This is a genomic window from Kitasatospora sp. NPDC094019 (assembly GCF_044764505.1).
GTDB lineage: Bacteria > Actinomycetota > Actinomycetes > Streptomycetales > Streptomycetaceae > Kitasatospora.
Genome location: NZ_JBIWIF010000024.1, coordinates 1 through 113,877 on the forward strand (window position 1 = coordinate 1; position 113,877 = coordinate 113,877).

Sequence of the window (113,877 nt, forward strand, 5' to 3'; positions counted from 1 at the left end):
AAGCCTCACAGCGCCGATGGTACTGCAGGGGGGACCCTGTGGGAGAGTAGGACGCCGCCGAACAATCATTGTGAAGAACCCCCGTCGGGAAACCGGCGGGGGTTCTTCGCGTTCTGCCGCCATCGCCTTCGCAGAATGCGGCGAAATCAGCTCGACGGTTGGGCGGTGCCCCAGCTCGGGCTGCTTTCGCCATGGCCGGGAGCCCCGGCGAGGCGGGTCACGGTCGAGCCGTCGGCGCGCATCGTGTAGAGCTCGGAGGCGCCGCCGGCGGGGGCCTGGTCGAAGGCGATCGCGGTGCCGTCGGGGGAGTAGGAGGCGGCCCCGTAGGTGATGTCGGACGGACCGGGGGTGAGTGCTTCGACGGCTGTGCCGTCGGGGTGGACGGTGTAGATGCCGCCACCGGGGGCGTGGTCGGAGCCGGCGGGGTAGGTGGTGAAGACGATCCGGCTGCCGTCGGGGGACCAGTCGGCGCGTTCGCCGGCCCTCAGCTCCCACGGGGTGAGCCGGCGCAGGCCGGTGCCGTCGGCGTTGACGATGTAGAGGGAACGGCCGTTGGCGGGCTGGCCAGTGGCGCTGGTCCGGTAGGAGAAGACGAGCTGTTTGCCGTCGGGGGACCAGGAGGGGTCGGTGACGGCGCCGGAGTACGGGGTGTCGTTGGTGAGGAAGGTCAGCCGCTGGGCACCGGTGCCGTCGGGAGCGATGACGAAGAGATCGCTGTACTGGATCTGTTCCGAGGCCGGATCGGCGCTGCCCCAGCTGCGGGTGAAGGCGATCAGCTTGCCGTCGGGGGACCAGGCCGGCGAGGTCTCCGTCTCGTTGACGCAGTCCGGGGCGCCTGCCTCACAGAGCGGGCCGAGCAGGCGGGCGTTCCCGCCGTCGGAGCCGGTGGTCCAGATGCGGCCGGGGGAGTCGCCGCCGGTGCGGTCGAAGGCGAGCGCGGTGCCGTCGGGGGACCAGGTGGGGTGGTCGTCCCGGGTCAGGTCGGTGGGCTGGGTGAGTTGCTGTCGGGTCGTGCCGTCGGCGGTGACGGCGAAGATCGCGCTGGTGAGACGGTTCTGGTCGAGGAAGGCCCGGCCGGCGATGAGGCCGTTGTGGGCCGGTGGGGCGGTCGGGGTGCCCGCGGCCGCCCCGACGACGGCGCCATCGCCGTTGGCAACGGCCGCTTCGACGGTGGGCGTCGGGCTGGGCGACTCGGCGCGGATCTCGCTGAGCGGGATCTCGCCGGGCTGGGCGCCGCAGCCGGTGAGCAGGGCCCCGACGAGCAGGAGGCCCGCACCGGCGTGTGGGCGGGTGCGGGCCGTGGCGGGGGTGGTCCGTGAGAGCCGTGTGCGGGTCATCCGCGTGTCATCTCCGTCTCCGATCCGCCCGGCGAGTCCGGGCGTGATGCCCCCCGAAGGAGCTGTCACTTTGTCAGATCGGAGAGTGCGGAGCCGGGCGACACGCGACGGTCCGCGTCCGCTCGGCGACGGAAAGTCGCCCGTTCGTGCGGCAGGGCGGCAGAGCAACGGAGCGGCGGCGCGACGGCAGGGCGGCTGCGGACCGGCGAACGGGCGGACCGGCCGTCCCGGATCAGCCGCGGGCGGCCCGGCGTTCGGCCTTGGCGAGGGCCTCCGCCTCGTCCTCGGCCTCGGCGACCTCCAGAGTGGGAGCGGTGCCGCCGAGGTGGACGGGCATCCACCAGGTGTCCTCGGGTCCGGAGGGCTTGCCGGGGTACTCGCGCTGGGCGCGGTCGAGCATCTCCGTCATCGCCGCGCGCAGGCGCCGGGTGACCATGACCGGCTTGTCCTCCGGCGTCAGCACGATCGGCTCGCCGATCATGATGGTGACCGGGACGTGCCGCTTGGTGAGCGTCTTCGGGCGGCCCTTGGTCCACAGCTGCTGGGTGCCCCAGAGGATCACCGGGAGCAGGGGGGTGCCGGAGTCGGCGGCCATCCGGGCGGCGCCGGTCTTGAACTTCTTCAGCGTGAACGAGCGGCTGATGGTGGCCTCGGGGAAGACACCGACGACCTCGCCTGCCCGGAGGGCGCGGACGGCGGCCTCGTAGGCGGGCTGGCCGTCGGTCCGGTCGACCGGGATGTGCTTCATGCCGCGCATCAGGGGGCCGGAGACGCCGTGCTTGAACACGTCGTCCTTGGCCATGAAGCGGGTCTTGCGCTTGCCGCCGCGGTAGGCGCCCAGGCCCGCGAAGAGGAAGTCGAGGTAGCTGATGTGGTTGCTCACGAGCACCGCCCCGCCCTCGGCGGGGATGTTTTCGGCGCCGACGATCTTGATGCGCACGTCGAGCGCGCGGAAGACGGTCAGTGCGGCGCCGATCACCGGCGGGTAGACGAGCTCTGCCACGGTCAGTCCTGACTTCGACGGGCCTGCCGGCCCGGTACGGCGGGTCCCCGAGGACCGTACGAGGGGGCCGACCGGGAGCACGGCACACCGCGGCGGCCACGGGCGATACACGGAGATGATCCCCCGAAGGGGTGCCTGCTGTCACCTGAGGGGTGCTGCCTGGCGGAATGTGAAGGTGTGACGTACGTGATGGGCCCGGCCGGGAACTTTTCCGCCCCGGCCGGGCTCCCCGCCGGGGCGGTGATCGGCGCGGTCAGGCGGTGAGGTCCGTCCGGCCCTGTGCGCGGCGGAGCAGCAGATACGTCTCGCAGCCCAGGCAGTAGCCGAAGGCGGCATTGAGGAAGGCGGCGGCCAGCGCGAACCCGGTGGCGAGCAGGCCGAACCAGGCGGCCCCGGTGAGGAGGCCGACCGAGCCGACGAGGGCGAAGGCCAGGCCGACGCCCTGGGCGAACCTGGGCGGGCGTTCGTCCTCGGTCTCGGCCGGCGCTGCCAGGCGGGGCCGGACCAGCGTGCGGTAGAGCCACCCGTAGGGCGAGCGGCGCAGCCCGCCGAGGGCTCCGAGGGCGAAGACGAGGGCCTGGGCGGCGAGCAGGACTCCGCTGCCGGTGAGCAGGACGGCGATCAGGACGAGGGTGGTGAGCGCGGCGGCGAAGCGCGGGCCGCGGGGATCGATCTGCACGGGGACTCCGGGAGGGGACGGCGGCGGGCTGACGGCTGGGAGCGTCAGCGACAGCGCGAGGCCGTGGCACGGCACAGGTCGACCACCCGGCGGGCGGTCAGCAGCGGCTGTGCGGGGCGGTCGGAGTCCACCCGGCGATGGTACGCGGGCCGCGGGCCGGGGGTCGACCGTTTTCCCGGGGCCGCTCCCGGGGCCCGGGGGGCCTGGCGCAGACTGGGGGGATGACCGGGTTGGTGGTGTGCGTTGTCGTGCTCGCGTTGGCGAGCGCGTTCGGGCTGCTGCGGGCCGAGCGTGACGGGAGGCTGAGGGTGCGGGCGAAGGACGGGGCGGTGGGTCTGTCGGCGGCCGAGCTGGGGGTGCCGCTCGGCGAGCGGGCGACGCTGGTGCAGTTCTCGACGGCCTTCTGCCAGCCGTGCCGGGCCACCCGGCGGGTGCTCGCGGAGGTGGCGGGGATGGTGGACGGGGTGGTGCACGTGGAGTTGGACGCGGAGGAGCGGCTGGAGCTGGTGCGGCGGCTGGAGATCCTGCGGACGCCGACGGTGCTGGTGCTGGACGCGGGTGGCCGGGTGGTCCGTCGGGCTGCCGGGCAGCCCCGGCGGGCGGATGTGATCGCGGCGCTGGGCGAGGCGGTCTGAGCGGTCCCGGGCCCTGGCGCGGAACGGCGCGTTCCGCCGTTGCGGTGGCCCCGGAGGGTGCCGGGGCACCCCCGTGGAGTGGAGCGGGGTCCGGGCTGGGGCAGGATGGCTCCGACGGCGGTGCGGCCGTCCCGCGGTCCGTCCGGGCCGACGGCCCGCTCGGGGCTGCCGAGGGGGTCCGGGAGGCGCCCGGCCGGGACCGCGCGGCGTAAGCTACTGGTGAGTAGTGACCGTCGGGATACTGCCGGGTATGCTGCCAGGAAGTTCCGGACCGGCACGGGAGCACGCTGCCGGGAGCGGGTGCGTGCCGTGTTTCGCGCCCGTTTGCACAGCCGCAGCCGCCGGACGAGACCAGTACAGGAGACAGGCCGTGAGCTTGAGGATCGTTGTCTGTGTGAAGTACGTGCCGGATGCGACGGGTGACCGTCGTTTCGCGGACGACCACACCACCGACCGGGAGGGTGTGGACGGTCTGTTGTCGGAGCTGGACGAGTACGGGGTGGAGCAGGCGCTGCGGATCGCGGAGGCGAACGAGGGTGCCGAGGTGACCGTGCTGACGGTGGGTCCGGACGATGCGAAGGACGCGCTGCGCAAGGCGTTGTCGATGGGTGCGGACCGGGCTGTGCACGTGAACGACGAGGACATCCACGGTTCGGACGTGATCGGGACGTCGGCGGTGCTGGCGAAGGCGCTGGAGCGGACCGGTTTCGATCTGGTGATCGGTGGTATGGCGTCGACGGACGGCACGATGGGTGTGCTGCCGGCGCTGCTGGCGGAGCGGCTGGGTGTGCCGCAGCTGACGCTGCTGTCGGAGGTGTCGGTCGGGGGCGGCGTGGTGAAGGGCCGTCGCGACGGTGACTCGGCGACGGAGCTGGTGGAGGCGGCGCTGCCGGCGGTGGTGTCGGTGACGGACCAGTCGGGCGAGGCGCGTTACCCGTCGTTCAAGGGGATCATGGCGGCGAAGAAGAAGCCGGTGGAGTCCCTGGACCTGGACGACCTGGGTGTGGAGGCCGGTGAGGTCGGTCTGGCGGGTTCGTGGACGGCGGTGGAGTCGGTGACGGCGCGTCCGGCGCGGACCGCGGGCACGGTCGTCAAGGACGAGGGCGAGGGCGGCAAGGCGCTCGCGGGCTTCCTCGCCGACCAGAAGTTCATCTAGTTCCACCCGTTCGCGCATCCAACGATCGATCAGGAGCAATGAATCATGGCTGAGATCCTGGTTCTCGTGGACCACGCCGACGGCGTGGTCCGCAAGCCGGCCCTGGAGCTGCTGACCCTGGCCCGCCGTATCGGCGAGCCGTCGGCGGTCGTCCTCGGCGCCGGCGACAAGGCGGCCGAGCTGGCCGCGAAGGCGGCCGAGTACGGCGCCGTCAAGGTGTACGTCGCCGACGGCGCGGAGTTCGCCGACCAGCTGGTGGTCCCGAAGGTGGACGCGCTGGCCCAGATCGCCGAGGCCGCCGACGCGGGCGCGGTGCTGGTCACCTCCTCCGGCGAGGGCAAGGAGGTCGCCGCCCGCGTCGCCCTGCGGATCGGCTCCGGCCTCATCACCGACGCCGTCGACCTGGAGGCCGGGGACAACGGCCCGGTCGCCACCCAGTCGGTGTTCGCCGCGTCCTTCCAGGTGAAGTCCACGGTGTCGCACGGCGCCCCGGTCATCACCGTCAAGCCGAACGCCGTCGCGCCGGAGGCGGCCCCGGCCGCGGGCGCGGTGGAGGACGTCACCGTCGCGTTCACCGGCAACGCCGCCAAGATCGTCTCGCGCACCCCGCGGGTGTCCTCGGGCCGTCCGGAGCTGACCGAGGCCGCGATCGTGGTCTCCGGCGGCCGCGGTGTGGGTGCCGCCGAGGGCTTCGGCGTGGTCGAGGAGCTCGCGGACGCGCTGGGCGCGGCCGTCGGTGCCTCGCGCGCCGCCGTCGACGCCGGCTGGTACCCGCACAGCAGCCAGGTCGGCCAGACCGGCAAGCAGGTCTCCCCGCAGCTCTACATCGCGGCGGGCATCTCGGGCGCGATCCAGCACCGGGCCGGCATGCAGACCTCGAAGACCATCGTGGCCGTCAACAAGGACCCCGAGGCCCCGATCTTCGAGCTCGTCGACTACGGCGTGGTCGGCGACCTGTTCGCGGTCCTGCCGCAGCTCACCGGTGAGGTGAAGGCCCGCAAGGGCTGACCGAACGGCAGGAGACGGCGCGGGGGCGCGCCCGGGAACTCCCGGGCGCGCCCCCGCGCCGTCGTTCGCCCTGGCCCACGGACGGCGGGCCCCGGCCCGTAGAGTCGGTCGGCGGCGCCGGTCGCGGACCCGCGGGCCCCGTGGACCCGGTGGACCGCGCGGGCCGGCGCACAGCGGACCGTGGGCATCCGGCCCACCGCGGACAGGGGCGAGGGCAGACGCATGACACTTTTGACGGCGCTTCGGGGCGGCTCCGGCGACTCCGCCGACGCACTGCGGATCTCGGACGGGCCGGGGCTCTCCCGCGAGCGGCTGCTCGGCGCGGCCACGGTCGTCGCCGACCGGGTGGCCGGGGCCCCCGCCCTCGCGGTGCTCGCCCGGTCCACCGCCGAGACGGTGGTCGCGGTCGTCGGCGGCCTGCTCGCCGGGGTCCCGGTCGTCCCGCTGCCCCCCGACTCCGGGCCCAAGGAGCGCGCGCACATCCTGCGCGACTCCGGCGCCGCCCTGCTGGCGCACGCCGCCGGGGACACCCTGCCGGAGGACGTCGGCGTCACCGGACTGCCGGTCGACCTGCGGGAGAGCTCCGCCACCGGTCACGCCGAGCCGGACCCGGCGGCGACCGCCTTCGTGCTCTACACCTCCGGCACCACCGGCGCGCCCAAGGGAGCGGTGATCGACCGCGCCGCCGTCGCCGCCGACCTCGACGCGCTCGCCGACGCCTGGCAGTGGACCGCCGAGGACACGCTGGTGCACGGTCTGCCGCTGTTCCACGTGCACGGACTGGTGCTCGGCGTCCTCGGCGCGCTGCGGACCGGCAGCCGGCTGGTGCACACCGGCCGGCCGACCCCCGCCGGGTACGCGGCCGCCGGTGGCAGCCTCTACTTCGGCGTGCCGACCGTCTGGTCCCGGCTGGCGGCGGATCAGGAGGCGGCCGCCCGGCTCGCCTCCGCCCGGCTGCTGGTCTCCGGCAGCGCCCCGCTGCCCGTCCCGGTCTTCGAACGGCTCGCCGCGCTGACCGGCCACGCCCCGATCGAGCGCTACGGCATGACCGAATCGCTGATCACCGTCTCCACCCGCGCCGACGGGGAGCGCCGTCCCGGCAGCGTCGGCCTGCCGGTGGCCGGGGTGCGCACCCGGCTGGTCGGTGAGGACGGCGGACCCGTCCCGCACGACGGGGAGAGCGTCGGCGAACTCCAGGTGGCCGGGCCCACCCTGTTCCGCGGCTATCTGAACCGGCCGGACGCCGACGCCGAGGCGTGGACCGCCGACGGCTGGTTCCGGACCGGGGACGTCGCGGTGATCGGCGCCGACGGCTTCCACCGGATCGTGGGGAGGGCCTCGGTCGACCTGATCAAGAGCGGCGGCTACCGGATCGGGGCCGGTGAGGTGGAGGCGGCCCTGCGCGACCACCCGGCCGTGGCCGACGCCGCCGTGGTCGGCGCGCCGGACCCGGACCTCGGCCAGGCGATCGTGGCCTACGTCGTGCCGGACGGTCCGGTGACGGGTGAACAGCTGACGGACTTCGTGGCGTCGCGGCTCTCGGTCCACAAGCGGCCGCGGCGGGTGGTGCTGGTGTCCGAACTCCCCAGGAACGCCCTGGGGAAGGTGCTGAAGAAGCAACTGCTGGCGGACTCGGCACACGGGTGACGGGCGGTCACCCGGCGCCGCGTCGGGTGACGGCCGCTCACCTTCCGTGAGCCTTCCTTTGGCGCACTCCACTGCGCGCGGTGACCGGACGCGTGCCTACGGTGACGAGCGGCGTGACGGGGTCCGAGGGGCCCCGCGCACCGCGCTCACCGTTCAGCGATCGCCCTCAGCGCGACCGGGGTGATCGGCGCGATCAGCGAAGGAAGACAGCAGCATGACGACCGTCAACACCGGCGCACCGGGTGCCGCCGACGACGCGACCGGGCAGTCCACTGCCGCCAGCTCCTCCCGGCCGGCGCGCGGCGCCCGCCCCTCCCGGGCCGCGCGGGTCCGCCGGGGGATAGGCATGGTGGCCGTGATCGCGGCCGGTGCCGGCGTGATCGGCCTCGGCACGGGGGTGGGGACGGCGGCGGCCGAGCCGGCGCCCGCCCACGCCGGGTGGGACGGGTCGAAGTACTGGTTCAAGAACAGTCAGGGCCAGTGGCGCTGGACCACGCACTACGACGTCTACCTCGCCCGGATCGGCGGGTCGGCCGTGTCCACGTCCTCGGCCGGGTCCGGCACGGCGACGGCCACCTCCTCCGGGGGAATCACCCAGGGCTGGGACGGGTCGCGGTACTGGTTCAAGAACAGTCAGGGCCAGTGGCGCTGGACCACGCACTACGACGTCTACCTCGCCCGGACCGGTGGGTCGGACACGTCCGCCGCCTCCTCGACGTCCTCCGGCGCCTCCACGGGGGCGGGCTCCTCGGCCGACGCGGCGGCCCCGGCGGCGGACGGCGACGTCGAGGCGGCGGTGCAGTTCGCGCTGGCGCAGCTGGGCAAGCCGTTCCGGACGGCCGGCAACGGTCCGGACGGCTACGACTGCTCGGGCCTCGTCCAGCAGGCGTTCCGGCGCGGCGACATCGAGCTGCCCCGGGTCGCCAACGACCAGTACGCGGCCACCACCCCGGTGACGGCCTCCCAGTTGCGGCGCGGCGACCTGCTGTTCTGGTCGGACGACGGCTCCGCCCGGGGCATCCACCACGTGGCGATCTACCTGGGCAACAACCAGTACGTGGAGGCCGCCCGGCCCGGCACGCTGATCCGGATCTCGGGGATCAGCAGCGGCTACTACCCGACCCACATGGGGCGGCCCTGACGCGTGCGCGTGCCGTCGGCCGGCGCCCGGACCCTGGCGGTCCGGGCGCCGGTCCGCGTTCGGTGTTCGGAGCTCGGCGTCGGGTCAGGAGGACGGGGCGCTCGGGAGGTCCGGCGTGCTCGCGAGGTCCGGCGTGGTCCAGGTGGCGAGGTCGGCCGGCCGGGGGAGGGCGCCGCGGGCGCCGAGGGCGGTGACGGCGAGGGCGCCGGCCGCGACGGCGGTGGCGGCCGCCTCGGGGAGCGTCGCGCCCCGGGCCAGGCGGGCGGCGAGGGCTCCGCAGAAGACGTCGCCGGCGCCGGTGGTGTCGACGACGGCCACCGCGGGGGCGGGCAGGTGCTGGAGCGCGCCGCCCGCGGCGACCAGGGCGCCCGCCGCGCCCAGGGTGATCACCGCACCGTCGCCGAGCGCCGCCAGCGCGGTGGCCGTGGCGGCGGTGTCGTCGCCCGCGCCGTCCGCGTCGGGATCGGTGGACCGGCCGGTGAGCTGGGCGGCCTCGACGGCGTTGGCGACCAGGAGCGGACGGCGCAGCCCCGGCCCGGACCAGTCCGGGAGGGTACCCGCGGGCGCCGCGTTGTGGATCCAGCGCGGCCCGGCGGGCAGCGCGGAGGCCGTCGCCCGGACGCACTCCTCGGGCACCTCGGCACTGGTGAGCACGGTGTCGGCGGAGGTCAGGGCGAGCTCGGCGAGGGCCCGGGCGACCTCGGCGCCGGTGAGCCGGGCATTGGCACCCGGGACGACCACGATGCTGTTCTCGCCGGCCGGGTCGACCAGGACGACGGCCAGCCCGGTGGGCGCGTCCGGGTCGACGCGCACGGCGTCGGTCGCCACTCCGGCCGCCCGGAGGTCGGCCAACGCCGCCCCGCCCTCGGCGTCGTCGCCGACCCGGGCCACCAGGTGGGTCGGCGCGCCCATGGCGGCCGCCGCCACGGCCTGGTTGGCGCCCTTGCCGCCGAAGCCCTGGTCGGAGCCTTCCGCGAGGACGGTCTCCCCGGGGGCGGGGAGGACGGGGCAGCGCAGGATGCGGTCGATGTTCACGGAGCCGATGGCCACGACGCGGCCGGCCGTGCTGGGTACGGTCATCGTTCCTCTCTAGGCGTTCGGCCGCCGATGGGCAAGCCATGGACCCGGCCCGGCGGCTTCCGGGTAGGGCCGGGTGTACGGACGGTGGGGCGTACGAGGTGCGGAGGGGGCGCGCGCCCTGGTGCCGGACTCCGGTGCCCGAGGGTGCGCGCTCCGGCGCGGCGAGGGTCGTACCGGTCCTGTGGCAGCCCCTCTGACCTGGGCACATGCCGCTGTCAAACGGAACCGGGAACCGCCATGAGCCGGGCCGACGTGGAGGTATGGGGACCGGCGCCGCGCGGGTACCACCTCGGGTGGCGCTGGTTCGGCTGACGGGGGCGCCGCCCGGTGCGAACGGCACCGGGGGAGGTCGAGAAACAGGGGACGTTAGTGATCGTCTGGGTCAATGGCACGTTCGGGGCGGGCAAGACGAGCGCCTGTCGCGAGTTGGTGGAGCTGCTGCCCGGCAGCATGCTGTTCGATCCCGAGCTGATCGGCTTCGGGCTGCGGTCGATGCTGCCGGCCGACCGGATGGCGGCGGTGTCGGACTTCCAGGACCTGCCGGCCTGGCGCCGGCTCGTCCCCGAGACGGCGGCGGCGCTGCTCGGCGAGGTAGCCGGGCCGCTGGTGGTCCCGATGACGCTGCTGCGGGAGGACTACCGGGACGAGATCTTCGGTTCGCTGGCCTCCAACGGCATCGCCGTGCACCACCTCGTCCTGGACCCTGAAGAAACGATCCTGCGTGCGCGCATTGCCCGCCGTCAGGAGGTCCCCGGCGACCCCGAGGGCAGCGAACGGATCCGGCAGTGGTGCCTGGAACACGTGCCCCGCTACCTCGCCGCCCGCCGCTGGCTGCGCCGGGACGCCCGGCTCGTCGACACCTCGGGCCTCACCCCGCGCGAGACCGCCGCCAGACTCGCCCAGCTGGTGGGCGACGGGTCGGCCCGCTGTCCGATCGTGCAGAGCCCCGACCCCACCGGGGACACCGTGGCCGCCGCCGTCCTGTTCTTCGACGAGCAGGACCGGGTTCTGCTCGTCGACCCGGTCTACAAGCCGGACTGGGAGTTCCCGGGCGGGGTGGTCGAACGCGGCGAGGCGCCGACCGACGCCGCGCTGCGGGAGACCGCGGAGGAGCTCGGCCTCCGGCTGGACCCGGCCGCGCTGCGGCTGCTCGCGGTCGACTGGGAACCGCGCACCGGCCCGCGCCGGGGCGGGCTGCGCCTGGTCTACGACGGCGGCCTGCTGGACGCCACCGCCCGGCAGGGGCTGCTGCTCCAGCAGGACGAGCTGCGGAGCTGGCGGTTCGTCAGCCTGGAGGAGGCGTCCGGGCTGCTGCCGCCCGGGCGGTACCGGCGGCTCGCGGCGGCCCTGGACGCCCGCCGCTGCGGGGAACTGCGCTATCTGGAGGCCGGGCGGCGGGCGGGGGTGGGGGTGGCGTCGAGGGCGGACGCGGCCTGAGCGGGGCGGCGCTCGCCCCGGGGCCGGAGCCGGATCGGTCCCGGTGGCGTGGTCCCGGTGGCCCGGTGCGGTGGAGCGGTCGGTCCGGCGTCCTCGGCCGGGCCGGCCGCTTCGGCCTGTCCGGAGCGCGGTCCCGCGGGTCGGCCCGCCGGGCCCCGCCAGCCGGGGCGGTCCGCGCGGGGCGGGCGCGGAGGCCGTGGCCGGGGCGGCAGGATGGGGCCATGCCGTTCACACTGAGTCACCCGGCCGCCGTCCTGCCCCTGCTCCGGGTGGCGGGGGAGCGCGGGCCGCTGGTCGCGTCCGCGCTGGTGGCCGGCTCGATGGCGCCCGATCTGCCGTTCTTCGCCGAGTCGCTGCTGCCCGGGGTCTACCGGTACGGCGGGGTGACGCACCGTTGGTGGGGCGTGCCGACGGTGGACGTGGCGCTCGCGGCCGGGCTGGTGGTGGGCTGGCACGGGCTGGTGCGCGGGCCGCTGGTCGCGTTGCTGCCGCCGCCGTGGTCCGGCGCGGCCGAGGCGCTGACGGTCCGCCGGTCCGGTCGGGGGCGGCCGACCGGACCGGACCTCGCCTGGTTCGCGGCCTCGGCGGCGGTCGGGGCGGCGAGCCACGTCGGCTGGGACGCCTTCACCCACCAGGGCCGGGCCGGGGTCCGGCTGTTCCCGGTGCTGGGGCGGCCGGTCGCGGGCGGGCCGCCGCTGTGCGAGGTGCTGCAGTACGGGACCTCGGCGCCCGCGCTGGCCGCCGTGGCGGGGTACGCGGTGCGGGCGGCCCGGTCGGCGGAGCCGGTCCGGCCGGCCGTCGAACTGTCCGGCCGGGCCCGGCGGGCGGGCGCGGCGGTGCTGGGCGCGGCGACGGTGGCGGGGGTGGTGCACCGGCTCGTGCCGTTGCGGCGCGGGCCGGTGGGGGAGCTGTGCTTCGGGGCGGGGGCGGGGCTCGCGGTCGGCGCGGTCGGCTGGGCACTGGCCCGGGCCGCGGTGGCGGGGGTCCGCGGCGGCGCAGCCCGGAGGGCGGGTGCGTCGGGCGTACGGGCGGCGCCGGGGTGGCGGCCGACGGCGCACGGAGGGAACGGGGTGGTGCGGGGCGTGTGACCGGGGCGCGGCGGACCCGGGACGCGCGGGCGTGCGGCAGCACGGAACCGGCGTGCGGGGAAGGCCGGTCGGGCGTGCCGCGGGCCGCGCCGTCGCGAGGGAGGGCGCGGCCCGCGGACCTGCGGTCAGACCGAGCGCAGCTCGGCGTAGCGGCGCAGGAAGAGCGCCTCGGTGAGGGCCATCCGCTCCAGCTCCAGCGGGTCGACGCTCTCGTTGACGGCGTGGATCTGGGTGGTCGGCTCCTCGACGCCGATCAGCACGATCTCGGCCTGCGGGTAGAGCGCGCGCAGCGTGTTGCAGAGCGGGATCGAGCCGCCCTCGCCGGAGGCGACCATCGGGGTGCCGAACGCCTCGACCATCGCCTTGCCCATCGCCTCGTAGGCCGGGCCGGAGGTGTCGGCGAGGAACGGCGAGCCGTTGCCCTGGCGCTCGACGGTGATCCGCGCGCCGAACGGCACCTGGGCCTCCAGGTGGGCGACCAGCGCCTCCTGGGCGGCACCGGTGTCGGTGCCCGGCGGGACGCGCAGGCTGACCGACGCCTTGGCGACGGACTGCACGGATGAGGTGGCGCCGACCACCGGCGGGGCGTCGATGCCGAGGACGGTGACCGAGGGACGGGCCCACAGCCGGTCGGCCACGGTGCCGGTGCCGGTGAGCGCGACCCCGTCCAGCACCTTGGCGTCGGCGCGGAACTGCTCGTCCGGGTACTGCACCCCGGTCCAGGTCTGGTCGGTGGTCAGGCCGGCCACGGCGACGTCGCCGTGCTCGTCGTGCAGCGAGGCGAGCACCTTGACCAGGGCCTGGAGGGCGTCCGGGGCGGCGCCGCCGAACGCGCCGGAGTGCAGGTTGCCCGCGAGGGTGCGGACCTGGACGTCGACCACGGTCATGCCGCGCAGCGAGGCGGTGACGGTGGGCAGGCCGGCGGCGAAGTTGCCGGTGTCGCCGATCACGATGGCGTCGGCGGCGAGCAGCTCGGGGTGGGCCTCGGCGTACCGCTCCAGGCCGCCGGTGCCCTGCTCCTCCGAGCCCTCGACGATGATCTTGAGCCCGACCGGGTAGCCGCCGTCCGCCCGGCGCAGCGCCCGAAGGGCCGTCAGGTGCATCAGGATGTTGCCCTTGCAGTCGGCGGCGCCGCGCCCGTACCAGCGGCCGTCGCGCTCGGTCAGCTCGAAGGCGGGGCTCAGCCACTCGTCCTCGGCCAGCGGGGGCTGGACGTCGTAGTGCGAGTAGAGCAGGACGGTCGGGGCGCCGGCCGGGCCGGGCAGCTCGGCGTAGACGGACTGGGTGCCGTCGGGGGTGTCGAGCAGGCGGACACCGGTCAGACCTTCGGCGGCGAAGGCGTCGGCGACCCAGCGGGCGGCCTTCTCGCACTCCTCGACCGGGAACTGACGCGGGTCGGCGACCGAGGGGAAGGCGACGAGTTCGGCGAGGTCGCTGCGGGCGCGGTCCATCAGGGACCGGACGGCGTCGGCGAGGGGCTGGTGCGGCATCGGCTGGGCTCCGGGTAGGGGTGGTCCGTCCGGGGGGTGTTCCGGGCGAACGATGTTGACGAGGGGTAGCGCCGATCATAGGCGGACACGAACGGACGGCCCCGGGCGGGAGCGGCGCCCGGCACCGGCCGCGTCGGCCGGTCGGCGCGGCGCGGCGGTGGCGGTCCGACGGAGGTCCGACTCCGATTCGGTCGCGCGTTCGGTGCGGTGCGGCCGACGGCGGCGGGGGCGGCCGCATAGGATTGCTGCCCGTGACTGACTCCGGAAGCCCCGATTCTCGTAGCCCGATCGACGCCGAGGCCGACGGGCCGGACCGGCCGGACCCGTTGGACGGCGTCTGGGACGTCGTCGTGGTCGGCGCCGGTCCGGCCGGCTCCTCCGCCGCGTACGCGGCCGCGGCCCAGGGCCGGCGCGTGCTGCTGCTCGACAAGGCCGAGCACCCGCGGTACAAGACCTGCGGCGGCGGCATCATCGGCCCGTCCCGGGACAGCCTGCCGCCGGACTTCAGACTGCCGCTCCAGGACCGGGTGCACGCCGTCACCTTCGCGTACGGCGGCCGGTTCACCCGGACCCGGCGTTCCAAGCGGATGCTGTTCGGCCTGGTCAACCGGGACGAGTTCGACCTGCGCCTGGTGCAGGCGGCCAAGCAGGCCGGCGCGGTGCTGGTCACCGGAGTGACCGTCACCGGCGTCGAGCAGCGCGGCGGCGAGCACCGCACCGCGCTGGTCACGGCCACCGACGGGCGCAGCTTCGAGGCGCGCGCGGTGGTCGGCGCGGACGGCAGCGCGAGCCGGATCGGCCGGCACGTGGGTGTCTCCTTCGACCAGATCGACCTCGGGCTGGAGGCGGAGATCCCCGTCCCGGCCGAGGTGGCCGCGGCCTGGGCCGGCCGGATCCACCTCGACTGGGGTCCGCTGCCCGGCAGTTACGGCTGGGTGTTCCCGAAGACCGAGTCCGGCAGTCTCACCGTCGGCGTGATCTCGGCCCGCGGGGACGGCGAGCGGACCAAGCAGTACCTGGCCGACTACATCCAGCGGCTGGGCCTCGCGGGGTTCCGGCCGAGCGTGGAGTCCGGGCACCTGACCCGCTGCCGGGCCGAGGACTCGCCGCTGTCGCGCGGCCGGGTGCTGGTGGCCGGTGACGCGGCCGGGCTGCTGGAGCCGTGGACCCGGGAGGGCATCTCGTACGCGCTGCGCTCGGGCCGGCTGGCCGGGGAGTGGGCGGTCAAGGTGGCCGAGGCCGGCACGGCGGCGGAGGTGCGGCGGGAGGCGCTGAACTACGCCTTCGCGATCAAGGCCGGTCTGGGGGTGGAGATGCGGGCCGGCAAGCAGATGCTGACCGCCTTCGAGCGCCGCCCGTACCTGTTCCACGCGGCGGTCTGCCTGATCGACCCGGCCTGGCGGGCCTTCGCCCGCACCACCCAGGGGCACACCACCTTCGCCCAGGTGATCCGCCAGTACCGCTCGGCCCGCCGCCTGGCGGCCCTGGCCTCGCGCTGAGGTGACGCCGGGTTCGGCGGGCGGGTAACCGCCCGCCGAACCCGGCGTGCGCGGACTCGTGGTGCTTCCGAGCCCGTCGGCGTGCTACTTGAGGCCGTTGTCGATCGCCGTGATCAGGGTGCCGCCCGGGGTGTCCCCGGTCATCTCCCAGATCATCGCGCCGAGCAGGCCCTTCGATTTCAGGTAGGCCGTCTTCTTGCCGATCGACCAGGCGTCGTCGAAGGTCCACCACTGGCCGCCCGCGCCCGTGTAGCCGTACGTGGCGACCGACTGTTCGTCGTGGTACACGGCGAGGTTGGGGAAGGTGGTGATCAGGTTGTTGTACCCGCGGGTGCCGGCCTCCTCGGCGAACTGGCCGGGTGCGGCGCCGGTCGCGCTCTGCCACTCGCCCTTGACGCCGCCGTCGGCGACGCCCTGCCAGCCGCGGCCGTAGAAGGCCAGACCGATGGTGAGCTTGCGCGGGTTGACCCCGGCGTCGAGGTAGGGCTTGACCGCCGCGTCGACGCTGAAGTGGGTGGCGTACGGGTCCTGGGCGTCCTGGTAGAGGTTGCCCTGGTGGCCGGTGCGGTTGGGCTCCCAGGAGTTGTCGCTGCCGGCACCGTGGAAGTCGTAGCCCTGGACGTTGGCGATGTCGAGGTAGTTGAAGATCTTCGAGAGGTCCCAGCCCTGGTTGATCTTCACCGGGTCGGCCGGGGTGAAGGCGGTCAGCAGCTTGTGCGAGCCGCCAAGCGCGTCCAGCTGCTTGCGGAACTCGGCCAGCAGCAGGGTCAGGTTGGCCTTGTCGTTGGCGCTGTAGTGGTTGCCGGCGTGGCCGTCGGGCGAGCCGGGCCACTCCCAGTCGAGGTCGATGCCGTCGAAGATGCCGGCCGCGACGCCGTCGCCGCCCGCGCCGTTGTAGACCGGCAGGTTGCCCTTGATCCACACGTCGAGGCAGGACTTGACGAGCTTCTGCCGGGACGCGTCGGTGGCCGCCGCGTCGGAGAAGTACTTGGAGTACGTCCAGCCGCCCAGCGAGACGACGATCTTCAGGTTCGGGTACTTCGCCTTGAGCTTCTTCAACTGGTTGAAGTTGCCGCGAAGTTTGCCCCAGCCGTCGTCCGCCACGCCGTCGATCGACTGGGCGGCGCTCATCGGGCGGGCGTAGTCGGCGTCGGCGTCGCCCGCGCCGGTGCCCTGGTCCGGGTCCTGCGGATCGGCGGTGGTGCCCTTGGTGACGCCCGCCATGCAGGTCAGGTTGACCGGGTCGATGTTCTCGAAGGCGTAGTTGATGACGTCGAGCTTGGCCGCGCTGCCCGAGGTGTCGAGGTTCTTGACGAAGTACTGGCGGCCGTAGATGCCCCACTGGGTGAAGTAGCCCACCCGGGCGTACTTTCCGGCGCCGACCAGGTCGGAGGTGGTGACCTTCAGCGGCGCGGTGGCGGGCGAGGCGTTGTCCGCGCCGTCCCTGGCCTTGACGGTGAAGGTGTAGGAGGTGGACGGCGAGAGGCTGCCGACGGTGGCGGTCAGGGTGGAGCCGGTGACCGTGCGGACCAGGGCGCCGTCCTGGTACACGTCGTACGCGGCGACCTTCATGTTGTCCGTCGCGGCGTTCCAGGCGAGCGTCACGTCGCTCGAACCGACCGCCGTGGTACGGAGGTTGGTGGGCGCGGTGGGCGGTGTCGGGTCGGTCGCCGGGTCGAAGGTGGAGGCGGTGACCGGCACGCTCGCCGGGCCGAGGTTGCCGCGGGTGTCCTTGGCGCGGACGGTCAGGGTGTAGCTGGTCGCCGGGGTGAGGTTGCCGACCACGGCGTCGGTGGTGGTGCTCCCGCCGACCACGGTGCCGCCGTTCAGCACGTCGTAGGAGGCCACCGGGAAGTCGCCGCCGGTCGCGGCGGGCCACTTCAGAGCGAGCGTGTGGGCCGTCACGTCGGTCACCGCGGGGGTACCCGGCGCGGACGGCAGCACGTCCGAACTGCCGTCGCACTTGTCACCGTTGATGCGGCAGCCGGTGGGCGTGCCGACCGGGCCGTTGGCGACGAACCAGAAGCTGTAGGGCTCGGTGGTCCTCCCCGCGGGGACGTTGGCGTTGTAGAACGCGGCGACGGCGGTGACATGGCGGCCGCTGACCGTCGCGGTCCCGTTGTAGCTGTTCTGGATGGTGACGCCGGCCGGGAGGTCGAACTCCAGGGTCCAGCCGTTGACGGCGGCGGCGTTGTCGTTGCGGACGATGTACGTGCCCTTCCACCAGGAGCCGTTGTTCTCGGTGGTGAAGGCGGCGGTGAGCTTGCCGGCCGCGTTGGCGGGGGTCGCCAGGGTGGTGATCGCGGCGATCGGGAGGAGCAGGACGGAGAGCAGCGCCAGCAGTCTGCGGCGGGTGCGCCGCGCCTGGTCCCGGCGCGCGCGTGATCGGACGGACATGGTTCTCCCTGTGACTGTGGGGTTGGACAGGGTGACGCAGAACCGTACGGATGGAGCTGGTGGAGCCCGGTGGTGCCCGGTCGGCAGGTGGGGGCGGTGCGTGGTCGACCGGAGTCCGCGTCGTGGGGGGACGCAGCCTGGAGGCACTGTAGGAGGACTGGACCAATGCGTCAACAGGTCTGTACCACTGGTGAGTTGACGGCGCTGGTCGCGGCCGGTCACCGACCGCGGAGCGGCCCGGCCTCGGCGGGTCGTCGGTCGCGGCGGGTCGTCGGCCTCGGCGGTGCGGGTCGTCAGCCGCGGCGCGGGTGGCCGGACAGCTCGTCGCCGAGCGGGCTGCGCCCGTAGAGCACCGAACGGCCGTGCCGCGCCCGGGTCAACAGCCCGGTCCGGTGCAGCACCGCCAGGTGCTGGCTGACCGTGCCCGGCGTCACCCCCAGCCGGTAGGCGAGGTCGGTGGTGCTGGCCGGCTCCTCCAGCAGGGCCAGCAGCCGCGCCTTCGGAACGCCGAGCAGCTCCCCCAGCGCGCGCGAGGTCACCGGCGACGGCGCGGCGGCCATTCCCGCCTGCCCCCGGGCCGGGTAACTGATCTGCGGCGCCCGGTCGTTGCTGATCATCGTGACCGCGCCCCGGGCGAAGAAGGTCGGCACCAGCACCAGCCCGCGCCCGTCCACCGTGATCTCGCCGTCCCACTCCTTCCAGCGGCGGTTCACCTCCAGCACCCCGTCCGTCCAGCGCAGCCGGTGGTCCAGGTCGGCGAACAGCGCCGCCGCGCCCTGCTGGGCCAGCACCCGGGAGCGGTAGACCAGGTCCGACTCCAGCACCGCCCTCGCCTGCGGCCACCAGCCCGGCGCCAGGCAGCCCTCCCAGTACTCCTCCAGCGCGTCGGCGATCCGCGCCAGCAGCCGGGCCGGGTCGTCCAGGCCCGCCGCGAGCAGCGGCGGCAGCGGCTGGTGGTGCGGGAGGAAGGTCTGCTCCAGTTCGGGCCGCAGCTGCTCGGGCGGCAGTGCCCGGACGGCGGCCAGCTCGGTCCGGAAGTCGGGCCACGGCGTGGTCGGCCGGGGCGTCAGGAAGTCCGGGATCCAGCGGTTCGCGCCGACCAGGGAGAGCAGCAGCGCGGAGTCCAGCCGGGCGAAGGAGGGGCGCAGCCGGTCGAAGGCGGCGGACTGGAAGTGGTAGTACCCGGGGTGGGTCCACATCCGCAGGCTGAGCGCGGCCTCCTGGAGGGGGGAGCAGGCGAACCAGGTGGTGGCGAGGTCGGCCAGGCCGAGCTTGAACCGGTGCACGCGCGTCCTCCCCGTCCTCCGTGTCCTTCGGCCGTCCCGTCGCCCGGGGCGGGCCGCGGGTGCGCCTCCGGTTTTGGCGCCAGCCTAAATCAATACTGCCCAGCGGCGGCGCCGGGGTGTGATCGTGACCATGACCACCCCATCGGCGGCGACCGCCGCGCCGACCTCCCACCCGCCCGTGTCCGGGGCGTCGCGCCTCCTGCACCCCGACCCGACGGTGCGCCGGCTCGCCCGGATCACCCTGCTCAACACCGTCGGCAGCGGCCTCTCGCTCTCCGTCGGCGTGCTGTTCTTCACCCGCTTCCTCGGTCTGAGCGCGGGCCGGCTCGGATTCGCGCTCACCGCCGCCGGGCTCTGCGGGGTGCTCGCCAGCGTCCCCGCCGGGCGCGCCGCCGACCGCTGGGGGGCCAGGCCGGTCCTGGTCGCGCTGGTCGCCCTCACCGGCCTCGGCACCGCCGGGTACACCCTGGTGGACGGCTACCCGGCGTTCGTGGCGCTCGCCTGCCTCGTCGCCGCCGCCGACCGGGGCGCCGCCGCCGTCCGCAACGCCCTGTACGCGGAGGTGCTGCCCGCGGACAAGCGGGTGGCGGGCCGGGCCTACCTGCGGGTGGTGACCAACGTCGGGCTGTGCCTCGGCACCGGGGTCGGCGCGATCGCGCTCCAGGTGGACTCGCGGGCCGGCTATCTGACGGCGATCCTGGCGGACGCCGCCTCGTACCTGGCCGTCGCGGTGATGTTCCGGCGGCTGCGGGTGCCCGGGTGGCCGGGGGCCGCCACGGGCGCGGCGCCGCGTGCGGACCGGGCTGTGGCGGCGGAGGGCGCGGCCGAGGGTCCGGCCGGGGACAGGCGGCGCAACCCGGCGCTGCGGGACCTGCCGTTCCTGGTGGTGACCGCGCTCGGGTCGGTGCTCGCCCTGCAGTTCGCGATGCTGGAGGTCGGCGTCCCGCTGTGGATCGTCCAGCAGACCGACGCGCCCCGGATCACCGTGGCCGGCACCCTGATCGTCAACACCGTGCTGGTCATCGCGCTCCAGGTCCCCGCGACCCGGGGCACCGAGCACCCGGTCGCCGCCGCCCGGGCGTGCGGACGCGCGGGGCTGGTCCTGGCCGCCTCCTGCCTGGTCCTCGGCCTCGCCCACGGCGCGCCCGCCGCGCTCGCCGCACTGGTGGTCCTGGTCGGTGTGGCCCTCCAGGCGGGCGGTGAGGTCCTGAGCCAGGCCGGCACCTGGGCACTCAGCTACGACCTGGCCGACGAGCGCGCGCACGGCGCCTACCAGGGCGTCTTCAACGCGGGCATGTCCGCCGCGCTGATGATCGGCCCGGCCGTCGTCTCGACCGCCGTCATCGGCCACGGCCTGGTCGGCTGGGCCGTCCTCGGCGCGCTGCTCGCCGGCGCCGGCCTCGCGATGGGCCCCGCCGTCCGATGGGCCCGGCGGCGGGGCGCGGCCCCGGCGTGACGTGCCCGGCGTGATGTGCCGGGGTGACGTGCCGGGGGGCGGGGCGGCCCGGGCTACTCCGGGACGACCGCGAACGCCTCGATCTCGATCAGCACCTCCGGCAGGAACAGCGCCCCCACCTGCATCGCCGAACCGGCCGGGAGCGGCAGGTCGCCGAGGGCCTCGTCCCGCGCCTCCCGGACGGCGGCCAGGTGCGCGATGTCGGTCAGGAAGTACGTCAGCTTGACGACGTGCGAGAAGTCCGCCCCGGCCGCCGCCAGGCAGCGCCGCAGGTTCTCGAAGATCTGCCGCGCCTGCGCCCGGGGATCGCCCTCCCCGACCAGCCGCCGCTCCTCGTCGAACGCCACCTGCCCCGACACCGCCACCAGTCGCCCGGCGGCCGTCACCACCTGGGTGTAACCGGTCCCGGGAGCGACCCCGGGCGGCTCGGTGATGTGGGTGAGGCCGCTGCCGCCGCGCTGTGATTCCGTGGTCATGCGCCCATCGTGGCCGACAGTGGATCACCGCACCACGGCTTTCACGGAGGGTATTCTCGACACGCACCCGGCGTGACGAGAACGACCGTCAGGGAAGGAGACCACTTCGTGAGCACAGCACCCCGACTCCCCGGCGACTACAGCACGGTGACGGACCCCGAACGGGCACTGAAGTACGCGATCCAGCATGTCGCGGGCGACCGCGCCGAGATCATCGAGGGAGTCATCACTCCTATGTCGCCGACCTGGGCGCACGAGAGCGCCGCCGAGGTCGTCCGTCGGCAACTGATGCCGAGCCTGGACGCGTTGGGCTTGGTCTCCGGGGCCGGCAATCTCGATCTGCCGGGCTCGGAGAACTGGTTCATCCCCGATCTCGCGGTGGTCCCGGCGGACCTGGCGGTGAAGACGGAGGGCGCGCTCCTTCCCGATCAGACGCTGCTCGTGGTGGAGGTCACCTCGCCCTCGAGCGGGGAGACCGATCGGACGGTGAAGCGCCGCCGCTACGGCCAGTACGGGGCACCGCTCTACCTCCTGGTCGACCGGCAGCACCGTGCCTGCACGCTCTTCAGCGGGCCGACGCGGCTCGGCTACGCGGTCGAGGACGGGCCACACCCCTTCGGGACGCCGGTCCGGCTGCCGGAGCCGTTCGGCCTCGACCTGGACACGTCCGAGCTCTGAGTGCTGACGGCGGAGGGCCTGGCCGAGCGGAGGGTGGGCATGTCAGAGTCGTCCGGGCGCCGCCGCCCACCCGTGGTCGCGGCCCCGTTCCGACCCACCCTCAGCCGGAAAGCAGGACCGAACCGATGACCAGTGCAGCCCCCTTCGTCCGGGTCGCCACCGAGGACGCCGTCACCACGCTGACCCTCGACTCGCCGCACAACCGCAACGCGCTCTCCCGTCGGCTGATGGCCGAGCTGACCGCCGGACTGGCCGGGGCGGCCGCCGATCCGGAGGTGCGCGCGGTGGTGCTGACGCACGCGGGCAAGGTGTTCTGCGCCGGGGCGGACCTCTCCGAGGCGACCGGGGCCGACCCGACGGTCGGGCCGCGCGGGCTGGTCGACCTCCAGCGGGCGATCGTGGACTGCGCCAAGCCGGTGATCGCGGTCATCGACGGGCACGTCCGGGCCGGCGGGCTGGGACTGGTGGGCGCGGCGGATCTGGCGATCGCCGGACCCGCCGCCACCTTCGCGTTCACCGAGGTCAGGCTCGGTCTGGCGCCGGCCGTGATCTCGCTGCCGCTGCGCCCCAAGCTGGACCCGCGCGCGGCCTCCCGGTACTACCTGACCGGTGAGGTGTTCGACGCGGCCGAGGCCGCCCGGATCGGCCTGGTGACCCGGGCGGCCGACGCGCCGGAGGCGGCCGCGGTCGCGCTCGAGGAGCTGCTGGACGCCCTGCGGCTGGGTTCGCCGCAGGGCCTCGCGCAGTCCAAGCGGCTCGCCAACGCCGAGGTGGTGCGCTCCTTCGAGCGGGACGCCGACGAGCTGGTCGAGCTGTCGGCGCGGCTGTTCGGCTCGGAGGAGGCGCAGGAGGGCATGCGGTCGTTCCTGGAGAAGCGGCCCGCCCGCTGGGTGCGGTAGGGCACCGCCCTCCCGCGCCGACCGGTGGGCTCAGCCGATCGTGGCGGTCTCGCGCCAGAGGTCGAGGAGGGTCTCGTCGCCGGAGCGCTCCACCCGACCGGTCCCGGCGGGCAGCCGGTTCCAGAGCAGCAGGTAGAGGTCCCGGGCCGGGCCGGTGAGGGTCAGGTCGGCCGGGGCCTCGGTGAGCTCGACGGACAGCGGTTCGTCGCTGATCGTCAGCAGCCAGCGGCCGGGCCCGTCGGTCGTGCTGACCAGGACGGTGCGAGGCCGCTCGCTGCGGAGCCGGCCGCGGCCGCGCGACAGGAAGCCGCTCAGCAGCTCGTCGATGCCGTCGAGCGCGAGCCCGGGCGCGGTCGCCGGTCCCTCGGTCCCGGCGGCCGCGTCGGCGTCGATCCGGTGCACGGCCGTCTCGTGGGCCTGTCGGCGGGCCCAGAACGCGAGCGGGCTCGGGGCCGTCGGCAGGAAGGTCCAGCAGTCCAGGTCGGCCGGGGCGGCGAGAAGGGTGTCGACCAGTGCGCCGTGGCCCGCGCGGAACCAGTCGACCAGGTCGGCGTCGTCCGGCTCCTCCGCCCAGATCGCCTGCTGGTCGGCCTCGTCCATCGGCGTCGGCCGACCGTCCCGGAGGTGAGTGGCGGCCCAGCGGTGCACATGGCCGGTGTGCAGCACGAGGTCGCGCAGTCGCCAGTCGGGACAGGTCGGAACGGGGGTGCCGAGGTCGGTGCGGGCGGCGGCGTCCGCGAGCAGGTGGCCCTCGTGGCGCAGGGCCTCGATGTGTGCGGTGATCTCCATGACCGGAGTCTGGCAGCATCGGCGGCATTCGGACACGTGTTCCCATGAATGATCGACAAGGATCCGGGGGAACGGGCCGGTGGCGGGCCCGTGTGACCTTGGCCGCCTCGACGCCGGGTGGACCGTACGGACCGGTAACGTGAGCGCATGTCGATCACGCGTTCCCTGTTCAGCACCGCCCGGGCCGGCGGCCGGCGCGCTGCGGGGCGACTCGTCCACCGGGGCTGGCAGTGGGTGCAGCGGGCCGGCGCGGTCTCCAGCGAGAACCCCGGGCCGTACCGGTTCGGCGAGCTCGGCGCGGGGACGAAGCTGACCTTCCCGCTCGGCGCGGTCTTCAACGAGCAGTGGATCACCATCGGCCCGTTCTCCATCATCGGCGAACGGGTGACCATCAGCGCGGGCTTCCTCCCCGGCCTGGACCTCGGGCCCGAGCCGATCGTGCGGATCGGCGGCGGCTGTGTGATCGGCCGGGACAGCCACATCGTCGGCCACCAGTCGATCGTGCTGGGCGACGACGTGTGGACCGGCCCCGGTGTCTACATATCGGACCAGGCGCACGAGTACCGGGCGACGGACCTGCCGATCGGCAAGCAGTGGCCGCGCAACGAGCCGGTGGAGATCGGCTCCGGCAGCTGGATCGGCACCGGGGCGGTGATCCTCCCCGGCGCCAGGCTGGGCCGCAACGTGGTAGTCGCGGCCGGCTCGGTGGTGCGCGGCGAGGTGCCGGACCACACCGTGGTGGCGGGCGCGCCGGCCAAGGTCGTCCGCCGCTGGACGCGGGAGGAGGGCTGGCAGCCCCCGTTCCGTGACGAGCCGCCGCGGCCGCTGCCGGACGACATGACCGCCGCCCAACTGCGGGCGCTGGCGGGCTGGGACCTGCGGCTGCCGGGCGAGTCCGAGGTCTGAGGCCGGGCGGCCGGGACCGCTGGGGCGGGCCCTTATTCGGTTGCCGCCGGTCCTCGGCGTCGGATAGGAACGTCGCATGCTTCGAGGCGAGAGGATCGGGCTGCGGGCCCGGCACGAGGACGACATCCCGGTACTACTGGCCGAGCTCCACGACGACGTGGCCGGCTCCGCGCGGGCCGAGAGCGCGCCGTGGCGGCCGATCCCGCCCGGTTCGAAGGAGTCCCGGGTCTCCCTGGACCGCACGGACGACGCGGTCGTGCCGTTCTCCGTGGTGGAGCTCGGCAGCGGTGCGCTCCTCGGCAGCGCGAGCCTGTGGGGCATCGACAACCACAACCGCTTCGCGCACCTCGGGCTCGGACTGAGGCCCTCCGCCCGCGGCCGGGGTCACGGCAGCGAGGTGGTCGCGCTGCTGTGCCACTACGGCTTCGTCGTGCGCGGCATGCGGCGACTGCAGGTCGAGACGGTCGCGGACAATGCCGCGATGCTGCGCGCCGCCGAGAGCAACGGCTTCGTCCGGGAGGGCGTGCTGCGCTCCGCCGCCTGGGTGATGGGCGAGTTCCTGGACGAGGTGGTGTTCGGCCTGCTGGTCGAGGAGTGGAAGGACCGGCCCTAAGGGGCGGTCCGGCCCCGAGGGGCGTCCGGGGTGTGCCCGGCGGCGGCGCGTTCCGCGTCGCGGGCGGCGAGGGCGGCCGTGATCCGGGGCAGGTCGGCGGGCCGGGCCGGGTCCAGGCCGGTTCGGACGGCGATCCGGCGGAGCCGGTAGTCGACGGTGTTGGGGTGCAGGTGGAGCACCTGGGCGGTGTGGCGTCTGCTCAGACCGCCGGCGAGGTGCACCCGCAGGGTGGTGAGCAGCTCGCCCGCGTCGTCCAGCGGGGCGAGCAGGGATGCGAGCCGCGACCGGGCCCGGCTGGGCCGGCTCAGCTGGTACTCCACCAGCAGGTCGTCCAGCCGGTGCAGGCCGGGTGCCCGCCCGACCGCCAGGGCCACGTCGAGGACCTCCGCGGCGAGCGCGGCCGCCGCCGGGACTTCGGCGGGCACCGCGGTGGACCCGCCCGCCCGGACGGTGGCGCCGGCCGCGCGGGCGAGCCGCCGCAGGGTCTCGGCCAGGCGCTCCCAGACCTGTTCGGGCACGGCCTCCGGGTCGTGCTCCAGCGGGACCAGCACCACGCCCCCGGCCGCGGTGAGCGCGGACAGCGCCGACTGCCGGGTGGCGTGGTCGAGTTCGGTGCGCAGCCGACGCAGCTTGCGGTGTCCCGCCACCGCGCGGTCGACGTCGGGGGAGTGCTCGTCGGGGTGTTCGGCGACGGCGAGACGCAGGACCGCGTACGCGGGCGGCAGGCCGATCCCGGCCCGGGCCGCGGCCGCCTCGGCCTCGGCGGGCGCGCCGTCCAGCAGTGCGGTGACCAGGGCCCCGCGGGCGGCCCGCCGTTCGTCGGCGTCGCCGCGGTTCTCGGCCAGGTATCCGGCGCAGGTCGCGGCGGCCGCCCGGCGCAGGTGGTTGAGCATCAGCCGGTTGAGCAGCAGCAGGTCGGCGGCGTCGCCGTGGTCGGCGTGCCGGGTGACCAGTTCCCAGCAGACCTCCATGCCGAGGTGGTGGGCGAAGAGTACGGCGTCCAGGGGCACACCCTCCTCGGCGCGCCGGGCGGCGGCCTCCCGAACGGCGGCGAACTCGCCCTCGGGGGCGGGCAGTCCGGTGCGGACGGCGTGGGCGAGGGCGCGGATCCGGCGCGCGGCGACCGGGACGAGTTCACCGGCGGCCAGTTCGCGGGGGAAACGACGGTAGGCCGGCACCCGGTCGAGCAGCGCGGCGACGACCGCCTCGGCCAACTCCGGTACGGCGCTCAGCAGACGCTGGTCGGCGGCGGTGCCGCCGATCACCGGGATCCGCCAACCGGCGGCGGTGGGGGGTGAATTGTGACCGGTCACAGAGAACTCCGTCGAGGTCTGGAAGCCGCCCGAGACCCAGGTCGGAGGGGCGACCGCAGGATGGAGGCACTCGGGTTACCTGTTGGTAACAAACTTCCGCTCCGGAGGCAACCGTTGAGAACCCCACTTCTCCGCCGCGCCGCAAGGCCGTTGCACAACAGGCTCCTTGGGGCCGCTGGTGCGGCACTCCTGGCCGGCGCACTGCTCGTCGGCACCCCCGCCGGCGCGGCACGGGCGGCGGACGCGACCCCCACCGCGTCCGCCGCCGCTGCCTCCGCCCGGGGTGCCGGTCCGGCCGCGCTCCCCGCCGCCGCTCCGGCCGTCGCCGGTCAACTCCCGCCCGACGGTGACACGGTGGCCTCGCCGCCCGGCGCCAACGACTGGACCTGTCGACCGGGTGCGGCCCACCCGAACCCGGTGGTCCTGGTGCACGGCACCTTCGCCAACCGGTACGAGAACTGGCTGGTGCTCTCGCCGCTGCTGAAGAGCCTGGGCTACTGCGTCTTCGCCCTGGACTACGGCACCGTCCCCGGCATCACCTCCTCCGGCAGCGGACTGCTGCTGCCGATCGGCGGGCTCGGCCCGGTCGCCGACTCGGCGGCCCAACTCGGCCGCTTCGTCGACCTGGTGCGCGGCGCGACCGGCGCCGCGAAGGTCGACCTCGTGGGCCACTCGCAGGGCGGCATGCTGCCGAACTACTACCTGAAGTTCCTCGGCGGCGCGGCCGCGGTCGGCAAACTGGTCGCGCTCGCGCCGTCCAACCACGGCACCACGCTGGACGGCATCACCAACCTCGCCCCGTACCTCCCGCGGGTGGCCGAACTGATCTACACGGCCTGCGCGGCCTGCCGCGACCAGGCGGTCGGCTCCGACTTCAACCGGCGGATGGCCTCCCGGCCGGACACCGTCCCGGGCGTGCGCTACACCGTGATCTCCACGGTGTACGACGAGGTCGTCACGCCCTACCGGAGCCAGTTCCTGAACGGCTCCGGCGGCGCCGGCCCGGCCGCCGTGGACAACGAGGTGCTCCAGGCGCACTGCCCGCTGTCGCTCGCCGAGCACGTGGCCGTCGCCTTCACGCCCACCGCGCTGCACCTGGTCACCAACGCGCTCGACCCGGCCCACGCCACGCCGGTGCTCTGCGGCTGAGGCCGCCACCACCGGGGCCGCTCAGGGCCGTTGCCGCCGCGTGGGAAGTCGGCCCGTCCGACTTCCCACGCGGCGGTCCGGTGCGCCGGGTGTCGGTGCGGGCGGGGATACTGCCGTGGACCGAGGAACGGGAGAGTGGCGTGGGTTTCGTCGACGAGGTGCCGGTGCCGGTGTCGGAGGACTGGGCGGACTGGCTCGTGTACGCGCGGGCGCTGAGCGAGGCCGGTGATCCGCGGGGGGAGGCGATCCGGCTGGAGCACCGGGGGGCGCCGGCCGACGACCCGGAACTCGCCGCGCTGTACCGGCGGGTGGAGCGGGAGTGCGGGCTGGACGGTCTACGGGCCGACGGATCGTGGCGGCTCGGCTGGTCCCGGGGCTTCCTCGACACGGCCGTGTTCCGGCTGGCGCGGGAGACCGCGCCGGGGCGCCGGGCGCTGGCGGCGCGACTCCTGGCGGAGCTGCCGCACAGCGGCGCCCACGACCCGGACGATCCCGAGCAGTGGGAGGCCGTGCTGGTCGACGCGCTGCTGCGCCACCCCGCCGCCGGGCGGCTGCGCGCGCTGGAGCTGCGCCTGACCGACCATCACCACTCCGCCGAGCGGGGGGCCACCGCACTCGCCGCGCGGCAGCGGCCCCGGCTCGCGGAGCTGTACCTCGGGCACGACTTCGACACGCTCTTCGAGCTGCACCGGACCTCGGCGGGTCGCCCGCTGGAGGTCGAGCGGTACCTGCACGACCCGGTGGTCCCGGTCGAGGTCGGCCGGGACCTGTGGCCCGCGTTGCCCGCCCTGCGCCGCCTGGAGCTCGAAGGGGCCTTCCTCCTCGACAACGTGGTGCACGACGGGCTGACCCACCTGCGGACCAGGGGCGCGGTCTTCTCCGACGGTTCCCTGTTCGGGACGTCCACCCCGGGCCTGGTCACGCTGGAGGTGGAGATCGACCACGACGTGCACGGCACCGTCGGCAGCAACCTCCAGCTGGAGGAGCTCACCCTGGCCGGGTACCCCCGGCTGCGCCACCTCCTGGGGGCGGCGACCTTCGAGCCCGAGGAGGCCGGCGATTTCGCCGTCCTCGCCGAGAGCCCGCTGCTGCCCCGGTTGGAGCGCCTGACCCTCCGGGAGCTGGTGATCGAGGACACCGACGCGGAGCGGGAGCCGCTGGCGGTCCTGACCGAGCTGGCCCCCCGCTTCGCCCACCTCGACCTGCGGGTGGCGGGCGACATCGAGGTCGAGGGGGCCGACGAGCGCGAGCTGGCCCGGGTGCTCGCCGCGCTCGGTCTGGGCCCGGAGGCGGAGGACGGCGGAGCGCCGGACGCGCCCTAGCCCGCGAGCGGTCGCACGGTGAGGACGGCGGTGGTCCCGGACGGGGCGACGTCGTGGGTGCCAGGGGTGGTGAGGAGGGCGGCGTCGTAGCGGGCGAGCGTGGTGCTGCCGTCGAGGGCCGCGGTGCCGGACAGGCAGACCAGCAGCACCGTGGTGCCGGCGGCGACGACGAGCGGCCGGGGCTCCGTGGCCAGGACCAGATCGGCGGTGGCGCGGCCGCGGCGGGTCATCACGTTGAAGTCGACCAGCGGGCCGCCGAGCAGCCGGCAGTCGGTGGCCGCGTCGCCGGAGAACGGGAACGGCCGGAACGGCGCGTCGACGACGTGCTCGGCGCCGTCCACGGTCAGCGCCATGCCCGGGCCCTCGACCAGGGTGATCACCCGGTCCACCCCGGGGAAGGCGGAGAACGGCCCGGCCGATCCGACGTCGGCGAGGCTGACCCGCCACGCGAAGTCGTCCAGCCCCGAACCCGCAGGGTACCCGGCGACCTCCCTGGTCACCCCGCCGCCGTTGCGCCAGGCGGTGGCCGGGCGTTCGGCGGCGCGGAGGAGCTGGACCGGTCCGGTGCTGTTCGTCATGGCGCGATCCTCGCACGGGCCCGGAGGCGCGGGGGAGGGGAGCGTCCGGGGCCGGTCGGGCGGTTCAGTGCCGCCGGACGGCCAGCGGGAGGACGGCGGCGACGACGGCGGTGGCCGCGACCGTGGTGAGGGCGAGCGGCAGGCTGGTCGCGTCGGCCAGGAAGCCGATCACCGGCGGGCCGACCAGCATGCCGCCGTACCCGAGCGTCGAGGCGAGGGCGACGGCCCGGGGGCCGCCGGCGGCGCCGGCCTGGGCGATGGCGAGCGGGAAGAGGTTGGCCAGGCCGAGCCCGACCAGCACGAACCCGGCCAGGGCGAGCGGGACCAGCGGGGCGAGCGCGGCCAGCAGCATCCCGGCCGCCGCGGTGAACCCGCCGAAGAGCATCACCCGGTGCTGGCCCAGCCGGAGGGACAGCCAGGTGCCGCCGAGCCGTCCGGTGGTCATGGCGAGCGCGTAGGCCACGTAACCGGCGGCGGCCGTCCGCGCGCCGGCGTGGACGTCGTCCGTCAGGTGCACGGTGGTCCAGTCGGCTATGGCGCCCTCGCCGTACGCGGTGCAGAGCGCGGTGAGGCCGAGCAGCAGGACGAGGACACGCCCGGTGCCGGGAACGGCGCCGCCGGAGGAGGAGGCGGCGGCGGACGCGGCGCCGACCGGTCGGGCGGCGGGGCTGCGGAGCAGGGCGGCGCCCGCGAGCGCGGTGACCACGAGGCCGAGCGCTCCGGCGGCGGCGAGCCATTGGGCGGCGGTGAGGGTGCCGGCGAGCAGGCCACCCGCACCGGCGCCGAGCAGGCCGCCGAGGCTGTACCCGGCGTGGAAGCTGGGCATGACGGGGCGCCCGAGTTCGCTCACGATCTCGACGGCGGCGCTGTTCATGGCGACGTTCGCGCCGCCGTAGCCGGCGCCGAAGAGCAGCAGGACGCCGCCGAGCGCGGGCACCGAGTGGGTGTGCGCGGGCAGCGGGACGGCGACCGCGAGCAGGGCGAGCGAGGCGACGGTGATCGGCCGGGAGCCGTACCGCAGGCAGAGCCGGCTCACGACCGGCATGGTGGCGACGGCACCCGCCGAGACGCAGAGCAGGGCGAGGCCGAGTGCCCCGTGCGAGGCGCTGACCTGGTTGCGGATGTCGGGGATCCGGACGACCCAGGCGGCGAAGAGCAGGCCGTCGACGGCGAAGAACGCGGTCAGGGCGAGCCGGGCAGCGCCCCAGGAGGAGAGGGCGGACGCGGGGAGGGTGCGGGATCGGGCGTCGATGCTGCGAGACTGGGGGGACGGCCGGTCGTCGGGGGCGTGGGGACGAATTTTGTTTCGGAGCGGCACAAAGTAAGAATAGGGACGTGCAGCTCTCATCTTCAAGTCCGAAGCCCGGGACCGGGGCCGAAGCCGACGCGCAGCGCGACGCCCACCGCCGTGCGGCCCCCGACCGCGGCCGGACGCTGCTCGGTCCGGCGCTCCAGCTGATCCACACCGGCCGGGCCCCGACCCGCTCGGCCCTCACCCGCGCGCTCGATGTCACCCGGGCCACCGCCGGCGCCGTCACCGCCGAACTGGAGGCGCTCGGGCTGATCACCGTCGACTCCCGCCCGGCCGGCGGCGGCCGGGGCCGCCCCTCGCACCGGCTCGCCATCGACCCCGCCGGTCCGGTGGTGGTCGCGGGACAGATCCACGCCGACGGACTGAGCGTCACCCTGGCCGGTCTCGGCGGGCTGCTCGACCCGCCGGTGCACCTGCCGCTGCCCGCCGCCACCGACCCGGTGCGGATGCTGCGCGCGGTGGCCCAGGCGGGCGCCGACCTGGCCCGCGCCACCGACCGCCGCTGCCTCGGCGCGGCGCTCGCCCTGCCCAACCCGGTCACCGAACCGGACGGCACGGCCCTCGCCGCGCTGCACTTCGCCTGGCCCAGCGGCACTCCCGTCGCCGACCTGTACGACGTCGAGGTGGGGCGCGCCGAGCACGGTCCGCGGGCGCTCGACCCGCTGCCCACCTCGATCGCCAACGACGCCAACCTGGCCGCCCTGGCCGAGTACCGGCACGGTGCCGGCCGGGGTGCCCGGCACCTGCTGCTGGTCACCTCCGGACACCGCGGGGTCGGCGGCGCGCTGGTGATCGACGGGCGGCTGCACACCGGCAGCGCCGGGCTCGCGCTGGAGGTCGGCCATCTGACCGTCGATCCGCAGGGCCGCCCCTGCCAGTGCGGCAACCGGGGCTGCCTCAACTCCGAGACCGACCCGGACGCGCTGTTCGCCGCCGCCGGTCTGACCCCGGACCGGGATCGGCCGCTGCTCGACCAGGCCGGCGAGCTCTGCCGGGCCGCCGCCGTCGACGAGCGGGCCCGGGCCGCGGTGGAGCACGTCATCGACCGGCTGGGGCTCGGGCTGGCCGGGGTCGCCAACATCCTCAACCCGGACCGGGTGGTGCTCAGCGGTCTGCACCGCGACCTCCTGGAGGCCGCGCCGGACCGGCTGCGCGCGGTGGTGGCCGACCGCTGTCTCTGGGGGCGCAGCGGCCGGGTGCCGATCGTCGGCGCCGAACTGGCGCACAGCGCGCTCGCAGGGGCGGCGGAGCTGGGCTGGCGCCCCTATCTGGCCGACCCGCAGTCGGTGCGGCCGGGTTAGTCCGGTCTCCTCGGTGCGGGTGCCCGCCGTGCTGGTGCCCGCAGTGCGGGTGCCCGCCGCGCGTGGGTGCCCGCGCCCCCTCGTGGACCGTCGGCCCGGCGGTCGATAAGCGGAGCCTGGAGTCTCGAATAATGTCACTTATCGTGACACTCGTACACTCGTAGTGAGCGCATCGGAGGGGGGCTTCGAAGAACTCGCACGAGGAGAGTGGCAGGCCATGGGGACCGAACCGACCGTCGACGTCGACCGTACCGACCCGGAGTACCGGAGCTGGCTCAAGGAAGCGGTCCGCAAGGTCCACGCGGACGCGAACCGCTCGGCCGACACCCACCTGCTGCGCTTCCCGCTGCCCGCCGAGTGGGGCATCGACCTCTACCTCAAGGACGAGTCCACCCACCCCACCGGATCGCTCAAGCACCGGCTGGCGCGCTCGCTCTTCCTCTACGGGCTCTGCAACGGCTGGATCCGCCCCGGCAAGCCGGTCATCGAGGCGTCCAGCGGCTCCACCGCCGTCTCCGAGGCGTACTTCGCCCAGCTGATCGGGGTGCCGTTCATCGCGGTGATGGCCAAGTCCACCAGCCAGGCCAAGATCGACCTGATCGAGTTCCACGGCGGCGAGTGCCATCTGGTGGGCCGGCCCGACGAGGTGTACGAGGCTTCGGCCCGGCTCGCCGAGGAGACCGGCGGCCACTACATGGACCAGTTCACCTACGCCGAGCGGGCCACCGACTGGCGCGGCAACAACAACATCGCCGAGTCGGTCTTCGCCCAGCTGCGCCTGGAGCCGCACCCCGAGCCCGCCTGGATCGTGGCCACCGCCGGTACCGGCGGCACCTCGGCGACGATCGCCCGGTACGTCCACTACATGCAGTACGACACCCGGATCTGTGTCGCCGACCCGGAGAACTCCTGTTTCTTCGACGGCTGGGTGCGGGAGGACCCGGACGCGGTGTGCGACCGGGGTTCGCGGATCGAGGGCATCGGCCGGCCCCGGATGGAGCCGAGCTTCGTGCCCGGGGCGATCGACCGGATGATGAGGGTCCCGGACGCGGCCTCGATCGCCGCCGTCCGGGTCCTGGACGGGGTGCTCGGCCGGAAGGCGGGCGCGTCGACCGGGACCGGGCTGTGGAGCGCGCTGCGGATCGTCGCCGAGATGCGTGCTGCGGGGGAGCGCGGCAGCGTGGTCACCCTGATCTGCGACCCGGGCGACCGCTACCTCGACAAGTACTACGCGGACGAGTGGCTGGCGGGGGAGCGCATCGACATCGCCCCCTACCGGGCCGTGCTGGAGTCCTTCCTGGCCGGCGGCGCCTGGGAGGACTGACGGGCGCCGGTGTCCGGTCGGGCCGACGGAACGGGCGGCGGCGCCCGTCGGTCCTCCCATCGCCTTCCCGCGCTACGGCAGCCGGGGCGCGGGAAGGTCGCTGGGGACGAGGAGCTGGAGGTCCTCGGTGGAGGGGTCGGCCAGCTGGGCCACCCGCATGGCGTGCCGCTCCACCATGGTCTCGAAGACCTGGCGGGCGGTCCGGCCGTTGCCGAAGCCGGGACCGCGCTCGATCCCGGCGAAGTGGTCCAGCAGCGCCGACGCGGTGGCGTCGGCCAGCGCGTACTCGTGCTCGGCGCACTGGGCGCGGGCGATCTCCAGCAGTTCCTCGGCCGTGTAGTCAGGGAAGGTGACGGTGCGGGAGAACCGGGAGGAGACGCCGGGGTTGGCGGACAGGAACCGTTCCATCTCGGAGGTGTAGCCGGCCACGATGACCACCACCTCGTCCCGGTGGTCCTCCATCAGCTTCACCAGGGTGTCGATCGCCTCGCGGCCGAAGTCGCGGGCGCCGTCCTCCGGCGCGAGCGCGTACGCCTCGTCGATGAAGAGCACGCCGCCGCGGGCCCGGTCGAAGGCGGCGGCGGTGCGGATCGCGGTGGAGCCGATGTGCTCGCCGACCAGGTCCACCCGGGCCACCTCGACCAGGTGGCCGCGCTGGAGCACCCCGAGCGAGGCGAGGATCTCGCCGTAGAGCCGCGCCACCGTGGTCTTGCCGGTGCCGGGGGCGCCGGTGAAGGCCAGGTGGCGGCGGAGCGAGGGCGCCTTGAGGCCGGCCTGCCGGCGTCGGCGGCCGACCGAGATGAGGTCGATCAGGGTCCGGACCTCCTGCTTGACGGTGGCCAGGCCCACCAGCCCGTCGAGTTCGGCCAGCGCCTCGTCGGCGGGTCGGCAGTCGGGGATCGGGCCGATCACCGCGGGCGCGGGCACGGCGGAGGCCAAGGAGGCTGTGACGGCGGTGAGTTGGGCGCGCGGTGGGGGGATCTCGGCGGCCGGAGCCGGCGCGGCCGCCACATCGTCCGAGGTGCAGGCGTCCACCACCGGGCCGGGTTCGGAGAACTCGAAGCCGGCCCGCTCGTTCTGCTCGGCCCGGCAGCGGGTCAGCACGGTGCGGCAGCCGTCGATGATGTGGAAGCCGAAACCCTTGCCGTGCGAGACCCGGCAGTCCTCGAAGGTGCCCCGGCCCTGGGCCGAGACGTAGACACCGGCGTCCGAGCCGGCCCGGATCGTGCAGTCCCGCAGCACCGGGTCGGCGCCCTTGGTGATGATCACACCGGTCGCCACGTCGGAGATCTCGCAGCCCGTCAGCAGTCCCCCGCTGCCGTGGTCGCGGAACCAGAGTCCGGTGCCCGCCTCCTGCACCCGGCAGCCGCTGAGGTTCACCGTGGCACCCCCGCTGACGGAGACCGCCGAGCTGCGGATCCGGCTGAACGAGCAGCCCTCGGCGACGGCGGCGGAGTCGCGGTCCAGGACGAACAGGGCGTCCGGGAGGTCGTGCAGGGCGCAGTCGGTGAGGGTGAGCCGGGCGCCGTCGCTGACCCACAGCGCCGGGTACTCGCCGTTGGAGCCGTGGATCTCGCAGGACTCGGCGCTCGCCTCGGTGCCCTGGTCCCAGACCGAGAGGGCGCCGCGGCCGAAGTCCCGCACCGTGGAGTGGGCGAGGCTGAGCCGCGCCCGGCCGCGCAGGTCCGCCGCGTTCTCCGGCAGGTCGTGCACCCGGCAACCGGTCAGGACGAGCTCGGCCTCGCTGTCGAGGGTCAGGCCGTTGCCGGTGACCCGGTGGATGTCGCAGTCGACCAGCCGTCCGCCGGCCTGCGCCTCGGCCTGCACCCCGCTGCCGCGGATCTCGTAGATCTCGCAGCCGGTCAACTCGGCGGCGCTGCCCGGGTCGGAGAGCAGGACGCCCGCGCCGGTCGCGTGGTGCACCCGGCAGCGCTCCAGCGCGGCGGTGGCCCCGCCGAGCACGGCCAGTCCGGCCTGTCCGGCGGCGGACACCTCGCAGTCCTCGAACGCCGCCGCGGTGCCCGGTCCGCGCAGCCGCAGTCCGAGACCGTCCGGGTTGGCCACCACGCAGCCCTTGAGGGTCGGCCGGGCACCGTCGGTGACCTCGATCCCGGCGGCGGAGCGGGTCTCGACCCGGCAGCCGGTGAAGGAGGGGGCCGCCTCGGCCCCGGACACCAGCACGGCGGGGGAGGAGCGTTCGGTGCCCTCGATCACCAGGTCCCGGAGGGTGGCCGAGGCGGTCACGGTCAGCGGGACACCGCCGGGAGGGTCGATCCGGACGGTGCCGGGGCCCTGGGCGGGGACGATCGTGACCGCCTTGTCCACGACCACGTTCTCCCGGAAGGTGCCCGGGCGCACGGTCACCGTGTCGCCGGGTTCGGCGGCCGCCAGGGCCTCGGTGAGCGTGTCGTACTCGCCGGCGCGGCGCCGCCAGCGGGATGCGCTGTCCTGGGTGACCCGGACCCTGTGCTCAGCCATGACGGTTTGTTGTCCCCACCTTCATCGAGCCGGCGATCTGCGGACCGGACGCACGCGGGCGCCGTTCGCCCGGACGCGGCGCACCGGGGTGCGCGGGTCGTCCGCCCACCGTAGCGCGCCCGCACGGGTGCTCCGGCCGCCCGGGACCGCTGGGTGGCGGGCCGGGCCGGGGGCCGTCGCGGGTTCACCACATGCTTCAACGAGTGCGCACAGTTCCGGTTCCGCGACGCGGCGCGGAACGGCCCGGGCACCGGTGGCGGGGAGCGGCGGCGGTACGGCGGGACGGGGACGGCCGCACCGGTCGTGGGGGACCGGTGCGGAGCCCGGGGGGAAGCCCCGGGCGCGGGACCCGCGCGCGGGCACCGGCGCGTGGGCACCCGTCCCGTGCGCCGGGAGCGCCTGCGGCGCCCGCGGCAGCCGCCCGCGGTGGTCGGTCGGGCCGGCCGGTCGGGCCGGTTGGGCGCGGGGTGGACGAACGGGCCGGTCCGGCGGGTCAGACCAGCCGGTCGGACGGCCACCGCATGCCGTCCTCCAGCACCTCGACCTCGTCGCCGAGCCGCAGCGTGCCCAGCACGTCCCCCTCGACGCCGGCCGGCCGCTCCGGAATCAGGTTCTGCCCGAACGCGGCCTTCTTCAGCAGTCGGTGGTGCCGGGCCAGGGTGCGCAGCGGCTCCGGGCCGCGTCGCTCGCCGCTCTCCTGGTCGGTGGTGGTGACCACGCAGCGCCCGCACGGCTTGACCACCCGGAAAGTCAGGTCGCCGATCCGGATCCGGCGCCAGCCGTCCTCGGCCCACGGCTCGCCCCCGGAGACCACCACGCTGGGACGGAACCGCTCCATCGGCAGGGTCTCGTGGCCCTCCGGTTCCGCCTCGGCGATCAGGGCGTTGAGCTCGGCCAGCGAGGCGGTGGTGGTGAGCAGCAGCGGGAAGCCGTCCGCCATCGAGACGGTGTCCCCCGGCGAGGAGAAGTCCGGGTCCACGGGTCGCGCGCGCGGGTCGTCCAGGTGCACCAGCCGGTAGTCGCCGAGCTGCTCGGCGATCCAGAGCTGGGCCTCCTTCTCGGCCTCGGCGGCGAGGAAGCGGGTGCCCCAGACCTCGACGTCGGCGAGCTGGTCGCCGGCCGCGACCGAGGGGGCGGGGATCTCGACGCGGGAGCCGCCGGGCGCGGTGAGGACGAGGGTGCCGGCGGGGGTGAGCTCGGTCCGGACCTGACCGAGGGCGGGGTTCTCGCGCTGGCTGACGAAGCGGCCGGTCGCGTCGGCGAGCATCCAGCGGCGGTCGCCGGCCAGGCCCCACGGTTCGACCCGGGCGCTGTCCGGGCTCAGGCGGTACATGGACTTGACGGGGTAGACGTGGAGTCCGGTGAGCTGCATTCCTCCATCCTGCCAGCCCCGATCGGAGCGCCCGTGGGCGAGTCCGGCCCGTTCGCGGACGCCCGGCCGGGCCGGTGCGGCCGGAAGGCGTCGGGGCGGTCCCGCGACAGGCTGCCCCGACACGCTGCCCGAACGCGCACGGACCGCCCGGAACGCCGGGGTGGGGCGGCGTTCCGGGCGGTCCGTGGATGACCCGTTTCTCCGTACGCCCGGCGTCGTTCGGTGCGCGCCGGGTACTGCTGGTGTGGTGCGGGTCCGGGCCGGGTGGGGCCGGCCCGGGGTGCTGTCAGTAGCCCTGTGCCTGCGGCTGGTAGCCCTGCTGGTACTGGCCGTGCTCGCCGTACGCGCCGGGGCGCTGCGGCTGCATCGGTCGGACCGGGGCGACCGGGGTGACGGCCGGACGCAGCTGGGCGCCGCCGAAGGACTGGTCGGCCGAGCCGCCGAAGCCGCCCTGGTGCCCGCCCTGGCCGCCGAAGCCCTGCGGGGCGCCGAACGACTGCTGGCCGCCGAAGGACTGCGGCCCGCCCTGGGGCTGGCCCGCGCCGTGCGGACCGGCCGGCTGCGCGCCGAAGGTCTGCTGTCCGGCCTGACCGCCGACGAAGGTGTTCTGGCCACCGAAGCTCTGGCCGCCGGAGGGCTGGTACCCGCCGGTGGACGCCTGGGTGAAGCCCTGGGTCGGGGCCTGCGGCCGCTGGCCCGGGAGGTACGGCTGCGGAGCGCCGTACCCGGGCACCGCCGGCTGGGGCGCGGCGGCGTACGCGGGCGCGGGCTGCGCCGGGATGTACGTGGTGGCCGGGCCGGAGGGGGCGCTGCTCGGGCCGGGGCCCAGGGCGAGGCGGGCCGGCGGCAGGGCGGGGAGGTTGCCACCGGGACTGTCGTACCCGGTGCCGTACCGGTTCTCGTAGGACTGGCCGGGGAGGCCGGTTCCGTAACCGGTCGACATGGCCGGCGGCAGGGCGGCCGGCACGTTGATGGGCGCGATCTGCGGGACACCGCGCTCTGCGACGAGGCTGTCGTAGATGGGCGTGCCGGAGGAGAAGGACGGAGAGGGGTAGCCGACTCCGTCGTAGGAGCGGGGCGAGGTCATGGGGCATACGGTAAGCCCACAACGAGCCCACTGAGGAGACTGGGAGGCGGAGCAGTTCGAGTGTTTACACAAGCTTCGCCCGAACAAAGGTTTCGAAAGTAGGAAGAACGGACAAATTGGCGATGACTTCAGGCCACCCGCCACCCGCTCCGGAGGGTCGAACGGGCCCCGGACGTCACCGCCCGAGTTCCTTGCGGTGAAGGGGCGGTGGACGGTTCGGGGACTGCCGAAGAAACTTCCGCGGGCAGGGCGCGCAGCGGCGCGTTCGAGCCCCCGCCGACGGTGCGGCGGGGGCTCGTGAATGTTTCGGGGATAAAGTCCCCATCAGAGCTTTCGCGGAGTTTGTCCGGGCCGGTTCGGCCCGCGTCCGCTCAGCCCACCGGGGCGGGCCGGGGAGTACCGCCCTTCTGGGCGGGGAAGCCGGGCAGACCGGCCACCTCGGAGGTGCAGAACGAGCAGCGCGTCGCCGCGGCCGGGATCACGCTCAGGCACTCCGGGCAGTCCGCCTTGGCGACCGGCGCCGGCTTGTCGCCGTCGAGCCGCGCCTGGAGCTTGCCGACCGGCACCACCACGATGAAGTAGATCACCGCGGCGACCAGCAGGAAGCCGATCAGCGCGTTGATGAAGACGCCGTACGGGAACCGGGTGCCGGCCACGTCGAAGGTCTTCAGGGTGAAGTCGCCGACCGCGCCGGTCGCGACCCCGATCAGCGGGGTGAGGAAGGCCGTCACGAACCCGGTGACCACGGCCGTGAAGGCCGCGCCGATCACGATGCCGACCGCCAGGTCGACGACGTTTCCACGCAGCAGGAAGCTGCGGAATCCCTTGAGCACCGGGGAACTCCAAATCCGTACGGGGAAAGGCGGGATGGGACCACGGGCCCCGGCCGGACATCCTGCCGACCGGGGGTGCCCGCGGTCCAACCGCGTTCACCCGATCCGCGTAACGGCGACGCGGTCCGGCGCGCCCGGATCAGGCGGGGCGCAGACGCTCCGCGTACGGCTGGATCCGGGCCACCGCCCCGGCGATCCGGCGGACCGTCGGCGCGTCCATCTGGGACCACAGCGGCACGGTCAGAACCGAGCCGGAGAGCCGGTCGGTGAGCGGCAGCGCCTCGGCCTGGCCGAGGTGGGCGTAGGCCCGCTGGCGCTGCACCGGCGGGTGGAAGTAGCGCCGCGAGTCGATGCCCTCCGCCCGCAGGGCGTCGGCGAGTTGGCGCGGGTCGAGGCCGAACTCGGCGGCGTCCAGGATGAGCGTCAGGTCCTTGAAGGTCGAGGTGTCGCCCTCCTCCGGCACGGCCAGCCGCAGCCCCGGCAGGCCGTCCGTGACGGCGGCGAACTCGGCCACCAGGGCGTTCCGGTGGGTCACCCGCTCGGGCAGCCCGGCCAGCCAGTTGAGGCCGACGGCGGCGTGCAGCTCGCTCATCCGGGCGTTCAGGCCCGGGAACAGGGTGTCGTAGTCGCCCGGGTTCCCGTAGTCGCGGGCGGTCCGCAGCCGCTGGGCCAACTCGGCGTCCCGGGTGGCGACCAGGCCGCCCTCGCCGGCCACCGCGACCTTGGTGGGGCTCATCGAGAACACCTCGGCGTAACCGAAGTTGCCGATCGGCACGCCCCTGCGGCGGCTGCCGAAGCCGTGCGCCGAGTCGTACACCAGCGGCACCCCGGCGGCGTCGGCGACCTCCTGGAGGCGCTCGACCTGGCAGGGAGTGCCGTAGACGTGGGTGGCCATGAGCGCGGCCGGGCGGTCGGCGGCGGCCAGCCGGGCGGCGGCGTCCTCCGGGTCGAGGGTGATGTCCCGCTCCCGGGCCTCGGCGAACACCGGGGTGCCGCCGGCCCAGTGCGCGGCGTGCGCGGTGGCGGAGAAGCTGAACCCGGGCATCACCACCGCGCGGCCGCCGTCCACCCCGGCGGCCTGGAGCACCAGCATCAGTCCGGTCGTGCAGTTGGAGACCGCCACCACGTGCGGCACCTCCAGCAGCGCGGCCGCGGCCTCCTCCAGTTCGGCGACGGTGCGGCCGTTGGTGAGCTGTCCGCTGTCGAGCACGGTGCCGAGCCGCTCCAGCAGCGCGGCGCGGTCGGGCACCTGGACCCGGGTGAGCGGCAGCCCGTCGGGGAAGGCGGGAGTGCCGCCGAGGGCGGCGGGCAGGGCAAGGGTGTCGGTGGTCATGGCGCGGTCGATCCCCCCTGGGATGTTGACGTTGGCGGTGACGGTGACGTGACGGACGACGGTGACGTGATGGACGACGGCGAGGCGGTGGGCGACGGAGGCACGGTGGACCGGACGGGCGGCGCCGCCGCCGGCACGGGTGACGCGCCTGGCCCGGGCGACGCCCCGGGCGTGCCCGGCGGCCCGGCCGTCCGCCGGGCGCCCCACTGTCCGGGTGAGACCCGCCAGACCGGTGGCGGCCGGCGCGCCGCGGTGCTCCCCCGGCTCGCGGTGGCGGCCGGGACGACCAGCAGCACCAGGGCCAGCGGAAGCACCTGGACCCGTTCGCGGGACAGGATGCCCATGTTGTTGATGGTCGAGAAGGCCCAGCAGAACAGCAGCGTGTAGACGGCGGCGAAGGCCACGTAGGAGCGCTGCACGAACAGCCGGGGGAGCCGGGACAGCCGGGGCCAGGCCCGGATGAACATGACCAGCAGCGCGAAGCACTCCACCGACTGGATCAGGTTCTGGATGTTGGACGCCTCGAACGGGAACGGCCGGAACAGCACGCTGATCACCGCGACCGGCAGCCCCGCCGGATTGAGGCTGAACTGCGGCGCGGCGTCCTCCGGCGCGGTCGCGTTGATCATCGAATTGCCCTGGCTGGTCCGTCTGGAGGTCTCCGAGAGCACCTGGTTGACGGCGTCGCCGCCGGTCCCGTCGGTGCCGAAGAAGGTGGAGACCTGCTGGAGCATCAGCACCGCCATCGCCCCCAGCACCACGGCGGTCAGGATGGTGCGCAGCGGCCCCAGCGCGCTGACCTGGCGCGGCCGGCGGCGCAGCACGTACGCGACCATCAGCCCGGCCCCGGCCAGCGCGGTGACGTGCGGGCGGACCATCGCGGTGCCCACCGAGCCCAGCGCGATGCAGACGAAGGCCCCGAACCGCCGGTCCAGCAGCCGCGCGGTGCCGTAGGTGGTGAGGCCCAGACAGAACATCATCCAGGCGTCCTTGCCGATGCTGGAGGGCCAGAACAGCAGCGAGGGCAGGAAGAAGACCAGCTTGGCGTACTTGCGGGTGTCGGCCTCCGGGAAGGCGATCTGCAGCGCCCGCCAGAACAGCAGCAGGCCCCAGAAGCCCAGCCAGGAGAAGACCAGGAAGCCGCCGATCAGCGAGGGTCCGGTGATCGCGTACACGATGCCGGTGACGATGATGACGAAGCCGGTGCCGGCGACCTTCATGCCCAGGTCGTAGTGGACGCCGCCGAGCAGATCGGCCTGGTCCAGGTAGGCGGCCAGCTCGCTGCCCTTCTGGTGGTACATCTTGGCGTCGGCCGCGCCCCCGTAGAGCACGAAGGCCATCAGGTACCGGGGGAAGGCACAGAGCAGTTTGGCGGTCATCGCCAGCAGCAGCAGCCGGAAGACGTCCCGTTCGGGGTTGGCGGCGGCGATCCGGGCCAGCAGCGGGGTGCCGATCGCCATCAGCGCCGGGAGGATCAGCAGCGCGCCCCAGGTGTCGTACGAGGTGTGCACCGAGGCGAGCACGAAGAGCGTGACGTAGCCGGTGACCAGGGCGGCGGCGAGGGCGGACGGCCAGGGGACACGACGCAGCGCCGCCGCCGCGGGGCCCGGTGCCCGCGGTGTCCCCGGCGGCCCCGGTGCCTCCGGCAGCCCCGGCGCCCCTGGCACCCCCGGCACCCCCGGCATCAGAACACCTCCAGGTCGCCGAGGCTGAACCGCCAGTCGGCCAGGGTGAGCGGGGTGGCGCCGGCCGGGGTGCGGGCGGCGAGGGTCATCCCGGTGCGCGGGGCCCGCAGGTAGCCGGCCCGCAGCGCGGCCTCGGCGGCCTCGGTGCCGGGGGCGAGGTGGGTGGCGACGTGGTCGCAGCCCGACTCGCGGGCGGCGGCGCGCAGCAGGCGGACGGCGCTGTCCCGGTCGCCGGGGCGGACGACCAGGTCGGCGAGGGTGAACTCGGCCAGCGGGCCGCGCCGTCGGGGCCGGCCGACGGCCAGGCCGGTCAGTTCCCCGCCCCGGTGCACGGTGAGCACCCGGTAGTCCAGGCCGGGGGCCTCGCCGTACCGCCAGCGCAGGAACTCCGGGGTGCGGTGGACGGCGAGCCGGGGGTCGGCGGCGTCGGCGGCGGCGCGTTCGCGCAGCAGTTCGGCCAGCGGGCCGTTCACGCCGTTCAGGCCGCTCGTGCCGTTCGTGCCGTTCGTGCCGTTCACGTTGCCGGCGTCGCCCGCGTCGCCCGCGTCGCCCGCCGTCTGCTCGGCCAACCAGGCCCGGGCGGTGGGCAGTCGACAGTCCGGGGCCCCGGCCGGCGCGGCGCCCGGGCGGCGGGCGAGGGCGGCGCGCGCCCCCCGGGCGAAGGCGGCCGGGCGGACGGCGCGGACCGCGACCGGGACCCGTCCCAGTTCCTGCCAGCCCATCTTCCGGTAGCCGGGCAGGCTGTTGCCGTTGGGAGTGTTGAACACCAGCGCGGTGTCCCCGGCGACCTGCTCCAGCAGGTCCAGGGTGAGCCGGCGGAAGATGCCGCGGCCCTGGAAGTCGGGGTGGGTGGCGGTGTCCACGGGCCGGACGGCGTCGACCGGGCGGCTGTCCGCGCCGCCCGGCCGCCACTGCCAGCGCAGGAACAGCCGGACCCCGGCAAGTCGGCCGTCGGGGGTCTCGGCGATCAGCCCGGGGCTGGCGCCGAAGGGATTGCGGAGGTGCTTCCAGGTGAAGAACTCGGCGGTTCGGGTGCCGGTGGGTCCACCCGCCAGGGAGGCGGTGAGCAGGTCGAGCACGGCGGGCAGGTCGGGCTCGGCCGGCGGGCGGAAGGTCAGCTCGGCGGGGGCGGGCAGGGCGCTCACGTCCGGACTCGCTCTCCCATCGGTGGTCGGGGGGTCAACGGGGAAACGTCGGTGCTCCCGGAGGTCTCCGGGGTGCGGGCGGGCGGCTCAGTGCCGCAGGACCCGCGCGTACACCGCCTCGACGGCGCGCTGGGCGCCGGCCACGTCGAAGCGTTCGGCGCGCTTGCGGGCGGCGGCCGCGAACCGGGTGCGCAGCTCGGGTTCCTCGGCCAGCCGGGCGAACGCGTCGGCCAGCGCGGACGGGTCGCCGGGCGGGACGAGACAGCCCTGCTCGCCGTCGTCCAGCACCTCGGGCATGCCGCCGACCCGGGTGACCACCGAGGGAAGCCCGCTGGTCATCGCCTCCATCAGGGCGACCGGCAGGCCCTCCTGACGGGAGCTCAGGGTGAACACGTCCAGCGCGGGCAGCAACTGCGGGACGTCGGGCCGTGACCCGGTCATCAGGACGGACCCGGCGATGCCCAGTTCGGCGGCCCGCTCCCGCAGCCGGGCCTCCAGCGGCCCCGTGCCGATCAGCACCAGCCGGGCCTCCGGGTGGCGGCGCAGCAGCTCCGCGTGGGCGGCGAGCAGGGTCGCCTGGTCCTTCTTCGGGGTCAGGTTGCCGACCGTGCCGACCACGAAGGCGTCCTCCGGCAGGCCGAGTTCGGCGCGGGCGGCGGCCCGGGCGGCCGGTCCCGCGGCGGCTCCGGCCAGGTCGGGGCCGTGGTGCACCACGGTGACCCACTCGCCGGGGCGGCGCCGGCCGGGCGGGACGGTCCGGGCGACGGCGTGCGAGACGGCGATCACCGCGTCGTTGCGCCGGTAGGTGAGCGCGTTGGCCCAGCGGGTGGCCGGGCGGTAGCGCTCCCAGACGTTGTGCTCGGTGTGCACCAGGCGCGGTCCGGGGCCGGTCAGGGTGGGGGCGAGCAGCCGGGCGGCGGTGGCCGGGACGGGCATGTGGGTGTGCACCAGGTGGTACCGGCGCTCGGCGAGCAGCCGGCGCAGCCGCAGCGGCCAGCGCGGATCGGCCCGGCCCGGGATGCCGGGGACGCCGCCCAGGCAGTGCACGGTCACCCCGGCCTCGGTGAGCGCCGGGGCGAGCGCGTCCTTCCACGGCAGCACGTAGGCGACCTCGATCCGGTAGCGCGAACGGTCCGCGTGGCGCGCGCAGTTGAGCAGCAGTTGCTCGGCGCCGCCGCGGCCGAGGCCCTTGGCCAGCCACAGCACCCGCACCGGGGCGTCCGGCGGTCCGGCGTGCGGGGCGGGTTCCGGCGCCGGTGTCCGCCCGTCCAGCGGCCCGCTCATCGCTCCTCCGCCTCGCGCAGCAGGGCCGGCTCGCCCTGGTCGCCGCCGTGCCCGCGGCCGTTGGCGCCGCTCGCGCCGGTGCCGTGCGGACCGCCGCCGGTACCGGTGCCGACGCCGTTCGAGGGAGCGTCCTTCTCCCCGGCCGCGCGCCGCGCCCAACTGGGGGTGGTCCGTCCGCCGCCGCGCTCCCCGGGCGGTTCGACGGCCCGTTCCGGTTCGGGGGCGGAGGCGCGCTCCGGCGCGGACGGGGACGGGCGCGCCGCCGCCGCCGACTGCGGCGACTGGTACTGCTGGCCGCCCCGCCCGGCCGGTCCGGACGCCCCGGTGCCGCCGGCGGGACCGCGCCGTCGGCGGCCGGCGGGGCCGTAGGTGCCGAGCAGGGCCACGCCCGCCACCGGAACCCCGGTCCGGGAGAGCAACTCGGCCACCCGGTCGGCCTGTTCCGGGGTGACATTGCCGCTGCGCACGGTGACCAGCACCGCGTCCGCGTGCTGCACCAGGTCGTAGGCGTCGTTGGCGTGCAGCAACGGGGAGGTGTCGATCAGGATGACGTCCGCGTGCCGCCGGGCCCGGCGCAGCACCTCGCCGGCCCGCAGCACCAGCGCGGCCGGGTACGCGGTGGTGTTGCCGCCGGTGATCAGCGAGACCCCGGCGACATTGGTCGGCCGGATCAGGTCGTCCAGTTCGCCGAGACTCTCACCGCTGAGCAGTTCGGCCATGCCCGGACCGTCGCCCACGCCGAGGTGGGTGTGCAGCTGCGGGTGGCGGAAGTCGCAGTCCAGGACGAGGACGCCGCGGCCGGTCTCGGCGAGCGCGGCGGCCAGGTTGGCGATGGTGATGGTCCGCCCGTCGCGGCTGCCGCCGGAGGCGACCAGCACCACCGGCGCCGGGTCGGTGAGCCCGCGCGGGACGGTCCGCGCCTGGTCCCGGTCGTCGCCGCCGGCCGGCCGGGCCAGCGTGTCCGGGCCGGTCAGCAGCAGGGTGGAGCGCAGCGAGCGGTACGCCTCGGCGGCCGGGTCGGACGGCCGGGCCCGCACCAGCGGTTCGCGCACCCGGCGCTGCCGGCGGGACAGGTGCGGCACCTCGCCGATCACCGGCAGGCTGAACGCCTCCTCGACCGCGTTGCGGCTGCGCAGCCGGGTGTCCATCCGGCTGAGCATGAGCGCGGCGACCACGCCGAGCGCGAGGCCGAGGAACACCGCCAGGCCGAGCCGCACGCTGCGGCTCGGGGAGGCGAGCAGGTTGCTGGTGCCCTGGCGGGCGTCGATGCTGCCCCACTGCTGGATGGCGTCGGTCTGGGCGCTGTTGGCCAGCTTGCTGATCGTGGTGAGCGTGGTGGTGAGCGAGGTGTTGGCGGCGGTCAGCTTGGGCTGGAGCTTGGGCTGGTCGGCGGGGGCGGAGCGGTTGTACTGGGCCTGGATCTCGTTCAACTGCTGCTGCTGGGCGTCGGCCTGGGCCTGCAGCTTCTTGATGGTCTCGGCGGCGCTGCGGGCCGACTCGTCGCTGTAGCCCTTGATGATCGCCGCCGAGTAGGCGGTGGCCAGGTCGGAGCAGGACTGCCCGGTGGGGCCGGTGGTGGCGATGGTCAGCATCTGGGGGCTGTCGGCGGTGACGGTCCGGCGGGCGATCAGCTCGGAGGCGTCGGCGATGCCGAGCTGTTTCGCGGCGGCCGCCGCGACGTCCGCGCCCTGGGCGTAGGAGAGCACCTGGTCGGCCCGGACGGTGTCGCCGGCGCCCGCGACCGGGGTGATCGCGACCTTGCACTTCCATTTGGCGTTGTCCACCGTGTCACCGGCCGGGGTCAGCAGCCAGCCGACGACCAGCGCGGCGAGCGTGCAGCCGACGAGCAGTCGCCAGTAGCGCCGCAGGACGGTGAAGTGGTTTGCCGGTTCCACCGGTTGGATCCCCTCGCGTTCGTGGTGCGGTGGTGCTGTCAGCGCCCGTCGCGTCCCTGTCCGGGAGTGCGGCGGGTCCGGGTACCGCTGGTCGGGTCACGCCCCGGGGCGTGACCGGCACACCCTCGCGGGCACGGTGGAATCCCTCGGCTGATGTCGCAACCCGCCCCCCTGACGACTCGCGGACAACGTCCTGAACGACGTACTCCCCACGGCGCGGTCCGGCCCGGCGGTCCACCGCGTGCTCCGCACGCCGACCGCCGCCCCCGCCGGATCCCCTTGCGATGCTTCCCGAGCCCCGACGTGCGGCGCAACCGCTTTGGCGATACTGGTCCGGGAGATCGCGTGCACCGGCCGCCGAGCCGCCCGGATCCGGACAGACCGGGCCCGGCGGCGGGCGCGCACCGACCCCGGGCCGGGGCGCGCACCGTCGCCGGGCCCGGGCCCCCGAGCGGGCTCAGACCGTCCGCAGCCGCAGCGAGCGCTCGTAGAACCCCACCATCTGCGCCGAGACCTGGTGCAGCGTGAACGAGGTCAGGAACCGGGCCCGCGCCGCCTTCGCCCGCACCCGGGCCGAGGCCCGGTCCTCCAGGGTGTCGGTGATCGCCGCCGCCAGCGCGGCCGGGCGTTCCGGCGGCACCAGCCGGGCGTAGTCCTCGGACCCGACCGTCTCGCGCAGGGCCGGCACATCGGCGGCCACCAGCGGCACCCCGACGCCCATCGCCTCCATCGCCGCGCTGCCGAGCCCTTCCCAGCGGGACGGCACGGCGAACGCGTCCGAGGCCGCCATCAGGTCGAACACGTCGTCGCGCGGCCCGAGGAACCGCACCCCGCCGGTCGCAGCGGCCAGCGCGCGCAGCCGCTCGCTCTCCCCGCCCTCGCTGCCGGCCAGCAGCAGCACCGCCTCCGGCTCCGCCCGCAGCACCTCGGGCCACGCCTCCAACAGCACGTCGAGGCCCTTCTGGTACTGCTGCCGGGCCGCGGCCAGCACCACCGGCACGTCCAGCGGCAGCTCCAGCGCCGCCCGGACGGCGGCCCGCCGGTCCGGCGTCACCGAGCCGAGCAGCTCCGGGTCACGCCCGCGCGGCACCACGTCGATCCGCTGCGACGGCACCCGCAGCCGCCGGGCCATCGCCCCGGCCACGTACCGGGTCAGCGCGTGGAAGCGCCGGGTGCCCTGCGCGGTCGTGGCGTCCACGGCCTGCGCGGCCCGTACCTTCCACGGGTTCAGCCCGCGTGCGTTGCGGTGCTCCGGCCCGTACGCCGCGTTGACCAGGCTGGTCACCACCGGGGTGCGGGCGGCCAGGGCGGCCGCCCGGCCCAGGACGTCCGACTCGTAGAGCGTGGTGTGCACGAGGTCGGGCCGCCGTTCGCGGACCAGCCGGTGCAGCGCGGCGACGGTGCCTCCCCGGGTGGGCCGGCCGACCCCGAACACATCGGCCCCCGCCGCGGTGAGCTCGGGCTGGAATCCGCCGGGCGAGTCCTTGAGGTACGCGACGTCGAGCTTCACCCCGGCCCGTACCAGCTGGGGGGTCATCGCCACCAGGCCCTGCTCGGCCCCGCCGACCCGGCTCACGCTGTCGATCACATAGAGCACATGCACAGGCCAACCCCCGCCCTCCTGGGCACCCCCGGTCTCCCGTGCCGGGAGGGCACCCTGACTGCCGCTCAGCATCGCAGGTCGCGGTCGGCGCCCGCCAGCGGTTCGGTCAGACCGGCGCCGGGGCGGGCCGCGCCGCCGTCCGGGCGCCGCGGACCGGACGACGGCGAACGGTCAGGGGGCGGCCGACGGCGCGGCCCGGGGCGCGCGCACCCCCGGCCGGGCGTACGACGGCTCCCGGCCGGCGCTCCCGGGGAGGCCGCGCGCCGACCGACGGACCACCGCCGGGTTGCGCGAAGGGGTCGTCCCTGACGGGAGCCTGTGCCAAGGTCGTTGCCATGCCCGAAGCGACACCGGTCAGGACGGCCGGAACCCGCCCCCGCATCCTCCATCTCGTCACCGACCCGCGGCGGCGCGGCGCCCAGAACCTCGCCCGCGACCTGCACCGCGAACTGCGCCGCCGGGGCCAGGCGTCCGCCCTGCGCGCCCTCGCCCCGCACCCCGACGCCCACCCGGACGCCCCCGACACCCGCGCCACCGCCGTGCTCGGCCCCGGCCGGCTGCACCCGCGCACCCTCGCCGCCCTGCGCACCGCCGCCCGCACCGCCGACCTCGTGGTCGCCCACGGCTCCTCCACCCTCCCGGCCTGCGCCCTCGCCCTCGCCGGCACCCGCACCCCGTTCGTCTACGTGTCCATCGGCGACCCCCGGCACTGGACCGCGGGGCCGGTGCGACGGTTGCGCACCGGCGCCCTGCTGCACCGCGCCGCCGCCGTCACCGCGCTCGCCGACGAGGCCCGGGACCTGCTGGTCGAACGCTTCCGGCTGCCCGCCGCCCGGGTCCGCACCATCCCCAACGCCCGTGCCGCCGACCGCTACCCGCCCGCCGTCGACGAGGCCGACCGCCGCGCCGCCCGGCACGCGCTCGGCCTTCCGGCCGACGGCCTGCTGGTCGCCTGGCTGGGCGCGATCGCCCCCGAGAAGCGCCTCGACCTCGCCCTCGACGCCCTCGGCCGGCTCCCGGACGTCCGCCTCGCCGTCGCCGGAGACGGCCCGCAGCGCTCCGCCCTGGAGCGACATCCCGGCGCCGCCCGGGCCCACTTCCTGGGCACCCTCGCCGACCCGGCCCCGCTCTACCGGGCCGCCGACGCCGTCCTGCTCAGCAGCGACAGCGAGGGCGTGCCCGGCGTGCTGATCGAGGCGGCGCTGGCCGGACTGCCGGCCGTGGCCACGGACGTCGGCTGGGTCGGCTCGGTGGTCCGCGACGGTGTCACCGGCGCGCTGGTCGCCCCCGACGACCCGCCGGCCCTGGCCGAGGCGCTGGCCAAGGTGCTGGCCGGCGACCGGGCCGGACTGGGCGCCGCGGCCCGGGCGCACGCGCTCGCCCACTGCGAGCTCGACGTGGTGGCCGACGCCTGGCAGCGGCTCTTCGCCGAGGTCTGCGGCCGCGGCGGCGCGGCCGCACCGGCCGGTACGGCGAGGCCGGGTGCCGGGAGGGCGGGCGTCGGGAGGGCGGGTACCGCGAAGGCCGACGCGCCCGGGGCCGACCCGGGCGGCGAACTCGGCGGACTCGGCTGACGCGTCCCGGTGGGCCGGGCCGGGTGCGCCGATCGGGCGAATCCCGGCCCGACCCACCGGGGCGACTGGCCGATGACGTTCCGTCACCGTCACACTGCCCCGTGTGAAGTCGATCCTTCGAACCACCCTGCTGCTCGCCGTCGCCGCCGGGATCGCCGCATCCCCCGTCCAGGCCGGCGCCGCCACCCATCAGCCGCCCCGTGAGGGCGCCCAGTACGTCCGCCTCGACCACCCGCAGCCGGTGCGCGAGAGCGCCCGCACCGAGGCGATCGAGTTCTTCTGGTACGACTGCGGCCACTCCCAGCAGCTCGAACAGCCGCTCCAGGCATGGACCGAGCGGCACCGCGCCGACGTGGACCTGCGCCGTGTCCCGGCCATCTGGCAGGGCAGCCGCGAGGAGGCCGCCCAGCGCGGCCACGCCCGCCTCTACTACACGCTGGAGCGGCTGGGCCTGGTCGAGCGCCTGCAGACCGCCGCCTTCCGCGCGGTCCACAGCAACGAGCAGGACGTCACCACCGAGGACGCCGCCGCCGACTGGGCCCTGCGCCAGGGCGTCGACGAGCGGAGCTTCCGCGCGGCCTACCGCTCCGAGGAGACCCTGCGGGCCGTCGACGAGGCCGCCGCGCTGTTCGTCCGCTACGGCATCAACGAGCTGCCGACCGTGGTGGTGCAGGGTGAGTACCGCACCTCGCCGACCAACGCCGGCGGCGTCGAGGCGATGCCCGAGGTGATGGACCACCTCGTCGCCGAGGACCAGCAGCGCCACCCGCGCGCCTACCGACTGTACTGACGCTCCGTCACCCCCGACCCCCGACGGGCGGGCCGGCCGCATCGCGGTCGGTCCGCCCCTTTTCGGTCGTCGGCCGGGGCGGCGTCGATCACCTTCACCGAACCGACCCCCGGCGGCCACACTCTGTGCCAGAGTGGGGCCGGGCCGCACCGCGACGGCGTCAACAGCCGTTGTGACGGGCCCACTTCTCGATACCGCCGGTACCGGAGAGGGCAGGTGTCCGTGGGGGGACAACGCGCGCAGCTCGTCGACGAGCGCGACAGCCAGACAACGCAGGCCCCGGGGCGGCGCCCGTCGGCCACCGACGGGCCGCCGCCCGAACTGATCTTCAAACGCCGGCTCCGCCCGGCCCGGGTGGCCAGGGAACTCTGGGGCGCCCGCGAACTCGTCCGCGCGCTGGCCGAGCGCGATCTGCGGGCCCGGTACAAGCAGGCGGTGCTCGGCTTCGCCTGGGCGGTGCTCACCCCGCTCGCGCTGTGCGCCATCTTCACCCTGGTCTTCCGCCGGGCCGTGCACGTCGAGACCGAGGGCGCGGCCTACCCGCTGTTCGCCTATGTCGGCCTGATCGTCTGGCAGTTCTTCAGCAACACCATGAACCAGGGCGCGCTGAGCCTCGCCAACAACCTCAGCCTGCTGAACAAGGTGTACTGCCCGCGCGAGGTGTTCCCGCTCGCCACCATGCTGGTCGCCACCGTCGACATGCTGATCGGCACCGCGGTGCTCGGCCTGCTCTTCCTGATCTTCTGGACCGCCCCCGCGATGACGTTCCTCTGGGTGGTCCCGCTGCTGGGCATCCAGTTCGCCTTCACCTACGGCATCGCCCTCGTCCTCTCGGTGGCCGTGGTGTACCTGCGCGACGTCCGCCACCTGCTGCCGATCATCACCCAGATGGGCGTGTTCGCCACCCCGGTCGCCTACCCGCTGGCCCAGATCCCGGAGCGCCTCCAGGAGCTGTACGTCGGCGTCAACCCGCTCGGCGCCGTGATCGAGGGCTACCGCAACGCCCTGCTGTACGGGCAGGCGCCGGACGCCGCGCTCACCTCGATCGCCGCCGTCTCCTCGGTGGTGTTCCTGGTCGGCGGCTACCTGCTGTTCAAGAAGCTGGAGACGGGGATCGCCGATGTCGCCTGATCTGACCCTCCCGCTCGGGACCATCCGCACCGACCAGGTCTGGAAGCGCTTCAAGGCCGACCAGCAGCGGATGCTGCTGCGCGACAAGGTCGACTCGCTGGCCCGCCGGCTGCGCGGGGAGAAGGGCGAGGACTGGCGCTGGGCGCTGCGCGACATCTCGATGCACATCGAGCCGGGTGAGTCGGTCGGCCTGATCGGCTCCAACGGCTCGGGCAAGTCCACCCTGCTCAAGATGCTGACGCGGGTGATGTACCCGTACGGCGGGGTGATCGACGTGCGCGGCCGGATCGGCGCGCTGATCGAGATCCGGGCCGGCATCCACCCCGACCTGACCGGCCGGGAGAACATCTACCTGTTCGGCGCGCTGCTCGGGCTGCGCCGGCGCGAGGTGGCCACCCGCTTCGACGACATCGTGGAGTTCGCCCGGCTCGGCGGCGCCATCGACCGGCAGGTGAAGTTCTACTCCTCGGGCATGCAGATGCGCCTCGGTTTCGCCGTCGCCGCCTATCTGGAGCCGCACGTCCTGCTGGTGGACGAGGTGCTGGCGGTCGGCGACGCGGTGTTCCAGCAGCGCTGCCTGGACCGGATGCGCGAGGTCGCCGAGCAGGGCACCACCATCGTCTTCGTCTCGCACGACCTGCCCGCGGTGGAGTCCATCTGCCGGCGCGGCATCTGGCTGGAGCAGGGCTCGATCCGGGTGGACGCCGGGATCAAGGAGGCGATGGCCGGCTACCGCGACTCGATCGAGGCGCAGTCCGAGGCCGGCGGGCGTACCGGCGAGCCGCTCCAGTTGCTCAAGCACGAGGTGCGGGGCGAGGACCGGGACAGCCTGACCACCGACGAGCCGATGACCGTCGATCTCACCCTCGGCGGCGAGTACCGGGGCGACGCGACGCTGCACCTGGGCGTCAGCGAGGGCACCTCCAGCCCGATCTTCCAGATCAGCCACGAGATCCGGCTCACCGGCGGGGACCGCCAGGTCACCTGTGTGATCCCCCGGCTGCCGCTGCCGCGCGGCCGGTACACGCTCTGGGCCGGCGTCTACAGCATCGGCAGGACCGACGGCGGCACGCTGATGAGCTGGCACTCGGTGGGCCAGTTCGACGTGTTCGGGCCGATGCTGGACTCCCCGCCGCGTGCCGTGGTGCTGGCCGCGCCGGTGTTCGTCCCGCACCACTGGGAGGAGTGAGGCGTGCGACCGGTCCGGGTGCTCGTCCATCTCAACAACCTGGCCCTGGGCGGCGCCCAGTTGAACGCCGTCGACATTGCCCGCACCCTGCGCGACCGGGGCCACGACCCGGTGCTGTTCGCCCAGGGGGTGGACGGCCCGGCCCCGCTGGTCGACGTCGCGGCCGGCCACGGCCTGGACGTGGTGGTGGCGGGCGGCCCCGACACCCCGCACTCCGAGGTCCGGCGCCGGCTGGGGCGGCTGGCCGCCGAGCACGGCAGCCAGCTGCTGCACGCCTGGGAGGTCCGGGCGGCCCGCAACTCCTACTTCGGGCCCGGCCGTTACGGCCGGATACCGGTGGTGACCACCTTCTACGGGATCCGGATGCTGCGCGGCCTGCCCCGGCACCAGCCGCTGGTGCTGGGCCTCGGGGCGCTGCTGGGCGACGGTCGGGCCTTCGGCCACCGGGACGTCAGTCTGATCGAACCGCCGGTGAACACCGCCACCGACGCCCCCGGCCTGGTCGACGGAACCGCGTTCCGCCGCCAACACGGCATCCGTGACGACGAGTTGCTGCTGGCGATCGTCACCCGGCTGGTCCCCGCGCTGGAGAAGGACGCCGGCGCGGAGCTCACCGTGGACGCCGTCCGGGAACTGGACGACCCCCGGGTCCGGCTGGTGATCGTCGGCACCGGCCCCAGCCTGGAGCCGCTGCGGGCCCGCGCGGCCGCCGTGAACGAGGCCCTCGGTCGCCCGGCGGTGCTGGTCCCGGGTCAGCTCGCCGATCCGCGGCCCGCCTACCAGGGTGCCGACATCGTCCTCGGCATGGGTGGTTCGGCCCTGCGCGGGCTCGCCTTCGGCAAGCCGCTGGTGGTGCACGGCGCGGCCGGGTACACCGCCGTGCACGAGCCCGGACCGCTGGTCGAACCGCACGCCTCGCGCTGCATGTACGGCTTCGGGGACGGCTCGCGCGCCCCCGAGGGACTGGCCGCCCAGCTGCGGGGACTGCTCGACGATCCGGCGCGCCGGGCCGAACTCGGCGCCTGGGGGCGGGAGTGGGTGGTCGGCCGGTTCTCGCTGGAGAGCGTGACCGGTTCCTTCGAGGAGATCTACGCCCGGGTGCTGGCCCGGCCGGGCCGCGCGGTCGGCTGGCTGAAGGACCTGGAGCAGATGACCAGGTACGAGTTCACCAAGCCCACCGCTCTGCGGCTGCTGGGGCGGTGACGTCGACTCTTCTCCCGGCCGACCCTTTCCCTAACCGGTACGCCGGTGTTTAATGGTTAGCATGAGCGAGTTGACGATCCCGCACATCCACCACCGCCACGTCGACGTCGACGGCCTGCGCGTCTTCTACCGGGAGACCGGGCCGGCCGACGCCCCGGTACTCCTGCTGCTGCACGGATTCCCCTCCGCCTCGCACCAGTTCCGGCGGCTCCTCGACGCGCTGGGTACCCGCTACCGGCTGATCGCCCCCGACTACCCCGGCTTCGGCCACAGCGACAGCCCCGCCCCCGAGGTGTTCCGCTACCGCTTCGACACCCTGGCCGACGTCGTCGAGGGCTTCTGCCGGACCCTCGGTCTCGACCGCTTCGCCCTCTACGTCTTCGACTTCGGCGCCCCGGTCGGCCTGCGGCTCGCCACCCGCCACCCCGAGTGGATCACCGGCCTGATCGTCCAGAACGGCAACGCCTACGAGGAGGGACTCTCGGCACAGGCCCGGGAGTTCATCGCCAACCGCCCCGGCGTCGAGGGTGCCGCCGAACGCGCCCGGGCCATCCTGGTCCAGGAGATCACCCGGGCCCAGTACGAGGGCGGCACCGGGGACCCCTCGCTGGTCGCCCCCGACGGCTGGACCCTCGACCAGCACCACCTCGACCTGCCCGGCCGCAAGGACATCCAGGTCGAACTCGCCCTCGACTACCACAGCAACGTCGAGCTCTACCCCGTCTGGCAGGAATGGCTGCGCACCCACCGGCCGCCGGCCCTGGTGCTCTGGGGCCGCAACGACCCGTTCTTCACCGAGCCGGGCGCCCGCGCCTACCTGCGCGACCTGCCCGACGCCGAACTGCACGTCTTCGACACCGGGCACTTCGCGCTGGAGGAGAAGCTGCCCGAGATCGCCCCGCTGATCGACGACTTCCTCGCCCGCACTCAGAAGTAGTGGAGGCGGGGGGAGTGGGAGCGGGGGGAGCGGGAGCGGCCCGTCAGCCCCGGCGCAGCAGCAGGGTGACGAAGCCCAGCGTCCCCCGGTAGCCGTGCAGCCACTCGGCGCGGTGCAGGTCGGCCGCCGCCCGGGCGTCCGCCGCGTCCGGGTGCTCCGGGTGGTCCAGCGCCCAGGCGGCCAGCGAGCCGGTCCAGGAGAACTCGTAGTCGTCCCACTCCGCCCGGGTGCTCACATGGCCGAACACCGGCGTCCAGCCGGCCGCCACCACCCGGTCCACGGTGGTGGCCAGGTCCGCGTACTCCTCGCGCGCGGCGCCCAGGCCGCCCAGCGCCGCCGACGAGGGCTCGCGCTCCCAGAACCCCTCACCCACCAGCACCCGGCCGCCCGGCGCCAGCCGCTTCCCGGCCGCGGCCAGCGTCGGCAGCAGCCCGCCGAAGGCGTGCGTCGCGCCGACGCTCAGGACCAGGTCGAAGGGCTGGCGCTCGGTGAACTCCCGGGCGTCGAGGTGGTGCAGGCCCAACCGTCGCTGCACCCCCGCCGCCTCCGCCGACTCCCGGGCCCGGGTCAGCGCCCCCGCGTCCAGGTCCACCCCGACCGCCCGGAGCCGAGGCCGCGCCGCCAGCGCCCGCAGCAACCAGCCCCCCTGCCCGCAGCCGAGGTCGAGCATCCGTCCCTCCTCCGCCGGGCCGAGCGCCCGCTCCAGCAGCGTCGCCACGGCCTCGTCGGAGAGCGGGGCGGCGATCGGGTGATGGGCGTGGGCGAGCCGGGAGATCGTCTGACGGTCCATTCGAACAGTGTGGCCCACCCGGCCCCCGCCCGTCCGGGCTTCGTCCGTGCCCGGCCCCCGCCCGTCCGGGCTTCGTCCGTGCCCGGCCTTCGCCCGGGGCCTTGCCCGTGCCCCGCCCTCGTCCGGGCCCTTGTCGGCGTCCGACCCTCACCCGTACGTCCGACCCTCACCCGTACGTGCGGCCCTTCCAGGCGGCGCCCCGGCCCCGCCAGTGCTGGACCGCCGAGTCGACCGTCATCAGCAGGTACAGGGCCGCCGTGAACGGCAGCAGCAGCGCGGCCGGCGCCGGCCGCCCGTAGTAGCGCAGCATCGGGACGAACGTGCCCGTCATCAGCGCCCAGGCCGCCCCGCCCGCCGCCGCCACCGGCCAGTCGCCCGCCGCCGCCCCGGCCAGCGCCGCCACCGGCGGCACCAGGTACACCAGGGTCAGGCCCAGCACCGTCCCCAGCAGCAGCACCGGCGAATGCCGCAACTGGGCGTACGCGCTGCGCGACACCATCCGCCACAACTGCGCCAACCGCGGGTACGGACGGACACTGTCCACCTGCTCGGCCAGGCCCAGCCAGGTCCGGCCCCCGGCCGCCTTCACGGCCCGGGCGAGCGACACGTCGTCGATGACCGCGCCCCGGATCGCCGCCACCCCGCCCACCCGCTCCAGCGCCTCCCGCCGCACCAGCGAGCAACCGCCGGCCGCCGCCGCCGTCCGCGCACCGGGCCGGTTGCTCCACCGGAACGGGTAGAGCTGGGCGAAGAAGTACACGAAGGCCGGCACGATCAGCCGCTCCCACCCCGTCTCCACCCGCAGCCGGGCCATCTGCGACACCAGGTCCAGCCGGTTCGCCTCCGCCGCGGCCACCAGATCGGCCAGCGAATCCGGCCCGTGCGCGATGTCCGCGTCCGTCAGCAACAGGTACTCGGCGTCCGCCCCCACCAGCTCCACCCCGTGCCGCAGCGCCCACAGCTTGCCCGTCCAGCCCGGCGGCAGCGGAGGAGGAGAGGCCACCGTCAGCTCCAGGCCCCCCGGGACGGCCAGTGAACGCGCCAGCGCGCCGGTGCCGTCCGAACTGTGGTCGTCCACCAGCACCACCCGCGCCCGACCCGGGTACTTCTGCGCCAGCAGGCTCGGCAGCGACGACGGCAGCACCTCCGCCTCGTCCCGGGCCGGCACCACCACCGCCACCTGCGGCCACCGCGCGGGCGGACGGCGCGGCGGCAGACGGACATCGGTGCGCCAGAACAACCCGTGGCAGCCCGCCAGCCAGAGCCAGACCAGCAGCGAGAGCACGGCGATCCACAGCAGGACGGTCACCCGGGCAGTCTGCCGCACCAAGGGCCCGCGACGGGCCATCGACTAAAGTCTTGAAGCGTGAAGATCGCACTGATGGACTCGGGAATCGGCCTGCTGGCCGCCGCCGGCGTACTCCGGACCAAGCGCCCGGACGTCGATCTGGTGCTCTCCTCCGACCCCGCCTCGATGCCCTGGGGGCCCCGGACGCCCGAGGAGATCACCGAACTCGCCCTCGGCTGCGCCCGCGCCGCCGCCGCGCACGAGCCGGACGCGCTGATCATCGCCTGCAACACCGCCTCCGTGCACGCGCTCGCCGCCCTCCGCGCCGAGCTGGAGCCCGCGCTCCCGGTCATCGCCACCGTCCCGGCGATCAAGCCGGCCGCCGCGCTCGGCGGCCCGGTCGCCATCTGGGCCACCCCGGCCACCACCGGCAGCGCGTACCAGCGCGGACTGATCCGCGACTTCGCCGGCACCGCCGCCGTCACCGAGGTGGCCTGCCCCGGACTCGCGGACGCCGTCGACCACGGCGACCAGGCGGCCATCGACGCGGCCATCGCCGACGCGGCCGCCCGCACCCCGGTCGGCACGGCGGCCCTCGTACTCGGCTGCACCCACTACGAGCTGGTCGCCGAACGCATCCGCGCCGCCGTCGCCCCGACCGCCCTGCCCACGCTCACCCTGCACGGCTCCGCCGAACCCGTCGTCGCCCAGGCCCTGCGCCGCGTCGCCGACCCCACCCGCCGCGGCAACGCCACCCTCACCGTCCTCCACGCCGGTGCCCCCACCACCCTCCCCGCCGTCGCCCTCGCCTACCCCGGTACGGCGCTCCTCCACAGTCCTTCCCTGGCCACCCCGGCAGCCTGACCCCGCCCGCTCGGCGGACCACCCGGTCCGTGACGCCCGGGACCGACACCCGCCCGACCGCTCCCCGGAGAATCGCCCGGCCCGCCACCCCGGTGGGTCCGGGGCGCAGGAAGTCGGCCGGTTCGACCTCCCGGGTGCGTACCGATGACGGTTCCGGAGGCCGGCGGGACCGACCTCCGGAGCGCGGCTCAGGCGGCCTGGCCGCGCCAGCGGCGGTAGGCGGGTTCGAGGCCGGACAGGATGGTGTCGAAGCGGCGGGTGCTGGTCGTCGAGTCGACCTGGAGACGGCTGATCTGGAGCGGGTGGGAGGGGAGCCGGGGGCCGAGGCGGTGGTCGGAGAGGAAGCCGAGCCGGTAGCCCAGCTCCTGGAGGACGCCCTCGGCCCGGACGTCGTGACCGCCGTCCGGGTAGGCGAACGCGATCGGCGGCTCGCCGAGCCAGCGGGTGAGGGCCTCGTGGGCGCCGGTGATCTCGGCCCGGACGGTGGCGTCGTCGCAGCGGCCGAGGCACGGGTGCCCCTGGGTGTGGTTGCCGATGGCGACTCCGCCCTCGCGCAGGGCCACCAGGTCGGCGGGGGTGAGCTGCTCCTGGCCGGGCGGACGCCGGTCCGCGCTGACCCGCAGTTCCTGGAGGCTGCGCCGACGGTCCGGGTCGGGCATCGCCTTGAGGCGGGGGAGCAGCTGCGAGGGGTGGCCGCAGTCGAGCGAACGGGCCCGCCCGCCGTGCCGGGCGAGGAAGTCGGCCTCGTGCCACCAGAACGGCCGCTCGGTCCCGATCAGCTCGGAGATGACGAAGGCGGCGGCGGGGATGCCGCGTTCGATCAGCGCGGGAAGCGCGTGGGTCAGGACGCTGCGGTCGGCGTCGTCGAAGGTCACCAGCACACTGCGGGCGGGCAGCGGACGCCGCTCGGCGACGGCTTCCTGCACGGCGGCCAGCGAGACGGGTGTCGCGAGTCTTCGCAGCCGGTCGAGCTGCGCGCCGAACGACCGGGGGTCGGTGACCCCGTGGTAGGCGAGCACGGCGAGCCGCTGCGCCGCCCTGGCCCGGAACAGCGGCTGGACGGGGGCGAACCGAAGCCACTCGCCGCGCGCGTCGGCCGGGTGACCGACCGGACCGGCGACGGGAGCGACGGCCGGGCCCTCGGCGCGCTCGGGCGCCCGCCGTCCGGGCACGGCGCCCGGCGCGGGCGCCAGGGCCCGGACGGGCCGGGGGCGGGTGCGGTTGGTGACGGGGGGCCGGGTGGTCACGGGGGACCGGAGGGTCCGCCCGCCGGGCTGGGTGGCGACCGGCTGCCCGTCGGTCGGCACCGCACTGGCGGGGGACGCGGCCGCCGGGCGGGCGGGGCCCGGTCCGGACGGCGGGGCGGTCGGTGGCGGCCGCAGGTCCGACAGGGCGTTCACCACGGCCCTGTTGAGCGCGGTGAGGCCGGAGGTCGACGTCGTGGAATGGGACTGCGGCACGGTTCCCCCTCGGTCGCCGATGCGGCGTGGCGGTACCGCCGGAGGACAGAGCCCGGCCTCCGACTCCAGGGCGCGGCGGCTCCGCCCCCTGGGTATCTCCGGTCCACGGCGGGGACTCCCAACCCGCACCGCGGACGGCTCCTGGATCGCTCAATGTAATGGAGACAGCTACGCCCCGTTGATGGTTGTACCGGACCGGCAAGGTTTTTTCGGAGCGTGGGAACAATCCCGGGACAACGCCGGAACGAACTCGGGACGACGCCGGATCGGGCACCGGGTCGGACGCCGGATCGGAAGGCGCGACGGGCGGCGGCCCCGCGCCCGGGCAGCCGCCCCGGCGCGCGCCGGGGCGCACCGACGGGGTCCGCGCACGCCCCGGCCGGCCGACTCGCCCGTGACCGTGGGTGGCCACCCGATCACGCCCTGCGGGCTGCTCCCGCGACGGCCCCGAGGTACCTTGGGCTCATGGCAGACGCGGAACGTGATCACCACCACCCGCACGGCGCGACCCGGATGACGCGGTTCTGGCACGGTGGTGCCCTGGTCACCCACCAGGTGCCGCTGGCGCTGGTCGGTCTGGCCTGCCTCGCGCTGGGCATCGTGGTCGCGGTCGTGGTTCCGGACAGTGACGGACCGGCCTGGGCGATGGCGGTCGCGGGCTGCCTCGCGGCCGGTGTGCTGCTGCTCGGCCGGATCGGCGTCGCGGTGTTCCGCCGGCACCGCCGCGCGGCGGTCTGAGCGCCTCCGCGCGACCGTCGGGGACGCCGCCCCACGCCCGTCCGAGTGGACCGGACGAGGCCGTCCCGGCCTTCCGACCCGGGCTTTTGTCGAATTCCGCCGGAACCCGTCGCGCACCGAACTCCCGATCGGGTCCATCCGGTCGGATCGGCCGGTTTTCGGCCCATCTGCCAACTCCTTCTCGCTTCTTTCACAATTCCGGGGCACCAGCCCCACAGTTCCCCCTACTGTGATGTCGGTCCGGGGCGCCAACAGCGCCGGATGCGAGGCCACTTGCCGGCGCCGGGGAGGGTGCCGCAGAGGGGGGAACGATGAGCGGCAGCGCCGTGCCCGGACGGGCCCCGGTCGCCGGGGGGATCCGGGCCCAGGTGAAGCGCCAGCTGGCGCGCCGGGTCGGGAGCAGTCCCGGCGAGGGTGCCACGGTGCTGATCTACCACCGGGTCGGTGGCGGCAGCCCGGACGAGCTGGACGTCGCCACCGCCGACTTCGCCGCCCAGGCCGATCTGCTCGCCGACCTGCCGCCCGGCCGGGTGGTCTCCCTGGACGAGGCCACCGACCGGATCGAGGCCGGCCGCCGCACCCCGGGCGTGGTCCTCACCTTCGACGACGGCTTCGCGGACGTGTTCGAGAACGCCTGGCCGCTGCTGCGCGAGCGCCGGCTGCCGTTCACCGTCTACCTGGCCAGCGGCCACGTCGGCGGCGAGATGCGCTGGGAGGGGTCGACCGCCAAGGCCACCGGCGCCCCCGCGCTCAGCTGGGAGCAGCTGCGCGAGATGACCGCCTCCGGCCTGTGCACGGTCGCCAACCACACCCGCACCCACGCCCGCCCCGAGCTGCTGTCCACCACCGAGCTGGACGGCTGCAACGACGAGGTCGAGGAGCACCTGGGCGTCCGGCCCAGCCACTACGCCTACACCTGGGGCGTGCCGGTCCCGCACATGGAGCCCGCGCTGCGGGCCCGCTTCCGGACCGCCGCCACCGGCGAGGTCGGCCGCAACGCCCCGGGGGTCGACCCGGTGCGGCTGCGCCGGGTGCCGGTCCGCCGCACCGACCCGATCGACTTCTTCCGCGCCAAGCTGCACGGGCGGCTGATCCCGGAGCGCGCCTACGCCAGGATCGTCGCCACCGCGAAGGCGGTGGGCGCCCGTGCCTGAGGAGTCGATACCCCCGCGGCTGCGCGGACCCGGCGGCCGCCCGCTGCGCGTCGCCCACCTCACCACCGTCGACATGAGCCTCCAGCTGCTCCTCGCCACCGAGCTCAAGGTCGATCTGGAGGCCGGGTTCGAGACGTACGGGATCAGCGCCCCGGGCCCGTACGTCCCCGACCTGGTGGCGATCGGGGTGCGGCACGAGCCGCTGCACGCGCTGACCCGGGCCTGGGAGCCGCGCGCCGACGCCGCCGCGGCCCGTGAACTCCTCGCCGTGCTCCGCCGGATCCGTCCGGACGTGCTGCACACCCACAATCCGAAGACCGGTGTGCTCGGCCGGGTCCTCGGCCGGCTGGCCCGGGTCCCGGTGGTGGTCAACACCTGCCACGGGCTGTGGGCACAGGCGCACGACCCGTTCGCCAAGCGCGCGTTCGTGCTCGGCGCGGAGTCCTTCGCCGCCCGCTTCTCGCACGCCGAGCTGTACCAGAACGGCGAGGACCGCCGGACCCTGGCCCGCGCCGTCCCGGCCCGCCGCTCGCGGGTGGTCGGCAACGGCGTGGACCTCACCCGCTTCGCCGTCGATCCCGGCGAACGCGCCCGGGCCAGGGCCCGGTTGCGCGCCGAGCTGGGCCTCGGGCCGGACGAGCTGCTGGTCGGCGGGGTCGGTCGCCGGGTCGCCGAGAAGGGCATCCGGGAGTACGCCGAGGCCGCCCGCGCCCTGGCCGGCAAGGCCAGGTTCGTCTGGATCGGTCCCGACGACCCGGACAAGCCGGACGCCCACGGCGCCGAGTCCGGGGTCGCCTTCCTCGGTCCGCGGGCCGACATGCCCGCCGTCTACGCCGCGCTGGACGTCTTCGTTCTCCCCTCCTACCGGGAGGGGTTCTCCCGATCCGCCATGGAGGCCGCCGCCGGCGGCCTGCCGATGGTGCTCAGTGACATCCGGGGCTGCCGCGAGATCGGCACCCACGACGAGCACCTGCTCCTCGCCCCGCCCGGGGACGCCCGGGCCCTCACCAGTGCGCTGGACCGGCTCCTCACCGAGCCCGGCCTGCGTGAGCGCCTCGGTCCGGCGGCCCGCCGCCGCGCCGGGGCGGCGTTCGACCAGCGGGCGGTCGCCGCCGTCTCGCTGGCCACCTACGCGGCCGTCGCCCGCGCCAAGGGGCTGCCCTGGACGGTCGGCTGAGCCCGCCCACGACCACACCACCGCATCAGGGGAAGGACCGTCATGAAGCGAGGGGGGGACCTCGCGATCACCGTCCTGACCGGGATCGTCGCGATTCCGCTGGGTCTGGTGATCGCTCTGCTGATCCGCTGCACCATGGGCGGACCGGTGCTCTTCCGTCAGACCCGGACGGGGCTGCGGGGCGAGGAGTTCGAGATCCTCAAGTTCCGCACCATGCGGGACAAACGTTTCCCGGAGGAGCCGGACGCTCCCCGGATCACCCGGCTCGGGGACCTGCTCCGCCGGACCAGCCTGGACGAACTGCCGCAGCTGTGGAACGTCGCGCGCGGTGAGATGGGTGTGATCGGCCCCCGGCCGACGCTCCCCGAGCAGGTCGTCCACTACTCCCGCCGCCAGCGCGGCCGGCTCGACGTGCGGCCCGGGCTCACCGGCTGGGCCCAGGTGCAGGGCCGCAACTCCATCACCTGGCCGGAGCGGATCGAGCTCGACCTCTGGTACGTCCGGAACCGCTCGCTCGGCCTGGACCTGCGGATCCTGGTGCTGACCGTCGGGGTGCTGCTGCGCCCGGCCGGGATCACCGCCGCCGGTGGCGTCAACCCGGGCTTCCCGGCGCCGACCGAGCCGGCCGACGCCGCCGCGAGCGCCACCACCGCTGCCGCCACCGTGGCCGCGGTACCCGTCACCGCCGTTGTCACCGCCGCCGGCGTCCCGCCGGTGGGCGCCGCCGAGCCGGCCCCGGCCGTGATCGGTCTGCCCCGGCAGGCCACCGGGCCCAGGCCGGTGCCGCCACCGCTCCGGACCCGGCCGGTCCGTCCGGCACCCGTCGGCGCCGCCGTCGAGGAGGCGTCCTGACCGCCGGACCCGGCAGGATGTCCCCCATGCCCTCCGACCGGCCCCCGGCCACGTCCTCCGTGACCGAGCCGCCCGCACTCTGGATCGCCGGCGCCGGTGGCGTCGGCCGCGAGGCGCTGGACACCGCGCTCGCGGCCGGCGTCCCGGTGGCGGGATTCCTCGACGACCGTCAGCACGGCGCCACCGTCCGCGGCCGGCCGGTCCGCAGACCCGCCGAGCTCGGACCGGGTGCCCGCTACCTGGTCGGCATCGCCGACCCGGCCGTCCGGCAGCGGCTCTCCGCGCTGCTGGACGGCCTGGGGGCGGAGCCGTTCACCCTGGTCCACCCCCGGGCGCTGATCGCCCCGGACACCCTGCTCGGCCCGGGCTGCCTGGTGATGGGCGGCGCCTACGTGTCCAGCAGCGTGCGGCTGGGAGCGCACAGCCAGGTCCACTACAACGCGACGGTCGGCCACGACACCGTGTTCGGCGAGCGGGTGACGGTCTACCCGGGCGGCAACGTCTCCGGCGCGGTGCGGCTGGCCGACGGCGCCACCGTGGGCTCCAACGCGGTGGTGCTCCAGGGCCGCGCGATCGGCGCCGGGGCCTTCGTCGGCGCGGCCGCGGTGGTGACCAGGGACGTGGCCCCGGGCGAGGTGGTGGTCGGCTCCCCGGCCCGCCCGCTGCGCCGGGACTGAACGGCCCCGCCGGGCCGCCCGTCGCGGACCCCCGGGCGCCCGGGCGCCCCGACCGGCGCCCCGATAGGCTCCGGGGCATGGCGATTCCGAAATTCCTGGCCGAACTCCGCGCGGTGGTCGGCCCCCGCAAGCTCTGGCTCAGCGCCGCGGCCGCGGTCGTCCTGGACGACGAGGGCCGGGTGCTGCTCGTCCAGCGCGCGGACGACGGCAACTGGGCGCCCCCGGGCGGCATCCTCGACCCGGGCGAGCAGCCGGCCGACGGGGCGGTCCGGGAGTGCCTGGAGGAGACCGGGATCGCGACCGTTGCCGAACGGCTCGTCGCGCTCACCGTCTCGCCGGACATCACCTACCCCAACGGCGATGTGACGCAGTACCTGGAGGTCGTCTTCCGTTGCCGCCCGCTGGGCGGGGAGATCGAGGCGGACGAGGACGAGACCCTCGCGGTGGGCTGGTACCCGCTGGACGCGCTGCCGCCGATGGGCGAGCGCGAACTCGGCTGGATCGAACGGGCGGTCTCCGGCGCGGCCGAGACGGCCTTCCGGTGGGACGGCGCGCAGCGCCCCTGAGGCTCGGGCCCCCGACGTCCTGGATGTAGGCGCCCTAGAGCGTGCGGAACCAGGCCGCCGTGCGCTCCAGGCCCTCGCGCAGCGGGACCGGGCTGACGTCGGGGAACAGTCCGCGCAGCCGCGCGTTGTCGGCCTGCGAGTCGCGGACGTCGCCCGGCCGGGGCTCGGTGTGGGCGACCTCGACGGGGTGGCCGAGCACCGACTCCAGTTCGCCGACCAGTTCCAGCAGCGAGGTGCGGGTACCGAAGGCGAGGTTCACCGGGTCCGCGCTCACGACCCGGCGCAGCACCGCGTCGGTGATCACCTGGGTCACGGTGCCGACGTAGGTGAAGTCCCGGCTCTGCCCGCCGTCGCCGTGCACGGTCACCGGCCGTCCGGCGAGCGCGGCGTCCAGGAAGGCCGGGACGACCGCCGCGTAGGCGTGCCCGGCGGGCTGCAGCGGGCCGAACACGTTGAAGAACCGCAGCGGCAGCACGCCCAGCCCGTAGCAGTGGTGGTAGGCCGCCAGATACGCCTCGGTGGCGAGTTTGCTGACCGCGTAGGGGCTCATCGGCGCGGTGCGCATGGTCTCCCGCTTGGGCAGCTCCCGGTTGGCCCCGTAGACCGAGGAGGAGGAGGCGGCGGCCACGTAGAGGCCCCCGGCACGACGGGCGGCCTCCAGGACCTCCAGGGTGCCGGTGGCGTTGGCGTGGTGACTGGCCAGTGGATCGGCCACCGAGCGCGGCACGGAGGGCAGTGCGGCGAGGTGGACCACCGCGTCGGCGCCGTCGAGGGCCTCGTCGAGCAGCGCCGGGTCGAGGACGGAGCCCTCGTGGAGCACGGCCCCGGTGCCGGCCAGGTTGGCCTTCCGCCCGGTGGAGAGGTTGTCCACCACCCGGACCTGGTCCACCTCGGGTCGGTCCAGCAGGGCCCGGACCAGGTTGGCCCCGATGAATCCGGCTCCGCCGGTGACGACCACACGCATGGCTGAGGTTCCCCCCTCGCGACGACCCGGCCCGCTCGGCCGGCCCCGCGCCGATGGTAGCCGCGCCGTCACCCGCCGTGTGCCGGAACGCCGAGAACGGCCGGAACGCGGGCGGAGGGCGGACACGGGCGGAGGGCGGACGCTGCCGCCCCGTACCGTCGGCACCCGGTCGCGGTCAGCCCTTGGGCTGGCGGTACGCCTCCTCGGCGGCGTCCAGCACCGCCGCGAGGTCGCCGCCGGCCGTGGCGGTGGCCACCGCGGCCACCGCGCCCTCGACGAACGGGGCGTTGGCGAACCGGACCGGGAACGGCAGACCGTGCTCGTCGGCCTCGGCGAGCAGCGCCCGCACGGTGGTCACCGCGCCGCCGAGGTCGGCCAGGACGACGACGCCGTGCCCCTGGTCGACCCGGCGGGTGGCGGCCGCGACGAGCACCGCGCTGATGCCGGGTCCGGCGACGAGGTCCCCGCCGGTGCCGGCCACCGGGGCGGGGGAGGGGGTAGCGGTCAGCGCGAGCGCCAGGGCGCGGACGGCGTTGGCGAGCTCCTGGCTGTGCGAGACCAGCACGATCCCGACCCGGCCGTGGACGGGTGGCCGGCCGGGTGAGGGCCGGGGCAGCGGGGTGGGCGCGGGTGGGGTGCGGGGCGCCGGTGGCTGCGCCGAGGCGGCCTCGGAGATGGGGATGACATCGGCGCGGGTGCCGTCCCGGCGGCTCATCGGCTGCTCCTCGGCGCGTTCGGTGGGGGCTCCCCACACTCTGGCAGTTCGCCCGCCGGGCGCGTGGGCGGGACACGCGCCCCCGGGGTGCGCCGGGGTGTTCGGGGCTGCGTCCGCCCGCCGCCGGTGGTTCGTCCCCTCCGGCCGGGCGGGACCTGGTGATCCCGCTGACCGGGGCCGCGGCGGTGACTAGGCTGGGCCCGTTCAGGCCGTCGGGAGGAGAGAGCAGCAGTGGCAGCCAACAGCGGGACCGGGGTGGAGGCGACCGAGGCGGTGGAGCTCGCCGCGAGCGGGAAGCCGAAGGTGGACTTCACCGGGGCGACCTGGCTCTTCAGCAGCCAGGGTGTCGGGGACGTCCAGATCGCGTTCGTGGACGGGTACATCGGCATGCGGGACGGCCGTCAGGAGGACGGCCCGATCCTGGTGTTCACGCCGGGGGAGTGGCGGGCTTTCGTGCTCGGCGCGCGGGACGGCGAGTTCGACCTCACCTGACCGGATCCGGGCGTACCGCCCCCGCCGGGTGCCGGTCCGAGCCGTCGGGGGCGGCACCCGGACACCCCCGGGGGTGTCCGGGGACGGCCGACCGGTCGTGAAGGTCTCCGCCGGTCATCGTTCCGATCACATTTGAGCGTGCCCCGTCATAATTTCTGTTGACTGCTGGACAAACGCAGCTCAGAGTATGAACACAGGCAGACGCCGTGCCCACCGCCCCCACGCGGCCAGACACGGCGCCTGCTGTGCGACCCGGCAGCGCTGCCGAGCCTCCTCCCAGTCATCCCTCTGCGCACCGGGGGTGCGTCGGCCGGTCCCGGCCCACAAGGGGCCGGCAGTCGCCGGGAGGATGGCGCCGATCCCGAGAGCGACTCAGGGCCGGCACCGTGCTCGGGACCCGCACGCCCCCACGCGGCGGCGTCCCGAGCAGGTCCGCGGGAGCGACGGGCCGGGGCCCCGCGGACCTTGCTTGTGAACATGGAACTGTTGGCTTGTGTGCTGTGCGGTGCGACGGCGGAGCTGGGTGCTCGGCACGACGGTGTGCACAGTGAGGAAAACGCGTGTAGGGCCGCGTTGCGACAGACCGTCCCCCCGGAGGGTGAAACCCAGAACGGCTGTCGTGCTGAACCGAACGTAGCCCGGACGGTTGCTCAGAGTCAACATTGGTCTCTGAGCGTGGATCTCCGTCCGGCGCCCCACCCACCCCGCGAGCGCGGTGTGGTGGGCACGTACGATGTTCCCATGTCTTTTCTCCGCCGTCGCTCCGGTCAGCCCACCGGCCCGGACTTCGACGTGCTCGCCATGGACCCGGGCGACTGGCCCGGTGACTTCGGTGCAGCCATGATGACCGGCCCGGACGGCGCCTGCCAGGGGATTTTCCTGCGCTACGACCTGTTCGGCGGCAGAGGCCCGGCGATGTTCATCGGCAACCTCCCCGAGGGCTCGCCGGCCCGCGAGACCGGCGACAGTGTGCCCTTCGAGGTACGCCAACTGCTCGCCGCACTGGAGAACGAGGAACCGGTCGACTTCGTCTCGGCGGAGGACTTCCCCGTCATGCTCGGGGACGATCTGCTGATCGTGAAGAAGGTCAAGGTCAGCGAGGGCCGGGTCTTCTGTGCCCAGTTCGGCCGGAGTGACGGTGTGCAGGTCACGATCGCCTCCTGGGACCGACCGATTTCGGACGATCTCTACCAGTTGCTCAAGCCGCTGCCCGCGGACATGTTCCAGCAGGGCTGACCGGGCCGGGCCGCTGCCCCGGAGGGCAGCGTTCCGGTTCCCCTTCCGCTGCCCGCCGGGGCGTCCGGACGCCCGGAGATCCGGACCGCCCCGCGGGGCGTCCGTCGAGCCGCTCGCCACGACGTCCGGCGCGGCACCGGCCACGACGTCCGCCACGGTTTCCGCTCCGACCCGGGTGCCGCGCCCCGTCCCGGGCCTCGGGCGCTGCTTGACGGCTTCGATCACGCCTTCGTAAAGTCGCGAACATGCCGTGCCGTCTCCCGCTGCTGACCCGTCGCAGCTACCTCGACCTGCGGCGCACCGCCAGCGCGGCGTGTCCGGGTCACTGAGGGGGATTCGTCCCCGAGGCGGCGGGCGCCCGGCCGAGCGGCCGGCGCCGACCCGCGGGGGGCCGTCGCGCCCGACCCCGGGTCCAGGGGCGGGCGTCCAGCCGGAGTCCCGGGCCGCCACCAGGTACCGCGCGCCCGTCCCGGCGTTCCGCCCGCCCTTCCCCGCACCAGCCGCCGGGGGTGCCGGCGCCGACAGCGGAACGGCCGAGCCCCCGACGACAGCGGAGGCGTGGCCGCGCCGGCCGTCGGCCCCACGCCCCGCTGGCGGGTACGGACCCCGAGCCCACGCTGCCGCCCCGGAGGCCCCAGCCCCATGAGTACCGTCGCTGCCGACCAGTCGCCCGCCACCCCGTCCCCCGGTTCCGTTCCGTCCTCCGGCTCCGTCCCTTCCCCCGTCGCGGCCGCCCTCGCCGGGCTGCCCCGGGTCGTCGACCTGCTGGCCGCCCGGGCCGAGGAGCACGACCGCGACGCGACCTTCCCGTACCAGGGCATCGAGGCGGTGCACGAGGCCGGACTGCTGACCCTGACCGTCGCCGCCCGCTACGGCGGCCCCGGCGGCACGCTCGCCGACACCGTTCAGGTGCTGGCCCAACTCGGGCGCGGGGACGCGTCCGTGGCCGTGGTCACCGCCTTCACCCTGCTCCAGCACGCCGAGCAGGCCCGGACGGCGGGCTGGCCGACGGCCGGCTACCGGCGGCTGCTCACCGAGTCCCGGCGCGGTCCGGCCCTTGTCAACACCCTGCGGGCGGAACCCGGGAGCCGCGAGGGCGAACCGCCGGCCACGGTGGCCCGATGGGACGGTGAGGTGTGGCTGCTGACGGGCCGCAAGACGTACTGCACCGGTGCCGAGGCGCTCGCCTGGATGGCGGTGACCGCCCGGACCGACGAACCGGAGCCCCGGACCGGCACCTTCCTGGTGCGCGGCGAGAGCGAGGGCCTGGAGGTCGACCCGACCTGGGACCAGGTCGGTCTGCGGGCCAGCGCCGGCCACGACGTCGTCCTCGACGGGGTACGGGTGCCCGCCGAACTGGCCCTCGGCCTGAATCCGCCCGGAAGCGGTGCCGGAAGGGGCGGCGGTACCGGAAAGGGCGCGGCCGGTTCCGCCGCCGCGGGCGCGGTCCCGGCGGCCGAACTGGCTCGGGCCTGGCACGATCTGGCGCTCTCCGCGGTGGCCGTCGGGGTGGCCCGCTCGGCCCAGGACTGGCTGGTGCGCTTCCTGCACCAGCGAACTCCGGCCAATCTGACCGAGCCGCTCGGCAGCCTGCCCCGCTACCGCTGCGCGCTGGGCGAGATCGAGGCTCAGCTGATCGGCGCCGAGGAACTCGTCCGCGGTCTGGCCGCGCGGGTGGACCTGGCGGAGCCGGACGCGGTGGCCCGGACCGGGCCGGCGCACCTGCTGGCCACCCGGGCGGCGACGGCGGCCGTCCAGCAGGCCGTGTCGCTCACGGGGAATCCGGGGCTGAGCCGGCGTCACCCGCTGGAACGGTACCTGCGGGACGTGCTCAGCAGCCGGGTCCATCTGGCCCCGGACGAGGCCGTCCTGGAGGCCGCCGGTCGGGCCGCCCTGGCGCGCGGCGCGCGGCACTGACCGACCGGACCGGGAGACGACCCGCCCGGGCCGCGGGGGCACCCGCCCGCCCGGTGCCGGACCGGGCGGGCCTCACCTGGTCCCGACGGCGGCCCGGACGGCCCGGCGGGCCAGCGCGGCGTCGTCGTAGAGCCGGCGGATCATGATCCGCTGCTCCTCGCCGGCGCCCGGGACGTCGTACAGCCGGATTTCCCGCATCAGCACCAGCACCAGGTTCACCAGGAACGCGTCCCGCGCCATCGTGCCGCCGCTCTGCGCGAGCTGGCTGATCTGGCGGCGGGCCGCGGTGTCCCCGGAGAGGACGCTCCAGAGCACCGCGAGGTCGTAGCCGGGCAGGTACCAGCCGGCCTGCTCCCAGTCGACCAGCACCGGTCCTGACGGCGCCAGCAGCATGTTGCTGAGCAGCGCGTCGCCGTGGCAGAGCTGGAGCGGACCGTGGCCGAGTCCGTGCAGCAGGCCGCGCAGGTCGCCGGCGTCCCGGTCGGTCAGCTGGCCCACCGAGTGGTAGCGGGCGATCTCCAGCTGGTAGTCCAGCCGGGGCTGGAAGACGTCGGTCGGCGGACGCCACAGGTTGAGCGTCCGGACGGCGGTGAGCAGCGCGCGCACCTCGCCGGGCGTCGGGGCGTTGACCGGGTGGCGCTCCCGGGCCGCCGGCCGGCCGGGGACGCGCTCCATGACCAGCACGCAGCGGTCGTGGTCGGCCGCCACCAGCCGGGGCAGCCGCACCGGCGGACGGTGCCGGACGAAGGCCCGGTAGACCGCGACCTCGTGGTGGAAGTCGGCGACCAGCTGTTCGAAGTGCTCGCTCCGGACGGCCTGCGGGGCGAGGCACTTGGCCACCACCGGCGCCCGGCCGATGGTGCCCGCCACCAGGATGTGGCGGCTGCCCTCGCGCAGCACCTGGCGCGGGGTGAAGGCGGGGCATATCCGCGCGACCCCGGCGAGGGCGGCCCGGACGGTCGGGGTCTGGAGGGCGGACGGGTCGATCCGTTCCTGCACCGCGGGCTGGCCCGGCCGGGTCGGCGGGCGAAGCAGTCGGCCGTCGCCGGGGCGGACGGCGGGGATCCGGGCGCCGGGCAGCCGGGGGACGGCGGTCTCGGCCGGGCGCAGTCCCAGTGCGGTCCGGGCGGCCTGGCCCCGCGCGTCCCCGGGCCGGCCGTCGGCGGCGCGCGGGGCGGCGGGCCGGGACGGCGGGACCTGCTTCGGGCCGGGACGGCCGACGGCTGCGGTGGGGGGGCGCAGCGCGGTGCGGGTCGTGGTCGGCGTCGGGGAGGTCGCTGAGGAGTACATGGGGTGAGGGTGGTCCCTTCCTGTCCGGCTGCGGGTGCGGCCCCGCGGGGGGTGCGGGGAGGGCCGGTGCCGCGTGCTTCCTGGCGTGACGGTGGCCCTGGCTGGGTCGGGTGGTGCGCGGGCGCCGGGCACGGACGCCGGGGCCGGAGCCCCGTGCTGCGGCGGTGGACCGGCCGTCCGCACCCTGGGGAATGCGGTCGGCCGGTACTGCCGTGGCCGTGCCCGGCGCCCCCGCGCCACCCGGCCGCGCCACCCCCTCGGGTGAGGACCGGGGGCGTCCCCGCGACCCGTGCGGGGGAACCCCGTACCGGCCTGGGACACCGCCCGACCCGGGGGTCGAGGTGGCGCACCTCTACATGACACCCGGATGCCGGTGGTTGGTAATGTGGCGGACCCTGGCGAAGCCTGGCGAATGCTCGCCCGGCACATGACGGAGCCTCTAGCCTCGAACCAGCCGAGGAACCTGGGGGCTTCACGTGAGCAGGGGACCCAACACCCGACTCGCCGATCTGTTCGTCCTGACCGGATGGTCGAAGGGCGAGCTCGCGCGGCTGGTCAACAGGCGCGGTGCCGCGATGGGACAGCAGCAGCTGTCCACCGACACCTCGCGGGTGCGGCGGTGGATCGAGCAGGGGGAGATCCCGCGCGATCCGGTGCCGAGGGTACTGGCAGCCGTGTTCACGGAGCGGCTCGGCCGTGTCGTCACCACTGAGGACCTCGGTCTGGAACGACACCGGCCCACCAGGACCGGAGCGGCGCAGTCCGCCACCTCGTCACCATGGGAGCCGGATCGAACGGCCGCGGTCCTCACCGAGTTCACGGGAATGGACCTCATGCTGAACCGACGTGGATTGGTGGGCGCGGGCGCAGCGCTCACGGCGGGGGCGGTCGTCGCCGACTCGCTGAAGGGCTGGCTGGGAGGGGACGCGGTCGCGTACGCGGCCTCGGCGCCCGGCCCGCGGCCGGTACTCGCCCAGGGCGGTGTCCGCCCGGTGGTGGACCTGTACGACCCGGGCCCGGTCGGGCTCGACGAGGTGGAGGCGCTGGAGCGCTCGGTGCAGGTGTTCCGGGCCTGGGACGCGGCCCGCGGCGGCGGTCTCCAGCGCAAGGCGGTGGTCGGCCAGCTGAACGAGGTCGGCGGCCTGTTGACGCACCGGCACAATCCGGACGTGACGCAGCGGTTGTGGCTGGTCGCGGCCAACCTCGCGGTGCTGGCGGGCTGGATGTCGCACGACGTGGGCCTGGAGCCGACGGCGCAGAAGTACTTCATGCTGGCGGCGGACGCGGCCAGGGAGGCCGGCGACCGGCCCCGGGCCGGGGAGGCGGTCTCCCGGGCCGCGCGCCAGATGGTGCACCTCGGGCGGGCGGACGAGGCGATCGGGCTGATGGCGGCGGCGAAGGCGAGCGGCGGCCGGATGCTGCCGAGAACGCGCGCCATGCTGAACACCGTCGAGGCGTGGGCGCACGCCTCGGTCGGGCAGTCGCAGACCACCTGGCGGCTGCTGGGGGAGGCGGAGGAGTTCTTCGCCGAGGACCCGGACGGTCCGCCGCCGTCCTGGATGCAGGTCTTCGACGAGGCGGAGCTGCGCGGGATGCAGGCGCTGGTGCTGCGGACGCTCGCCGAGCACGACCGGGAGGCCGCCGAACCGGCCCGTCGGCACGCCGAGCGGGTCGTCCGGCTGCGGGAGGGGACGGGGCAGCTGCGGTCGGCGCTGTTCGACCGGATCACCCTGGCCTCGGTGCACTGGCTCACCGGGGAGCCCGACGCGGCGGTCGCCCAGTGCCGGCAGGTGCTGGGCCTGATCGGCCAGAACTCCTCGCACCGCACCTGGGACCGGCTGCGGGAGATGTACCGGCTGACCTCGGGCTACCGGGGGGTGCCGGCGGTGGACGAGCTGCGGGAGTACCTGGGGCGGGAGCTGCGGGCGGCGGACGCGAAGAAGCGGCCCGCGCGCGTCTGACCCGGGCCGGGCGGCTCGGTGGGTCGGTGGGCGGTCCGGGCGGTGGGCGGACCGGGCGTGGGTCGGCGGAGCGAAGGGTCAGGAGGGGTTCGCCGGGCGCAGCAGCATGCGCAGCGCGGTGACGGTGCCGTCGGTGCCCAGCACCGGTTCGCCGGCGCACTCGACCATGCCGTGCCCACCGTCAGGCCGCCGCACCTGGAGGGTGCCGAAGGCGTACCGGCCGTGCACCAGGGCGTCGGTCATCATCCGGCGCAGCTGCGGCCGGTCCGCCTCGCTCAGGCGGTCGGGCAGCCGGTCGAGGCTGAGCGGTCCGTGTCCGGGGTCGCAGCCGAGGAGCCGGTAGGTCTCGGCCGACCAGCGGACGTCGTCGGTGAGGAGGTCCCACTCGGCCGAGCCGATCACGGCCGCGCCGGTCGAGGTCCGGATGGCGCTGTCCACTCTTTCGCCCACCGGCCCTTCGCCGTCCGTCGCGCCCTCGTCGGGGGGTGCGACGGGTGGTGGGCCGGGAACGGGCGAGTTCTGCATGGCGAGTCCAGTGGTCCGTTCGTGGAGAGCGGCCGGTGCGTGGTGGCATCGACTGTCGCACAGCGGTCTCACCCTTGTGGGCGATTTGGACAGATCGCCGTCAAAGTTCCCCCGGCATATGCCAGTGCGCACAAAGGGCCGGTCGCCCTGTGTGCGACGGGCTGCCCGAGGCGGTAACCTTCGGTGATTCCGGCGCCCGGGCGCCCACCGCTGTACCCACCAGACACCCCGGCGACGGAAATCCCGTTGCCACTACGACCGCCGCAACGGATGCTGACCTCATGTTCGAGCCAGTGATAGCACCCAGTGCCAGCCTCCTCGGCCTCCTGCAGCGAGGTCGCGGTGACGGGCAGCTCCATGCGCTGGCCGCCGACCGCACCGAGGCCATGGCCGCGCTGGAGGAGTGCGTCACCAGCGACCCGCGAGCCGACTGGCAGGTCGAGAACCGTTCCCTCTACTACGCGCGCCTCTACATGGAACTGGAGGCGCCGCTCGACGGCATAGAGGACCACCTCCACTCCCCGGAGGACCTCCTGGACGAGGACGAGGCCCGTACCGGCCTCGCGCTCTCCGTCCTGGGGCACCTCGCCGCGTACGGCCGGCGGGACGCGCTCCTGATGCTCCGCGAGTACGCCGCCACCGGCACCAACTGGGCCTGGGCGCTGGACGAGCTCGCGCTGCGCGACGACGACCGGGGCCTGCTGCTGCTCGGGACGGCCGTGCTGGACCGCTTCGCCCCGGGGCCCGAGGGCGACGCCGAACTGCGTGAGACCGTACGGAGCGCGTACGAGCCCAGGCCCTGGCGGCTCTGGGCCGCCTACCACCCGAGGGTCGCGGCCGCCAGCGAGCAGGCCCCCTTCGACGTGTGGCAGCGCCAGCTGAACCGCAGCGGCGTGACCCCGGGCTGGTCCACCGCCGATGTGCTGGCCTGGGCCGACCAGGGCGAGCTCGGCGGCCTCGGCGCCGCGGCCTTCGCCGGCGGCCCGGTCCGTCCCGGGTCCGCACCCGACGCCGGAGCCGGTCCGGACGCGGTGGACCGCCGTGCCGCCGCCGCCGCCCGCTGCCTGGCCGCCGTGGTGCGGCCGGAGGACCGGCCCGAGGTGCTGGAGGCGGCCCGCAGCGGTCTGCCCGGTGCCCGCCGGGCGGCCCTGCGCCATCTCGTCGATCGGCAGGACCCGGCCGCGGCCGGACTGATCGAGGCCGCCGCGGCGGAGGTCGACGACCGTTTGGTGCGCTTCGCCCTGGAACTGCTCGGACGGATGCGGGGCCCGGAGGCGCTGGCGCAGGCCCGCCGCTGGGCCGATCCGGCCACCGGGGGCGCCGACAGCGCCCTCGGCGAGGCCGCCGTCCGGCTGCTGGCCGACGCGGGCGAGCCCGCCGACGGTCCGCTGGTGGTGGGCGGGCTGCGTCGCTGGGTCCTGCTCCGCGGGGTGTCCGGCGCCGACGCCGGGCTCGGGACGCTGGTCGACGGCGCGGGGCGGCTGGCCGCCGCCGAGGCCGTCCCGGTCCTGCGCCACATCTACGGCGAGGCCGTCTCCTCGGAGCTGCGCGGCCGCGCGGCCCGGGCGCTCGCCGCGACCGACGTGCACTTCCCCGAGGGGCCGGCCGTCGAGTGCCTCTGGGACTGCGAGGAGTCCACCCGGGAGCTCGCCGCGAGACATGTCGCCACCACCGGCGACGCCCGTGTGCTGGAGCGCCTGCGCCGCCTCGCCGCCGACCCGGCCGAGGAGGCCGAGGTCCACGCCGCCGTCCGCGGCCGGCTCACCGCCGCCCACGAGCGCAGGCGGTAGCCGCCCACCGGGCCACGACCGGACGAGAAGAGCGGGCCGGTCCACCACGAGGGTGGACCGGCCCGCTCTTCTCGTTCCCGGGGTTCCGGGGCCGACGGACTGGAACGCGGTTCTACTTCGCGACCACGCCGGCGTCCGGCGCCAGGGTGCCCACGGACACCAGGGCGATGATCAGGATGCCGAGCGCGATCCGGTAGATCACGAACGGCATGAAGCTGTTGTTCGAGATGTACTTCAGGAACCACGCGATCGCCGCGTACCCGACCACGAAGGCGATCACGGTGGCCAGGATGGTCGGCCCCCAGGCCGGTGCCGGGCCCTCACCGATCTTGAACAGCTCCAGCAGTCCGGAGGCCAGCACCGCCGGGATCGCCAGCAGGAACGAGTACCGGGCCGCTGCCTCGCGGCTGTAGCCGAGCAGTAGGCCGGCGCTGATCGTGCCGCCGGAGCGCGAGACGCCCGGGATCAGGGCGAGCGCCTGGGCCATGCCGTACGTCGCCGCGTGCGGCAGGGTCAGGTCGGAGATCGGCTTGGCGTGCCGGACCGCCCGGGTGCGGTCGGCGATCGCGAGCACCACGCCGAAGAGGATCAGCGTGGAACCGATGATCCGCAGATCGCGAAGGTCCTGTTCGATGGTGTCCTGGAACAGCTTGCCCAGGATGCCGATCGGCAGCGTGCCCATGATCACGAACCAGCCCATCCGCGCGTCCTGGTGCGAGCGCAGCGCGGGCCGGAACAGCGAGAGCGTCCAGGTCTTGATGATCGCGGCGATGTCGCGACGGAAGTAGATCAGCACGGCGGTCTCGGTGCCGAGCTGTGTCACCGCGGTGAACGCCGCTCCCGGGTCCTGCCAGCCGAACAGGGCGGGGAAGACGCGCAGGTGGGCGCTGGAGGAGATCGGGAGGAACTCGGTGAGCCCCTGGATCAGGCCGAGGACGGCCCCGTGGAACCAGTCGATCACCGGACACCCGCCCGGGGTGTCCGTCGGTCGATGCGCATGAAGCGTTCCTTGTTGGTCGGTGCGGGAACGGCCCTGCGAACCGGTCGGCGCGGTCCAGTGGCGCGGTCCGATGGCAGGCGAACGACCGGTCCCGCCCGGCGCTCGGGCCGCGCGCGGGCCCGGCGTCCGCCTGATGCTACGCCGTTCGGGTGACAGCTTTTCGCCCGGCCCACCTCCGGAACACCGTCCGTCGCCCTGTTCCTCCCCGCTTCCTCCCGGCTTCCTCCGTTTTCGCCCGCCCGCCGCTCAGGCGGCGGTCGGCCGGGCCCGGGCCCAGGTCCGGTCCTCGGTCAGATAGGCGTCGACGGTCAGTCCGGCCTCGGCCAGAGCCCGTTCGAACTCGGTCCGGTCCATCGGACGGGACGGGAAGGTCTGGGTCCACCGGGCGTCCGGGAACTCGTACACGACGTGGATCCGGTTCACCCCGTCGCCGAGGGGTGTGGCCGATTCCACTCTGACCAGGCCGTTCTCCCCGAGGGCCCGCTCGCGCGGGACGTTCGTCTGCCAGTCCTCGCCCTCGCGCTGGACGAGCACGCAGCCGTCCGGGGCGACGTGCCGGCGGCAGGTCTCCAGCAGACCCCGGCGGACGGCGAGGCTGCCGGCGTGCACCAGGAAGGAGGCGAGCAGGACGACGTCGAAGCGTTCGCCGAGGTCCAGCCGTTCGATCGGGGAGAGCGCGGTGCGGGTCCCGCGGATCCGTTCCAGCATCGGCGCCGACTCGTCCACGGCCGTCACCCGGAAGCCCCGCGCCACCAGCGGACGGGTCATCCGGCCGACGCCGCAGCCGAGTTCCAGCAGGCTGGCGCCGGGCGGCACGGCGCCGGCGATCACCTCGACCTCGTCGCGGACCGGCAGCCGTTCGTACAGCTCGACCGCGCATCCGTCCGGGGTGATCGCCCCGGGGCCGGTGCCGGCGTATCCCTCACGTCGTTCGTCGGTCATGCGAACCATCCGAGCACGGGCGGCGCACGGGGGGAAGAGGGCGGGTGGTCGAGGGTTGGCGGATACCCCCAGGGGGTATAGAGTCGTCGACGAGCCGGGCAGCACGGCGAAGGAACGAGTACGTGGAGGACGACATGGCGCACCCCGCCCAGCACGAGCGGCAGCACAGCGGTCACGAGCAGCACGAGCACCACGAGAATCACCGGCAGCACGAGCACCGGCACCAGGGCGAGCACGGCCACGCCCACCACGCGACCGGCGGCGGGGGTGTGACCTGGGCGGCCGCCGCGCAGGCGACGCTGCACTGCCTCACCGGCTGCGCCATCGGCGAGATCCTCGGCATGGTGCTCGGCACCGCGCTCGGCCTGCACAACGGCGGCACCGTGGTGCTCTCGGTCCTGCTGGCCTTCGTCTTCGGCTACGCGCTGACCATGCGCGGCGTGCTCGGGGCGGGCCTGGACGTCCGCACCGCGGTGAAGGTCGCGCTGGCCGCCGACACCGTCTCGATCATCGTCATGGAGATCATCGACAACACCGTGATGGTGACCGTGCCCGGCGCGATGGACGCGGGTCTCGGTGACGTCCTGTTCTGGTTCGCCCTGGCCGGTTCGCTGGCCCTGGCCTTCGTCCTGACCGTCCCGGTCAACCGGTGGATGATCGGCAAGGGGCGTGGTCACGCCGTGGTGCACGCCTACCACCAGCACTGACCGGCCCGCCGGCGCTGCCCGCCGCACCGGACGCCGCCGCCCGCGCCGACCCCTCCCGCAGGGGTCGGCGCGGGCGGCGGCGTTCTCGCGTGCCGAGTCCGGTGGCCCGGCCCCGTTCCCCGCAAGGGCCCCGGGGTCCCGGTTCAGGCCGGGTGGTCGAGTTCGGCGAGGGTCGTGTGCAGCCAGTCCCGCTCGGCGGCGGTGGTCGCGCGGGCGATCAGCAGGATCCCCCGGCGGAACGGGTCGGTGGTCTCCTCGACGGCGACCGGTCGGTCGCCGTCGTAGAAGAAACTGGCCGGTTCGTCGAGGAAGGCGAGGCGGCGTCGGAGCACGGCGGCCTGCGCGGCCGGTTCGCCGTCGAGGTGGCGGAGGAAGGCGAGCACGGTGAACCAGCGGTTCTCGTCGCTGACGTCCAGCTCGTCCGGGGTGCGCAGTCGGTCCAGCAGGGTGGCCCGGCCGGTGTCGGTGAGTCGCAGGGTGTGCCGGGGGGCGGCCGCCGCGCCCGGTTCGGTCGTGCGGACGAGGAGCCCGTCGGCCTCCAGTCGCTTGATCGCCGGGTAGAGCGTGCCGTCGCTGATCGGCCGCACGTGGCCGGTGAGCGCGGCGAGGTGGCGGCGCAGTTCGTAGCCGTGCAGGGGCCGGTCGTGGAGGAACCCGAGGATCGCGAGTCTCAGCATGGGCCCACTCTGCCAGATCCGACGAGATATATCGGTGTTGCTGTACCTCGATGTCGAGGTATGGTCACTTCGCCGCTCCCGGAGGAACCGGGAGGCGCCCCCGGCAGTGCCTGCCCGGGGCCCCTTGTCGACAGCAGAAGGAGCACGACCGTGCGCGACGCCACCGTCACCCCGAACGGCGACCGGATCCGCTGGGTGGAGATCCCCGGCCAGGAGCCCGTCCGCCTCTACCTGCACGGCCTCGGCTCCAGTTCGCCCGTCTACTACGCCGCGGCCGCCGCGCACCCGCTGCTCACCGGGCACCGCGCACTGCTGCTCGACCTGCTCGGCTTCGGCGTCAGCGACCGCCCCACCGACTTCCCCTACACCCTGGAGGCGCACGCCGACGCCGTCGCGGCGGCCGTCCGGGCGGCCGGGGCGAAGCGGGTCGAGGTGATCGGCCACAGCCTGGGCGGCGCGGTCGCGATCCTGCTCGCCCACCGGCACCCCGGCCTGGTCGACCGGCTGGTCCTGGTCGACTCGGTCCTCGATCCGGTGGCCCCGGCCCGGACCGCGGGCGGCAGTGGGCTCGCCACCTTCACCGAGGAGGAGTACCTGGCCGGCGGGTGGGAGCAGGTCGAACGGTGGTCCGGCCCGTTCTGGTGGGCCACCATGCGGCTCGCCGGGCCCGAGGCGCTGCACCGCACGGCCGTCCACCGCTGCCGGGCGACCGTCCCGACCCTGCGCGAGCAGCTGCGCGGCCTGGAGGTGCCGCGCACCTTCCTCTTCCCCGAGGTCGACGGCGAGCCGGCCGGCGCGGAGTCCCTCCGGGAGTCGGGGGTGGTGCTGGCGGCGGTGCCGGACTGCGGGCACAACATCATGATCGACAATCCGGACGGCTTCGCCCGGGCCACCGCCGCCGCGCTGGCGTAGCGTCGTCCTGCCGGTGCCCCGTTCGATCCCCGTCCGTCGCCCACCGATTCCCGTCCGCCCCCGCCGATCCCCGTCCGTCGCCCACCGATTCCGTGCGGAGCGTGCCCGTCGTGCCGATCAAGGTCCCCGAGGCGCTGGTCGCCTCCCTCGTCGAGTGCGACGGCGCGGACGGCCGCGCCTGGGCCGACGGACTGCCCGCGCTGGCGGCGGCCTCGGCGGACCGTTGGGGGCTGCGTTTCGACGGACCGCCCGCGCACGGCGTGGTCGGCCTGGTCCTGCCCGTGCTGCGGGCCGACGGCTCCCGCGCCGTGCTCAAACTCCAGCGCGTGGACGGGGAGACGGCGGGCGAGCCGCTCGCCCTGCGGGCCTGGAACGGCCGGGGCGCCGTCCGTCTGCTCGACCACGACCCGGACACCGGATCTATGCTGCTGGAGCGCCTCGATCCGGCCCGCTCCCTGCTCGCCCTCCCCGACGACCGTGCCGCCACCCGCGTCCTCGCCGACCTGCTGGGCGAACTGACGGTACATCGGGCTCCGCCGGGGCTGAGGACCTTGGCCGAGGTCGCGGACGGCATGCTGGCGGAGGCCCCGGCCGCGCGCGAGCGGTTGGCGGCGGAGGCCGACCGCCGGCTGCTGGCGGACCTCGCGGCCGCCCTCCGCGAGGTCCGGCCCGAGCCGGGCGACCGGCTGCTGCACTGGGACCTGCACCACGGCAACGTGCTCGCCCCGCCGGGCCCCGACCCCCGTGCCCCCTGGCTCGCGATCGACCCCAAACCCCTGGCCGGCGACCCGGGTTTCGAACTCCTCCCGGCCCTGCGGAACCGCTGGTCCGACCTCACCGCCACCGGCGATCTCCGGCGCGCCCTGCGGCTGCGCTTCGACCTGCTGACCGACCGCCTCGCCCTGGACCGCCCCCGCGCCGTCCGCTGGACCCTCGCCCGCGTCCTGCAGGCCGCCCTCTGGGACATCGAGGACGGCGAGCCCGTGATCGACGGCACGCAGCGGGCGATCGCGGAGGCGCTGGCGGGGAGCCGGGGCGGCTCGGGGGTCACCCGGACCGGAGGGTGAAGCGGAGCGGGGTGCCCGGGCGGGCCTGCGCGGCGGCGGCGAGGTCCGCGGGGGGCACGACGCCGACGACGGGGTAGCCGCCCGTCGTCGGATGGTCGGCCAGGAAGACCACCGGGAGCCCGTCCGGCGGGACCTGGACGGCGCCCAGCACCATGCCCTCGCTGGGGAGTTCACCGGACCGGGCGCGGACCAGCGGCGGGCCCTCGGTGCGCAGCCCGATCCGGTTGCCGGCCGGGGCGACCCGGTAGGTGTCGCGGGCGAGCCGGGCCAGGGAGTCCGGGGTGAACCAGTCGGCCCGGGGGCCGGGTCGCAGCCGCAGGACCAGTTCCCGCGGGGGAGCGGGCAGCGGGACCAGGTCCGGCGTCGCCCGGTGCCGCGGCCGGGGGCCGGCCGGCAGCCGGTCACCGGCGGACAGCGGGGCGGGGCCGAGCCCGGAGAGCAGGTCGGCCGAGCGGCTGCCGAGCACGGGCGGGACGGCGATCCCGCCGGCGACGGCCAGGTAGGCGCGCACCCCGGCGGTCGCGGTGCCGACGTCGAGCACCGCCCCGGCGGGAACCGGGACCGGCGCGCCCCAGGCGGCGGGCCGGCCGTCCACCCGGACCGGGCAGGGGGCACCGGTCACCGCGACCAGCAGAGGTCGCAGGGCCCGCACCGCGACACCGCCCAGGGTGGTCTCCAGGGCGGCCGCCCCGGGGTCGTTCCCGAGCAGGCGGTTGGCCGCCCGCAGGGCCGGTTCGTCCAGCGCCCCGGCCCTCGGCACCCCGAGGTGCGCGACGCCGCGCCGTCCGAGGTCCTGCACCGTGGTCAGCGGGCCCGGCCGCACCACCAACAGCGCGTCGGCCCCGTCGGCCCTGGCCGCCCGGGCCGTCACTCCGCGCCTCCCCGGACCGGGACGAAGCGCACCCGGGTGCCCGGGGCGAGCAGCGCGGCCGGGGTGCGGGCGGTGTCCCACAGCGCGAGGTCGGTGCGGCCGAGCAGTTGCCAGCCGCCGGGGGAGGAGCGCGGGTAGACCCCGGTGTAAGGCCCGGCCAGGGCGACCGAGCCGGTCGGGACGGCGCTGCGCGGGGTGGCCCGGCGCGGCACCTCGTAGCGTGCCGGCAGGCCGGTGAGATAGCCGAAGCCGGGGGCGAAGCCGCAGAACGCCACCACGTACTCGGGCGCGGTGTGGATCCGGACGGCCTGCTCGGGCGGGACGCCCCACCGGGCGGCGACCTCGGCGAGGTCGGCGCCGTCGTAGACGGTGGGCACCTCGACCAGCGGGCCGGAGGCGGCGGCGGCCCGGTCCGGGCGGGCGGTGCGCAGCAGCCGGGCGAGCGCGGGGACGTCGCTCACGCCGTCCAGCAGGACGGTGCGCGCGGCGGGCACGATCTCCTCCACCGGGGGCAGCTCACCGGCCGACCGTCGCGCGCGCAGCCAGCCGTACAGGGCGGCGACCTCGGCGGCGTCGGGCAGTTCGACCAGCAGGGCCCGCTCACCGACCCGCCGCAGCACCGGGTCGTCGTCGGCCGGGCGGACGGCCCGTCCGCCCGGTGCCTCGCCCGCCGGGCCGCCGGCCGTCACGCGAACGCCTCCACCCGGACCCCCGCCGAGGCGAGCGCGCCCCGGATGCGCCAGGCGAGCTGGGCCGCGCCGGGGGTGTCGCCGTGGACGCAGAGCGAACGCGCCTCGACGGCGATCCGTTCGCCGGCGACCGCGTCCACGGCGCCGTCGCGGGCGATGCCGACCGCGCGGGTGATGACGGTCCCGGGGTCGTGCACCACGGCGTCCGGTTCGCGGCGCGGGACGAGGGTGCCGGCCCGGGTGTAGGCGCGGTCGGCGAACGCCTCGGTGACCACCGGCAGTCCGACGTCCTCGGCGACCGCCAGCAGCCGGGAGCCGGGCAGGCCCAGTACCGGCAGCGGTCCGTCGCAGACCGCCCCGGCCCGCAGGATCCCGGCGACGACGGCCTCGGCCTGCTCGGGGTCGGCGACCACCCGGTTGTAGAGGGCGCCGTGCGGCTTGACGTAGGAGACCCGGGACCCGGCGGCGCGGGCGAAGACCTGGAGGGCGCCGATCTGGTAGGCGACCTCGTCGGCCAGCTCCTCCGGCGGCACGTCCATGGCCCGGCGGCCGAAGCCGGCGAGGTCCCGGTAGGAGACCTGGGCGCCGATCCTGACTCCGCGTTCGGCGGCCAGCGAGCAGACCCGGCGCATGGTGGACGGGTCTCCGGCGTGGAATCCGCAGGCGACGTTGGCACTGGTGACGACGGAGAGCAGGGCTTCGTCGTCGGTCAGCGTCCAGCGTCCGAACCCCTCACCGAGGTCCGCATTGAGATCGATCACCGCATCGGTCACGCCCGTCCGCCTCCCAGCAGCTGTTGAGGCAGATGGTAGGGCCTGCGCCCGGGGAGTCCGCTCCGGCGACCGTCAGCCCGCGGTCGGGGCGGTCCCGCGGTGGGGGCCGCTCGGGTCGGTCGGCCGGGGCCCCTCGGGGAGCCGGGCCACCCGCGCGGCGAGCTCGGCCCGTTCGGCCAGCGGCCGCAGCGCCCGCAGCACCATCAGCAGCGGGACGACGCCCACCACTCCGAACGACATGTCGATGAAGCGCCAGTACAGCGGGATGCCCCGGAGCGGCCCGCAGATCAGCGCGAGCGGGATGATCCCGGCGCAGGCCAGCACCGCCCAGCGGATCACCCAGATGTTGCGCACCGGGTCCTTGAGCGGCCCCACGAACGCCGCCGCGATCACCAGGTGGGCGAAGGCGAGCCAGTCGGTGCCGTAGGCGAGGAAGGGGTGGCGGGCGTTGGTCTCGGCGATGCCGTCCCGGACCCGGCGGATCCACTCCAGCAGGGCCGGGAAGTGGTCGGTCACCGGGGCGCCGGGGCCGGCGGCCAGGTCGGCCAGCCAGCGGGTCTCGCTCTCCAGGGGGAAGGCCGTCAGTCCGCTCAGGACCAGGCACACCACGAAGACCCGGAGCAGGCGCCGCACCCTTCGCAGGGTCGTCCGGTCGCTGTCGGTCGCGTCGTTCATCTGCGTCCACCCATGACGAGGAGGCAGGTCGGGCTGCTCCCGCCTGCACGGGGGTGACTCTGGACCTTCGAATTGAACGCGTTCAACTCTCTCTGGTGGCGATGCTCCGGAGCGGGCCGGACGCACGCGGGCCCGGCACCCGAGGTGGGTGCCGGGCCCGGGACGGGCGGACGGGGTCGGGGTCAGGGCGTGTAGGTGAAGGCCGTCGGCGTCGCGGCGGAGCCGCCCGGGGTGACCAGGGTGACCGGGACGGTGCCCGAGCCGGCCGGCGCGGTGACCACGCACGCGGTGTCGGTGCAGCTGCCGCTCGCCGGGGTGTTCCCGAACAGCGCGAAGCCGTTGGTCAGGCCGGTGCCGGTGATCGTCACGGCGGTGCCGCCGGCCGCCGGGCCGGTGCTCGGCGCGAGCGCGGTGACGGCCGGCGCCGCCGGGGTCACGGGCGCCTGGAGCCCGCTGCCCAGCAGGTAGCGGGAGACGTTGTCGGACGGGTCGGCGTCGTCCTTGTTGGCCGCCGTCACGGTGATCAGCCCGGACGGCCGGGTGCCGTGCGAGCTGACCTGGACCTTCATGAAGTCGCTGCGCCCGGGCGCCCGGGTGCCGGTGAACACGGCCTCCAGCCGGCGGCCGTCGGGCGAGACGGTCTGGGTGAAGGTGTAGTCGTACGGGGTGGAGTACATCAGCGCGCCGGTGGTGGTGAGGCCGGGCGGCAGGTCGACGGTCAGCCGGGTCACCCCGGTGACGTCGGCGGTGCCGGTGGACTTCCAGGTGACGCTGAAGCTGGTGTTGTCGATCGGGAAGATCGGGTAGTTGCCCGCCTGCGTCACGGTGACGTTGGGGCCGCTCACGGCGGTCACCGCGGCGGTGGGGGCGGCCGTGGCGACGGCGGCCGTGGCGACGGTGAGGGTGGTCACGGCCAGTGCGGCGGCGAGGCCGCCTCGAACCAGTCTGGTGATCATACGAAGCATCATGGCCGAGTCCGGGGACCCTCGGGAAGCTTTTGTCGAAAGCGAGTTCTAATCGCGGACGGCCTGGACGGACCCCGCCCCCGGAGCCTGTCCGGAAGGTCCGTTTCGGTCGATGTCGGGGGCTGCCTCTACTCTTGTCCACCGTGACCGTCATCGCCGACCAGCCCACCGAGCACGGCCCCCGGCCGCCCGCCGGGCCCGCCGTCGCCGCCGCGCGGCCCGCGCCCGGCCCCGCCGCCGACGAGGGCCTGGCGCGCCGGCTCAAGGCGCTGGCCTGCACCGCGCCCCTGCACGACCTGGACAACCGCAAGGTGATGCTGGCCGGCGAGTACGGCGGCTACGCGATGGCCGAGGTCGGGCTCGCCGCGATCGACCTCGTCACCCTCAACATGGACTTCGACACCGGCGCCGACCGGGAGATAGTGCTGGCCCGGATGCTGCCCCGGGTCGCGGCCCAGGCCCCCGGCCGCCCCGCCGCCGAGCACCAGCGGGTCGGCCGCTGGGTGCTGGAGTCCCTGATCAACGTCGGCAGCGTCGACCGCGGCTTCCGCGCCGTCTACGGCACCTTCGGCGCCGACGGCGAGTACGTCCGCCGCGACTACGACTTCAAGCTGATCGAGGAGGTCCCGGGCCCCGACGGCGGCGTCTACCTGCGCACCACCGACGAGGCCGTCAACGTCCTGGTCGGCGCCCTGGACACCGACGTCACCTCCGCCCAGATCGCCGCCGAGGTCAAGCTGGAGGTGCTGATCCGGCGCGGCCGCCTGGCCGACGCCCAGCTCGCCGCCGAGCAGGCCCGGTACCGCACCGTCCAGTACGCCGAGACGCTGCGCCGCGCCCTGGAGGCCACCCGCCGCAACGTCCGCGCCGTCGACTGGATGCAGGCGATCCCGGACCTCATCGACGAGGCGCTCGACCACATCGCCGACCGCTACCGGCACGAGAACGCGATTCTCACCAACATCCGCAAGGCCCGCGACGAGGCCGAGGACCCGGAGCACAAGCGCCGCGCCGCCGAGCTGGTCGACATCGTCAAGGACTGCATCCGCCGCCACACCCAGCTTCAGACCCGGCTGCTGGAGGCGGGCCCGCTGTTCCGCGCCGAGCAGGACCGGCAGGCGTTCGCCACCCCCGGCGCCCGCAGCGGCATCGACCTCTACGGCCAACTGCTCGCCCCGGTGCTCCGGCTGCCGATAGCGCAGGCCGTCCGGCCGACCGGCGCGTTCTTCGGCCGCGGCACCGGCCTGCGCACCCCCGTCTCGGTCCGCGTCGCGGACCTGGTCGACCTGCTGCTCACCCCGCCCGTCGAGCGCGAGCACCTCGGCGCCGAACTGCCCGACCCGGACCTGGTCGCCACCCCGGACGACAGCCGGTTTTCCGAGGCCCAGCTGGAGGCCGCGCTGGTCCTGCTCGACCTGCCCGCCGACGCGCCCCGCCGGCTCTCCGGACTGCTCGCCGAGGCCCGCGGGCAGGACCCGGAGCTCCCCTACCTGGTCGCCCTGCTGGCCGTGCACGCGGCGAGCCCGCCGGTCGGCACCGCCTACCGGCAGGGCGAGGAACGGCTGCTGTTCGCGGTCGACGACGGCACCCCGCTGCACGATCCGGAGTTCGGCGGCGCCGATCTGATCGTCGGCAGCGCCCTGCTCGACGCGGCCGGGATGGCCGCCGACCGCAAGGACGCCGGCTGACCGCCGGCCCGGGGCCCGGAGCACCCCGCACCACCCGGCCCCGCACCGCCCGGCCCCGCACCGCCCGCCCCCGCACCACCCGTCAGTGAACCGTCCACCCGCGCACCACCCGCCCGCGCACCACCGCAACGCCCCCGAGGAGCACCGCCCGTGACGACCCACCACGACACGTCCTGGGCGCCCGAGACCGAACCGGCCGCCCCCGCGCCGATCACCCCGGCCGACGTCGCGGACGCCGCCCGCCTGGTCTCCTTCGGCCTCCAGGCCAAGCTGCTCCCCGCCCGCGACACCGAGTACGCCGAACTCGTCCGCCGCCACCGCGAGGACCCGCCGTTCGCCCGCCTCGCCGACGCCGTCGCCACCGGCATGGGCCTGGTCGTCCTGGAGGTCTCCCCGCGCGCCGGCATGGCCGTCGCCGCCGCCGAGGACTCCGTCTTCGCCGTCCGGATGGGCGACTACTCGCGCCGCGCCGCCTCCGAGTCCACCGACCGCTTCCTCCACGGCCTGGCCCACCTGGCCGTCGCCGCGATGGCCTTCCCCCGTCCCGAGGACCTCTCCGACGACGGCTACCTCGGCCGGATCACCGTCAACGGCGTCGACGCCTTCGTCCGCCAGGCGTGCCGCCGCCTGGAGGAGCAGGCCGCCGCCGACGGCGACAACACCGACCCGCAGAGCGACGCCCCCGGCCTGGAGGCCGCCTGGCGGGTCTGGGCCCGGCGCACCGCCACCGGCGCCACCAAGGACGCCCGCCGGCTCTCCGGCTCGACCATCGGCATCGTCGCCAAGGCCGTGCTGTTCCTGGTCGACTCCGGCTTCCTGCAGAAGGTCTCCGACGACGCCGGCGGCACCTACCGCACCACCGCCCGCTACCAGCTCCAGGTCCGCGACCTGGCCGGCGGCGCCGCCATGGCCGAACTGCTGGACCTCGGCATCGTGCCGGTGTCCGACGGCAGCGCCTCCCTGCTGCCCCCGGACACCGGGGACGACCTCGTCGCCGACGCCGGACTGCCGTTCCACTCGCTCTAGCCCCGCGCCCCGCCCGGCCCCACCGGACCGGCCCCCGCCCGACCGTCCACCCGCCTCCTGGAGAACCGCCGCACATGTACGAGCTCAACCGGGTCCGCCTCTACTCGATCGGACCGGCCGGCGCGCGCTACGCCGACACGGTGCTCGACCTGCGCGGCGTCGGCGAGCCCGTCGTCGACCCGGCGCCCCGCCAGATCGGACTCTTCGGCGAGGAGGCCGACGGCCCGGTCCGCCGCCCGGCCCCGGCCGGCGTGCTCTTCCTGGAGAACGGCGGCGGCAAGTCCGTCCTGCTCAAGCTGATCTTCTCGGTCATGCTCCCCGGGCACCGCAACACCCTGGGCGGCGCCAGCTCCGGCGTGCTCCGCAAGTTCCTGCTCGCCGACGACTGCGGCCACGTCGCCCTGGAGTGGCAGCACACCGTCACCGGCGAGCCGATCGTGGTCGGCAAGGTCAGCGAGTGGCGCGGCCGCCAGGTCTCCTCCGACCCGCGGAAGTTCGCCGAGACCTGGTACTCCTTCCGCCCCGGCCCCGGCCTCACCCTCGACTCCCTCCCGGTCGCCGAGCGGGTCAGCCTGGCCGGTGACCAGAAGGCCCGCGGCCGCCGCCGCACCATGAAGGGCTTCCGCGACGCCCTCACCGAGGCCGGCAAGGCCCACCCGCACCTCGACCTGGTCTTCGAGGACGGCCACGACCGCTGGACCGAGCACCTCGGCGAACTCGGGCTCGACCCCGAACTCTTCCGCTACCAGCGCGAGATGAACGCCGACGAGGGCGAGGCGGCCGGTCTGTTCGCGGTCAAGCAGGACAAGGACTTCACCGACCTGCTGCTGCGCGCCGTCACCGACACCCGGGACACCGACGGCCTCGCCGACCTCGTCCACGGCTTCGCCGCCAAGCTCGGCCTGCGCTCCGAACTCACCGCCGAACGCGACTTCACCGCCGGCTCGCTGGACCTCCTGGAGCGCATCGCCGAGGCCACCGCCGCCCGCGAGACCGTCCGCGAGTCCCACCGCACCGCCGAACGCCGCACCCGCCGGCTCGCCCACGCCCTCGCCTCCCGCGCCGCCGCCGAACGCGACCGGGCCGAGGACCTCGCGATCGAGGTCGCCGCCGCGGCGAGCGCCGTCACCGCCGCCGAGACCGACCGCACCCGGCACACCCTGATCGCCGCCGAACTCACCCACCGGCACGCCACCCTGGCCCTCGCCGCCGCCACCGCGGAGGCGGCCGGGCTGCGCCGCGAACTCACCGAGGCCCGCACCCTGCACTCCGCCTGGCAGGCCGCCGAGGCCGTGCTGCGGCACCGCGCCGCCGCCGACCGGGTGACCAGGGTCGCCGCCGCGATCCGCGAGGCCGAACTGGACGCCGCGCCCGCGCTCGCCGCCCGCGCCCGCGCCGCCACCGCCCTGGCCCGCGCCCTGGAAGGCGCCGCCGGCGCCGCCGAGGACCGCGCCGACACCGAGGAGCAGCGCGCCGCGGAACTCCAGGCCGACGGCACCCGGGCCCAGACCGACGCCACCGAGGCCGCCACCGCGGCCCAGAAGGCCCGCAGCGAGGCCGAGCACCTGCGCCAGCGCCTCGCCGAGGTCGAGCAGGAGACCGCCGCCGCCGTCGAGGCCGGCTTCATCGACGCCGACGGCGACGCCGACCCGGCCCGGGCCGCCCTGCACGCCGCCGACGTGGAGAAGGCCGCCGGCGCCGCCCTCGCCCGGGCCCGCACCGCCGCCGAGACCGCCGCCGCCCGGCTGCGCGAGGCCGCCGCCGCGACCGGCCGGGCCGAACTCGCCGCCGCCCGCGCCACCGACGCCCGCAAGGCCGCCGGCCAGTCCCTCGCCACCGAGCAGCGCACCGCCGCCCTGCTCGCCACCGAGCCCCGGCTCGCCGACCTGCTCTCGCTGACCCCCGCACCCGTCGACTGGAACGAGGACGGGTCCGGCGCCGAGGAGGACGCCGGTTTCCTCACCCCCGCCGTCCTCGACCGCAACGCCGAGTACCTGCGCGAACTCCTCGACGAATCCATCGCGACCGCCGAACGCACCCTGTTCGACCTGCGCACCGTCGCCGCCGACGACTCCCGGATCCTCGCCGCGCTCGGCGACGGCGGCCTGCTGCCGCCCGGACCGGACGTGCTCGCCACCGTCGAGTACCTCGCCGAGCACGGCATCCCCGCCCTGCCCGGCTGGCGCTACCTGGCCCAGTCCGTCGACCCGGCCGACCACGAGGCGATCCTCGCCGCCCGCCCCGAACTCGTCGACGGCGTGGTCCTCACCGACCCGAGCTCCCTCGACCGGGCCCGCGAGGCGCTGGGGTCCGCCGCCCTGCTGCCCCGCTCCACCGTCGCCGTCGGCGCCGCCGCCTCGATGATCGCCCCGATCACCGACGAACCGGCGTTCTTTCTCGTACCGCCGAACCCGGCCATGCACGACGAGTCCGCCGCCGACGACGAGCGCCGCGAACTGCGCGCCCGCGCCACCGCCCGCGAGGAGCACATCCGCGAACTCGCCGCCCGCCTCGGCGGCGACCGCGCGCTCGCGGCCCGGCTCGCCTCCTGGCACGCCAGCTGCCCGCCCGGCACCCTCGCCGAGCACGCCGCCGCCGCCGAGGCCGCCCGCGAGCACGCCGAGCAGGCCGCCGCCGCCCTGGCCACCCTGCGCGCCGACCACGACGAGGCCGAGGCCGACCACGCCACCGCGGCCGCCGCCCACGAGGAGCACCGGGAGAGCGCCCAGCGCGCCCGCCGCCGCGCCGACGCCCTCTCCGGCCTCGCCTTCCGCCTGCGCGAGCGCGCCAACTGGAGCCGCCGCCGGCGCGAACTCGCCGAGGACGCCGCCGAGTGCGACCGCCGCCGGACCCTGTGCGCCGAGCGCGCCCGCACCTGCGACGAGGACCGCCGGGCCGCCCAGCGCGCCGCCGACGACGCCCGCCGCACCGCGCGCACCCTGCGCGGCGAACGGGCCGAGATCGCCGCCGCCGAGCAGTCCGAGGAGCCCGCCGACACCACCCCCGCCGCGCTGCCCGCGCTGCGCGAGGCGTACCGCGCCGCCTCCCAGCTCTACGAGAAGGTCGGCGTCGGCGCCGACCTGCGCGCCGAACAGGCCCGCGCCGAGGGCGACGAGGCCGCCGCCGCGACCGAACTCGACCGCCTCACCAACAAGGTCCGCACCCGCGCCGAGGAGCTGCTCGGCAGCCCCGACGGCGCCGACGGCCCGGCCCGCCAGGCCGCCGCCGCCCGCGCCGAGGAGCTCGTCGCCACCATCGAGACCCGCGCCGCCTCGGCCAGCGAGCAGCTCGGCCGGCTCCGCGGCGAGGCCGAGCGCTCCGCCCCGGTCGAGGGCGAGGCGCACACCGAGCTGCCCGAGGAGCTCGTCCCCACCGACCCCGAGCACGCCCAGGTCCTGCTGCGCACGGCCACCGGCCGGCTCGCCGAGCGCCGCGAGGCCGTCGACACCGCCCGCACCGCGGCCGCCGACCTCCAGCGCACCTTCGACGCCGCCCAGTCCGCCGCCGCCGACTTCGACGAGCACGCCGGGCAGCTCCGCGACGGCCTGCGCGAGCAGGAGGAGGACGGCCCGGCCGTCGAGCCGTACCTCGGGCAGCTCGCCGACGCCCGCACCGCCGCCGCCGAGGCCCGCCGCACCCTGCGCACCGCCGCCGGTGAGCTGTCCGCCGCCGAACTCGCCGTCCGGGACGCCTCGGACGGGCTGGTCCGGCACGCCAACGCGGCCCGCTACGAGGCCGTCCGCACCCCGGCCCGGCAGCAGATCCGCGAACTGCCCGCCGCCGCGCTGCCCGACCACGCCGCCAACTGGGCGGTCGCCTTCGCCCCCCGGCTGCGGGTGCTGACCGACGAACTCGCGCAGCTGGAACGCAACCGGGGCTCGATCGTCGACCGGCTGCGCGGACTGGTGGAGTCCTCGCTGACCACCCTGCGCGCCGCCCAGCGGCTCTCCCGCCTCCCCGAGGGGCTGGGGGAGTGGTCCGGTCAGGAGTTCCTCCGGATCCGCTTCGAGGACCCGGACCACGCCACCCTGGTCGAGCGCCTCGGCGAGGTCATCGACGAGGCCACCCGCGCCGCCGTCCGCAAGAACAGCGACCTGCGCCGGGACGGCATGTCGCTGCTGCTGCGCGGGGTGGGCGCCGCGATCGGCCCCAAGGGCGTCTCGGTGGAGATCCTCAAGCCCGACGCGGTGCTGCGCGCCGAGCGGGTCGGCGTCGGCCAGATGTCCGACGTGTTCTCCGGCGGCCAGCTGCTCACCGCCGCCATCGCGCTCTACTGCACGATGGCCGCGCTGCGCGCCAACGACCGGGGCCAGTCGCAGCTGCGGCACGCGGGCACGCTGTTCCTGGACAACCCGATCGGCCGGGCCAACGCCACCTACCTGCTGGAGCTCCAGCGCGCGGTGGCCGACGCCCTCGGCGTCCAGCTGATCTACACCACCGGTCTGTTCGACACCACGGCGCTGGCCGAGTTCCCGCTGGTGATCCGGCTGCGCAACGACGCCGACCTGCGGGCCGGCCTCAAGTACATCTCGGTGGAGGAGCACCTGCGGCCGGGCCTCCCGGCCCCGCAGGACCCGGACGGCCCGGTCGTCCACGGCGAGATCACCGCCACCCGGATGTTCAAGCGTCCGGCGGAGGTTCCCGCCACGTCCTGACCGGCCTACGGTGGACGGCATGCTGACGATCGTTCACTTCAGTGACATCCATCTGGGCCAGGACCACCACGGCGACGCGGGGGAGCGGGCCCGCCGCCGGGCCGAGCAGGTGATGGCGTACGTGGACGCCCTGCCCGGCCCGGTGGACGCCGTGCTGGTCACCGGCGACCTCGCCGACGACGGGCGGCCGGCCGAGTACCGGGAGGTCGCCAAGACGCTGACCTCCCGGTACCCGGTGCTGCTCTGCCCCGGCAACCACGACAGCCGCGAGCCCTACCGCGAGGTGCTGCTCGGGGAGGAGCCGTCCGGCGGCCCGGTGAACCGGCTCCACCCGCTGCCCGGGGTCGACGTGCTGATGCTGGACTCCTCGATCCCCGGCCGGCACGACGGGCTGCTCGACGAGGAGACCCTCGGCTGGCTGGACCGCACGCTGGCCGGGGGGCCGGCGGACCGCCCGGCGCTGGTCGCCTTCCATCACCCGCCGGTCACCCTGCACCTGCCGTACGTGGACCCGATCCGGCAGTTCGGCGAGGAGCGGCTGGCCGAGGTGCTGGGCCGTCACCCCCGGGTGCGGGCGCTGCTCTGCGGCCACGCGCACACCGCGGCGGCCACCGTGTTCGCCGGGCTCCCGTTGCTGGTCGCGCCGGGTGTGGTCTCCACTGTGCCGCTGCCCTGCGAGGGCCGGGCGGATCTGGTCCTCGACCAGCCGCCGATGATCGCCTTCCATCTGCTGGACGACGACGGCCGGCTGACCACCCACTACCGGGTGGTCGCCCCCGCCTGACGCGGCGCGGGCCCGCCCGGGTGGGGTGGCGCTGTCCCCGGACGCTCCGGCGGCCGGGGGTGCGGGGTCTGCGCGTAGGGCGGCCGGGGGTGCGGCTGTTGCGCCTGCGGCGGTTGCGGCGCCGGGGGACGCGGCTGCGGCCGGCCCGCGTGCTGGCCCGGATATTGGCCCTGGTGCTGGCCCGGGGGCCGGTGCTGCGGCGGTCCGGCCGGAGTGCCGCTGCCGCCCATCGGTGAGGCGGAGTTCGGCGCGCGGACCCGCTGGGCGGCGACCTGGCGCGAGATCAGGATCTCCAGCAGGCACCACATCGTGCCGAACACCCCGAGCCCCATCGCCATCAGCGCCGGTGTCATCAGCCAGCTGTCGGCGTAGGAGGACAGCGCCGCCAGCACGATGCCCACCAGCGTGAACGCCAGGCAGAGCACCGCGCGGACGACGGCCGTCCGGACTTCGTCGGGAAGCCTGCGGCGACGGCGGGCGGTTGGCATCGGGCGACCCCCAGGCACGGAGCGGCGGACGGGCGGCGGGCGGTACGGCGGAGCACGAGCGGAGCGGGCGCCGCGCACACGCCCTCGCGCTCCACTCTGCCCCGTCGTACCCGGACTATGCGCGCGAATCCCCCGAACTGATGCCAAACCGTGTGATCCGGCCCGGACCGCGGCGAACGGTCCGCCGGACCCCGGTGCGCTCAGCCGAGTTGCTGGTTCAGCTCGGTCAGCGCGCCCTCGACGATGGTCCGCATCGCCTGCTCGGCCCGTTCGGCGTCCCCCGCGCAGACCGCCTCGGCGACCTCGCGGTGCAGCCGGATCGCGTACGGCTCCGGCTGATGGGGCATCAGATGGTACTCGGTCCGGCCGGTCAGCACCGCACCGACGGTGTCCCCGAGATGGGCGAACATCTCGTTGCGCGAGGCCCGCAGCACGGTGGAGTGGAACTCGATGTCGTGCCGGAGGAAGGTCGCGAGGTCGGCGGCGCGCGCCGTCATGGTCAACTCGACCGCCAGCGCGCTGAGTCGGCGCCGCTCGTCGTCGGTGGCGTGCCGCGCGGCGAGCGCCGCCGCGGCGGGCTCCACGGCCAGCCGCAGCGAGCCGAGCGAACGCAGCTGCGCGGAGCGGTCGGCGCCGGCCAGTCGCCAGCGGATCACCAGCGGATCGAAGACGTCCCAGTCCGACCGGGGCTGCACGGTGATGCCGACCCGGCGGCGGGAGGCCACCAGCCGCATCCCCTCCAGGATCCGGACCGCCTCGCGGACCACCGTCCGGGAGACGCCGAACCGCTCCTCCAGCTCCTCGGCCCGCAGCACGGTGCCCTCGGGGAGCTCCCCGGACGCGATGGCCGGCCCCAGTTCCGCGAGCAGTCGGCCGGGCAGCCCCTGGATCTCCATCCGGCCAGCCTAGTCGTCCGGCCCCGTCCCCACCTCCGTGGCCCCGCCGCCCCGGTGCTCCCGCCACGTCCACCCGTTCGGCAAAAGTATGACGATTTGGTTTCCAGCACTTGAATACGTCATACCTTTGAGGCGATAGTGGCGGCCAGGCAACGAAGGAGCACCACCTCATGGCTCTCAGCGTCGAGAACCAGGACACCCCCCACGCCCCCCTCGCCGTCGTGGTGATGGGCGTCTCCGGTGTCGGCAAGACCACCCTGGCCCGCCTGCTGGCGGACCGCCTCGGCCTCCCCTTCGCCGAGGCGGACGACTTCCACCCGCCCGCCAACATCGCCAAGATGTCGGCCGGCATCCCGCTGGACGACGACGACCGCGCGCCCTGGCTGCGCGCCGTCGGCGCCTGGCTGGGGGAGCGGGCCGAGGCCGGTACCGGCGGCGTCGTCACCTGCTCGGCGCTGAAGCACCACTACCGCGACATCCTGCGCGCGGCCTGCCCGGACGCCTGGTTCCTGCACCTCAGCGGCCGGACCGGACTGGTCGAGGACCGGCTCGCCCGGCGCACCGACCACTTCATGCCGCCGTCCCTGCTCGGCTCGCAGTACGCCGCCCTGGAACCCCTCGGTCCGGACGAGCGCGGCGCCGTCCTGGACATCGGGCCGAGCCCCGAAGAACTCGTCGAGAAGGCCGCGGCCCTGCTGCGGCCCGTCAATGGAGACCTCGCGTGACCCCCACCCTCACCGTGCTCGCGGCCGCCCCACCGGTCCTCCCGCACACCGACAGCGACGGCCGGCTGCTGCTCGCCGTGCTGCTCGCCATCGGCGCCATCGTGCTGCTGATCACCAAGCTCAAGCTGCACCCCTTCCTCGCCCTGACCCTCGGCTCCGGGCTGCTGGCCGCGGTCGCGGGCGCGCCGTTCGACAAGCTGCTCGGCAGCTTCTCCACCGGTTTCGGCGCCACCGTCGCGGGCGTCGGCCTGCTGATCGGCCTGGGCGCGATGCTGGGCAAGCTGCTCGCCGACTCGGGCGGGGCGAACATCATCGCGGACACCGTGCTGTCCCGGTCCCGGACGAAGGCGCTGCCCTGGGCGATGGCGCTGATCGCGGCCGTGCTCGGCCTGCCGCTGTTCTTCGAGGTCGGCGTGGTGCTGCTGGTCCCGATCGTGCTGCTGGTGGCCCGGCGCGGCAACGTCCCGCTGATGCGGATCGGCATCCCGGCGCTGGCCGGCCTGTCCGTACTGCACGGCCTGGTGCCCCCGCACCCCGGCCCGCTGGTCGCGGTCGACGCGCTCAAGGCCGACCTCGGCGTCACCCTGGCGCTCGGCCTGCTGATCGCCGTCCCGACCCTGATCGTGGCCGGCCCGCTGTTCGCCCGGGTCGCCGAGCGCTGGGTCGGCCCGCTGGAGATCCCGGAGAGCGAGACCCCGGCGGAGCCGGTGGAGCGCGAGCACACCCCGTCCTTCGGCGCCGTGCTGGCCACCATCCTGCTGCCGGTGGTGCTGATGCTCGGCAAGGCGCTGGCGGACGTCGTGGTCGACGACCCGAAGGCGCTGCCGCAGCGGGTGTTCGACTTCGTCGGCTCCCCGCTGATCGCGCTGCTCGCCGCGACCCTGCTCGGCATGCTGACCCTGGGCCGGGCGGCCGGCTTCGACAGGGCCCGGATCTCGGAGACCGTCGGTTCCTCGCTCGGCCCGATCGCCGGCATCGTCTTCATCGTCGGCGCGGGCGGCGGCTTCAAGCAGACCCTGATCGACGTCGGCGTGGGTACCGCGGTCAGCGACTGGTCGTCGAAGTGGCACATCCCGGCGCTGCTGCTGGGCTGGCTGATCGCGGTGCTGATCCGGCTCGCCACCGGTTCGGCGACGGTCGCCACCATCACCGCGGCCGGCATCGTGGCGCCGCTGGCGGCCGACATGTCGTCCACCCACGCGGCCCTGCTGGTGCTCGCCATCGGCGCCGGCTCGCTGTTCCTGTCGCACGTCAACGACGCCGGCTTCTGGCTGGTGAAGGAGTACTTCGGGATGAGCGTCGGCCAGACCCTGAAGTCCTGGTCGGTGATGGAGACGGTGATCTCGGTGGTCGCGATCGCCCTGATCATGCCGCTCAGCCTGATCGTCTAGCCGGGTCCAGGGACACGGAAAGGGCGGGCGCTCCCCCGGGGGAGCGCCCGCCCTTTCCGTCGTTCAGCCCGGTTCCGGCGGATTCACCGCACGCCCGGCGGCAGCGTGCCGCCGGGCGTCGCCGGCGCCCAGGTGGGCGGGGCCGCGGCCTCCTGCGGATCGGTCTCCCGCAGCAGGATCCGCCAGCCGTCCGCGCCGCCGTTGCCGTCGAGCCGCAGCTTGAGCTGCTTGACCTGCCCGCTGCGCTCGAAGTAGAGCACCACGGACTGCCGGACCGAGCCCTCGCCGTGGAACTCGGCGGTGACCGGGCCCTGCGCTCCCTGCTGGAAGCTCCGGACCCAGTTCGCCGCGGTGGTGTCGGCCTCGGCGGCCGACCCGTCGGAGGTGGCCAGCGCCGCCAGCCCGTTCCGCGAGCCGTCGGCGAGCCGCCACACCACCTCCTGGGTGAGCCGCAGGCTGCCGGTGGAGGGGTAGCCGACGACCCTCAGCGGCTCGTGGGCCGCGTAGTCGTCGGCGTACCGCAGCCCGTCGTCGCCGGCGAGCCACCAAGCGGTGATCGCGGAGGCGGTGACGGCGCCCGCGAGGGCGGCGGCGGTCGTCGCCCTCCACCGGCGGGCCATCAGGAGCTGCCCAGCGGTCGGACGATCCAGAACCGCTCGACCGGGGTGCCGGAGCGGCGCTGGCGGGCCAGGGCGTCGTAGAGCGTGGTCTGGTCGGTCAGTCCGTGCTGGCGCAGTTCCATCTTCCGTCCGTAACTGACCACGACGGCGGCGTGGTTGATCCCGCGGTCGCTGTACCACTTGAAGAACACCAGGTCGCCGGGCTTGGCGGAGTGCACGCTCATGATCGACTGGGTCCAGCGGTAGCCGGTCAGGTGATTGTAGAGGTTCTGCGCGGCGGACCAGGTGTAGCTCTTGAAGGGCTTCCACAGGAAGTAGCCCTGGTCCCACCAGGCGTAGTCCCGGGTGCGGTTGCCCTGCCGGGTCCGCATTCCGCCGCCGTGGTACAGCGCCTTGGAGACGAAGTTGGTGCAGTCCTGGTTGTACTCGCGGCGGACCCCGATGTTGCGCCGTGCCCAGTCCGCGGTGCCGTTGCCGTTCACGTTCGCGTAGCTCGCGGTGGTCACGCCGGCCGGTGCGGCCGGAGCGGCCGGCTCCGGCACCGGGAAGCCGTCGGTTCCGAGCGGGATGTCGCCGGTGGTGGGGGCGGGCGTCTGGTCCGCTCCCGTGACGTCGACCTGCGCCGCCGCGGCGGCGGAGGAACCGAGCTTCTGCTCGGCCGAGTTGTCGTCGGCCTCCGAGACGAGCTTCACGGCACCGCCGTTGACGGTGAACTCGAAGCGGCGGTTGGCGATGTTCTCGCTCGGGGTGTCCATCCCGGCCTCGCGGATCTGGGTGACCTCCTTGACCGTCGCCCGGACCACGACCTTGGCGGGGTTCTGCTGGTCGACCACGACGTCGGACAGCGTCGACGCGGCCGCCACATAGGTCTGGCTCTGGGTCGCCAGGCCCTCGCGGCTGCCGACCACGGCGTCCTCCTGGGTGGCCAGGAGGTCGACGAAGGCCGTGCCGTGCGCGGCCAGCGCCGCGGCGTCGGGCACCGTCGCCCCGGCGGTGACGCGCACCTTGTTGCGGGCGTCCAGGTACTCCTGCACGAAGCCGCGGTAGAGGTCACTGCCGCCGACGGCGGGCTTGCCCCGGGTGTAGCCGGAGACCGTCGCGGGGCTGGCGCCGAACGAGTTGTTCGACGTCACCACGAGCCGGTAGCCGCGGGTGTTGTCCAGGCCGGCCGCCACCGCGCGGGTCTCGGCGGTGGTGAACTGCTTGACGACGGCGCCGGTGTCCTGCGCCTCGACCTTGACGGTGTAGTACAGGTCCTCGCTGGCACCGTGGTCCACCGGGCTGCTCCAGCCGCCCACCAGGCCGGCGTCACCGATGCTGACGGAGAGCTGCTGGGGAGCGGCGGGCGCGGTCGGCGTGAGGTAGTCGATCCTCAGCCGGGGCCGCTTGGACTGGTCCGCGGCGCCGGCCCCGTGGTAGGCCGCGGGGGCCGAACCGGCGGCCGGGCGCAGGGCGATGCCGTAGGGCAGGCCCCGGTCGGTCCAGGACTGGAGCACCGACGCCAGGTCGAGGTCGGCGAGGCCCGTGGCGCTCGCGTAGCTCTCGTTGCCGGACGCCGACACGAGCTGGGCGCCGGTCTGGCCGGGGGTCCACTCGCTGCCGAGCTGGAACACGTCGGCGGTGGCCGCCGGACAGTCGGCCGCGCAGTCCGACCGGGTGAGCTCCAGCTTGGCGGCCGTGATCCGGGCGCCCCTCGGGAGCGCGGTCAGATCGGGCTTGAGCCAGCCGGACCAGGAGGTGCCGTCGAAGGTGCCGACCCGAAGGACGGACGCGTCGGGGGCCGGGCAGGCACCCGTGTCGCAGCCGGTGCCCGCGGTGGCGACCGAGGCCGAGGCGAGGGAGGTGTCGCCCACGGTCAGCGTGACCGGGACGGGTGGGGCCGGGGGAGCCTGGACGCGCACGTTCAGCTCCTGGTCGGCCGTCCAGGCGGAGCAGCCCACCGGGGTGCAGGCCCGGGCGGCCCAGCGGTAGGCGCCACCGTCGGTGAGCGCCCCCTCGGGAACCTGGACCGTGGCGCGGGCGCCGCTCTCGGCGGAGGTGGACGGCAGGCTGGTCGGCAGCGGGGTACCGGCGGAGTTCTTCAGGACGAACTCGGTCCTGACCCGGGCCTGGTCGGGGCTGGTGGAGACGGCCGAGAGCAGCGGCGTCAGGGTCTCCTGGGCGCCGGTCTGCAGCGCGCTCGGCACGTCCGGCAGCGGGCTGACGCTGAAGGTCACCCAGGGGGACCAGTTCAGGTTGTAGTGCAGTCCGTCGTAGGGCGAGCTGCGGAACCGGTAGGTGTGCCCGTACTCCAGCAGCCCGGCCGGGACGGTCACCTCGGAGGGGGTGCCGCTGGGCACGTAGCCGGAGACGTTGACGGCGCCCACCTGGGCCCCGGAGATGGCGTCGACCAGCTGGAAGGTGCCGGTGACCTTGTCGCCGTCGGGGTCGACGAAGGTGTCGCGGAGCACCGGGGTGGCGGTGTCGACCCGCCAGGTGCCGGTGCCGTCCTGGAGGAACGGCGGGCCGGCCTGCTGCTTGGTGCCGGTGCGCGGGCGGTAGTTGTAGTTCACCGTCAGCTTGGGCACGTTGGTCGCGGCGTTGGCGGAGTTCACCTCCTTCCAGTACTTTGTCGACACCTCGTCGGGCGCGCGCAGGCCCATGCCGGAGGTGGTGTTCTTGGCCGAGGCCCAGGTCTGCACCAGGTCGGTGACGTTGGCGTTGATCCAGCCGTCGCCGCCGCAGGCGTCGCGGCCCTTGGTCTCGGTGGAGCTGCCCTTCTTGGCCTTCCAGGCCGGCTGGGCGGTCCAGCGGGAGGCGGTGGACGCCAGTCCGGTGTCCCAGACCTCCCAGGTGTACGGCTGGCAGTCGCTGTTGCCGGAGTGGAAGTTGTACAGCGACAGGGTCGCGCTGGAGACCAGGGCGTCGGCGATGCCGGCGGTGTTCCAGTTGATGAAGGAACGGGCCTCGCGGGAGCTGCCGTCGGCGTTCTTGGTGCCGGAGTTGCCCCAGTAGATCTCGGTGTCGGCCGACCAGTCGACCGTCTCGCCCTTCTGCACCCGGGTGTCGAAGGCGTTGCCGAGACCGGCGGTGGCCGGGTCGACGGTCACCGGGTAGACGGTGGCCGGGTCGGCGAGGAAGGCCGCGTCCGGGGTGAAGACCAGATCGACGGTGTCGCCGCGCTGGACGACCTCCAGGCCGACCCGGGCCTGCCGGGGGTGCTCGCTCGAACCGGGCGCGGTGGTGGCGTCCCACATCACCGGGGCGGGCAGCACGGCGCGCTTCTGGCCGTTCTTCCGGTCGGTGAACAGCACGCTGCCGTCCGGCTGCGCCTCGGCCCTGGTGCCCTTGGCGCGCAGCGGCATGGTGTAGCTGTAGCCGCCGGTGGCCGGCCGCTGCTTGAGCGTCACGAACTGCTCGAAGCCGGTGCGGGTGGCCTCGACGACGAGGTCGCCGGCGCCGTCGCCGATGGCGTCCCGGTAGGTGGCCCGGGTGCCGTTCAGCTCGGGCCTGGGCAGGCCGCCGCGCCACTCCAGCGCGAGCTGGTCGTCGCCGGAGCCGAGCGAGACGAGGGTGCGGGCCGCGTCGGTGCCGGCTGCCTCCGTGCCGGCCGGCGCCGCCTGGAGGGCCTTGGACTCGGCCAGCGAGCGGGGGCGCTTGCCGCCCGCGCCGGCCAGCTTGAGGCCGTTGGGGTGGGCGGCGGGTGCCACCGAGCCGTCGGCGGCGGTCTTCAGGGTGAGGTCGACGTCGGCCCACTTGCCCTCGCGCAGGAAGCGCACCGGGCCGGCCGACAGTTCGGTGGTGAGGGTGCCGTCCGGGTTGGCCCAGGTGGTGGAGGTCTCGTCGCGCTCGGAGACGGCCTCGACGCGCTTGCCGGTCTTCTGTGCGACGGCCCGGGCGGTGCCGATGCTCAGCCCGGGGTCGAGCGCGGGGGCGGCGGGGGCCTTGCCGGGGGCGGGCTTGGCCTGCGGCTCGGCGGCGAAGGCGACCGGTGAACCGGCGGCCAGCGTCAGCGCCAGCGCGACGGCGAACGGACCGGTGAGGGTCCGTCTTGGGGTGTTCATGGGGGCTCCTTGACCCACTCTTGAGCAAGAGTGATGGCGGGAGCATAGGCAAGATCAAATGGCAGGATGATCATGACAAATAGGATATTGATCGGACAAAAGCTACCAATGTCTGGGAATTTCCTGGGAATGGTGATCCGATCGATACCAACTCCGGTGAACCTCTCCGGCACCGGGTAATTCCGCAGGTCGGCGCACATGCCGGAGGGCGGGCACCCCCGCTCTGGGGTGCCCGCCCTCCGGTTCTCCGGTGGCCGTGCGGGTCTCGCTCGGCCGTGCCGGTCGCTCTCGGTCCTGTTGCCTACTTGGCCGCGCGCTTGGCCAGGAACGCCTCGACCTCGGCCCGGATCTCCGGGGTGTCCAGACCGCGAACGGTCATCGTGGTGCGGCGGCGCAGCACGTCGTCGGCGGTGTACGCCCACTCGTTGGCGGCCGCGTAGGCGACCTGCGCCCAGACGTCCGGCCCGTCCTCGTGGATCGGCCGGCCGAGCTCCGGGTTCTCGTCGATCATCCGGGCGATGTCGAAGGAGAGCGTGCCGTAGTGGCTGGCCAGGTGCTTGGCGACCAGCGGCTCCATCCGCGAGCCCGGGTCCCGGTCGATCAGCAGGCGGTGCGCGACGGCGTTCGGCGCGCCGACGCCCGGCAGCGGGACGGTCGGGGCGATCGGGGACATGTCCTCGCCGAGGGAGGTGCCGGGCACGTGGGCCAGCTTCTCCAGCACGGTGCGGCCGATGTGGCGGTAGGTGGTCCACTTGCCGCCGGCGACCGACAGCATGCCGCCCTTGCCCTCGGTGACGACCGTCTCGCGCTTGGCGGCGGCGGTGTCGCCCGGGCCGCCGGGCAGCACCCGCAGGCCGGCGAAGCTGTAGGTGATCAGGTCCCGGTCGATGTGCTCGTCCCGGATCGCGTGCGCGGCCTCGCCGAGGATCTGGTCGACGTCCGCCTCGGTGGCCCGGACGTCCTTCGGGTCGCCGGTGTACTCCTCGTCGGTGGTGCCGAGCAGGACGTGGTCCTCCCACGGGATGGCGAAGGAGACGCGGTACTTGTCGATCGGGATGGTCAGCGCGGCGCGCCACGGCGAGCGGCGCTTGACCACCACGTGGGCACCCTTGGACAGGCGGATCGACGGCGCGGCGCCGGTGTCCTCCATCCGGCGCAGGTGGTCCACCCAGGGGCCGGTGGCGTTCAGCACCAGGCGGGCGTCGACGCCGAACTCGGTGCCGTCCAGGCGGTCCTTGAGCTCGGCACCGGTGACCCGGCCGCCGGTGAAGCGCAGGCCGGTGACCTCGGCGTGGTTGAGCACGACGGCGCCGGCCTCGACCGCGGCGCGCACGGTCATGACGGCGACGCGCGAGTCGTTCATCTGGTGGTCGCCGTAGACGGCCACCGAGCGCAGGCCCTCGGTGCGCAGCGCGGGCACCTGCTGGGCGGCGTGCGCGGCGGTGGAGACCCGGCCCATGCCGTCGCGGAAGGCTGACAGCGCCGAGTAGAGGAAGACGCCGGCGCCGAGCTTGGGCGCGCTGTGCGGGCCGCCCTTGTAGACCGGCACGAAGAAGGTCAGCGGGTTGACCAGGTGCGGGGCGACGTCGGTGGAGAGCACGCGGCGCTCCTTGTGGTTCTCCGCGACCAGCTTGACCGCGCCGGTCTGCAGGTAGCGCAGACCGCCGTGGACGAGCTTGGAGGAGGCACTGGAGGTGGCACCGGCGAAGTCGCCGGCGTCGACCATGGCGACCTTCAGGCCGGCCTGGGACGCGGTCCAGGCGACGGCGGTGCCGAGGATGCCGCCCCCGATCACCAGCAGGTCGTAGGTGGCCTTGCCGAGCAGCTCGCGGGTCTCGGCGCGGGAGGCGGTGCGGCCGGCGGTGAGCTCGGCGCCCAGGGTCGGGATGGTTGCCATGGTGTGTGTACGGCGCGCGGGTCGGGCGGCGCCGTTACTCCTCTCGGTGTGCGTACGGCCTCTGTGCGGAGAGACCGGGTCGGCCCGGTGCGGCGGGCCGGTGGAACGGGAGCGGCCGGCCGGGGCACGGGGCCCCGACCGGCTTCGCGATCAGTTGTTCTCTTCCTCCTCCACCCAGCCCATGGTGCGCTCGACGGCCTTGAGCCACTTCTTGTACTCGCGCTCCCGGGTGGCCTCGTCCATGCGGGGCGTCCACTCGGCGGCGCGGTGCCAGTTGGCCCGGAGGGTGTCGAGGTCGTTCCAGAAGCCGACCGCCAGGCCCGCCGCGTAGGCGGCGCCGAGCGCGGTGGTCTCGGCCACGTACGGGCGCTCGACCGGGGCGTCCAGGACGTCGGCGATGTTCTGCATGAGCAGGTTGTTGCTGGTCATGCCGCCGTCGACCTTGAGGGCGGTGAGCTCGACCCCGGAGTCCTTCTGCATGGCGTCGACGACCTCGCGGGTCTGCCAGGCGGTGGCCTCCAGGACGGCCCGGGCCAGGTGGCCCTTGGTGACGTACCGGGTCAGACCGGCGATCACACCGCGGGCGTCGGAGCGCCAGTACGGGGCGAACAGGCCGGAGAAGGCCGGGACGAAGTAGGCACCGCCGTTGTCCTCGACCGTGTTGGCGAGGGTCTCGATCTCGGCGGCGGTGGAGATGATGCCGAGCTGGTCGCGCAGCCACTGGACCAGCGAGCCGGTGACCGCGATCGAGCCTTCCAGGGCGTAGACCGGGGCCTGGTCGCCGATCCGGTAGCCGACCGTGGTCAGCAGGCCGTGGTACGAGTTGACGATCTTCTCGCCGGTGTTGAGCAGCAGGAAGGTGCCGGTTCCGTAGGTGGACTTGGCCTCGCCCTCGTTGAAGCAGGTCTGCCCGAACAGCGCGGCCTGCTGGTCACCGAGCGCGGCGGCGACCGGGACGCCGGCCAGGTCGCCGACGGCCTCGCCGTAGATCTCGGCGGAGGAGCGGATCTCCGGCAGGACGGCCATCGGGACGCCCATCGACTCGGCGATCTCCGGGTCCCAGGCCAGGCTCTTGAGGTTCATCAGCATGGTGCGGCTGGCGTTGGTCACGTCGGTCACGTGCTTGCCGCCGTCGACACCACCGGTGAGGTTCCAGATGACCCAGGTGTCCATGGTGCCGAAGAGGATGTCGCCGGCCTCGGCGCGCTCCCGCAGGCCCTCGACGTTGTCCAGCAGCCAGCGGATCTTCGGGCCGGCGAAGTAGCTGGCCAGCGGGAGGCCGGTCTCGCGGCGGAAGCGGTCCTGGCCGACGTTGCGGCCCAGCTCGCGGCAGAGCGCCTCGGTGCGGGTGTCCTGCCACACCAGCGCGTTGTGCACCGGCTCACCGGTGTTCTTGTCCCACAGGACGGTGGTCTCGCGCTGGTTGGTGATGCCGATCGCGCGGATGTCGTCCTTGCTCAGGCCGGCCTTCTCCAGCGCGCCGCGGACGACCGACTGCACCCGGGTCCAGATCTCGGCGGCGTCGTGCTCGACGTAGCCGGGCTGGGGGAAGATCTGCCGGTGCTCCTGCTGGTCGACGGAGACGATCCGGCCGTCGGCGCCGAAGATGATGCAGCGGCTGGAGGTGGTGCCCTGGTCGATCGCGGCGATGTAGTTGCCAGTGGAGGTCATGAGGGTCCTCGGCTCAAGAGGTTGGCGGGGGGCGTTGGGCCTGACTCTCAGGTCAGTCCCCGTGCTCGGGTGGGGTGGAAACCCGGGGGGATCAGAACGCGGCGTGGTACAGGCCGCCGGCCAGCAGGCCGCCGATGACCGGACCGGCCACCGGGATCCAGGCGTAGGACCAGTCGGAGCCGCCCTTGTTGGGGATCGGCAGCAGCGAGTGGACGATGCGCGGACCCAGGTCGCGGACCGGGTTGATGGCGTAGCCGGTCGGGCCGCCGAGCGAGAGACCGATGCCGACCACGGTGAAGGCGACGATCAGGATGCCGGTGCCGGAGAGGCCGAGGCCCTTGGTCAGGCCCTGGGTGAGGATGGCCATGCAGAGCACGAAGGTGCCGATGATCTCGGTGAGCAGGTTCTGGACCGGGTTCCGGATCTCGGGGCCGGTCGAGAAGATGCCGAGGGTGGGCTCCTGGTTGGCCTGGAACTGGCCGAGGTAGGTGAGCCAGACGAAGACGGCGCCGATCATCGCGCCGAGCAGCTGGGAGCCGAGGTAGATCGGCACCTTGCCCCAGTCGCCGCTGTCGACGGCGATGGCCAGGGTGACGGCCGGGTTCAGGTGGGCGCCGGACTTCGGGGCCGACATGTAGGCGGCGATCATCACCGCGAAGCCCCAGCCGAAGGTGATCGCCAGCCAGCCGGCGTTCAGGGCCTTCGACTTCTTGAGCGTCACGGCGGCACAGACGCCACCGCCGAGAAGTATCAGGGCGGCGGTGCCGAGGGTTTCGCCGACGAAGATGTCGCCGTTGGAGAACGCGGACACAAAGACTCCCTTGTCCATATGGCCCGGAGGTGCGGGTGGGGGCAGGGGCCGGGCGGATCGCTGGGCGGGTGAGCGCTCTGTGGGATGGATTCGCACGGCCATCGTTCGACAATGTCGACCGTCATGCGGAAGCTTCCTCCCCGGGTCACCCTCTCGTCAAGGCCGGGTTACGCAGCTGTGACCCTTCGCTCGCCGTGCTACCCGGTGTCACCGGATGGATCATCGTAATTTTGGACAAAACGGTAAGGCGCGGACGGGCATTTCGCCCGTCCGCGCCTCAGCGTGAACGTCCTGCCGTGCTATCGGGGGCCTGCGGCCGGGTGCGGCCGGGTGCGGCCGGGCGGGCCCGGGCGGGGCCCGGGCGAGGTCAGAACCGCCCGGCGCCCAGGTCCCGGGAGATCGCCCTGGCCGCGCTGCGCACCGAGGCGACCAGCGAGGGCTTCACGAAGCCGTCCTCGCAGACCCGCTCGACCGCGCCGCTGATGCAGACCGCGCCCACCGGGTTGCGGCGCCGGTCCTGGATCAGCGCGCCGATCGAGGCCACGCCCTCCCAGGTCTCCTCCACCGCGTCGGTCCAGCCGCGTTCACGGGTCAGCGCCGCCTCGGCGTCCACGTCCGCGGCCTCGGTCAGCGTCCGCGCGGTGTACGACTCGAACGGTCCCTCGCCCAGCTCGCCGCGCGCCACCGGGTCGTAGGCCAGTAGCACCTTGCCCAGCGCGGTCGAGTGCAGCGGCTGCATCGAGCCGACCTCCAGTACCTGCCGGGTGTCGTCCGGCCGGAAGACGTGGTGCACGATCAGCACCCCGCGCTGGTGCAGCACCCCCAGGTAGACGGTCTCCCCGGACGCCCTGGCCAGGTCGTCCGCCCAGACCAGGGCCCGGGCGCGCAGCTCGTGCACGTCCAGGTAGCTCTGGCCCAGCCGGAGCAGCTCGGCACCCAGCTGGTACTTGCCGCTCTCCGGGTCCTGCTCGACGAAGCCCTCCTGCTGGAGCGTGCGCAGGATCCCGTGGGCGGTGCCCTTCGCCAGGTCCAGGGCCGTCGCGACCTCCGACAGGCCCAGGCGGCGCTCGCCGCCGGCCAGCAGGCGCATGATCGCGGCGGCCCGGGAGAGCGACTGGATCGGGCCGGGCATTGGTACCTCCGCGCGGACAGGCGGTCGACATTGTCGACCGCAGTGGTAACGGCACGAGTCTGCCAGGCCGTCGCCGTTCCGTGCACCTTCCCCCTCGGTAACCTGCGTCGGCCGACCCGGTGGTGCGCCCGCGCACGGCCGCCGGGGCGGTCCCGGCACGGGTTCCCGGCGCCCGCCGACCCTACGGCCTGCCGCCTTGCCGCCCTGCCGCTTTGCCGCCTGTCGTCCGTCGATCGCCGGCTGTCGCCCGCCACCCGTACGGCCCGCCGGTGCTACCGCTCCCGGGCCGCCGCGGCCACGCCGTCGGCCACCGCCCGGATCCCGGCCGGTCCGACCCGGCAGCAGCCGCCCACCAGCCGCGCCCCGTCCGCCAGCCAGCCCGCCACCCTCGCCCGGCCGTCGGCCCGGGGGACCGGGGCGGCCCCGAAGGTCGGCTCACCTCGCCACGCCCCGGCCGTCGCGTCCCAGCCCTCGCCGCTGTTGGGGTACACCACCGCCGGCTTGCCCGACACCCGCGCCGCGAGCGCCACCGCCCGGTCCGCCTCCTCCGGCGTGCAGCAGTTCAGGCCGACCGCCACCACCTGGTCCACCCCGGCCGCCAGCGCGAACGCCTCCGCCAACGGCTGTCCGGCCCGGGTCCGCCCGTCCGCCGCGGCGAACGACAGCCAGACCGGCACCCCCAGCCCGCGCACCGCCCGCAGCAGCACCCGCGCCTCCTCCACGTCCGGCACCGTCTCCAGCGCCAGCACGTCCGGACCGGCCGCCGCCAGCACCTCCAGTCGGGGCCGGTGGAACGCCTCCAGCTCGGCCGGCGTCAGCCCGTACCGGCCCCGGTACTCCGAGCCGTCCGCCAGCACCGCCCCGTACGGGCCCACCGAGGCCGCCACCCACCGGCGCGGCCCGGGCAGCCCGCGGGCCGCCTCCCGGGCCAGTTCCACGCTGCCCGCCAGCAGTCGCGCGGCCTCCGCGCGGCCCACCCCGCGCCGGGCGAAGCCCGCGAAGCTCGCCTGGTAGCTGGCGGTGATCGCCACCCGCGCGCCCGCCTCGAAGAACGCCCGGTGCGCCGCCACCACCGCCTCCGGCGCGTCCGCCAGCAGTCGGGCCGACCAGAGCTCGTCCGTCAGGTCGAACCCGGCCGCGGCCAGCCGTTCGGACAGCCCGCCGTCCAGGACCAGCGGCCCGGCCGCCAGCGCGGCCGCGAAGTCCGGCGGGGGAGCGGCGGTCCGGTCGCGCGCGGCCTGGTCCATCACGGCCTCCTCGGGCGGACGTGGTCCCGGTGCGGTCCCGGCGGGTCCCGGCGTGGTCCCGGATCCTCCGGGGACGCCCTGGTCACAGGGTAGGAGGGGGCGGCTCGGACCGGGACGGAAAACCATTTGCCGCAGAGTCAAAGGATCGCTACGTTGCACTCAGATCGAGAAGGACGTCGGCCCGACACCACGGGCCCGGAGGGGGAGAGGAGCGCACCGTGGACGCCACCGAGCAGGCTTGGCTCGCCGCCTACGACCCGCGCGCCTACACCCCCGTCGCCGTCACGGTGGACGTGGTCGCCCTGACCCTGCGGCACGGCCGGCTCCACGTCCTGCTCGTCGAGCGCGCCCTCCCGCCCTACCAGGGGCGCTGGGCCCTGCCCGGCGGCTTCCTGCGGGCCGGCGAGGAGAGCCTCGACGACGCCGCCGCCCGCGAGCTCGCCGAGGAGACCGGCCTGCCCGGCACGGCCGGCGCCGAGGCCGCCCTCAGCCGGATCCACCTCGAACAGCTCGGCAGCTACGGCGTACCCACCCGCGACCCGCGGATGCACGTGATCTCGGTCGCCTACCTCGCCTTCGCCCCCGACCTGCCCGACCCGCGGGCCGGCAGCGACGCGGCCCACGCCGCCTGGCACCCCGTCGGCGACCTCGACCTCCGGCCCGCGGGCCGGTCCGAGTCCGCCGGTGCTCCCGCCGACACCCACGGGGGTGGCGTCGGCGGGAGCACCGGCTCCACCGGTTCCGGCGACGCCGGCGGCCCCGCCGGAGCGCCGTACCCGGCCGAGCCCGTCGATCCGGCCGAGCCCCCGCCCACCGGAGCACCCACCCCGATCGAGCTCGCCTTCGACCACGCCCGGATCCTCGCCGACGGCCTCGACCGCGCCCGCGCCAAGATCGAGTACAGCCCGCTGGCCACCGCCTTCCTCCCGTACGACTTCACCATTCCCGAGCTGCGCGCCGTCTACGAGGCCGTCTGGGACGAAAAGCTCCACCCCGGCAACTTCCACCGCAAGGTGCTCTCCGTCCCCGGCTTCGTCGAGGGCACCGGCAGCACCACCGAGCGCGGCGGCGCCCGCGGTGGCCCCCGGGCCCGCACCTACCACGCCGGCGACGCCAGGCTCCTCCATCCGGCTCTTCTCCGCCCCGCTCCGGGCGAGCCGGGACCAGAGCCCTCCCGGGCCCGGATCGGCTGACCACCACCCCGCTCCCGGCCGCCCGCACTACCATCCGGCCATGACGACTCACGAGGGCGGCACCGTGCGCCAGCAGCCCAACTCCCACTGCCACTTCTGTGGATCCCCCTACCCGCCCGGCACCGACGGCTGGCCCCGCACCTGCTCCGCGTGCACCGAGATCAGCTACCGAAACCCGCTGCCCGTCGTCGTCACCCTCCTGCCCGTCACCCAGGGCGACGCCGCCCCCGCGCTGGTGGTCATCCGCCGCACCATCGAACCCGGCTACGGCGAACTCGCCCTCCCCGGCGGCTACATCGACTACGGCGAGAGCTGGCAGCAGGCGTGCGTGCGCGAGCTGCGCGAGGAGACCGGCATCCTCGCCGAGCCCGCCGACATCACCCTCGTCGCCACCGACTCCGACACCCGCGGCGGCTTCCTCTGCCTCTTCGGCCTCCTCCCCGCCCGCCCGCTCACCGCCCTGCCACCCTCCGTCCCCACCGACGAGACCGACGGCTGGCAGCTCGCCACCCCCGAAACCCCGCTCGCCTTCCCCTTCCACACCCGCGTCTCCGGCTCCTGGTTCAACGGCGAGTTCACCCGCCCCTGACCAGCGGCGGCCGCGCCGGGCAGACCCTGGCGCCCCGGCCGCGCACATGGCAGGGTCTGCACCGACAGCCCCCAACCGGACGCGGGCCCTGCCACAAGCGACCCCGTCCGCCCTCATCACCGGCCGGGAGACCACCACCGTGAGCACCCCACCCCAGGACCAGCCACTCTGGCGCCCGAACCCCGCCCGTGCCGCCGGCACCGGGATCGTGGCCTTCCAGACCTGGGCCGCCCAGCACCACGGCGCCCCGGCCGCCCCGCTCGCCCCCACGACGTCGGACGCCGAGGCTTCCGCCCGCTACGCCGCCCTTCACTCCTGGTCGGTCGAGGACCTCGACCGTTTCTGGACCGCCGTCACCCAGTGGTTCGACGTCCGCTTCACCCAGGCCCCCGACGCCGTCCTCGCCGACCCCGCGATGCCCGGCGCCCGCTGGTTCCCCGGCGCCCGCCTCAACTACGCCGAGCACGCCCTGCGCGCCGGCGAGCAGGCCGAGAACGCCGACCGCCCCGCCGTCCTCCACCTCGACGAGACCACCGACGAGCCGCTCGTCCTCACCTGGGCCGAGCTCCGCCGACAGGTCGGGTCCCTCGCCGCCGCCCTCCGCGCCCGCGGCGTCCGCCCCGGCGACCGCGTCGGCGCCTACCTGCCCAACATCCCGCAGGCAGCCGTCGCCCTCCTCGCCACCGCCGCCGTCGGCGCCGTCTGGACCAGCTGCGCCCCCGACTTCGGAGCGCGCAGCGTCCTCGACCGCCTCCAGCAGATCGAGCCCGTCGTCCTCTTCGCCGTCGACGGCTACCACTACGGCGGCAAGGACCACGACCGCACCGAGGTCGTCGCCGAACTCCGCCGCGAACTCCCCTCGCTGCACACCGTCGTGCACGTCCCCCTGCTCGGGGCCCCCGCCCCCGAGGGCGCCCTCGCCTGGGGCGACCTGACCGCCGAGGACACCGAGCCCGTCTTCGAGGCCGTCCCCTTCGACCACCCGCTCTGGGTCCTCTACTCCTCCGGCACCACCGGACTGCCCAAGGCCATCGTCCAGAGCCAGGGCGGCATCCTCGTCGAGCACCTCAAGCAGGCCGGCCTCCACCTCGACCTCGGCCCCGAGGACCGCTTCCTCTGGTACACCTCCACCGGCTGGATGATGTGGAACTTCCTCCTCGCCGGCCTCCTCGTCGGAGCCACGGTCGTCACCTACGACGGCAGCCCGGGCCACCCCGACACCGGCGCCTTCTGGTCCGTGGCCGCGCGCACCCGCGCCACCGTGCTCGGCACCTCCGCCGCCTACGTCATCGCCAGCCGCAAGGCCGACCTCCACCCCGGCCGGGACCTCGACCTCTCCGCCGTCCGCTGCCTCGGCACCACCGGCTCCCCGCTGCCGCCCGACGGCTTCCGCTGGATCTACGAGGAGGTCAAGGAGGACGTCTGGCTCGCCTCCGTCAGCGGCGGCACCGACGTCTGCTCCTGCTTCGTCGGCGGCGTCCCCACCCTCCCGGTCCATCTCGGCGAGATCCAGGCCCCCAGCCTCGGCGCCGCCGTCGAGTCCTGGGACGTCAACGGCCGCCCGCTCACCGACGAGGTCGGCGAGCTCGTCGTCACCAAGCCCATCCCGTCCATGCCCACCGGCTTCTGGAACGACCCCGAGGGCACCCGCTACCACGACAGCTACTTCGACACGTACCCCGGCGTCTGGCGCCACGGCGACTGGATCACCGCCACCTCCCGCGGCACCGTCGTCATCCACGGCCGCTCCGACTCCACCCTCAACCGCCAGGGCGTCCGGATGGGATCCTCGGACATCTACGAGGTCGTCGAGCGCCTCCCCGAGATCGCCGAATCCCTGGTGATCGGCCTGGAGGAGCCCGAAGGCGGCTACTGGATGCCGCTCTTCGTCGTCCTGACCCCCGGCGCCGAACTCGACCAGGACCTCATCGGCCGGATCCGCACCTCGCTGCGCACCGAGCTCTCCCCGCGCCACGTCCCGGACGAGGTCATCGCCGTCCGCGGCCTGCCGCACACCCTCACCGGCAAGCGGATCGAGGTCCCGGTCAAGCGCCTGCTCTCCGGCACCCCGCTCGACCAGGCCGTCAACCCCGGCTCCGTCGACAACCTCGACCACCTGCGCTGGTTCGAGCAGCTCCGCCAGGAGCGCGAGCGCGCCGCCGCCGAGTGACCGACGCCCGGACACGCCGAAGGGGCCCCGCCACCATCCGGTGGCGGGGCCCCTTCGTTCCGCCGCGTTGGTGCGCCGCGTTCGTCCGCGGTGCCCGTTCGGCGGGTCCCGCGACCGCTACTCGCCCGACAGCACCTGCTGCGCCGCGGCCCGCGCCTCCTCGGCGCTGTCCGCCGCCCGCGCCGCCTCGGCGGCCCGGCGGCACTGCGCCAGCGTGTACTTGGCCAGCGCCGTCCGGACATAGGGGATCGACGCCGCGCCCATCGACAGGCTGGTGACGCCGAGACCGGTCAGCACCACGGCCAGCAGCGGGTCGGAGGCCGCCTCGCCGCAGACGCCGCAGCTCTTGCCCTCGGCCTGCGCGGCCTCGGCGGAGAACGCGATCAGGTCCAGCAGCGCCGGCTGCCACGGGTCCTGCAGCCGGGCCAGCGCACCGACCTGGCGGTCGGCGGCGAAGGCGTACTGGGCCAGGTCGTTGGTGCCCAGGGAGAGGAACTCGACCTCCTGGAGGATCGAACGGGCCCGCAGCGCGGCCGACGGGATCTCCACCATCGCACCGTACTTGGCGCTCAGCCCGGCCTCGCGACACGCCTCGGCGAAGTCCCTGGCGTCCTTGCGGTCGGCCACCATCGGGGCCATCACCTCAAGGTGCACCGGCAGGCCCTCGGCCGCGGTCGCCAGCGCCCGCAGCTGGGTCCGGAGCACCTCGGGGTGCTCCAGCAGGGTGCGCAGACCGCGCACACCCAGCGCCGGGTTCGGCTCGTCGGCGGGGGTCAGGAAGTCCAGCGGCTTGTCCGCGCCCGCGTCGAGCACCCGGACCACGACCCGGCCCTCCGGGAACGCCTCCAGCACCTTGCGGTACGCCTCGACCTGCTTCTCCTCGGTGGGCGCCTTCGCGGAGTCGTCCAGGAAGAGGAACTCGGTGCGGAACAGGCCGACACCCTCGGCGCCCGCCTCCAGCGCGGCCGGCAGGTCACCCGGCCCGCCGACGTTGGCCAGCAGCGGCATCCGGTGCCCGTCCGAGGTCGCGCCCGGGCCGGAGGAGGCGGCCAGCGCGGCCTTGCGCTCGGCGGCGGCGCGGCGCAGTTCCTCCTGCTTCTCCGCGCTCGGCTCGACCAGCACGTCACCGGAGCTGCCGTCCACGGCGACGACCGTGCCCTCGGCGACGTCGGCCGCCCCCGGCAGCGCGACCACGGCCGGTACGCCCATGGCCCGCGCCAGGATGGCGCTGTGGCTGGTCGGCCCGCCCTCCTCGGTCACGAAGCCGAGCACCAGGGTCGGGTCCAACAGCGCGGTGTCGGCCGGCGCGAGGTCGCGGGCGAACAGCACGTACGGCTCGTCGCTGTCCGGCACACCCGGCATCGGCACACCCAGCAGGCGCGCGACGATCCGGTTCCGCACGTCGTCCAGGTCGGCGACCCGGCCGGCCAGGTACTCCCCGGCCGAGGCGAGCAGCGCCCGGTAGGCGGCGAACGCGTCGTAGACGCCGCGCTCGGCGCTGCTGCCGACCGCGATCCGGCGGGAGACGTCGGCCATCAGCTCCGGGTCCTGCGCCATCAGCGCCTGGGCCTCCAGCACGGCCTGGGCCTCACCGCCCGCCAGGTTGCCGCGGGCGGTCAGGTCCGCGGCCACGGCGTCGACGGCTGCCTGGGCGCGGGCCTGCTCACGCGGGGCGTCCTCGGTCGGGACCTGGGTGGCCGGGGGCTCCAGCACCGCGGTGCCCATGTGCCGCACCTGACCGATCGCGACTCCGTGGCTGACACCCACGCCGCGCAGCGTCTTCTCCATGTCTGTCTCCGTGAGTGAGGCGGCCCCGCCGGGTACCGCTGTGTGCCGGGCCGCCCCGACCGGAGCGGTGGGGCGGTGGGTCCTAAAGAAGGGGAGAGGTCAGTTCCAGCTGAACAGGGCGTCGCCGACGGCGACCTCCCCGTCCTCCAGGAGCCCGCCGAGCGAGTCGGCGGCGGCCTCCAGCGCGACGATCGGCGAGATCGGCGACTTGCCGGCGGCCTCGACGGCGGCCGGGTCCCACTTGATGACGGCCTGGCCGCGGGTGACGGTGTCGCCCTTGTTGACGAGCAGCTCGAAGCCCTCGCCGTTCAGCTGGACGGTGTCGATGCCCAGGTGGGTCAGGACCCCGTGCCCGTCCGCGTCGACGACGACGAACGCGTGCGGGTGCATCGAGACGACCACGCCGTCGACCGGGGCAACGGCCTCGGTCGGCCGGCGCACCGGGTCGATCGCGGTGCCGGGGCCGACCATCGCACCCGAGAACACGGGGTCCGGCACGCCGGCGAGCCCTACGACCCGGCCGGTCAGCGGCGACGTCACAGTGGTCATGGTTGAGCCTCCCAAGTGCGCAGTACAGGCGAGCGGCCGCGAACGCGGCGGGGTGATCGACTGCAGCCTAAATCATGTCAACTTCGGACATCAGCTGACATTCCGGGGGTCGGCCACGCCGTCCGCCCTCACCCGTCAGTCATCTCGTCGACCACTGGTGGTCTAGTCCTCTTGGTCGACGCGCCGCACTCTACAGGCATCTTGGCGAATCGGGACCATTGCTGTATATGCTCGCGAGAGCA

At 74.9% G+C, this 113,877-nt stretch carries 95 protein-coding genes; 47 read left to right on the plus strand and 48 right to left on the minus strand.

All coding sequences use genetic code 11. The annotated features are described in order from the left end of the window. Positions 1-146 precede the first annotated feature (146 nt). The 3 genes from ACIQ9P_RS34720 to ACIQ9P_RS34730 all read right to left on the minus strand — a co-directional run bounded on the left by ACIQ9P_RS34720 (position 147) and on the right by ACIQ9P_RS34730 (position 3,019). Entirely contained in the window at positions 147-1,337 is a 1,191-nt protein-coding gene (locus ACIQ9P_RS34720) for a hypothetical protein (RefSeq protein ID WP_402365373.1), read from the minus strand. Positions 1,338-1,569: 232 nt separating this feature from the next. Beyond that, positions 1,570-2,340, minus strand: coding sequence for a lysophospholipid acyltransferase family protein (locus ACIQ9P_RS34725; protein WP_402365375.1), 771 nt, complete (start codon positions 2,338-2,340; stop codon positions 1,570-1,572). Between the two features lie 253 nt (positions 2,341-2,593). After that, complete coding sequence (locus ACIQ9P_RS34730; RefSeq protein WP_402365377.1) at positions 2,594-3,019, minus strand: DUF4395 domain-containing protein; 426 nt, start codon at positions 3,017-3,019, stop codon at positions 2,594-2,596. A 221-nt stretch (positions 3,020-3,240) separates the two neighbouring features. Here ACIQ9P_RS34730 and ACIQ9P_RS34735 point away from each other — a divergent pair, with 221 nt between their 5' ends. The 5 genes from ACIQ9P_RS34735 (at position 3,241) to ACIQ9P_RS34755 (ending at position 8,606) form a co-directional block, all read left to right on the plus strand. Further along, on the plus strand, positions 3,241-3,654 hold the full coding sequence (locus ACIQ9P_RS34735; RefSeq protein ID WP_402365379.1) for a thioredoxin family protein: 414 nt from the start codon (positions 3,241-3,243) through the stop codon (positions 3,652-3,654). A 370-nt stretch (positions 3,655-4,024) separates the two neighbouring features. Beyond that, positions 4,025-4,810, plus strand: a complete 786-nt coding sequence (locus ACIQ9P_RS34740) for an electron transfer flavoprotein subunit beta/FixA family protein (protein ID WP_402365381.1) — start codon at positions 4,025-4,027, stop codon at positions 4,808-4,810. A gap of 45 nt (positions 4,811-4,855) precedes the next feature. Beyond that, complete coding sequence (locus tag ACIQ9P_RS34745) at positions 4,856-5,818, plus strand: electron transfer flavoprotein subunit alpha/FixB family protein (protein WP_402365382.1); 963 nt, start codon at positions 4,856-4,858, stop codon at positions 5,816-5,818. A 222-nt stretch (positions 5,819-6,040) separates the two neighbouring features. Next, positions 6,041-7,465 (plus strand): acyl-CoA synthetase, encoded by a 1,425-nt coding sequence (locus tag ACIQ9P_RS34750; protein WP_402365384.1) that lies wholly within the window; start codon positions 6,041-6,043, stop codon positions 7,463-7,465. A gap of 214 nt (positions 7,466-7,679) precedes the next feature. Next, positions 7,680-8,606 carry a C40 family peptidase gene (locus tag ACIQ9P_RS34755; protein ID WP_402365386.1) on the plus strand — a complete coding sequence of 309 codons (927 nt, stop codon included), beginning with the start codon at positions 7,680-7,682 and terminating at the stop codon, positions 8,604-8,606. An 84-nt stretch (positions 8,607-8,690) separates the two neighbouring features. On the opposite strand, the gene ACIQ9P_RS34760 is transcribed toward ACIQ9P_RS34755, so the two are convergent. After that, positions 8,691-9,686, minus strand: coding sequence for a PfkB family carbohydrate kinase (locus tag ACIQ9P_RS34760; RefSeq protein ID WP_402365388.1), 996 nt, complete (start codon positions 9,684-9,686; stop codon positions 8,691-8,693). Positions 9,687-10,055: 369 nt separating this feature from the next. Between ACIQ9P_RS34760 and ACIQ9P_RS34765 the strand changes: the two genes are divergently transcribed. Next, the gene (locus tag ACIQ9P_RS34765) at positions 10,056-11,123 is read left to right on the plus strand and encodes an NUDIX domain-containing protein (RefSeq protein WP_402365390.1); all 1,068 of its coding nucleotides are present in this window, start codon (positions 10,056-10,058) and stop codon (positions 11,121-11,123) included. A gap of 221 nt (positions 11,124-11,344) precedes the next feature. Beyond that, positions 11,345-12,211, plus strand: a complete 867-nt coding sequence (locus ACIQ9P_RS34770; protein WP_402365392.1) for a DUF4184 family protein — start codon at positions 11,345-11,347, stop codon at positions 12,209-12,211. 125 nt (positions 12,212-12,336) lie between these two features. Here ACIQ9P_RS34770 and ACIQ9P_RS34775 read toward each other — a convergent pair whose 3' ends face one another. Then, a complete protein-coding gene (locus ACIQ9P_RS34775) occupies positions 12,337-13,701 on the minus strand; it encodes a dipeptidase (RefSeq protein ID WP_402365394.1) in 1,365 nt (454 codons plus the stop codon). 287 nt (positions 13,702-13,988) lie between these two features. Here ACIQ9P_RS34775 and ACIQ9P_RS34780 point away from each other — a divergent pair, with 287 nt between their 5' ends. Then, positions 13,989-15,200, plus strand: a complete 1,212-nt coding sequence (locus ACIQ9P_RS34780) for a geranylgeranyl reductase family protein (protein WP_402365533.1) — start codon at positions 13,989-13,991, stop codon at positions 15,198-15,200. 84 nt (positions 15,201-15,284) lie between these two features. Here ACIQ9P_RS34780 and ACIQ9P_RS34785 read toward each other — a convergent pair whose 3' ends face one another. Both ACIQ9P_RS34785 and ACIQ9P_RS34790 read right to left on the minus strand, forming a co-directional pair. Further along, positions 15,285-17,597, minus strand: a complete 2,313-nt coding sequence (locus ACIQ9P_RS34785; RefSeq protein ID WP_402365396.1) for a glycosyl hydrolase family 18 protein — start codon at positions 17,595-17,597, stop codon at positions 15,285-15,287. Between the two features lie 293 nt (positions 17,598-17,890). Further along, positions 17,891-18,883, minus strand: coding sequence for an ArsR/SmtB family transcription factor (locus ACIQ9P_RS34790; protein WP_402365398.1), 993 nt, complete (start codon positions 18,881-18,883; stop codon positions 17,891-17,893). 130 nt (positions 18,884-19,013) lie between these two features. Here ACIQ9P_RS34790 and ACIQ9P_RS34795 point away from each other — a divergent pair, with 130 nt between their 5' ends. Further along, the gene (locus tag ACIQ9P_RS34795; RefSeq protein ID WP_402365400.1) at positions 19,014-20,339 is read left to right on the plus strand and encodes an MFS transporter; all 1,326 of its coding nucleotides are present in this window, start codon (positions 19,014-19,016) and stop codon (positions 20,337-20,339) included. A 53-nt stretch (positions 20,340-20,392) separates the two neighbouring features. Here the strand turns inward: ACIQ9P_RS34795 and ACIQ9P_RS34800 are convergent, their stop codons facing one another. Further along, a complete protein-coding gene (locus ACIQ9P_RS34800; protein ID WP_402365402.1) occupies positions 20,393-20,815 on the minus strand; it encodes a RidA family protein in 423 nt (140 codons plus the stop codon). 108 nt (positions 20,816-20,923) lie between these two features. On the opposite strand from ACIQ9P_RS34800, the gene ACIQ9P_RS34805 reads away from it, so the two are divergent. Both ACIQ9P_RS34805 and ACIQ9P_RS34810 read left to right on the plus strand, forming a co-directional pair. Next, the gene (locus ACIQ9P_RS34805; RefSeq protein ID WP_402365404.1) at positions 20,924-21,493 is read left to right on the plus strand and encodes a Uma2 family endonuclease; all 570 of its coding nucleotides are present in this window, start codon (positions 20,924-20,926) and stop codon (positions 21,491-21,493) included. A gap of 125 nt (positions 21,494-21,618) precedes the next feature. After that, complete coding sequence (locus ACIQ9P_RS34810) at positions 21,619-22,392, plus strand: enoyl-CoA hydratase family protein (RefSeq protein ID WP_402365406.1); 774 nt, start codon at positions 21,619-21,621, stop codon at positions 22,390-22,392. A gap of 30 nt (positions 22,393-22,422) precedes the next feature. Here the strand turns inward: ACIQ9P_RS34810 and ACIQ9P_RS34815 are convergent, their stop codons facing one another. Further along, on the minus strand, positions 22,423-23,181 hold the full coding sequence (locus ACIQ9P_RS34815; protein WP_402365407.1) for a maleylpyruvate isomerase family mycothiol-dependent enzyme: 759 nt from the start codon (positions 23,179-23,181) through the stop codon (positions 22,423-22,425). Between the two features lie 147 nt (positions 23,182-23,328). Here ACIQ9P_RS34815 and ACIQ9P_RS34820 point away from each other — a divergent pair, with 147 nt between their 5' ends. Continuing rightward, the gene (locus tag ACIQ9P_RS34820; RefSeq protein ID WP_402365409.1) at positions 23,329-24,087 is read left to right on the plus strand and encodes an acyltransferase; all 759 of its coding nucleotides are present in this window, start codon (positions 23,329-23,331) and stop codon (positions 24,085-24,087) included. A 76-nt stretch (positions 24,088-24,163) separates the two neighbouring features. Next, positions 24,164-24,700, plus strand: coding sequence for a GNAT family N-acetyltransferase (locus ACIQ9P_RS34825; RefSeq protein ID WP_402365411.1), 537 nt, complete (start codon positions 24,164-24,166; stop codon positions 24,698-24,700). Here the strand turns inward: ACIQ9P_RS34825 and ACIQ9P_RS34830 are convergent. Continuing rightward, positions 24,697-26,013: a PucR family transcriptional regulator gene (locus ACIQ9P_RS34830; RefSeq protein ID WP_402365413.1), complete on the minus strand. Its 1,317-nt coding sequence runs from the start codon at positions 26,011-26,013 to the stop codon at positions 24,697-24,699. The genes ACIQ9P_RS34825 and ACIQ9P_RS34830 overlap by 4 nt on opposite strands. A gap of 114 nt (positions 26,014-26,127) precedes the next feature. Between ACIQ9P_RS34830 and ACIQ9P_RS34835 the strand changes: the two genes are divergently transcribed. Both ACIQ9P_RS34835 and ACIQ9P_RS34840 read left to right on the plus strand, forming a co-directional pair. Next, a complete protein-coding gene (locus tag ACIQ9P_RS34835) occupies positions 26,128-27,162 on the plus strand; it encodes an esterase/lipase family protein (protein WP_402365414.1) in 1,035 nt (344 codons plus the stop codon). Positions 27,163-27,302: 140 nt separating this feature from the next. After that, complete coding sequence (locus ACIQ9P_RS34840) at positions 27,303-28,484, plus strand: hypothetical protein (protein WP_402365416.1); 1,182 nt, start codon at positions 27,303-27,305, stop codon at positions 28,482-28,484. On the opposite strand, the gene ACIQ9P_RS34845 is transcribed toward ACIQ9P_RS34840, so the two are convergent. Continuing rightward, a complete protein-coding gene (locus ACIQ9P_RS34845; RefSeq protein WP_402365418.1) occupies positions 28,481-29,062 on the minus strand; it encodes a HutD family protein in 582 nt (193 codons plus the stop codon). The genes ACIQ9P_RS34840 and ACIQ9P_RS34845 overlap by 4 nt on opposite strands. Positions 29,063-29,126: 64 nt before the next feature. Then, positions 29,127-30,380 (minus strand): MFS transporter, encoded by a 1,254-nt coding sequence (locus tag ACIQ9P_RS34850; RefSeq protein ID WP_402365420.1) that lies wholly within the window; start codon positions 30,378-30,380, stop codon positions 29,127-29,129. A 116-nt stretch (positions 30,381-30,496) separates the two neighbouring features. On the opposite strand from ACIQ9P_RS34850, the gene ACIQ9P_RS34855 reads away from it, so the two are divergent. Together ACIQ9P_RS34855 and ACIQ9P_RS34860 are read left to right on the plus strand one after the other, a co-directional pair. After that, the gene (locus ACIQ9P_RS34855; RefSeq protein WP_402365535.1) at positions 30,497-31,675 is read left to right on the plus strand and encodes an ROK family protein; all 1,179 of its coding nucleotides are present in this window, start codon (positions 30,497-30,499) and stop codon (positions 31,673-31,675) included. Between the two features lie 217 nt (positions 31,676-31,892). Continuing rightward, complete coding sequence (locus tag ACIQ9P_RS34860) at positions 31,893-32,999, plus strand: PLP-dependent cysteine synthase family protein (protein WP_402365421.1); 1,107 nt, start codon at positions 31,893-31,895, stop codon at positions 32,997-32,999. 72 nt (positions 33,000-33,071) lie between these two features. Here the strand turns inward: ACIQ9P_RS34860 and ACIQ9P_RS34865 are convergent, their stop codons facing one another. From ACIQ9P_RS34865 to ACIQ9P_RS34910, 10 genes are all read right to left on the minus strand, one after another. Next, the gene (locus ACIQ9P_RS34865) at positions 33,072-35,477 is read right to left on the minus strand and encodes a right-handed parallel beta-helix repeat-containing protein (RefSeq protein WP_402365423.1); all 2,406 of its coding nucleotides are present in this window, start codon (positions 35,475-35,477) and stop codon (positions 33,072-33,074) included. A gap of 493 nt (positions 35,478-35,970) precedes the next feature. Next, positions 35,971-36,849, minus strand: a complete 879-nt coding sequence (locus ACIQ9P_RS34870) for an MOSC domain-containing protein (protein ID WP_402365425.1) — start codon at positions 36,847-36,849, stop codon at positions 35,971-35,973. Positions 36,850-37,135: 286 nt separating this feature from the next. After that, on the minus strand, positions 37,136-37,936 hold the full coding sequence (locus tag ACIQ9P_RS34875) for a DUF6643 family protein (RefSeq protein ID WP_402365427.1): 801 nt from the start codon (positions 37,934-37,936) through the stop codon (positions 37,136-37,138). A 371-nt stretch (positions 37,937-38,307) separates the two neighbouring features. Further along, positions 38,308-38,769, minus strand: coding sequence for a large conductance mechanosensitive channel protein MscL (gene mscL / locus ACIQ9P_RS34880; protein WP_402365429.1), 462 nt, complete (start codon positions 38,767-38,769; stop codon positions 38,308-38,310). A gap of 139 nt (positions 38,770-38,908) precedes the next feature. Next, the gene (locus ACIQ9P_RS34885) at positions 38,909-40,102 is read right to left on the minus strand and encodes a DegT/DnrJ/EryC1/StrS family aminotransferase (protein WP_402365431.1); all 1,194 of its coding nucleotides are present in this window, start codon (positions 40,100-40,102) and stop codon (positions 38,909-38,911) included. Beyond that, positions 40,099-41,787 carry a hypothetical protein gene (locus ACIQ9P_RS34890; protein ID WP_402365433.1) on the minus strand — a complete coding sequence of 563 codons (1,689 nt, stop codon included), beginning with the start codon at positions 41,785-41,787 and terminating at the stop codon, positions 40,099-40,101. The genes ACIQ9P_RS34885 and ACIQ9P_RS34890 overlap by 4 nt, the downstream gene beginning before the upstream one ends. Next, positions 41,787-42,932, minus strand: a complete 1,146-nt coding sequence (locus tag ACIQ9P_RS34895) for a GNAT family N-acetyltransferase (protein ID WP_402365435.1) — start codon at positions 42,930-42,932, stop codon at positions 41,787-41,789. The genes ACIQ9P_RS34890 and ACIQ9P_RS34895 overlap by 1 nt, the downstream gene beginning before the upstream one ends. An 87-nt stretch (positions 42,933-43,019) precedes the next feature. Further along, the gene (locus ACIQ9P_RS34900; protein ID WP_402365436.1) at positions 43,020-44,216 is read right to left on the minus strand and encodes a glycosyltransferase; all 1,197 of its coding nucleotides are present in this window, start codon (positions 44,214-44,216) and stop codon (positions 43,020-43,022) included. Further along, complete coding sequence (locus ACIQ9P_RS34905) at positions 44,213-46,111, minus strand: tyrosine-protein kinase family protein (protein ID WP_402365438.1); 1,899 nt, start codon at positions 46,109-46,111, stop codon at positions 44,213-44,215. Before ACIQ9P_RS34905 ends, ACIQ9P_RS34900 begins: the two co-directional genes overlap by 4 nt. Before the next feature lie 457 nt (positions 46,112-46,568). Beyond that, on the minus strand, positions 46,569-47,699 hold the full coding sequence (locus ACIQ9P_RS34910) for a glycosyltransferase family 4 protein (protein WP_402365440.1): 1,131 nt from the start codon (positions 47,697-47,699) through the stop codon (positions 46,569-46,571). A gap of 350 nt (positions 47,700-48,049) precedes the next feature. Here ACIQ9P_RS34910 and ACIQ9P_RS34915 point away from each other — a divergent pair, with 350 nt between their 5' ends. From ACIQ9P_RS34915 to ACIQ9P_RS34940, 6 genes are all read left to right on the plus strand, one after another. Then, entirely contained in the window at positions 48,050-49,288 is a 1,239-nt protein-coding gene (locus tag ACIQ9P_RS34915; protein ID WP_402365442.1) for a glycosyltransferase family 4 protein, read from the plus strand. A 103-nt stretch (positions 49,289-49,391) separates the two neighbouring features. Next, positions 49,392-50,078 carry a thiol:disulfide interchange protein DsbA/DsbL gene (locus ACIQ9P_RS34920; protein ID WP_402365444.1) on the plus strand — a complete coding sequence of 229 codons (687 nt, stop codon included), beginning with the start codon at positions 49,392-49,394 and terminating at the stop codon, positions 50,076-50,078. 222 nt (positions 50,079-50,300) lie between these two features. Next, complete coding sequence (locus ACIQ9P_RS34925) at positions 50,301-51,209, plus strand: ABC transporter permease (RefSeq protein ID WP_402365446.1); 909 nt, start codon at positions 50,301-50,303, stop codon at positions 51,207-51,209. Next, positions 51,199-52,398 carry an ABC transporter ATP-binding protein gene (locus tag ACIQ9P_RS34930; protein WP_402365448.1) on the plus strand — a complete coding sequence of 400 codons (1,200 nt, stop codon included), beginning with the start codon at positions 51,199-51,201 and terminating at the stop codon, positions 52,396-52,398. The genes ACIQ9P_RS34925 and ACIQ9P_RS34930 overlap by 11 nt, the downstream gene beginning before the upstream one ends. A gap of 3 nt (positions 52,399-52,401) precedes the next feature. After that, a complete protein-coding gene (locus tag ACIQ9P_RS34935) occupies positions 52,402-53,601 on the plus strand; it encodes a glycosyltransferase family 4 protein (protein WP_402365450.1) in 1,200 nt (399 codons plus the stop codon). Between the two features lie 61 nt (positions 53,602-53,662). After that, positions 53,663-54,538, plus strand: a complete 876-nt coding sequence (locus ACIQ9P_RS34940) for an alpha/beta fold hydrolase (RefSeq protein ID WP_402365452.1) — start codon at positions 53,663-53,665, stop codon at positions 54,536-54,538. Between the two features lie 43 nt (positions 54,539-54,581). Here the strand turns inward: ACIQ9P_RS34940 and ACIQ9P_RS34945 are convergent, their stop codons facing one another. After that, on the minus strand, positions 54,582-55,328 hold the full coding sequence (locus ACIQ9P_RS34945) for an SAM-dependent methyltransferase (RefSeq protein ID WP_402365454.1): 747 nt from the start codon (positions 55,326-55,328) through the stop codon (positions 54,582-54,584). A 166-nt stretch (positions 55,329-55,494) separates the two neighbouring features. After that, a complete protein-coding gene (locus ACIQ9P_RS34950) occupies positions 55,495-56,676 on the minus strand; it encodes a glycosyltransferase (RefSeq protein ID WP_402365456.1) in 1,182 nt (393 codons plus the stop codon). An 18-nt stretch (positions 56,677-56,694) separates the two neighbouring features. Between ACIQ9P_RS34950 and ACIQ9P_RS34955 the strand changes: the two genes are divergently transcribed. Beyond that, a complete protein-coding gene (locus ACIQ9P_RS34955; protein ID WP_402365458.1) occupies positions 56,695-57,480 on the plus strand; it encodes a glutamate racemase in 786 nt (261 codons plus the stop codon). Positions 57,481-57,668: 188 nt separating this feature from the next. Here ACIQ9P_RS34955 and ACIQ9P_RS34960 read toward each other — a convergent pair whose 3' ends face one another. Further along, complete coding sequence (locus ACIQ9P_RS34960; RefSeq protein WP_402365460.1) at positions 57,669-58,940, minus strand: polysaccharide deacetylase family protein; 1,272 nt, start codon at positions 58,938-58,940, stop codon at positions 57,669-57,671. Positions 58,941-59,405: 465 nt separating this feature from the next. Between ACIQ9P_RS34960 and ACIQ9P_RS34965 the strand changes: the two genes are divergently transcribed. The 6 genes from ACIQ9P_RS34965 to ACIQ9P_RS34990 all read left to right on the plus strand — a co-directional run bounded on the left by ACIQ9P_RS34965 (position 59,406) and on the right by ACIQ9P_RS34990 (position 64,104). Next, on the plus strand, positions 59,406-59,678 hold the full coding sequence (locus ACIQ9P_RS34965) for a hypothetical protein (RefSeq protein WP_402365462.1): 273 nt from the start codon (positions 59,406-59,408) through the stop codon (positions 59,676-59,678). Positions 59,679-59,989: 311 nt separating this feature from the next. Next, a complete protein-coding gene (locus ACIQ9P_RS34970) occupies positions 59,990-60,832 on the plus strand; it encodes a polysaccharide deacetylase family protein (RefSeq protein ID WP_402365464.1) in 843 nt (280 codons plus the stop codon). Next, complete coding sequence (locus ACIQ9P_RS34975) at positions 60,825-62,009, plus strand: glycosyltransferase (protein WP_402365466.1); 1,185 nt, start codon at positions 60,825-60,827, stop codon at positions 62,007-62,009. Before ACIQ9P_RS34970 ends, ACIQ9P_RS34975 begins: the two co-directional genes overlap by 8 nt. Before the next feature lie 42 nt (positions 62,010-62,051). Next, positions 62,052-62,861 (plus strand): sugar transferase, encoded by an 810-nt coding sequence (locus tag ACIQ9P_RS34980; RefSeq protein ID WP_402365468.1) that lies wholly within the window; start codon positions 62,052-62,054, stop codon positions 62,859-62,861. 26 nt (positions 62,862-62,887) lie between these two features. Then, positions 62,888-63,538: a NeuD/PglB/VioB family sugar acetyltransferase gene (locus tag ACIQ9P_RS34985; RefSeq protein ID WP_402365470.1), complete on the plus strand. Its 651-nt coding sequence runs from the start codon at positions 62,888-62,890 to the stop codon at positions 63,536-63,538. Between the two features lie 77 nt (positions 63,539-63,615). Next, positions 63,616-64,104 (plus strand): NUDIX hydrolase, encoded by a 489-nt coding sequence (locus ACIQ9P_RS34990; protein WP_402365472.1) that lies wholly within the window; start codon positions 63,616-63,618, stop codon positions 64,102-64,104. Between the two features lie 34 nt (positions 64,105-64,138). Here the strand turns inward: ACIQ9P_RS34990 and ACIQ9P_RS34995 are convergent, their stop codons facing one another. After that, positions 64,139-65,068, minus strand: coding sequence for an NAD-dependent epimerase/dehydratase family protein (locus ACIQ9P_RS34995; protein WP_402365474.1), 930 nt, complete (start codon positions 65,066-65,068; stop codon positions 64,139-64,141). A 175-nt stretch (positions 65,069-65,243) separates the two neighbouring features. Continuing rightward, positions 65,244-65,783, minus strand: a complete 540-nt coding sequence (locus ACIQ9P_RS35000; protein WP_402365475.1) for a PTS-dependent dihydroxyacetone kinase phosphotransferase subunit DhaM — start codon at positions 65,781-65,783, stop codon at positions 65,244-65,246. A gap of 255 nt (positions 65,784-66,038) precedes the next feature. On the opposite strand from ACIQ9P_RS35000, the gene ACIQ9P_RS35005 reads away from it, so the two are divergent. From ACIQ9P_RS35005 to ACIQ9P_RS35015, 3 genes are all read left to right on the plus strand, one after another. Then, entirely contained in the window at positions 66,039-66,275 is a 237-nt protein-coding gene (locus ACIQ9P_RS35005) for a DUF397 domain-containing protein (protein WP_375928856.1), read from the plus strand. Positions 66,276-67,016: 741 nt separating this feature from the next. Further along, positions 67,017-67,511 carry a hypothetical protein gene (locus ACIQ9P_RS35010; protein WP_030396879.1) on the plus strand — a complete coding sequence of 165 codons (495 nt, stop codon included), beginning with the start codon at positions 67,017-67,019 and terminating at the stop codon, positions 67,509-67,511. 642 nt (positions 67,512-68,153) lie between these two features. Next, positions 68,154-69,428 (plus strand): acyl-CoA dehydrogenase family protein, encoded by a 1,275-nt coding sequence (locus tag ACIQ9P_RS35015; protein ID WP_402365477.1) that lies wholly within the window; start codon positions 68,154-68,156, stop codon positions 69,426-69,428. A 72-nt stretch (positions 69,429-69,500) separates the two neighbouring features. Here the strand turns inward: ACIQ9P_RS35015 and ACIQ9P_RS35020 are convergent, their stop codons facing one another. Next, a complete protein-coding gene (locus ACIQ9P_RS35020; RefSeq protein ID WP_402365479.1) occupies positions 69,501-70,718 on the minus strand; it encodes a phosphotransferase in 1,218 nt (405 codons plus the stop codon). A gap of 476 nt (positions 70,719-71,194) precedes the next feature. On the opposite strand from ACIQ9P_RS35020, the gene ACIQ9P_RS35025 reads away from it, so the two are divergent. Then, positions 71,195-72,679: a hypothetical protein gene (locus ACIQ9P_RS35025; protein WP_402365481.1), complete on the plus strand. Its 1,485-nt coding sequence runs from the start codon at positions 71,195-71,197 to the stop codon at positions 72,677-72,679. 78 nt (positions 72,680-72,757) lie between these two features. Here ACIQ9P_RS35025 and ACIQ9P_RS35030 read toward each other — a convergent pair whose 3' ends face one another. Then, on the minus strand, positions 72,758-73,117 hold the full coding sequence (locus ACIQ9P_RS35030; RefSeq protein ID WP_402365483.1) for a PAS domain-containing protein: 360 nt from the start codon (positions 73,115-73,117) through the stop codon (positions 72,758-72,760). Positions 73,118-73,485: 368 nt separating this feature from the next. Here ACIQ9P_RS35030 and ACIQ9P_RS35035 point away from each other — a divergent pair, with 368 nt between their 5' ends. Further along, the gene (locus ACIQ9P_RS35035) at positions 73,486-74,994 is read left to right on the plus strand and encodes a HEAT repeat domain-containing protein (RefSeq protein WP_402365485.1); all 1,509 of its coding nucleotides are present in this window, start codon (positions 73,486-73,488) and stop codon (positions 74,992-74,994) included. A gap of 112 nt (positions 74,995-75,106) precedes the next feature. Here the strand turns inward: ACIQ9P_RS35035 and ACIQ9P_RS35040 are convergent, their stop codons facing one another. Then, positions 75,107-75,952 (minus strand): undecaprenyl-diphosphate phosphatase, encoded by an 846-nt coding sequence (locus ACIQ9P_RS35040; RefSeq protein ID WP_402365537.1) that lies wholly within the window; start codon positions 75,950-75,952, stop codon positions 75,107-75,109. Positions 75,953-76,240: 288 nt separating this feature from the next. Continuing rightward, positions 76,241-76,936, minus strand: coding sequence for a class I SAM-dependent methyltransferase (locus tag ACIQ9P_RS35045; RefSeq protein WP_402365487.1), 696 nt, complete (start codon positions 76,934-76,936; stop codon positions 76,241-76,243). A gap of 134 nt (positions 76,937-77,070) precedes the next feature. Between ACIQ9P_RS35045 and ACIQ9P_RS35050 the strand changes: the two genes are divergently transcribed. Further along, on the plus strand, positions 77,071-77,643 hold the full coding sequence (locus ACIQ9P_RS35050) for a DUF4396 domain-containing protein (protein ID WP_402365539.1): 573 nt from the start codon (positions 77,071-77,073) through the stop codon (positions 77,641-77,643). Between the two features lie 143 nt (positions 77,644-77,786). Here ACIQ9P_RS35050 and ACIQ9P_RS35055 read toward each other — a convergent pair whose 3' ends face one another. Beyond that, the gene (locus ACIQ9P_RS35055; RefSeq protein WP_402365488.1) at positions 77,787-78,320 is read right to left on the minus strand and encodes a PadR family transcriptional regulator; all 534 of its coding nucleotides are present in this window, start codon (positions 78,318-78,320) and stop codon (positions 77,787-77,789) included. 150 nt (positions 78,321-78,470) lie between these two features. On the opposite strand from ACIQ9P_RS35055, the gene ACIQ9P_RS35060 reads away from it, so the two are divergent. After that, positions 78,471-79,232: an alpha/beta fold hydrolase gene (locus ACIQ9P_RS35060; protein WP_402365490.1), complete on the plus strand. Its 762-nt coding sequence runs from the start codon at positions 78,471-78,473 to the stop codon at positions 79,230-79,232. Between the two features lie 101 nt (positions 79,233-79,333). Further along, on the plus strand, positions 79,334-80,299 hold the full coding sequence (locus ACIQ9P_RS35065; protein ID WP_402365492.1) for an aminoglycoside phosphotransferase family protein: 966 nt from the start codon (positions 79,334-79,336) through the stop codon (positions 80,297-80,299). Here ACIQ9P_RS35065 and ACIQ9P_RS35070 read toward each other — a convergent pair. The 5 genes from ACIQ9P_RS35070 to ACIQ9P_RS35090 form a co-directional block, all read right to left on the minus strand. After that, positions 80,280-81,170 (minus strand): biotin-dependent carboxyltransferase family protein, encoded by an 891-nt coding sequence (locus ACIQ9P_RS35070; protein ID WP_402365493.1) that lies wholly within the window; start codon positions 81,168-81,170, stop codon positions 80,280-80,282. The genes ACIQ9P_RS35065 and ACIQ9P_RS35070 overlap by 20 nt on opposite strands. Next, on the minus strand, positions 81,167-81,790 hold the full coding sequence (pxpB, locus tag ACIQ9P_RS35075) for a 5-oxoprolinase subunit PxpB (protein WP_402365541.1): 624 nt from the start codon (positions 81,788-81,790) through the stop codon (positions 81,167-81,169). The genes ACIQ9P_RS35070 and pxpB overlap by 4 nt, the downstream gene beginning before the upstream one ends. A gap of 65 nt (positions 81,791-81,855) precedes the next feature. Continuing rightward, positions 81,856-82,632, minus strand: coding sequence for a LamB/YcsF family protein (locus ACIQ9P_RS35080; protein WP_402365495.1), 777 nt, complete (start codon positions 82,630-82,632; stop codon positions 81,856-81,858). 72 nt (positions 82,633-82,704) lie between these two features. Next, positions 82,705-83,307, minus strand: a complete 603-nt coding sequence (locus ACIQ9P_RS35085) for a hypothetical protein (RefSeq protein ID WP_402365497.1) — start codon at positions 83,305-83,307, stop codon at positions 82,705-82,707. 182 nt (positions 83,308-83,489) lie between these two features. Further along, entirely contained in the window at positions 83,490-84,263 is a 774-nt protein-coding gene (locus ACIQ9P_RS35090) for an IPT/TIG domain-containing protein (protein WP_402365499.1), read from the minus strand. A gap of 161 nt (positions 84,264-84,424) precedes the next feature. On the opposite strand from ACIQ9P_RS35090, the gene ACIQ9P_RS35095 reads away from it, so the two are divergent. The 4 genes from ACIQ9P_RS35095 to ACIQ9P_RS35110 all read left to right on the plus strand — a co-directional run bounded on the left by ACIQ9P_RS35095 (position 84,425) and on the right by ACIQ9P_RS35110 (position 92,425). Then, entirely contained in the window at positions 84,425-85,960 is a 1,536-nt protein-coding gene (locus ACIQ9P_RS35095) for a hypothetical protein (protein WP_402365543.1), read from the plus strand. A 150-nt stretch (positions 85,961-86,110) separates the two neighbouring features. After that, positions 86,111-86,986 (plus strand): hypothetical protein, encoded by an 876-nt coding sequence (locus ACIQ9P_RS35100; RefSeq protein WP_030396861.1) that lies wholly within the window; start codon positions 86,111-86,113, stop codon positions 86,984-86,986. Positions 86,987-87,060: 74 nt separating this feature from the next. Then, positions 87,061-91,641: a hypothetical protein gene (locus ACIQ9P_RS35105; protein ID WP_402365501.1), complete on the plus strand. Its 4,581-nt coding sequence runs from the start codon at positions 87,061-87,063 to the stop codon at positions 91,639-91,641. A gap of 19 nt (positions 91,642-91,660) precedes the next feature. Continuing rightward, the gene (locus ACIQ9P_RS35110; protein ID WP_402365503.1) at positions 91,661-92,425 is read left to right on the plus strand and encodes a phosphodiesterase; all 765 of its coding nucleotides are present in this window, start codon (positions 91,661-91,663) and stop codon (positions 92,423-92,425) included. Here ACIQ9P_RS35110 and ACIQ9P_RS35115 read toward each other — a convergent pair. Continuing rightward, positions 92,401-92,913: a hypothetical protein gene (locus ACIQ9P_RS35115; protein ID WP_402365505.1), complete on the minus strand. Its 513-nt coding sequence runs from the start codon at positions 92,911-92,913 to the stop codon at positions 92,401-92,403. The two genes, ACIQ9P_RS35110 and ACIQ9P_RS35115, sit on opposite strands and share 25 nt — an antisense overlap. Before the next feature lie 200 nt (positions 92,914-93,113). Beyond that, positions 93,114-93,809 carry a FadR/GntR family transcriptional regulator gene (locus ACIQ9P_RS35120; RefSeq protein WP_402365507.1) on the minus strand — a complete coding sequence of 232 codons (696 nt, stop codon included), beginning with the start codon at positions 93,807-93,809 and terminating at the stop codon, positions 93,114-93,116. A 170-nt stretch (positions 93,810-93,979) separates the two neighbouring features. Between ACIQ9P_RS35120 and ACIQ9P_RS35125 the strand changes: the two genes are divergently transcribed. After that, entirely contained in the window at positions 93,980-94,534 is a 555-nt protein-coding gene (locus ACIQ9P_RS35125) for a gluconokinase (RefSeq protein WP_402365509.1), read from the plus strand. Further along, the gene (locus ACIQ9P_RS35130) at positions 94,531-95,925 is read left to right on the plus strand and encodes a GntP family permease (protein WP_402365511.1); all 1,395 of its coding nucleotides are present in this window, start codon (positions 94,531-94,533) and stop codon (positions 95,923-95,925) included. Before ACIQ9P_RS35125 ends, ACIQ9P_RS35130 begins: the two co-directional genes overlap by 4 nt. Before the next feature lie 83 nt (positions 95,926-96,008). Here ACIQ9P_RS35130 and ACIQ9P_RS35135 read toward each other — a convergent pair whose 3' ends face one another. The 7 genes from ACIQ9P_RS35135 to mmuM form a co-directional block, all read right to left on the minus strand. Then, entirely contained in the window at positions 96,009-96,545 is a 537-nt protein-coding gene (locus tag ACIQ9P_RS35135) for a hypothetical protein (protein WP_402365512.1), read from the minus strand. Beyond that, positions 96,545-100,588, minus strand: a complete 4,044-nt coding sequence (locus ACIQ9P_RS35140) for a DNRLRE domain-containing protein (RefSeq protein WP_402365514.1) — start codon at positions 100,586-100,588, stop codon at positions 96,545-96,547. Before ACIQ9P_RS35140 ends, ACIQ9P_RS35135 begins: the two co-directional genes overlap by 1 nt. Positions 100,589-100,889: 301 nt before the next feature. Beyond that, positions 100,890-102,485 carry an FAD-dependent oxidoreductase gene (locus ACIQ9P_RS35145; protein ID WP_402365516.1) on the minus strand — a complete coding sequence of 532 codons (1,596 nt, stop codon included), beginning with the start codon at positions 102,483-102,485 and terminating at the stop codon, positions 100,890-100,892. Between the two features lie 150 nt (positions 102,486-102,635). Next, complete coding sequence (gene glpK, locus ACIQ9P_RS35150) at positions 102,636-104,156, minus strand: glycerol kinase GlpK (RefSeq protein WP_402365518.1); 1,521 nt, start codon at positions 104,154-104,156, stop codon at positions 102,636-102,638. A gap of 91 nt (positions 104,157-104,247) precedes the next feature. Further along, entirely contained in the window at positions 104,248-104,985 is a 738-nt protein-coding gene (locus tag ACIQ9P_RS35155) for an MIP/aquaporin family protein (protein WP_402365520.1), read from the minus strand. A 349-nt stretch (positions 104,986-105,334) separates the two neighbouring features. Then, positions 105,335-106,099, minus strand: coding sequence for an IclR family transcriptional regulator (locus ACIQ9P_RS35160; RefSeq protein WP_045941846.1), 765 nt, complete (start codon positions 106,097-106,099; stop codon positions 105,335-105,337). Between the two features lie 272 nt (positions 106,100-106,371). Beyond that, positions 106,372-107,346: a homocysteine S-methyltransferase gene (mmuM, locus tag ACIQ9P_RS35165; protein ID WP_402365522.1), complete on the minus strand. Its 975-nt coding sequence runs from the start codon at positions 107,344-107,346 to the stop codon at positions 106,372-106,374. Between the two features lie 218 nt (positions 107,347-107,564). On the opposite strand from mmuM, the gene ACIQ9P_RS35170 reads away from it, so the two are divergent. The 3 genes from ACIQ9P_RS35170 to ACIQ9P_RS35180 are packed head-to-tail and all read left to right on the plus strand — an operon-like array spanning position 107,565 to position 111,298. Next, positions 107,565-108,539, plus strand: coding sequence for an NUDIX hydrolase (locus ACIQ9P_RS35170; protein WP_402365524.1), 975 nt, complete (start codon positions 107,565-107,567; stop codon positions 108,537-108,539). A 40-nt stretch (positions 108,540-108,579) separates the two neighbouring features. Then, positions 108,580-109,128: an NUDIX domain-containing protein gene (locus tag ACIQ9P_RS35175; RefSeq protein WP_402365525.1), complete on the plus strand. Its 549-nt coding sequence runs from the start codon at positions 108,580-108,582 to the stop codon at positions 109,126-109,128. Positions 109,129-109,174: 46 nt separating this feature from the next. Further along, positions 109,175-111,298, plus strand: a complete 2,124-nt coding sequence (locus ACIQ9P_RS35180; RefSeq protein WP_402365527.1) for an acetoacetate--CoA ligase — start codon at positions 109,175-109,177, stop codon at positions 111,296-111,298. A 117-nt stretch (positions 111,299-111,415) separates the two neighbouring features. Here ACIQ9P_RS35180 and ptsP read toward each other — a convergent pair whose 3' ends face one another. Beyond that, a complete protein-coding gene (ptsP, locus tag ACIQ9P_RS35185; RefSeq protein ID WP_402365529.1) occupies positions 111,416-113,086 on the minus strand; it encodes a phosphoenolpyruvate--protein phosphotransferase in 1,671 nt (556 codons plus the stop codon). Between the two features lie 99 nt (positions 113,087-113,185). After that, positions 113,186-113,635, minus strand: a complete 450-nt coding sequence (locus ACIQ9P_RS35190) for a PTS glucose transporter subunit IIA (protein WP_402365531.1) — start codon at positions 113,633-113,635, stop codon at positions 113,186-113,188. Positions 113,636-113,877: the final 242 nt, after the last annotated feature.

Coding starts and splice junctions, on each gene's coding strand:
- ACIQ9P_RS35115 (WP_402365505.1), bottom strand. CDS start 92,913: ATGCCAACCGCCCGCCGTCGCCGCAGGCTTCCCGACGAAGTCCGGACG.
- ACIQ9P_RS34775 (WP_402365394.1), bottom strand. CDS start 13,701: ATGCCGCACCAGCCCCTCGCCGACGCCGTCCGGTCCCTGATGGACCGC.
- ACIQ9P_RS35180 (WP_402365527.1), top strand. CDS start 109,175: ATGGCAGGGTCTGCACCGACAGCCCCCAACCGGACGCGGGCCCTGCCA.
- ACIQ9P_RS35045 (WP_402365487.1), bottom strand. CDS start 76,936: ATGACCGACGAACGACGTGAGGGATACGCCGGCACCGGCCCCGGGGCG.
- ACIQ9P_RS34795 (WP_402365400.1), top strand. CDS start 19,014: ATGACCACCCCATCGGCGGCGACCGCCGCGCCGACCTCCCACCCGCCC.
- ACIQ9P_RS34755 (WP_402365386.1), top strand. CDS start 7,680: ATGACGACCGTCAACACCGGCGCACCGGGTGCCGCCGACGACGCGACC.
- ACIQ9P_RS34810 (WP_402365406.1), top strand. CDS start 21,619: ATGACCAGTGCAGCCCCCTTCGTCCGGGTCGCCACCGAGGACGCCGTC.
- ACIQ9P_RS35145 (WP_402365516.1), bottom strand. CDS start 102,485: ATGGCAACCATCCCGACCCTGGGCGCCGAGCTCACCGCCGGCCGCACC.
- ACIQ9P_RS34770 (WP_402365392.1), top strand. CDS start 11,345: ATGCCGTTCACACTGAGTCACCCGGCCGCCGTCCTGCCCCTGCTCCGG.
- ACIQ9P_RS34875 (WP_402365427.1), bottom strand. CDS start 37,936: ATGACCTCGCCCCGCTCCTACGACGGAGTCGGCTACCCCTCTCCGTCC.
- ACIQ9P_RS34965 (WP_402365462.1), top strand. CDS start 59,406: ATGGCAGACGCGGAACGTGATCACCACCACCCGCACGGCGCGACCCGG.
- ACIQ9P_RS35090 (WP_402365499.1), bottom strand. CDS start 84,263: ATGATCACCAGACTGGTTCGAGGCGGCCTCGCCGCCGCACTGGCCGTG.
- ACIQ9P_RS34745 (WP_402365382.1), top strand. CDS start 4,856: ATGGCTGAGATCCTGGTTCTCGTGGACCACGCCGACGGCGTGGTCCGC.
- ACIQ9P_RS35160 (WP_045941846.1), bottom strand. CDS start 106,099: ATGCCCGGCCCGATCCAGTCGCTCTCCCGGGCCGCCGCGATCATGCGC.
- ACIQ9P_RS34985 (WP_402365470.1), top strand. CDS start 62,888: ATGCCCTCCGACCGGCCCCCGGCCACGTCCTCCGTGACCGAGCCGCCC.
- ACIQ9P_RS34940 (WP_402365452.1), top strand. CDS start 53,663: ATGAGCGAGTTGACGATCCCGCACATCCACCACCGCCACGTCGACGTC.
- ACIQ9P_RS35000 (WP_402365475.1), bottom strand. CDS start 65,783: ATGAGCCGCCGGGACGGCACCCGCGCCGATGTCATCCCCATCTCCGAG.
- ACIQ9P_RS34870 (WP_402365425.1), bottom strand. CDS start 36,849: ATGCAGCTCACCGGACTCCACGTCTACCCCGTCAAGTCCATGTACCGC.
- ACIQ9P_RS35190 (WP_402365531.1), bottom strand. CDS start 113,635: ATGACCACTGTGACGTCGCCGCTGACCGGCCGGGTCGTAGGGCTCGCC.
- ACIQ9P_RS35120 (WP_402365507.1), bottom strand. CDS start 93,809: ATGGAGATCCAGGGGCTGCCCGGCCGACTGCTCGCGGAACTGGGGCCG.
- ACIQ9P_RS34890 (WP_402365433.1), bottom strand. CDS start 41,787: ATGCCGGGGGTGCCGGGGGTGCCAGGGGCGCCGGGGCTGCCGGAGGCA.
- ACIQ9P_RS34900 (WP_402365436.1), bottom strand. CDS start 44,216: ATGAGCGGGCCGCTGGACGGGCGGACACCGGCGCCGGAACCCGCCCCG.
- ACIQ9P_RS34750 (WP_402365384.1), top strand. CDS start 6,041: ATGACACTTTTGACGGCGCTTCGGGGCGGCTCCGGCGACTCCGCCGAC.
- ACIQ9P_RS34945 (WP_402365454.1), bottom strand. CDS start 55,328: ATGGACCGTCAGACGATCTCCCGGCTCGCCCACGCCCATCACCCGATC.
- ACIQ9P_RS35015 (WP_402365477.1), top strand. CDS start 68,154: ATGAGTACCGTCGCTGCCGACCAGTCGCCCGCCACCCCGTCCCCCGGT.
- ptsP (WP_402365529.1), bottom strand. CDS start 113,086: ATGGAGAAGACGCTGCGCGGCGTGGGTGTCAGCCACGGAGTCGCGATC.
- ACIQ9P_RS35125 (WP_402365509.1), top strand. CDS start 93,980: ATGGCTCTCAGCGTCGAGAACCAGGACACCCCCCACGCCCCCCTCGCC.
- glpK (WP_402365518.1), bottom strand. CDS start 104,156: ATGACCTCCACTGGCAACTACATCGCCGCGATCGACCAGGGCACCACC.
- ACIQ9P_RS34845 (WP_402365418.1), bottom strand. CDS start 29,062: ATGACGAACAGCACCGGACCGGTCCAGCTCCTCCGCGCCGCCGAACGC.
- ACIQ9P_RS34825 (WP_402365411.1), top strand. CDS start 24,164: ATGCTTCGAGGCGAGAGGATCGGGCTGCGGGCCCGGCACGAGGACGAC.
- ACIQ9P_RS35140 (WP_402365514.1), bottom strand. CDS start 100,588: ATGAACACCCCAAGACGGACCCTCACCGGTCCGTTCGCCGTCGCGCTG.
- ACIQ9P_RS35035 (WP_402365485.1), top strand. CDS start 73,486: ATGTTCGAGCCAGTGATAGCACCCAGTGCCAGCCTCCTCGGCCTCCTG.
- ACIQ9P_RS34860 (WP_402365421.1), top strand. CDS start 31,893: ATGGGGACCGAACCGACCGTCGACGTCGACCGTACCGACCCGGAGTAC.
- ACIQ9P_RS34735 (WP_402365379.1), top strand. CDS start 3,241: ATGACCGGGTTGGTGGTGTGCGTTGTCGTGCTCGCGTTGGCGAGCGCG.
- ACIQ9P_RS34720 (WP_402365373.1), bottom strand. CDS start 1,337: ATGACCCGCACACGGCTCTCACGGACCACCCCCGCCACGGCCCGCACC.
- ACIQ9P_RS34970 (WP_402365464.1), top strand. CDS start 59,990: ATGAGCGGCAGCGCCGTGCCCGGACGGGCCCCGGTCGCCGGGGGGATC.
- ACIQ9P_RS35105 (WP_402365501.1), top strand. CDS start 87,061: ATGTACGAGCTCAACCGGGTCCGCCTCTACTCGATCGGACCGGCCGGC.
- ACIQ9P_RS34865 (WP_402365423.1), bottom strand. CDS start 35,477: ATGGCTGAGCACAGGGTCCGGGTCACCCAGGACAGCGCATCCCGCTGG.
- ACIQ9P_RS35010 (WP_030396879.1), top strand. CDS start 67,017: ATGTCTTTTCTCCGCCGTCGCTCCGGTCAGCCCACCGGCCCGGACTTC.
- mmuM (WP_402365522.1), bottom strand. CDS start 107,346: ATGGACCAGGCCGCGCGCGACCGGACCGCCGCTCCCCCGCCGGACTTC.
- ACIQ9P_RS34820 (WP_402365409.1), top strand. CDS start 23,329: ATGTCGATCACGCGTTCCCTGTTCAGCACCGCCCGGGCCGGCGGCCGG.
- ACIQ9P_RS34785 (WP_402365396.1), bottom strand. CDS start 17,597: ATGTCCGTCCGATCACGCGCGCGCCGGGACCAGGCGCGGCGCACCCGC.
- ACIQ9P_RS34815 (WP_402365407.1), bottom strand. CDS start 23,181: ATGGAGATCACCGCACACATCGAGGCCCTGCGCCACGAGGGCCACCTG.
- ACIQ9P_RS34915 (WP_402365442.1), top strand. CDS start 48,050: ATGCCCGAAGCGACACCGGTCAGGACGGCCGGAACCCGCCCCCGCATC.
- ACIQ9P_RS35050 (WP_402365539.1), top strand. CDS start 77,071: ATGGCGCACCCCGCCCAGCACGAGCGGCAGCACAGCGGTCACGAGCAG.
- ACIQ9P_RS35155 (WP_402365520.1), bottom strand. CDS start 104,985: ATGGACAAGGGAGTCTTTGTGTCCGCGTTCTCCAACGGCGACATCTTC.
- ACIQ9P_RS34800 (WP_402365402.1), bottom strand. CDS start 20,815: ATGACCACGGAATCACAGCGCGGCGGCAGCGGCCTCACCCACATCACC.
- ACIQ9P_RS35175 (WP_402365525.1), top strand. CDS start 108,580: ATGACGACTCACGAGGGCGGCACCGTGCGCCAGCAGCCCAACTCCCAC.
- ACIQ9P_RS34760 (WP_402365388.1), bottom strand. CDS start 9,686: ATGACCGTACCCAGCACGGCCGGCCGCGTCGTGGCCATCGGCTCCGTG.
- ACIQ9P_RS34980 (WP_402365468.1), top strand. CDS start 62,052: ATGAAGCGAGGGGGGGACCTCGCGATCACCGTCCTGACCGGGATCGTC.
- ACIQ9P_RS35055 (WP_402365488.1), bottom strand. CDS start 78,320: ATGCTGAGACTCGCGATCCTCGGGTTCCTCCACGACCGGCCCCTGCAC.
- ACIQ9P_RS35110 (WP_402365503.1), top strand. CDS start 91,661: ATGCTGACGATCGTTCACTTCAGTGACATCCATCTGGGCCAGGACCAC.
- ACIQ9P_RS34930 (WP_402365448.1), top strand. CDS start 51,199: ATGTCGCCTGATCTGACCCTCCCGCTCGGGACCATCCGCACCGACCAG.
- ACIQ9P_RS34995 (WP_402365474.1), bottom strand. CDS start 65,068: ATGCGTGTGGTCGTCACCGGCGGAGCCGGATTCATCGGGGCCAACCTG.
- ACIQ9P_RS34885 (WP_402365431.1), bottom strand. CDS start 40,102: ATGACCACCGACACCCTTGCCCTGCCCGCCGCCCTCGGCGGCACTCCC.
- ACIQ9P_RS34950 (WP_402365456.1), bottom strand. CDS start 56,676: ATGGCCCGTCGCGGGCCCTTGGTGCGGCAGACTGCCCGGGTGACCGTC.
- ACIQ9P_RS35020 (WP_402365479.1), bottom strand. CDS start 70,718: ATGTACTCCTCAGCGACCTCCCCGACGCCGACCACGACCCGCACCGCG.
- ACIQ9P_RS35135 (WP_402365512.1), bottom strand. CDS start 96,545: ATGGCCCGCCGGTGGAGGGCGACGACCGCCGCCGCCCTCGCGGGCGCC.
- ACIQ9P_RS34990 (WP_402365472.1), top strand. CDS start 63,616: ATGGCGATTCCGAAATTCCTGGCCGAACTCCGCGCGGTGGTCGGCCCC.
- ACIQ9P_RS35085 (WP_402365497.1), bottom strand. CDS start 83,307: ATGAACGACGCGACCGACAGCGACCGGACGACCCTGCGAAGGGTGCGG.